This is a genomic window from Paraburkholderia sp. BL9I2N2, from assembly GCF_004339745.1.
GTDB lineage: Bacteria > Pseudomonadota > Gammaproteobacteria > Burkholderiales > Burkholderiaceae > Paraburkholderia.
This window is the reverse complement of record NZ_SMGP01000006.1, coordinates 346,029-449,092: the sequence shown is the minus strand read 5'-3', so window position 1 is coordinate 449,092 and position 103,064 is coordinate 346,029. Positions and strand designations below refer to the sequence as shown.

General features: G+C 60.8%; 71 protein-coding genes and 14 pseudogenes (1 of these 85 only partly in view). 25 read left to right on the top strand and 60 right to left on the bottom strand.

Annotation, left to right across the window (positions count from 1 at the left end; all coding sequences use genetic code 11):
• On the top strand, positions 1–1,574 hold a 1,574-nt coding region (locus B0G74_RS45600), incomplete at its 5' end, for an FUSC family protein (protein ID WP_132384419.1).
• 3 nt (positions 1,575–1,577) lie between these two features.
• On the opposite strand, the pseudogene B0G74_RS45595 reads toward B0G74_RS45600, so the two are convergent.
• The 4 genes and pseudogenes from B0G74_RS45595 to B0G74_RS45580 form a co-directional block, all read right to left on the bottom strand.
• Positions 1,578–2,492, bottom strand: a pseudogene (locus B0G74_RS45595) (transposase); the annotation flags it as partial.
• 30 nt (positions 2,493–2,522) lie between these two features.
• The gene (gene tnpB / locus B0G74_RS45590) at positions 2,523–2,879 is read right to left on the bottom strand and encodes an IS66 family insertion sequence element accessory protein TnpB (RefSeq protein ID WP_165924074.1); all 357 of its coding nucleotides are present in this window, start codon (positions 2,877–2,879) and stop codon (positions 2,523–2,525) included.
• A complete protein-coding gene (locus B0G74_RS45585; protein ID WP_132384417.1) occupies positions 2,855–3,388 on the bottom strand; it encodes a transposase in 534 nt (177 codons plus the stop codon). The genes tnpB and B0G74_RS45585 overlap by 25 nt, the downstream gene beginning before the upstream one ends.
• 90 nt (positions 3,389–3,478) lie before the next feature.
• Positions 3,479–3,843 (bottom strand): annotated as a pseudogene (locus B0G74_RS45580) (reverse transcriptase/maturase family protein); the annotation flags it as partial.
• Between the two features lie 53 nt (positions 3,844–3,896).
• On the opposite strand from B0G74_RS45580, the pseudogene B0G74_RS45570 reads away from it, so the two are divergent.
• Positions 3,897–4,783: pseudogene (locus tag B0G74_RS45570) on the top strand (IS3 family transposase); the annotation flags it as partial.
• 31 nt (positions 4,784–4,814) lie between these two features.
• On the opposite strand, the gene B0G74_RS45565 reads toward B0G74_RS45570, so the two are convergent.
• On the bottom strand, positions 4,815–6,188 hold the full coding sequence (locus B0G74_RS45565; protein ID WP_165924073.1) for an IS30 family transposase: 1,374 nt from the start codon (positions 6,186–6,188) through the stop codon (positions 4,815–4,817).
• A gap of 287 nt (positions 6,189–6,475) precedes the next feature.
• On the opposite strand from B0G74_RS45565, the gene B0G74_RS45555 reads away from it, so the two are divergent.
• The 4 genes and pseudogenes from B0G74_RS45555 to B0G74_RS45540 form a co-directional block, all read left to right on the top strand.
• Complete coding sequence (locus B0G74_RS45555) at positions 6,476–7,192, top strand: IS110 family transposase (protein ID WP_243658641.1); 717 nt, start codon at positions 6,476–6,478, stop codon at positions 7,190–7,192.
• Positions 7,193–7,763: 571 nt separating this feature from the next.
• Complete coding sequence (locus tag B0G74_RS45550) at positions 7,764–9,167, top strand: transposase (protein ID WP_132384415.1); 1,404 nt, start codon at positions 7,764–7,766, stop codon at positions 9,165–9,167.
• Between the two features lie 143 nt (positions 9,168–9,310).
• Positions 9,311–10,483 (top strand): porin, encoded by a 1,173-nt coding sequence (locus B0G74_RS45545; protein ID WP_132384414.1) that lies wholly within the window; start codon positions 9,311–9,313, stop codon positions 10,481–10,483.
• A 519-nt stretch (positions 10,484–11,002) separates the two neighbouring features.
• Positions 11,003–11,215, top strand: a pseudogene (locus tag B0G74_RS45540) (IS6 family transposase); the annotation flags it as partial.
• A 361-nt stretch (positions 11,216–11,576) separates the two neighbouring features.
• Here the strand turns inward: B0G74_RS45540 and B0G74_RS45535 are convergent.
• The 13 genes from B0G74_RS45535 to B0G74_RS45475 form a co-directional block, all read right to left on the bottom strand.
• Complete coding sequence (locus B0G74_RS45535; RefSeq protein ID WP_132384413.1) at positions 11,577–12,365, bottom strand: substrate-binding domain-containing protein; 789 nt, start codon at positions 12,363–12,365, stop codon at positions 11,577–11,579.
• A 106-nt stretch (positions 12,366–12,471) separates the two neighbouring features.
• Positions 12,472–12,927 (bottom strand): DUF302 domain-containing protein, encoded by a 456-nt coding sequence (locus B0G74_RS45530; RefSeq protein WP_243658640.1) that lies wholly within the window; start codon positions 12,925–12,927, stop codon positions 12,472–12,474.
• A gap of 540 nt (positions 12,928–13,467) precedes the next feature.
• Positions 13,468–14,127: a cupin domain-containing protein gene (locus tag B0G74_RS45525; RefSeq protein ID WP_132384412.1), complete on the bottom strand. Its 660-nt coding sequence runs from the start codon at positions 14,125–14,127 to the stop codon at positions 13,468–13,470.
• An 87-nt stretch (positions 14,128–14,214) separates the two neighbouring features.
• A complete protein-coding gene (locus tag B0G74_RS45520; protein ID WP_132384411.1) occupies positions 14,215–14,997 on the bottom strand; it encodes a sulfite exporter TauE/SafE family protein in 783 nt (260 codons plus the stop codon).
• Positions 14,998–15,027: 30 nt separating this feature from the next.
• Positions 15,028–15,723: an MBL fold metallo-hydrolase gene (locus B0G74_RS45515; protein WP_132384410.1), complete on the bottom strand. Its 696-nt coding sequence runs from the start codon at positions 15,721–15,723 to the stop codon at positions 15,028–15,030.
• 55 nt (positions 15,724–15,778) lie between these two features.
• A complete protein-coding gene (gene cynS / locus B0G74_RS45510; protein ID WP_132384409.1) occupies positions 15,779–16,228 on the bottom strand; it encodes a cyanase in 450 nt (149 codons plus the stop codon).
• A 30-nt stretch (positions 16,229–16,258) separates the two neighbouring features.
• On the bottom strand, positions 16,259–17,188 hold the full coding sequence (locus B0G74_RS45505; protein WP_132384408.1) for an ABC transporter ATP-binding protein: 930 nt from the start codon (positions 17,186–17,188) through the stop codon (positions 16,259–16,261).
• The gene (gene ntrB / locus B0G74_RS45500; RefSeq protein WP_132384407.1) at positions 17,178–18,071 is read right to left on the bottom strand and encodes a nitrate ABC transporter permease; all 894 of its coding nucleotides are present in this window, start codon (positions 18,069–18,071) and stop codon (positions 17,178–17,180) included. The genes B0G74_RS45505 and ntrB overlap by 11 nt, the downstream gene beginning before the upstream one ends.
• Before the next feature lie 20 nt (positions 18,072–18,091).
• On the bottom strand, positions 18,092–19,483 hold the full coding sequence (locus B0G74_RS45495; protein ID WP_132384406.1) for a CmpA/NrtA family ABC transporter substrate-binding protein: 1,392 nt from the start codon (positions 19,481–19,483) through the stop codon (positions 18,092–18,094).
• A 61-nt stretch (positions 19,484–19,544) separates the two neighbouring features.
• The gene (locus B0G74_RS45490) at positions 19,545–20,906 is read right to left on the bottom strand and encodes an FAD-dependent oxidoreductase (protein WP_132384405.1); all 1,362 of its coding nucleotides are present in this window, start codon (positions 20,904–20,906) and stop codon (positions 19,545–19,547) included.
• Complete coding sequence (locus B0G74_RS45485; RefSeq protein ID WP_132384404.1) at positions 20,903–22,045, bottom strand: acyl-CoA dehydrogenase family protein; 1,143 nt, start codon at positions 22,043–22,045, stop codon at positions 20,903–20,905. Before B0G74_RS45485 ends, B0G74_RS45490 begins: the two co-directional genes overlap by 4 nt.
• Before the next feature lie 53 nt (positions 22,046–22,098).
• The gene (locus B0G74_RS45480; RefSeq protein WP_132384460.1) at positions 22,099–22,584 is read right to left on the bottom strand and encodes an OsmC family protein; all 486 of its coding nucleotides are present in this window, start codon (positions 22,582–22,584) and stop codon (positions 22,099–22,101) included.
• Positions 22,585–22,891: 307 nt separating this feature from the next.
• Positions 22,892–24,526, bottom strand: coding sequence for a sigma 54-interacting transcriptional regulator (locus B0G74_RS45475; RefSeq protein WP_243658639.1), 1,635 nt, complete (start codon positions 24,524–24,526; stop codon positions 22,892–22,894).
• Between the two features lie 252 nt (positions 24,527–24,778).
• Between B0G74_RS45475 and B0G74_RS47400 the strand changes: the two genes are divergently transcribed.
• Positions 24,779–25,198 (top strand): hypothetical protein, encoded by a 420-nt coding sequence (locus B0G74_RS47400; RefSeq protein WP_243658638.1) that lies wholly within the window; start codon positions 24,779–24,781, stop codon positions 25,196–25,198.
• A gap of 261 nt (positions 25,199–25,459) precedes the next feature.
• Here the strand turns inward: B0G74_RS47400 and cydB are convergent, their stop codons facing one another.
• From cydB to B0G74_RS45435, 6 genes are all read right to left on the bottom strand, one after another.
• Positions 25,460–26,455, bottom strand: coding sequence for a cytochrome d ubiquinol oxidase subunit II (gene cydB / locus B0G74_RS45460; RefSeq protein WP_132384403.1), 996 nt, complete (start codon positions 26,453–26,455; stop codon positions 25,460–25,462).
• A 36-nt stretch (positions 26,456–26,491) separates the two neighbouring features.
• Complete coding sequence (locus B0G74_RS45455) at positions 26,492–27,886, bottom strand: cytochrome ubiquinol oxidase subunit I (RefSeq protein ID WP_132384402.1); 1,395 nt, start codon at positions 27,884–27,886, stop codon at positions 26,492–26,494.
• Positions 27,887–28,194: 308 nt separating this feature from the next.
• The gene (locus tag B0G74_RS45450; RefSeq protein WP_347814533.1) at positions 28,195–29,280 is read right to left on the bottom strand and encodes a cytochrome c; all 1,086 of its coding nucleotides are present in this window, start codon (positions 29,278–29,280) and stop codon (positions 28,195–28,197) included.
• 340 nt (positions 29,281–29,620) lie between these two features.
• Positions 29,621–31,258, bottom strand: a complete 1,638-nt coding sequence (locus B0G74_RS45445) for a GMC family oxidoreductase (protein ID WP_132384401.1) — start codon at positions 31,256–31,258, stop codon at positions 29,621–29,623.
• A 34-nt stretch (positions 31,259–31,292) separates the two neighbouring features.
• A complete protein-coding gene (locus B0G74_RS45440) occupies positions 31,293–31,811 on the bottom strand; it encodes a sugar dehydrogenase complex small subunit (protein ID WP_207915837.1) in 519 nt (172 codons plus the stop codon).
• 357 nt (positions 31,812–32,168) lie between these two features.
• Positions 32,169–33,500 (bottom strand): hypothetical protein, encoded by a 1,332-nt coding sequence (locus tag B0G74_RS45435; RefSeq protein WP_132384399.1) that lies wholly within the window; start codon positions 33,498–33,500, stop codon positions 32,169–32,171.
• A 913-nt stretch (positions 33,501–34,413) separates the two neighbouring features.
• Between B0G74_RS45435 and B0G74_RS45430 the strand changes: the two genes are divergently transcribed.
• The 5 genes and pseudogenes from B0G74_RS45430 (at position 34,414) to B0G74_RS45410 (ending at position 42,183) form a co-directional block, all read left to right on the top strand.
• Positions 34,414–34,974: an NADPH-dependent FMN reductase gene (locus tag B0G74_RS45430; RefSeq protein ID WP_132384398.1), complete on the top strand. Its 561-nt coding sequence runs from the start codon at positions 34,414–34,416 to the stop codon at positions 34,972–34,974.
• A gap of 24 nt (positions 34,975–34,998) precedes the next feature.
• Positions 34,999–36,585 (top strand): efflux transporter outer membrane subunit, encoded by a 1,587-nt coding sequence (locus tag B0G74_RS45425; protein ID WP_132384397.1) that lies wholly within the window; start codon positions 34,999–35,001, stop codon positions 36,583–36,585.
• 122 nt (positions 36,586–36,707) lie between these two features.
• Positions 36,708–37,940 carry an efflux RND transporter periplasmic adaptor subunit gene (locus tag B0G74_RS45420; RefSeq protein WP_132384396.1) on the top strand — a complete coding sequence of 411 codons (1,233 nt, stop codon included), beginning with the start codon at positions 36,708–36,710 and terminating at the stop codon, positions 37,938–37,940.
• A 10-nt stretch (positions 37,941–37,950) separates the two neighbouring features.
• Complete coding sequence (locus tag B0G74_RS45415; RefSeq protein ID WP_132384395.1) at positions 37,951–41,232, top strand: efflux RND transporter permease subunit; 3,282 nt, start codon at positions 37,951–37,953, stop codon at positions 41,230–41,232.
• Positions 41,233–41,442: 210 nt separating this feature from the next.
• Positions 41,443–42,183: pseudogene (locus B0G74_RS45410) on the top strand (IS6 family transposase).
• A gap of 266 nt (positions 42,184–42,449) precedes the next feature.
• Here the strand turns inward: B0G74_RS45410 and B0G74_RS45405 are convergent.
• A pseudogene (locus B0G74_RS45405) lies at positions 42,450–42,629 on the bottom strand (integrase); the annotation flags it as partial.
• A 53-nt stretch (positions 42,630–42,682) separates the two neighbouring features.
• On the bottom strand, positions 42,683–43,861 hold the full coding sequence (locus tag B0G74_RS45400) for a porin (protein ID WP_243658636.1): 1,179 nt from the start codon (positions 43,859–43,861) through the stop codon (positions 42,683–42,685).
• Positions 43,862–45,045: 1,184 nt separating this feature from the next.
• Here B0G74_RS45400 and B0G74_RS45395 point away from each other — a divergent pair.
• Positions 45,046–45,355, top strand: a pseudogene (locus B0G74_RS45395) (transposase); the annotation flags it as partial.
• Here B0G74_RS45395 and B0G74_RS45390 read toward each other — a convergent pair.
• The 4 genes and pseudogenes from B0G74_RS45390 to B0G74_RS47395 form a co-directional block, all read right to left on the bottom strand.
• Positions 45,352–46,065, bottom strand: a pseudogene (locus B0G74_RS45390) (IS6 family transposase); the annotation flags it as partial. The pseudogenes B0G74_RS45395 and B0G74_RS45390 overlap by 4 nt on opposite strands.
• Before the next feature lie 332 nt (positions 46,066–46,397).
• Positions 46,398–47,321 (bottom strand): LysR family transcriptional regulator, encoded by a 924-nt coding sequence (locus B0G74_RS45385; protein WP_132384393.1) that lies wholly within the window; start codon positions 47,319–47,321, stop codon positions 46,398–46,400.
• Between the two features lie 230 nt (positions 47,322–47,551).
• On the bottom strand, positions 47,552–47,758 hold the full coding sequence (locus B0G74_RS45380) for a hypothetical protein (protein WP_132384392.1): 207 nt from the start codon (positions 47,756–47,758) through the stop codon (positions 47,552–47,554).
• Between the two features lie 419 nt (positions 47,759–48,177).
• Complete coding sequence (locus B0G74_RS47395) at positions 48,178–49,116, bottom strand: transposase (RefSeq protein ID WP_243658635.1); 939 nt, start codon at positions 49,114–49,116, stop codon at positions 48,178–48,180.
• A 67-nt stretch (positions 49,117–49,183) separates the two neighbouring features.
• On the opposite strand from B0G74_RS47395, the pseudogene B0G74_RS45370 reads away from it, so the two are divergent.
• Positions 49,184–49,517 (top strand): annotated as a pseudogene (locus B0G74_RS45370) (VIT1/CCC1 transporter family protein); the annotation flags it as partial.
• A gap of 480 nt (positions 49,518–49,997) precedes the next feature.
• Here B0G74_RS45370 and B0G74_RS45365 read toward each other — a convergent pair.
• Entirely contained in the window at positions 49,998–50,585 is a 588-nt protein-coding gene (locus B0G74_RS45365; RefSeq protein ID WP_243658651.1) for a group II intron maturase-specific domain-containing protein, read from the bottom strand.
• Positions 50,586–51,102: 517 nt separating this feature from the next.
• Here B0G74_RS45365 and B0G74_RS45360 point away from each other — a divergent pair.
• Positions 51,103–51,771 (top strand): response regulator transcription factor, encoded by a 669-nt coding sequence (locus B0G74_RS45360; protein ID WP_132384458.1) that lies wholly within the window; start codon positions 51,103–51,105, stop codon positions 51,769–51,771.
• Between the two features lie 109 nt (positions 51,772–51,880).
• Here the strand turns inward: B0G74_RS45360 and B0G74_RS45355 are convergent, their stop codons facing one another.
• From B0G74_RS45355 to B0G74_RS45335, 6 genes are all read right to left on the bottom strand, one after another.
• Positions 51,881–52,273 (bottom strand): response regulator, encoded by a 393-nt coding sequence (locus B0G74_RS45355; RefSeq protein WP_132384390.1) that lies wholly within the window; start codon positions 52,271–52,273, stop codon positions 51,881–51,883.
• Positions 52,274–52,505: 232 nt separating this feature from the next.
• Positions 52,506–53,231, bottom strand: coding sequence for an ABC transporter permease (locus B0G74_RS45350; RefSeq protein ID WP_243658650.1), 726 nt, complete (start codon positions 53,229–53,231; stop codon positions 52,506–52,508).
• Complete coding sequence (locus B0G74_RS46390; RefSeq protein WP_207915835.1) at positions 53,231–53,458, bottom strand: hypothetical protein; 228 nt, start codon at positions 53,456–53,458, stop codon at positions 53,231–53,233. The genes B0G74_RS45350 and B0G74_RS46390 overlap by 1 nt, the downstream gene beginning before the upstream one ends.
• The gene (locus tag B0G74_RS47390) at positions 53,455–55,908 is read right to left on the bottom strand and encodes an ATP-binding cassette domain-containing protein (protein ID WP_243658634.1); all 2,454 of its coding nucleotides are present in this window, start codon (positions 55,906–55,908) and stop codon (positions 53,455–53,457) included. The genes B0G74_RS46390 and B0G74_RS47390 overlap by 4 nt, the downstream gene beginning before the upstream one ends.
• A gap of 103 nt (positions 55,909–56,011) precedes the next feature.
• Positions 56,012–57,094 carry an ABC transporter substrate-binding protein gene (locus tag B0G74_RS45340; RefSeq protein WP_132384457.1) on the bottom strand — a complete coding sequence of 361 codons (1,083 nt, stop codon included), beginning with the start codon at positions 57,092–57,094 and terminating at the stop codon, positions 56,012–56,014.
• 141 nt (positions 57,095–57,235) lie between these two features.
• The gene (locus B0G74_RS45335) at positions 57,236–62,734 is read right to left on the bottom strand and encodes an ATP-binding sensor histidine kinase (RefSeq protein WP_207915834.1); all 5,499 of its coding nucleotides are present in this window, start codon (positions 62,732–62,734) and stop codon (positions 57,236–57,238) included.
• A 197-nt stretch (positions 62,735–62,931) separates the two neighbouring features.
• Here B0G74_RS45335 and B0G74_RS47385 point away from each other — a divergent pair.
• Together B0G74_RS47385 and B0G74_RS45325 are read left to right on the top strand one after the other, a co-directional pair.
• Positions 62,932–63,219: pseudogene (locus tag B0G74_RS47385) on the top strand (IS5/IS1182 family transposase); the annotation flags it as partial.
• Positions 63,219–63,776: pseudogene (locus B0G74_RS45325) on the top strand (ATP-binding cassette domain-containing protein); the annotation flags it as partial. The pseudogenes B0G74_RS47385 and B0G74_RS45325, both read left to right, overlap by 1 nt.
• Here B0G74_RS45325 and B0G74_RS47780 read toward each other — a convergent pair.
• The 3 genes from B0G74_RS47780 to B0G74_RS45310 form a co-directional block, all read right to left on the bottom strand.
• Complete coding sequence (locus B0G74_RS47780) at positions 63,748–64,428, bottom strand: tyrosine-type recombinase/integrase (RefSeq protein ID WP_207915833.1); 681 nt, start codon at positions 64,426–64,428, stop codon at positions 63,748–63,750. The pseudogene B0G74_RS45325 and the gene B0G74_RS47780 overlap by 29 nt on opposite strands.
• 422 nt (positions 64,429–64,850) lie before the next feature.
• Positions 64,851–65,642: a site-specific integrase gene (locus B0G74_RS45315; RefSeq protein WP_243658633.1), complete on the bottom strand. Its 792-nt coding sequence runs from the start codon at positions 65,640–65,642 to the stop codon at positions 64,851–64,853.
• A gap of 286 nt (positions 65,643–65,928) precedes the next feature.
• Entirely contained in the window at positions 65,929–71,454 is a 5,526-nt protein-coding gene (locus tag B0G74_RS45310) for an AAA family ATPase (protein WP_132384385.1), read from the bottom strand.
• A gap of 656 nt (positions 71,455–72,110) precedes the next feature.
• Here B0G74_RS45310 and B0G74_RS45305 point away from each other — a divergent pair.
• A complete protein-coding gene (locus B0G74_RS45305; RefSeq protein WP_132384384.1) occupies positions 72,111–73,271 on the top strand; it encodes an IS30 family transposase in 1,161 nt (386 codons plus the stop codon).
• Positions 73,272–73,656: 385 nt separating this feature from the next.
• On the opposite strand, the gene B0G74_RS45300 is transcribed toward B0G74_RS45305, so the two are convergent.
• The 9 genes from B0G74_RS45300 to B0G74_RS47630 form a co-directional block, all read right to left on the bottom strand.
• Positions 73,657–75,039, bottom strand: coding sequence for an IS4 family transposase (locus B0G74_RS45300; protein WP_132384383.1), 1,383 nt, complete (start codon positions 75,037–75,039; stop codon positions 73,657–73,659).
• A gap of 389 nt (positions 75,040–75,428) precedes the next feature.
• Positions 75,429–76,988 carry a multicopper oxidase domain-containing protein gene (locus B0G74_RS45290; RefSeq protein ID WP_243658632.1) on the bottom strand — a complete coding sequence of 520 codons (1,560 nt, stop codon included), beginning with the start codon at positions 76,986–76,988 and terminating at the stop codon, positions 75,429–75,431.
• Positions 76,989–77,036: 48 nt separating this feature from the next.
• Complete coding sequence (locus B0G74_RS45285; protein WP_132384382.1) at positions 77,037–79,457, bottom strand: heavy metal translocating P-type ATPase; 2,421 nt, start codon at positions 79,455–79,457, stop codon at positions 77,037–77,039.
• A 74-nt stretch (positions 79,458–79,531) separates the two neighbouring features.
• Entirely contained in the window at positions 79,532–79,729 is a 198-nt protein-coding gene (locus B0G74_RS45280; protein ID WP_132384381.1) for a heavy-metal-associated domain-containing protein, read from the bottom strand.
• Between the two features lie 72 nt (positions 79,730–79,801).
• Positions 79,802–80,197: a Cu(I)-responsive transcriptional regulator gene (gene cueR, locus B0G74_RS45275; protein WP_132384454.1), complete on the bottom strand. Its 396-nt coding sequence runs from the start codon at positions 80,195–80,197 to the stop codon at positions 79,802–79,804.
• 572 nt (positions 80,198–80,769) lie between these two features.
• Entirely contained in the window at positions 80,770–81,903 is a 1,134-nt protein-coding gene (locus B0G74_RS45270; protein ID WP_132384380.1) for a porin, read from the bottom strand.
• A gap of 174 nt (positions 81,904–82,077) precedes the next feature.
• Complete coding sequence (locus tag B0G74_RS45265; protein WP_132384379.1) at positions 82,078–82,395, bottom strand: cytochrome b/b6 domain-containing protein; 318 nt, start codon at positions 82,393–82,395, stop codon at positions 82,078–82,080.
• Positions 82,396–83,158: 763 nt separating this feature from the next.
• On the bottom strand, positions 83,159–83,425 hold the full coding sequence (locus tag B0G74_RS45260) for a hypothetical protein (protein ID WP_132384378.1): 267 nt from the start codon (positions 83,423–83,425) through the stop codon (positions 83,159–83,161).
• A 352-nt stretch (positions 83,426–83,777) separates the two neighbouring features.
• The gene (locus tag B0G74_RS47630; RefSeq protein ID WP_279388655.1) at positions 83,778–83,900 is read right to left on the bottom strand and encodes a hypothetical protein; all 123 of its coding nucleotides are present in this window, start codon (positions 83,898–83,900) and stop codon (positions 83,778–83,780) included.
• Positions 83,901–84,326: 426 nt separating this feature from the next.
• On the opposite strand from B0G74_RS47630, the pseudogene B0G74_RS45250 reads away from it, so the two are divergent.
• Positions 84,327–84,782 (top strand): annotated as a pseudogene (locus B0G74_RS45250) (transposase); the annotation flags it as partial.
• Between the two features lie 411 nt (positions 84,783–85,193).
• Here B0G74_RS45250 and B0G74_RS45245 read toward each other — a convergent pair.
• The 11 genes and pseudogenes from B0G74_RS45245 to B0G74_RS45195 form a co-directional block, all read right to left on the bottom strand.
• Positions 85,194–86,426 carry a ferritin-like domain-containing protein gene (locus tag B0G74_RS45245; protein WP_132384376.1) on the bottom strand — a complete coding sequence of 411 codons (1,233 nt, stop codon included), beginning with the start codon at positions 86,424–86,426 and terminating at the stop codon, positions 85,194–85,196.
• Entirely contained in the window at positions 86,383–87,249 is an 867-nt protein-coding gene (locus B0G74_RS45240; RefSeq protein WP_132384375.1) for a PhnD/SsuA/transferrin family substrate-binding protein, read from the bottom strand. Before B0G74_RS45240 ends, B0G74_RS45245 begins: the two co-directional genes overlap by 44 nt.
• 38 nt (positions 87,250–87,287) lie before the next feature.
• A complete protein-coding gene (locus tag B0G74_RS45235) occupies positions 87,288–88,406 on the bottom strand; it encodes an acyl-CoA dehydrogenase family protein (protein WP_132384374.1) in 1,119 nt (372 codons plus the stop codon).
• 418 nt (positions 88,407–88,824) lie between these two features.
• A complete protein-coding gene (locus tag B0G74_RS45230) occupies positions 88,825–89,256 on the bottom strand; it encodes a phosphate-starvation-inducible PsiE family protein (RefSeq protein WP_132384373.1) in 432 nt (143 codons plus the stop codon).
• Positions 89,257–89,553: 297 nt separating this feature from the next.
• A complete protein-coding gene (fdhE, locus tag B0G74_RS45225) occupies positions 89,554–90,492 on the bottom strand; it encodes a formate dehydrogenase accessory protein FdhE (protein ID WP_132384372.1) in 939 nt (312 codons plus the stop codon).
• Positions 90,493–90,602: 110 nt separating this feature from the next.
• Positions 90,603–91,256 (bottom strand): formate dehydrogenase subunit gamma, encoded by a 654-nt coding sequence (locus tag B0G74_RS45220; protein ID WP_132384371.1) that lies wholly within the window; start codon positions 91,254–91,256, stop codon positions 90,603–90,605.
• Positions 91,243–92,166, bottom strand: a complete 924-nt coding sequence (gene fdxH / locus B0G74_RS45215) for a formate dehydrogenase subunit beta (protein ID WP_132384370.1) — start codon at positions 92,164–92,166, stop codon at positions 91,243–91,245. The genes B0G74_RS45220 and fdxH overlap by 14 nt, the downstream gene beginning before the upstream one ends.
• A 9-nt stretch (positions 92,167–92,175) precedes the next feature.
• A complete protein-coding gene (gene fdnG, locus B0G74_RS45210) occupies positions 92,176–95,244 on the bottom strand; it encodes a formate dehydrogenase-N subunit alpha (RefSeq protein WP_165924071.1) in 3,069 nt (1,022 codons plus the stop codon).
• Between the two features lie 293 nt (positions 95,245–95,537).
• Positions 95,538–95,777 (bottom strand): hypothetical protein, encoded by a 240-nt coding sequence (locus B0G74_RS45200; protein ID WP_132384367.1) that lies wholly within the window; start codon positions 95,775–95,777, stop codon positions 95,538–95,540.
• A gap of 1,024 nt (positions 95,778–96,801) precedes the next feature.
• Positions 96,802–96,960: a hypothetical protein gene (locus B0G74_RS46165; RefSeq protein ID WP_165924070.1), complete on the bottom strand. Its 159-nt coding sequence runs from the start codon at positions 96,958–96,960 to the stop codon at positions 96,802–96,804.
• A pseudogene (locus B0G74_RS45195) lies at positions 96,938–97,725 on the bottom strand (cytochrome d ubiquinol oxidase subunit II); the annotation flags it as partial. The gene B0G74_RS46165 and the pseudogene B0G74_RS45195, both read right to left, overlap by 23 nt.
• A gap of 502 nt (positions 97,726–98,227) precedes the next feature.
• On the opposite strand from B0G74_RS45195, the gene B0G74_RS47775 reads away from it, so the two are divergent.
• The 6 genes and pseudogenes from B0G74_RS47775 to B0G74_RS45165 all read left to right on the top strand — a co-directional run.
• Complete coding sequence (locus B0G74_RS47775; RefSeq protein ID WP_347814532.1) at positions 98,228–98,644, top strand: response regulator; 417 nt, start codon at positions 98,228–98,230, stop codon at positions 98,642–98,644.
• Positions 98,641–99,561 (top strand): bestrophin family ion channel, encoded by a 921-nt coding sequence (locus B0G74_RS45185; protein ID WP_132384366.1) that lies wholly within the window; start codon positions 98,641–98,643, stop codon positions 99,559–99,561. The genes B0G74_RS47775 and B0G74_RS45185 overlap by 4 nt, the downstream gene beginning before the upstream one ends.
• A 66-nt stretch (positions 99,562–99,627) precedes the next feature.
• A pseudogene (locus tag B0G74_RS45180) lies at positions 99,628–99,813 on the top strand (IS6 family transposase); the annotation flags it as partial.
• Between the two features lie 609 nt (positions 99,814–100,422).
• A complete protein-coding gene (locus B0G74_RS47770) occupies positions 100,423–101,025 on the top strand; it encodes an aconitase family protein (RefSeq protein ID WP_347814531.1) in 603 nt (200 codons plus the stop codon).
• 111 nt (positions 101,026–101,136) lie between these two features.
• Positions 101,137–102,303 (top strand): aconitase family protein, encoded by a 1,167-nt coding sequence (locus B0G74_RS47765; RefSeq protein ID WP_207915831.1) that lies wholly within the window; start codon positions 101,137–101,139, stop codon positions 102,301–102,303.
• A 326-nt stretch (positions 102,304–102,629) separates the two neighbouring features.
• Positions 102,630–103,064, top strand: the 5' end (the start) of a protein-coding gene (locus tag B0G74_RS45165) for an IS30 family transposase (RefSeq protein ID WP_132384364.1). The gene runs 726 nt beyond the window's last position; only the first 435 of its 1,161 coding nucleotides appear in the window; its start codon is at positions 102,630–102,632; the stop codon falls past the right edge of the window.

Genomic DNA, 103,064 nt, shown 5'->3' with positions numbered 1-103,064 from the left:
CCCGCTATGCAAGTTTTTCTGCCTTTGCGGCGAGCGTACTCGGCGAGCGGGTTGAAAGCTACGCTTTCGAAACTCGGTTCGCGGATCTGGTCGATGAGATCGTGGGCTTCGAAGCGGCCCGGGGCTTCGCTTCGTTCGAAGATCCGAACATTCGTGTCCGAAGCCGGCGGCTTGTCCGACTCAATAGCGAATTCATGGACGCGTGTACAAGACTGCACGCGCTTCACCAGTTGTTAAAGCGCATGCATGCGGGGCAGGTAAAGCCCGTCATTGAAGCGACGTTGCCATACTTTCGAGAGCTTTCGGGCTTGCTCGCGAGGCAAAACGATCCGATGAAGACCGATGAGGTGCGTGCTGCGTGCGCGGCAACTGAACTCAGTGCCTTCCAGGCAATGCTCCCGCAACGGGTCCGCGAGACTCGGCGCGTGCTTGAGACGTCTGCGCCGGAATCCTTGCTCGACTTCGATACGACGATGGAGCTTCTATATCGCTTTATTGTTGAAGTCCTGCGCTATACGCAGACATACGCGTCGCTGGCGGACCACAACCACGTTCTCGAACGATCGGTGACGAAATACGTCGTCAAGACCAACGTGTACGTCGTGGCGATCACGTTTTTGCGTACGGCGGTGGCCGTCGCTGGCATGGGGGCGTTCTGGATCGCGACCGATTGGCCGAGCGGCGGCCTCGCCGTAATAGCGGCTGCGATAGCGTGCGCCCTCAGTTCGGTATCGCCGAACCCGCCAAAGCTCGTCGCCCAAATGGCGGCGGGGGCGTCACTTGCAGCCGTGGCGGGTTATCTGGTCACGTGTTACGTATATCCGAACATCGACGGCTTTCCGCTGCTGTGCGTTGCGCTGGCGCCCCTGCTGGCGTTCGGTGCGTTCCTGGCGATGCGTCCCGGCACGAGCGGCTACGGCGTCGGCTTTTGTGTGTTCTTTTGCCTGCTTGCCGGGCCGGACAACGTGATCGTCTATGCGCCGGATCTCCTCATCAACAACGGCATCGCGGTGGTCGCAGGTATGCTCGTTTCCTGCCTGGTTTTCACCGTGATTTTTCCGACGGAGATGCCTTGGCGGATCGGGAAGATCAAGCGCGATCTACGGCGACAAGTGGTGCCCGCGTGCACGGGAGCGCTCACCGGACTCAATCAGCAGTTCCAGTCGAGTACACACGACCTGATGTTCCAGCTGCGCATGCTCCTGATGAAGCGCTCCGCACAGCATCGCGATGCGTTGCGATGGATGCTCGTCACCCTCGAAGTTGGACACTCGACAATCGATCTTCGCAACGAGGCGCTCGACGCACCCTACGCGGCGCGATTGCAACCGGGATGGCGTACATCGATCGATGCGGTCACGCGCGATCTGGCAGAGCTGTTCGAATACCCCGACATGAGTAGACTCACGCATGCGCTGGCATCCGTCGAGACAGCGATCCGGATAGCGAAGTCCTTACGCGACTCGCTGCGCGAGAATCCCGAAAGACGTCATCAAATGCAGCGGATTCTGAGCTATCTACACTTTATCCGAAGTGCGCTGCTCGATCGGGATGCACCCTTTTACGCGAGCTGAGCGCAGTTTGTCGGCCAGCTTCGCGCCGCGACCAGCCGTATAGGCGAAACAGCGGATGGGCGTTCCCGATCCGGTCATTTGCGCCCAGAGATAGCTTTTCGTTTGCGGCTTGCGCCCTTCTTCCTTCAGAACCTGGAACGTCGTCTCGTCGCAGTAGATCACGTCAGCATCGAGCAACGCGTCGCGCATCAGGTTGATAACGGGCTGCGTCGCGAGACCGACGCGGACCATGCTCGCGGCGAGCGTGTTCGACGAGATGTCGCCACCGAAGCGTCGCAGCAGGCCAGCCTGGCGATAGATCGGCATGCCGAACTGATACTTGCCGGTGGCGACCCACGCGAGTGCCGATTCCGTCAGCAGTCCACGCGGGATGATGCGCGCCGGCGCCGGCGTAACCTTGATGCCGAGGTCGCAGCACGGACAGGCATACTTGACGCGCTGGTGCTGGATGACGCGAACCTGCTCGGGGATCACGTCGAGCTGCTCGCTCGTTTCGACGCCGATCTCGACGAGCGCGTGTCCGTCGTGGTTGCAGAAGCGTTCGGCTTCGGGAAGTTCGTGCCGAACGACTTCGCGCGGCAGACTGGGATCGAGCGGTTTGCGATGACCGCGCTTCTTGCGCGTGTGCGCTGCGATCGGGGTTTCGCGACTATCTTCCTGCGCGGGTGTTGCGTTCGTGCCGAGCACTTCGGCTTCATTGAACAGACCGGGCTGATCCGATGCGCGAGCTTCGCTCTTCGCGCCGAACAGCTCGCGCCGGTAAGCGCGCAGTCGTTCCTCGGCCAGGTCGCGCTCCGCAGTCACGAGACGCAGTGCGCTGCGTAAACCGTCACGCTCTGACTGAAGGGCGTCGTGCTCCTCACGTATCGCGAGGAGCGCCCTGAGTTCGTCAGCGTCGATGGTCACGTTGATCGGCATGCCACTTAGACCGGCACGCCGATGCCGTGTTCAACTCACGCGAGCATAGTGGCGTTTCGGATGCCGCTGAAGAGCAGCAATGTCGGCACCTTCGAGAAGCCAGTGCAGCAGATCGACGGTCAACGTCACGACTTCGGTTTTGCTGTCAGGCCAGACGAAGCGATCATTGGCCTCGAGTCTCTTGAGCATCAGCCAGAAACCGTTGTGCTGCCAGCCCAGGATCTTGACGCGATCGCATCGCCGGTTGGTAAAAATGTAGAGCGAGGAATCCATCGGATTCAGGCGCATCGCCTGTTCGACGAGAATCGACAGACTGTTCATTCCGTACCGGAAGTCGACGGGATCGCGGTGCAGGTATACCGTCAGCTTTTCGTCGAACCGGAACACGGCATCCTCCCGAACTTCTGGACCACGGTGCTCAGTTCGTCGATGCTCGCTGCACTGAGATCGAGCTCCACGCCGTTCGACAGACATACATGCAGTGAGAGTGTCATCGGCGGTGCCGGAGATACGGGTGGTGGCGGCAGTGCCGGTGGTAGTGACACGACAGGAACAAATGCAGAGGAGGATTCTGCCGGCGCGGGCCGCTTACGTGAATCCGGCATATCGATGGCTTTGCCATCCATCACTTCGACTGCGGGTGGTGATGCGGCGCGCTCGTCGGCGTCGTCCTTCAGCGATGCCAATGAGATGCCTTTCTCACGCTCCATCAGGTACTTCGTGGTCCATTTGCGCAGCAGGTTTGCGTTGATCCCATGCTGCTGTGCCAGACGGGCTACCGACACGCCCGGGTGCAATGCAGCCTCGACCAGCGCGCGCTTGCCGTTCTCGTCATAGCGACGGCGCCCGTCGCGGCTTAGACGAACTACTCTTAACTCTGAGTCATTGCCAGCCATAGGTGTCCACCTCCACGTAGGTGGACACCTATGCTCCTCGCTCATGCCGCCAGCCGATAGACGTCGAAGATGGACCGCTTACCGTGGTCCGCGCTTGCGAATGATGCGGTGGCCGAGGAAGACGAAACCGTCATTCACATGCGTGATATGGGTCTTCTCCATATTCAGCGTGAGCTTCAGCTTGCCTTCGAGGAATGTCCGGCACGCTTCGCGTATTGCTTCGGCGTGCGCTCGGGTTCCTTTGACGACCACCACAAAGTGATCCGCATAACGACAGTAGGATACTGCTGGTTTCCACTGCCGATTTTCCCGCACAGCAATGGGCCGCTGTTTGAGAATGGCGAAGTTCCACGCCCACCGCGCACCTTCTTGCTCAGGAATTTCGTTTCCATCCACGCATCAAACTCATGCAACATGATGTTGGATAGCAGAGGCGAGATAATGAGCTTGCCCTGCAAAAATGGATCCCTTGCTGAGTGTGTAAAACTCACGCAAGGAGGTAGCAACGATGGGTAATCCGAGAGCACGGTATACGCAGGAATTCATGATAGAAGCCGTGCGCATGGTCCGCGGCGGCCAGAGCATGGCGGCGGTGGCAAAGATACTGGCCATCAGCCCGAAGACGCTGCACAACTGGGTTAAGGCCGATGCCGCTGGCAAACTGAACGGCGCAGGAAAACAGACCTCTCCCGAACAGATGGAGATTGCGCGGCTACGTGCGGAGTTGGCACGCGTGAAGATGGAGCGCGACATATTGGAAAAAGCCACGGCGTACTTCGCAAAGGTGTCGGGATGAAGTACGCCTGGATTGAGCTTCACAGCGGACAATGGCCGGTTTCCCTGACCTGCCAGGTGCTGGGTGTCAGTCCCAGCGGTTACCACGCCCGCTAGGCCCGGGACGTCGATACGGACCGTCCGCGCCGACGCATCAGCAATGACGCCCTGCTGGTCCACATCAAGGCCGTGCATGCGCAATCCAAAGGCGAGTACGGCTGGCCGCACGTGTGGAAGAAGCTGCTTGCTCAAGGCATTCGCGTCAGCAAGGATCGTGTCCAGCGACTCATGAAGCTGCACGGCATCAAGGCGAAGACCAAACGCCGCTTCAAGGCCACCACCGACAGCAACCACAACCTGGCGGTCGCGCCGAACCTGCTGCAACGCGACTTCTCGCCCGCTCGCCCCGATCAGGCCTGGAGTACAGACATCACGTACGTCTGGACTGACGAGGGCTGGCTGTACCTGACGGTTATCCTCGACCTGTTCAGCCGTCAGGTGGTGGGCTGGTCGATGCAGCCGCACATGCGCACGGAGCTGGTGTCGGACGCGCTGCGTATGGCGTGGTTCCGCCGCCGTCCGCAAGCGGGCCTGATCCTCCACAGTGACCGGGGTAGCCAGGGCGGATTCAACCGGTCGTCGCAACACTAGATTATTGACCAGATTTTAGGTATTCGTCCAAAGCCTCCGCAGGCGTCTTCCAGCCGAGTGTTTTCCGGGGCCTGGTATTCAATGTGTTAGCAACGGCCTGGATCTCGCGAGCACTCCACCGGGACAGGTCGGTGCCCTTTGGAAAGTATTGTCGTAGAAGGCCATTGGTGTTTTCGTTCGTACCACGCTGCCATGGGCTGTGCGGGTCAGCGAAGAAGACCTTCACGCCGGACTCGATCGTGAAGCGGGCGTGATCGGACAGCTCCTTGCCACGATCCCAGGTCAATGATCGCCACAACTGAGCAGGCAAGTCCGCCACGGTCTTCTTGAGTGCGTTGGCCATCGTGACAGCTCCATAGCCGGCCAGCGCAGGCCCGTTTTTCGTGCGTGGAATTAGCCCATAGCCTTTCTCGCGAGGTAAGTGCACGAGCATCGTAAAGCGGCTTGATCTTTCCACCAACGTCCCGATGGCTGATCGGTTTAAGCCGATAATCAGGCCACCCTCCCAATGGCCTGGCACAGCACGATCTTGCACCTCGGCAGGCCGGCTGGAAATCATCACCTCCTCGCTGACGTGCGCCCACGCCCTGGCACGCGCTCTCGCTCGGGGAACGCGCAACGCGCGCCCGGTGCGAAGGCAACCCACCAGCTCGCGCTTGAGCGCACCGCGCCCTTGAATATAGAGCGCTTGATAAATGGCTTCATGAGAGATGCGCATAGATTCATCATCCGGGAAATCAGCCTGCAATCGATTGGCAATCTGTTCAGGTGACCAGCCGTTGACCCACTTCCGGTCACCGCGATGTGGTTTATTGCGCCCCTTGAACGGTGCCTGCCTGGGCCCCGCAATTTGACGACCATCAGCGTCATGTACCTTGCCCTCCAGGCGCTCCTGTACGTATTGGCGCAGCGGTGCGTTCGTCGCCAGCTTCGCTGGCTTTGGTCGTTTCGCGAACCGTTCCGCCTTCCACTGCGCGACCGAAGCACGATACTCGAGGCACCCACCACGGGTTGCCGCATTGCGTGTGAGTTCCCGCGAAACGGTAGACGGACTGCGTCCAAGACGCCGGGCAATCTCGCGTACCCCAAGACCTTGTACCGAGAGCAACGCCAGCTCTTCCCGCTCAGCGAACGACAAGTATCGACCAGCGATAGGTTTCGACATGAATAGTGGCATGCCGCCACGATAGCGGAACCAGCGCGAGCCTACCGCTTGAGATACGCCTACCGCCTCCGCTGCTTTCTCGCTTGTAATGCCCGTTGCGATCTGTTGCCAAAACCGACGCTCCATCACATGTCCAAGTGATGGAGCACCCGGCGAGTACATCGCTTCTCGCCCTGTCAACCGATACACCTGCTTCGCACTTCGTCCCATGCAACACCTCCTCGATCAAAGGTGTTGCGACGACCGGTTGAATCCGCCCAGTATTGCAGTCATGACTTCCAGGACCTGCTCAAGGGCTACGGCATGCGCAGCTCGATGAGCCGCCGAGGCAATTGCTGGGACACTCAGTCTAAGATCGCTTCTGAACGTCGGACCGATCTGACCCGTGCTGGGATTGGCCAAGCTGCCTTTGCGTTGACCTGTCGATTGGATTCCGGCGTTCCCCGAGCGTTGCCGGGCTCACCGTCTGTGACCTGATAGGAGCTTTGTTCCGCACCATGAGTGTCCTGTCCTGCGAGTGGGGTTGGCGATGCGCCCGCTACAACGGATATACGCATGGAACAAAACAAAGTGATTCTGGGTTTGACACGCATCTGGATACGCATGTCGGGGCTGTGATCACCGATACAGGCAGGCTTCTCGCAACGCTATCTGTATCGACCGACACAGCAGGCTATTTCAAGTTGCTGACGTGGGCAAATTCGTTCGGCCAGCTACAACGCGCCGGCGTGGAAGGGTCTGGCACGTACGGAACGGGATTGGCCCGCGTGCTTCGCGATCGTGAGATTGAGGTGCTTGAAGTCAATCGTCCCGATCGCGCGATGCGTCGATCTAAAGGAAAGTCCGATCCCACCGATGCCGAAAACACCGCACGTGCGGTCCTCTCCGGAAGAGCTACTGCTATTCCAAAGGAACAGTCCGGCGCGGCAGAGGCGATGCGTGCCGTCTCCGTTGCCAGACGCAGTGCAGTCAAGGCCAGGACCCAGGCTATAAACCAGCTAAGAGCTTTGCTCGTAAGCGCTCCCCAGGAAATCCGCGAGCGTCTTCTGAAAGCGAAGACCACGGAATGTGTTGAGGGTTGCGCCCGTCTTCGCTCGCTGGGCAAAACTCCAATGTTGCAGACTCTCACGACTACAGTTGCGTCGGTGAAATTTCCTAAACGAAAGCAGCCTGTCGCGTCGGGTCAGGTTTTACGTCAGATCCGCGCTCGTTGACTAACCTCGATGCCGTCGCCTCTCTACAACAGAGCTCAACAGGAATCGACCCGTACGGATGAAATACAGCAGCACTGCTCCTTTGCTGGGAGGGCGGTTATCAGCATTGCTTCGAATTTGTGACAATTACTTCCACAACTCGAGAGTGCCGAGTTCTTGCGTTTTTTAACGGTCGCATCTTGGCGTTCGTGAGCGCCGATCCAGTTCTCGGCAATCCGATCCGGCTCACGTAGTTGCCTTCGCGCGCCAGTCTCGTCTTCAGGCGACTGTGCTTAATCCTCAAGTCGACCCATTCCTTCGTCAACGCCTTGAAGTGCTGTAGTCGGCCTGACGGCGCACGTCGCTCAACGCGGGGCGCGCAACGTACTCAGTTCGGCTCTTTCTGTCCCGCGTGTAGCTCAACTGGTAGTACCCCGCGCTGATTGGCGGAGTCCTTGTATGGGCGACTGAGTGAGTCTGGGCGTATTTCACCAATCGCAGTGAGCTTCGCCTTTTTTCTCAATTTTATATAGTTAGGAATCCATACTGTAACTATACTTCGCTGTTGGCAACAACAACTCGAAGACAAACGATGGCGCTTTGGATGGCTTGGTGGGACGCGATCTGGTTACTACGTCCGGCGTTCTCGCGCCTGCGCAGCTTCATGTGGTTCGCAACCGTCGTAGCAGGCTTCAACGTGCGCACCGAGTTGCTGGGCGTGACCAGCATCGTGCGTGCGCTCAAGCTGCGACCGGCTCTGTACAACAAGCTGCGTGACAGCTTGCACAGCAACGCCGTGCAACTCGATCAGCTCTCGGCGCTGTGGACTCAGGCTGTGTTGCACCTGTTCCCGGATCCGCTACGCGTCAATGGTCGGCGCGTTCTGGTCGGAGACGGCATCAAGGTGGCCAAGTCCGGCAAGAAGATGCCCGGTGTCAAGCTGCTGCATCAACAGTCCGACTCCAACACCAAGCCCGAATACATCATGGGGCACTCCATGCAGGCGGTCAGCATACTCGTAGGGGCCGCCCAGAGCGTCTTCGCCGTACCGTTGGCCGTGCGCATTCACGAAGGTCTGGTGTGGTCCAATCGTGATCGGCGTACCTTGCTCGACAAGATGATCTCGCTGCTGGACATCGTCTCGGTGAACGATCCGTTCTACTTCGTCGCCGATGCCTATTACGCTGCTCGAAAGATCGTCAAGGGCCTGCGCGATCAGGACAACCACCTGGTCACGCGCGTGAAGTCCAATGCAGTCGCCTATGCCCCGTACCTGCAGCAAGGACCGCGCAAACGAGGCCGCCCCAGGCTTTACGGTGACAGGGTCAAACTCAAATCGCTCCTGGCTGAACCTCAGTCCTCACAATCAGCACCCAGTCCGGTCTATGGCGAGCACGCCCTCACCATTCAGTATCGTGTCTGCGATCTACTGTGGCCTGCGTGCGGAGGACGGCTGGTTCGCTTCGTGGCAGTGACTCACCCCTGCAGGGGTTCGTGTCTATTGATGTGCACCGACCTCAGCCTGGATCCCATCCAGATCATTCGCTTGTATGGGTTGCGCTTCAAAATCGAACACAGCTTCAAACAGGCGGTACATCGGATCGGCACTTTCGCCTACCACTTCTGGATGCAGGACATGAAGCCGCTTGGCCGCGGAAACGGCAATCAATACCTTCATCGCGAATCCCTCGAGTACCGCAACGCCGTCAAGCGCAAGACCCACGCCTATCACGTCTTCATTCAGGCCGGCATCGTCTGTCAGGGACTGCTTCAGTACCTGGCAGTGGTGTTCCCTTCACTCGTCTGGAGTTCCTTTGGATCCTGGCTGCGCACCATCCGCCCCGGCATCCCCCCATCGGAGTTGGTCGTCGCTAATGCACTACGCCAATGCCTGCCCGAATTTCTCGTGAATAGCGCTAAAACAAATTTCTTCGCGAAATTCGTCACCGAAAGGCAGGACCCTGACACCTTCGAGATGTTCCGACTGGCCACATAGCCCAAGACTGTGCCGATCTCGGCACTCTTGAGTTCCACAAATTGGAAGACTCTAATTCAGCCCGGAAGGACGTCGTGCTGCACCTGCCCTTCTATACTCGCGGCGCTGTTTCCACCTGAATCGCAATGCGCTGGAGTTAATTCATGAAAAAGATCCCCGTAGCCCTCGCCCTCTCCGCTGCACTCGCCGCATCGGCAGCCCATGCACAGAGTTCAGTCACGCTCTATGGCCTGATCGACGCTGGCCTCATGTATACCAATAACGTCAAGACCTCCGCCACGGCGCACGGCAGCCTTTTTCAGGCAACCAGCGGCACCATTAACGGCAGCCGGTTCGGTGTGCGCGGCGCCGAAGATCTCGGTGGCGGCCTGAAGGCCATTTTCGTGCTGGAAAACGGCTTCAACGTGCAGAACGGCAAGCTCGGCCAGAATAGCCGGATGTTTGGCCGGCAGGCGTTTGTCGGCCTGAACAGCAACCAGTTCGGTACGGTGACGCTGGGCCGCCAGTACGACTCGCTGGTCGACTTCGTGGCACCCCTGTCCGGCACAGCTGGCACGTTCGGCGACACGGGCTTCGCGCACCCGTTCGACAACGACAACCTGAACCACACGCTGCGGATGAGCAACGCGGTCAAGTACATGAGCAACAACTATGCAGGCCTGAAGTTCGGCGGCCTCTACGCGTTCTCGAACAACACTGACTTCACGCTGAACCGTGCTTACAGCGCGGGAGCAAGCTTCGACTATGGCCCGTTTAAGATGGCCGCCGGCTACCTGCAGATCAACGGCAATGGCGCCGTCCCCCAGGCGAACACCAGCGGGGCGGTTGACCTCGGCGAAGCGCCTGCCCAGACGGGTGGCTTCACGTTCGGGGCGGACGTTCAGCGCACGTTCGGCGCGGGTCTGAACTACACCTTCGGCCCGGCAGTGGTCGGCTTCGTGTATACGAACAGCCATTATCAGGGCACGCGATCGTTCAACCTCAACAACGGTTCGCAGCGCTTCAACAACTACGAGCTGAACGCCAAGTACACGCTGACACCGGCGATTACGCTGGGCATGACTGACACGTACACCGATGCGCATCTGTCAGGCGCATTTAATGCGAGCGGCACGCAGTACGGCACCGACCCGAAATGGAATCAGGTCAATGTGCAGGCTGTCTACGCGCTTTCCAGGCGCACGGACGTTTACGCCGAAGGCATGTATCAGCATGCAATTGGCCATAACGTTGTTGCCTTCATCAATACATCGGGTGGTGCGTCGTCGACGGCGAACCAGGTGGTCGGCACGGTCGGCATGCGCACGCGCTTCTAAGGAAGCCTGAAGCGGAACGGCTTTAGCCCTGTCTCAGGGCGCAACAGCAGTGTGCGCCGGCAAAGCACCAGCCGACGCGAATTCCTCTGGGCACGACCGATACAGCCTGATCGAAAAGGTCGTGTCCATATATGTCGGGGCCCTGGTCGCGGGCCCCGCCGAAACGGTGGTCATGGCGCAGTGAATGCGGAGCGAGAGCCCGCGGACAAACCTGCGCCGACGCGACTTTCTCCGGGCAATGACTTTAGCCCGTCCGTCTGGACGGGCATTTTTTTCAGCTGACACGGTCGTGTGATGTGACGGGGGTCGGTGCACAACGGCTCCATGAAACGCCTGATCCGCGAGCTGATGCTGAGAGGCTTTGCCGGTAGAGCTCGGAGGCCCAGCGCACGTTTCTCCGGACTCCCGGGAATCTCAGGTCCCGGGCTACGAGCCCGACCAGATCGGCTACCACCTCCTGCTCATTAATGGCTATTTTTGCTCATCCCCCGAAATTTCGGGGGAAGGGCAAAAATAGCCTTCTTCAGGCGCGTGCTGCGTTCGAGCCCTACGCCACGCAAGATCCTCACCGACCAGTTGCGCAGCTATCCGGCTGCAAGGCCGACATCCCCCGAACTGGCGAACGGCACGCACGTGTTCGTCAAGGCGGCAGCCCGGTTGTTCAGCCGGGCTGAAAACAGCCACCAACCAACGCGCGAACGCGAACGTCGAATGCGTGGCTTTCGGGACCCGAACCCGAGGATTCTGTTGGCGAGTCGTTACCGCATGAGGCTCAACGCCTTATGCCTGTTCGCCGGTTTTCAATTAGGGTTCTCCTGGGCGGCTCATATAGTGGCCCGCCCGACACGTCTCGGGCAACAAGGCCGTTTCAAAGACGCAGTCTGTTCCTGGTATTGCCTTCGACACGACAGCGGCAGCCGACTTGAGGAAAGTGAAATGACTACACCAACAGGCCCACCTGCAAGTAGACATCCAGGCTCTGCAAGCATCGAAAAAAAAATCGAGCTCCAGTCTTGACTCTCGAGGGAAGTCCTTGCAAACATAATCCGAGTACAACGGTCATTCGTGCCGCGGGTCCCCGGCACGCGCTTGCTTACCGGCTCGCGCCATCGCTCCAACCATAACGCTCAAATATCGCCAGGCCCGCCGGACCCGCAAGGAATTGCACCAACTGGCGCGCTTCGTCTCGTGCCGCTCCGCGCTGTGTCAGCACGACACCGCAATCTCGGTACAGCCGGTAGCGCGGCTCGATCGGCACGATGTCCGCGATCCCCGGGTGAGCCACCGCCCAGATGTTGTAGACGAGCCATGCATCAATGGTGGAATCGTTGTTCCAGCGCTTGAGCGCTTCCGCCGTATTCGGGGTGAACGCGGCAATGTTTCGCCGCAGCGCTTTCACTTGCCGGATGTCGCCGTCCCGGCCGACGAGGTCTTCCCACAGCCCATTCTGACCGGAACCGTCTACCACTATTACGCGCGCGTCGCCGCGCAGCAGGTCGCCAAGGCCGTGGATATGGCTCGGATTGCCCGGCCGCACGAGGATCACCGCAGGGCGCACGTATAGCGGCTCGGCGCTGCTGGCGACGAGTTGCTCGCCGAACGTCGCGATGAAGCCGGACATCATGTCCTCGGAGCCGGAGTACAGCAGGTCGGCATCGGCTCGGGCCGCGTCGGCCCACTGCGGCGTCGGACCGGCCGTCACGTCGACCTTGATGCCGGTTTGCTTCGAGAACTCGGCAGCGGCTGCCCTTATCGCCGGAGCGGGACCGCCGGCACCGTACACATGGAGCGGCTCCGCCGCGCTGGACGGTCCGCCGACGACAAGCGCAACACCGACAGCAAAGGCAGCGGACAGACGGGCCAAACGGGAAACGATGATCATCGCACTCCTCCATAAGAAAGCGCGCGCACAGAAAACCCTTGTGCGGGCGTAAAAAAAGCTTCACTACACGCTAGCGGCGCGCCGTCTCCGCGGCTCGGTGCGAGAGTCAGTCTGCTGCCGCGGCGCTTACCAGCGCGGCCACGCCGGAAAGCGGCTTCATTAGCTCACTAAGCGCCTTGTGCCGCTGCTGCAGATAGTCCACCGAGTTGTATGACATCCAGACGCGTTGCCCGGCGTCCTCCCACACCAGCACCTTAAGCGGCAGATCGAGCGCTGCGGTGGGCATCGCCTGCATCAGCGGCGTGCCCGCACGCGGATTCCCGAACACGAGCAGTTGCGACGGCTGCATCGCAAGGCCTTCACGCTGCGCATCGCTGCTGAAGTCGATGTGCGCGAACAGCGTGAGTTGCCTCGCCTTGATCAGAGATTCGAGCCTGTCGACGGTTTCTGGCACCGAATGGTGACTGGAGACGGTGACGATCCCGTCATCGGTGGCTTGAGCGGACATGGCTCCTCCAAAGTGCGTGAGCGCGACTGCGACGGTGAGAAACAGGCGTTTCATCGAACAAATCCTCCTGATGCGCGTGAAATGACGCTGCTCGTCGGTGCCTGTCGAACGGGCATGGCAGTACCACGCGCCCGGCACATTTCAATGCAACCGGACGCGCACATTGATCCGTCACTGCCCACGTAACCAAAGACGATCGACTGCGATCGATCCCATCAACAAGGCAGCGCCGGCCTACCTGGCGAACGAGACGTCCAACGGCCAGCCCGGGGCTACGAGCAGCCACGCAGTTGATGCCAACGCGAGGGGCGCATATCGACGGCGCCGCAGTGCCTTCCGGAAGCCCGAACCCAGCGAGACAACCGCCGTCACGCCCGCAAAGAAGAGCCACCAGGGGTTGGCAGTCCGAGCGACGACCCAGCCGGCATTCAGAAGGCCCGCGTAGGAGCTCCAGCAGACGGCGCATTTCGGGGGCGCTCAGCTGGAGCACCATTCCGAGAACCTTCATGCCGGGCCGCACCACGGCCACATTGCCTGCTTTGGTGCAGTTGATTTGCTAGATGCCGGTATGCATGGCGGGTCCATATCCACGGTTCAGGGCTCTGCTGGTCGTGCAAACGTCTCGGATGCGGAAGCAGCAACGTGCGCATCGTGGACCTGCGCCAGGGCGTCTTCGGTAACCGGAATCAGCTCAAGCCAGACGCGCAAGATCATCGCAAAAAGCGCCACCGAGAACTCAGCGAGTATGAACGATGCGCCAGGACGTGCTCGCTCAGTCTCGCCAAGGATTATTTCAATCAACTGCCTCAGGCGCGGCGACGCATGATCGGTGTAAGACACCTTGATAAGATCGGGCAACCCACTAAAGAGCAGTGCGCTCGGGATATCCGTGATTCTTCCGCAAAGCAGGTTGAGAGATGGCACGTTGTTCCGAGAGCCCGGTCGTGCTGTCGCATTTCCATTGAAAACGATATGTCGTTCATCGCAGGGACTTAGCTCCATGACTGCCTCCCGGCTGACGGCCAGCTTGTGCGCGCTCCCTCGCGCAAGTAGTACGATGTCACCTTCTGATAGAAGTTCGTCCGGTACCCCCTCGCGTACAAGGGCACAGCTACCGCTTGTCATGACGTAATAGCACGCTTCGCCCCTCGTTACCGCCGGGCGATTCTCTTGCAATTGGTCGCCAGCCAGATAGAGCAGGTCAACCGCACCTTGCAATCGAGACGGGAAAATCAAACTATCGATGGAGTTCATGGTGATTCTTTGCGAATCTCAAACTATCTATATAGTTCCGTCCGGCAGTTGAACTGCGACGGGTCCCATAGCTCAGCGGCGTAGTAATCACGTACGACACGCCTGATAAAGCATGTACGCCGCGACGGCGACAATCATCATGGCGAACATCCGGTTCAGCACACTGCGTCGATGGGCGAGGCGGCCTGCCGCCCGCGCGCCAAAGGCGCCGCCAATCACGCCACCGCCGACAAATTCGACCGCGACAAGCCAGTCGACCTGCCCTGACATCGCGTAGTTGATAGCAGTGGTCATGCCAAAAGAGCCGACGGCGAACAGTGATGTGCCGATCGCGTCGACGATCTGCATGCGTCCGGCGTACATGAGACCCGGGACGACGAGAAAGCCGCCGCCAATTCCAAAAAATCCGGACACGCCCCCAGCACCCAGTCCCGTTCCACACAAGCGCACATATTCGGCAGGCAGTTTGCCGTCTGCGGCCTGCTCAGCCGGCCGCGCCCTTTGCGTCAGGAATGCAACCACGCACATCAGCAGCGCAAAATACACCGTCAACACATGGCCATCTACAAGCTTTCCGATTGATGAGCCTAGCGCTGCACCCAGCACTCCGCTTCCTGCAAACGTAAGAGCCGCCCCCCACCGCACGCGACCAGCGCGAGCGTGCGGAATGATATTGATGTACGCGCTGGCGGCAACTGCCAATGCAGCGGTCCCAATCGCCACGTGGGGATTGTGCAGTCCGACAACGTAAAGAATCAGGGGAACTGCCAGAATCGAGCCGCCTCCCCCAAGCAGTCCAAGCGAGAAGCTCACGAAGCTCCCGCAAAGGGCGGCTGCAAGCCCTTGTGCCATCATTCCCGCCGCAGTCATATTCGTTTATCCAGCTGCTTCGGTCCGCGCTTAAAGCTGGCCACATGCAAGGTTCGCAGGCACCGCGACATCCATCATCGCGGGGTTCGGAAGGTTCAGACTATCCATGATCCGGATGTACTCGGCTTCGCTCTTTCCGGAAAGCCGCGGGTTGAACCGCTTCTCATCGCCGATCCTCGATGCGGTGCAGCCGTTGTAGTCGTGCGCCGGATATACCGTTGCCTCGTCCGGCAGCCTGAAGAGCTTGTTGACGATCGAGTCCCAGGAGCGGCGTGCGTCCCCGCCCTGGAAGTCAGTGCGCCCACTCCCGCGAATAAGCAGCACGTCGCCGGTAAAGACGGCTTCCGGACGCCTCGGATTCAGTACGAAGCTGAACGACTCGTCCGTATGGCCCGGCGTGTACAACGCCTTCAGCTCGATGCCATCCATGCGCAGCACCTCATTCTCGCTCACTTTCCGCGACACGCATAACGCCTTTGACCGCTCACCCATCACGGTCGTGCATTGGGTCGCATCGCGAAGATCGCCAAGTGCAGTGACGTGATCCGCATGCGTGTGGGTGTCGATGGCATGAACAAGACGCACGCCGAGCTCATCGATTGCCGCCAGATATCCCCCGAGCTGCTCCTTCACGGGATCGATGATGAGTGCCTCCCCTCCCCTGCGCGAGGCGAGGAGGTACGTGAAGGTACTCGAGACCGGATCGAAAAACTGGCGAAAGACCATGACCACCCCTGCAACAGATTCGTCACCACAATGTCAACGGACACCGCGTCAACGCTCAATACGTCTTGTACGGAAGGAACTTGCCCGACAGAACAACTTTCACGCGATCGCCTTTCGGATCTGTTTCGCGCTGAATATCCATCGCGAAATCAATGGCGCTCATGATGCCGTCGCCGAACTCCTCATGAATGAGCTCCTTGATCGTCGTCCCATAGACATTCACCATCTCGTACCACCGATAGATCAACGGATCGGTCGGTACGGATGTTGGCAGCGAGCCCTTGTACGGCACGATCTGCAACCACGCGACCGCTTCCTCGGACAGACCAAAGATTTCGCCCGCCGCCTGTGCCTGGCTCTTCGTGAAGGTCATCTGACCAAGGCATGCCGCTGTCGTCCACTCTTTGCTCTGGCCGATTGCCTCAGCTACTTCGCCCCACGTGAGGCCTTTGGCGACCTTGGCCGACACGATCATCTGGGTCACTTCGTTGCGACTGGAAATCATGATTTACTCCGTTTGAAAAAGCGATGGTTGCTATGCGACTGCCTTGATGATAGGCCCCGGATCACGCACGATCACGTGGGGCTCTTCCAGACCGGGTCTTACCACCCGCGGTACGGCACCGGGTATATGGCCTGCTTCGATTCCGCGCTTCATGTCGCCTGACCGCCGGACCAGAAAGTCGACGAGATGGTTACGGATCCGGTAAAACTGCGGATCGTGATGAATGGTCTCGCGCTTGCGGTCGGCCGGTAGCGTATTGACAACGATCTCGGCGATCTGCGCATGCGGGCCATTGCCCATCAACATGATCTTGTTCGAGAGCAGGATGGCTTCGTCGACATCGTGCGTGATCATGAAGACGGTCTGGTGCGTCGACGCGCAGATCCGCAGCAGCTCGTCCTGGATCACGCCGCGCGTGAGCGCGTCGAGCGCGCCGAAGGGCTCGTCGAGCAAAAGCATCTTCGGTTCAACCGCGAACGCGCGGGCGATGCCGACACGCTGCTTCATGCCACCAGAGAGTTCAGATGGCTTCTTCTTTTCGGCGCCCTTGAGTCCCACCATTTCGATAAAGCGCAGGCTATGCGCTGCAATCTGCGCGCGCGACCACGCGGGATGGCGTGCACGCACCGCGAACGCAATGTTCGCCTCGACCGTGAGCCACGGCATTAACGCATGGCCCTGAAACACGACGCCGCGATCGAGGCTGGGGCCCGAAACCTCGCGGTTCCCCATGATGACATGGCCGTTCGTCGGTTCTTCGAGCCCCGCAAGTACATTGAGGATCGTGCTTTTACCGCACCCCGAATGCCCGATTACGCAGACGAAATCGCCCTGGTCAATTGTGAAGCTGACGTTCTCAAAAACCGGCGGGACATCGGGACGGTAACGCTTGCTGAGCGACTCGACGCGGATGAACTTTGTGGCGCTGTCAGGCTGGTTTGCGGGCGTATTAGTCGGCATAGGTCACCTTCCTTTGAAGTTGAGCGAACAGCAGGTCGAGCAGCATGCCCACCAGACCGATGAGCAGCACTGAGAACAGCACGTTCGCAAGCGACAGATTGTTCCATTCATTCCAGAGGAAATAGCCAATGCCGGTACCGCCGACCAGCATCTCCGCGGCGACGATAACGAGCCACGCGATGCCCATCGAGATACGCATGCCCGTCACGATGGTCGGTGCAGCCGCGGGCAGAATGACGGTCAGTGCCCGGCGCAGCGGCGGCACTTCCAGCGTCCGTGCAACGTTCAGCCAGTCGCGTCGAACGGCCGCGACACCGAACACGGTATTGATCAGCATCGGCCACACAGAACAGATGAAGATCACAAACACGGCCGAGGTTGACGAGCTCTTGATCGTGTAAAGCGCGATCGGCATCCAGGCTAACGGTGAGATAGGTTTCAGCACCTGGATGAACGGATTGAAGGTCATGAACGCCAGGCGCGACATGCCGATCAGAAAACCGAGTGGTACCGCTACTAAAAGTGCGAAGACGTAACCGGCGCCTACGCGGGCCAGCGAATAGCCCAGCTGGATGCCGAAGCCCTTGTCGTTCGGGCCGTTGTCGCGGAACGGGTGCGCCAGTTGTCGCGATGCTTCGTGGGCAAACTGGCCGGGCGTGGGAAAGCCCGTCACTTTCCGCTGAAACGAAGTGTCTGCAGTCTCCGGAATCTTGCCCATCAGCATTGCGTACTCAGTGGCTTCAGCGGTGGCAGACGGAGTGCTGTGCGCGGTCTCTGCGGTCGGAGCCGTGGCCGCTTGCCATACGATCAACAGAAGGGCCAATACTGCAACCGAACACAGAACAGCTTTCTGCCGCAGCGATAAACGCGTCGATACAGTCATCCTGATTCTCCTACTGCGCATTACGCGCGCTTGATGGCAAAGGCCCGAACGTAGCCGTCGGGATGGGCCGGATCGAACGTACGGCCCATGACCGCGATGGGACGGTATCCGCCAGTGCTGGCAATATCCGGGACGGTCGCGCCGATCTGCTTCATCGCGGCCCGGGCATCGGTGAGCAGGAATACCTTTTCGGCGAGCGCGTGGTAGTCGACGTCGCCCTTGACGTAGCCCCAGCGCTTCATCTGCGTCATCATCCAGACGGCCATCGAATACCACGGCAACGGCTCGAAATCGACGCGGTCGGATACGCGCTGTACCTGGCCCAGACCGTCGGCGAACGTGCCGGTCAACACTTGCCGCACCACCAGCTCCGGCTGGTTGAGGTAGGCCGGCGCGGAAATCATCTTCGCCAGCGCAGGCCGGTTCGACGCTTCGTGCGCGTATGCCGCCCCCTTCAGGGTGGCCCGGTAAAGCGCCGCGAACGTGTTCGGGTTTTGCTTCACGAATGCCTCGGACGCGCTGAACGAGCAGCATGGATGCCCCGCCCAGATGTCTTTCGACAGGATGTGAATGAAGCCGACCTCGTCGAACACCGCCCGCTGGTTGAAGGGATCGGGTCCGAGGAAACCGTCGATGTTGCCGGCCCGTAAATTCGCGATCATTTCGGCAGGCGGCGTTACACGCAACTGAACATCGCGATCGGGATCGATGCCGTGCTCCGCGAGGTAATAGCGAAGCAGGAAGTTGTGCATGGAGAAGTCAAAGGGGATCGCAAACTTGAAGCCCTTCCAGTTTCGCGGATCGCGGTTGTCCTTGTGCTTGAGCGCCAGCACGATCGCCTGCCCGTTCACATTCTGGATTGTCGCGACACGCGTCGGCGTTGGCTGCGAACCGACCCCCATCGAAATGGCAAGGGGCATGGGCGCGAGCGTGTGCGATGCGTCCAGTTCCCGGTTCAGCATCCGGTCGCGCACCAGTGCCCAGCCACCCACTTTCTGCAGCGTGACGTTCAGGCCCTGCTCCTTGTAGAAGCCGAGCGGTTCGGCGGCAATGAGCGGCGTCGCGCAAGTGATCGGCACGAATCCGACGTCCAGGTCGCGTTTTTCCAGGTTGCCGCTCTTGTCCTGGGCGAATGCTTCCTGCAGCGAGGCGATGGGCAGTACAGTATAGACGGCAGCCATCGCCGCGCTCTTGCCAACAGCACGGATGAACGACCGACGCGTGTCATCGCGGGGAAACAGCGCGCGCACTGCCGCGGCCTCGACGACATCGCGCGAGATGAACTCTGCATCGCTTAGGCTCCTGTTGCGCAGTTGCGCGTCGTGTTCCGACTCTGACGCGTGCTGCCCGCACGAGCAACTCGAGAGCGTCGCATCTCCGTCGAACGGCCGGTAACGGTTCGGGTTATCCATGTCTGTTCCCCAGGGTGACCAACGGCTGTGGTTGCGATAAAAGACCTTTGCGGGGCCGTCCTCAAGCCGCCAGCCGCGCCTTTCGCTGTCCGACGTCCAGCGAAGCAACGAGGTTGCCATTGCGGTATTGAGCCATCGAAAGTTGATGTTCGTCGTGTTCGACGATCTCCCAGGCGAGTTCGCGCGACGGTGCTCCCCGCATGACTATTGGCAGCGATCTGGTCTTGACACGCAGCACCGGCGGCTGGTGGTGATAGCCCGCGTGATCGCGGCCGAGCGAGGAGTGGGCAATAGCTTCGGCCTGTCCGGCGATCGGTTCGATGAAACGGCACGGCTCGCCCCCGATGCTGATGCAGTCGCCAAGCGCGTACACGTCCGGCGCGCTCGTCTGCAAGGTCAGCGGGTTGACTGCAATGCCGCGCTTGAACTCGAGCCCTCCGACACGCGCGAGGTAAGACTGCGTGCCGAGACCAGTCGCGCAAAGGACCAGATCGACATGCAGCGCTTCGCCGTGTTGGGTCTGGACGATGCGCTCCGCACCTACGCTTTCATCCGCGAGCGTCACGCTGACGACGCTGCGCGCAGCCATGAAGCGGATACCCTGATTTGCCCAACTCTCCAGCACACGCTGCGATGCCTGCTCGGGAAGCAGCGCTGCAAGCGGCCGCTCGTTCACGTCCAGCACGGTTATGGAGTGTCCCGAGCGTGCGAAGTCTTCGGCCAGTTCGCAGCCGACCAGACCCGCGCCGACGATAGCGATGCGCGCGGGCCGTGGCGCCAGCGCGCGCTGCACGCCCGACCACATGGCGAGATCGTTGATGCGCCAGCAAAGATTCGGCGGCAGCGCATCGGGCATCGCCGGACGCGCGCCCTGTGCCAGCACCAGGCGCGTGTAATGCAGCGTTCCGGCCGTTGTCCGCAACTGATGCAACGCCGGCGACAGCCCGACCGCATAGGTGTTCGACAGGAGTCGCACCTTCAGGCGTCTCGCGCAATCGCGCCCACGTTCGCTGACTAACAGCTCGGGGGACTTTCCCTGGCTAAGGGCGATCGATAACTCAGGCTTCCGGTACCGGTCACCCTCGCAGGCGGTCACCATTGTGATGGGCACGTCTGCGTCGAGCGCACGCAGCGCTTCGACAGCAGTCCAGCCGGCCGTCCCGCCGCCGACCACGACCACACCGGTCTTCTGCGGGACAACCGCAGGCGCCTCGCCCGGCGCGACAGCCGTAGCTGAGCCTGGCTCGTAGAGGGCGAAGTCCTCCTTCGTGACGCCACACAGCGGGCACTCCCAGTCGTCGGGGATATCGTCGAAGCGGGTACCCGGCGCAATCCCGCTGTCTGGATCGCCGAATTCTTCGTCGTAGATGACGCCGCACGCGCGGCAGATAAACTTCTTCCAGTCGCCCACGATCGTGCTCATGCCGGAAACTCCTCTTCGCAAAGCCGCGCCATTTCCCAGCGCAGATGCTTGATGGCGGGGGTGACGATCGCAACAAAATGCGATTCACGAATCCTGCGTTGCGGTGCCGCGCTCATCAGGTAGCCGCGTGCGCCCTGGTGCAGCAGTGAGGCCTGCGCCGCGCGCAGAGCGAGCTCAGCCCCTCGTGCGCGCAGGTCCAGGACTTCCAGCAAGTAGTCCTTGCTGCCGTCGTAGGGCGTTTGCGCGAGCCGTCTCGCCTGCGACGAAGCGTCTTCCAGCTCAGCCCGAAGGTCATCCGGGCGATCATGAAGGAAGCGGTTCACGTGGCCGAGCACCGGTTCAACTTCGAGACTCGAATCGATACCGCCCTGCGCGACGCCGAGCGCCATACCGACTTGCAGCAAGATGAAGGCGGGCTTGATGCGCGCGATGAACGGGCGGGCCGGGTCAGCGATCATCTGCGGCTCACCGACAAAGTAGTCGGTCAGCTTGATGCCCCATGTGCTGGTGCCTTCCATGCCGGAGAACACCGGGCAATGACGGAGTTCGACCCGCTCGTCGCAATCGAGGATGAACATCACCTCATGCGATATCGAGCCGTCATCGCGACGCACGGCCGCAATTGCGCCGCAGTACTGGCCTCGCCCGATATGACTGACCCAAGGCAAGGTCCCGTTAATCAGATAGCCGCCGCGCGTGGACGTGGCGCGCAGCATCATCGGTTCGATACCCGAGAACGCTTTCATCGGATTCGAGAGCGCCGTGCCGCCAAACGTAAGGCCCAGCGCGTGCGCGTCGAGCCGGTCGCCGGTGAGATACGGATTGCCCGACTGCTCCATGTAAAGGCCGCATACGTCGTGCGCCCACATCAGGAAGCCGGTCGCGCCACAGGCGCGGCTGGCTTCCGTCATTGCATCGATCGACAGACCAAACCGTGCGCCGTGACGGTCAAGATGGACGCCGAGCGCACCAGCCTGTCCAAGCGCCGCCATGATGTCGAGCGGGTAAAACCCTTCTGCGTCGATCCGTGATGCGGCGGCCTCAAGCGGGCCGCGCGCGATAGCGGCGACGCCCGCCATGACCTCGTCGTCGCTCCAGCCTTCGACGCTCGAGTCGCTGGGTATCAGTTCGCTTTGCATGATGGATTTCCCTAGGTACAGCCTGGTCGGCCGGTGACGATCGGACGACGGATTCAGTCCGCCAGCGTGACGCTCATGGGGATCGGATTACGCATCGTGTTAGCCACCGGCGAGTAGAAATTCGCGTGGCGCACGATCTCTTCCAGCACCTCGCGACTCGCATCGCCCTCGATCAGCACCTTCACGCGGATATCCTGAAAGCCCATTTGCGGCGGCTGCATTTCCGCCCCGCCCGCGCCCCATGCTGCCGGGTTTCCAATATCGGCTTCGAGGAACACTTCGAGCTTCGAAAGCTTGACCTGCTTCCAGGTGGCCACTGCGGTGATGCCGACGGCCAGACAGCCGCCGAGCCCGGACAAGGCAATCTCGCCGGGCGCCGGCGCAGTGTCTTCACCGAACAGATGCAGCGGCTCGTCGACCACGACCGGGGCATGCTGGCCCACATAGCTCAACGACCGGTATTGGCCTTGCATCACGGTGTGGACATTGTTCTTGCCACGCGTGCCGGGGTTATTGCGGCCCTTTTCCGCGAAGGCCATCAGGCCGTCCCGGTCGATCGGGCGGAGAACCGTAGAAACGGTCGTGGGGGTGTCGGTAACGGTGTTCAAGGCTGACTCCTGTTTGGAAAAGGTGTCGCCGCGGCGGCGTGTTGTGCTGCGTCGACACGTTCCTTAAAGCAACAGATATGCCAACCCATGAAAATATCCCATAGCGCGTTATAGGACGGGCATGTTGGAGATCAATGAACCGACCTGTTCTTCTATTTTGAATGTGCGCGCCAGATCTCAATTGTCGACAATGTATACATTGTCGACAATTGAGATCTGGGTGCGGTGAGGCGTCGGCTCAGACGTCCGTCAGTCCAAGCTTGCTCCATCGGTAGCTGAACTGCCGCACGGTCATCCCTAGCTTCTGCGCAGCACGCGACTTGTTGCCACCGCACTGCCGCAGCGCCTGCGTCAACGCCTCGGCCGGGTGTGAACTGAACCGTCCGTACGGTCGCATTGGCGGCACTGCGCCCGGCCCCGGTTCAGGCGAAAGGGCGGAGGCAGGATCCGCGAGAGGTCTGGTGGCCATAGCCGGCACCGCGGACGCCTCATCATCCGGCTGTGGAAGGAAGCGCTCGATATCCGCTGCATCGAGAAACGGGTGGTCGGCCAGCAGGACGATACGCTCGATCAGGTTGGCCAGTTCCCGGATGTTGCCTGGCCAGGAGTATTGCTGCAGCCGCTCCAATGCGGTGGCTGTCAGATTGACGTTGCGCTGGTTGGCCTGGTTTGCGTGGTTTATGAAGTGAAGCGCAAGCTCGCGGATATCCTCATGGCGCTCCGAAAGCGATGGCAAATGGATCGGAATAACGTTGAGCCGGTAGAAAAGATCCTGCCTGAACGTGCCACGCGCAACGTCCGCCTGCAGATTCCGGTTGGTGGCGGCAACCAGTCGAACATCGACGCGGATCTCCTGTTTGCCACCGAGGCGTGTGATCGTTCCCTCCTGGAGCGTCCTCAGCAGTTTCGTCTGCATGGTAAGGGGCAACTCGCCAATCTCGTCAAGGAAGATGGTGCCCGTGTCCGCCTGTTCGAACCAGCCGGCACGCATCGTCGCAGCACCAGTAAACGCGCCGCGCTCATAGCCGAACAGCTCGGATTCGAACAGGGTGTCAGGGATGGCAGCGCAATTGATCTTGATGAATGCCTTGTCGTGTCGCGGGCTGGCCAGATGCAGGGCCCGCGCAAAAAGCTCCTTGCCGGTTCCCGACTCCCCCAGCAGCAGTACGCTTGCCGAGGAATCGGAGACGCGCTCGAGTTCGGATATCGCTCGCAGCAGCCTCGGCGAGGTCCCGATAATTCCGTACCGGGCGCTGGCGGACTCGAGTGCTCGTGCGAGCGCGGCATTTTGCTGTTCGAGTGCGCGAGTCTTCTGCTGCAGGCTCGCTTCGAGTTGCAGCAACTGCCCAACGAGCGTCGCAAGAATGCGCAGGAGCGTGACGTCGTCGGCGAGCGCCCTGGTCCGTCTCCGAATCCGGTGACAGGCAAGGACGCCGATGGTGACCCGTTCGACCACGATCGGCAACGCGATAAACGAAACGGGACCAGACGGAAGGTTCGACCGTTCGACGGCTCGCGCGAGGAAAGTCGGCTCCGCATCGATATCCTGCACGATTGCCAGCTGGCCGTGTTGCAAGACGCTGCCCGTTACGCCTTCGCCCAACATGTAACAGCCGCGCTCGACCTCCTGCGCTGTTAATCCGTACGCGTGCCGGATCCGGCCCGTGCGCTGCCGCTCGTCGCGCAGCACGATTCTTCCGCGGTTCAAGCCGAGCAGTTCGGACATCAGGTGCAGCATTTCGCGGAACACGGGCACCGGAGACAGGTTTTTTCCGACAAGCGCCATCACCTGCTGCAGTAAAAGCATCTCCTGCTCGCGCCAGAAGGCGGGAGACTCGGCGTCGCCAGCGTCCTGCACGGTTCGCGTTTTCATAAGTCTCTAACACGTCCAAGGTAATGACCGCATTATTTCAGAGAATTCCGAACGGGATAAATCCAACGGCTCGAACGGGCGAGCGACGATGCCGTGAAGTTGATAATCATTGAGAGGCCTCCTGGCCGCCCCGATAGAGGTGGGCGGCCAGGGTCTACAGTGGAGTTGCAACGGTCAACATTACCCGTAAGGAGGCTGAAATGAGGTATAGCGACATCGATCTTCATTCGAATAATGCGGTGGTGGCCGTGATTGACGATCAGGATCACGTGCTATATCGCAAACGGCTCACCAATGACCTGCAACAGATCATCGCGGCAGCGCGCGCTCCAGGCCAGCGTGGCTGTCATCGAAACGCTGAGCACAGAGATCCACGCGCTCGAACTCACCATTCATCGCGAAGTCCGTCTGCGCCCGGAATTCGCGATCCTGAAGACCACGCCCGGCATCGGCGAGATCCTGGCGGCCACGAGGATTGTGCGCCCAACAGTGGAAGCGCTGGCTGATGTTTTGCGTGTAGACCAGGCGCGCCGCCTCGTCCAGTTCTCATACCGGCTACGCGCTCCATTTGCGGCGCCTGCGGATTTTGTCTGGCGTAGGTTTTGCACTGTCTGGCGAAACGCCCCGCCTGCCAACGTGTGGGAACTCCAGGGCAAACCGGTTTCAGCCTGATGCGATACTGAGGGGCAATAGTTCAATTTTCGGCAAACAAACGCCTCGGCGCGCATCGTGGTCGCGGCGGAACTCTCTCCAACACGACGTCCGTCTATTAGTGCATCGCGGCTGCGACAAGAAGACGGAATGGGAGCGCGGTCAGCATCGCAGCGGCAAACCCTACGCACCACAGAATGACAAACCACATCATTCGGGTTCCGTATAGACGGCTCCAATGTTCAGTTTTTTCTGGCATCACATCCTCCGTGTATAAGATCATTAGTCATGCGTCCCGTGGTGAACTTTGCCGCGGAATACCCAGTAGCCAGCAGTCGTGTAAGCAAGAATGATGGGGATGATGATCACCGCACCTATCAGCGTAAAGGTCAGGCTTGAATGAGGCGCCGCGCCTTCCCAGAGCGTCATTGAGTTTGGGATGGCGAACGGCCAGATGCTCACAAGCAAGCCGATGTAACCGAGAAGAACCAGAAGCAGTGCGAGTATGAATGGAGCGCTGTCTCGTCGCTGCACGACTGCCTTGAACATCAACACGGCGACGATCGCGACCAGAACCGGTACCGGATAAAGACGGATCCGGAAGCTCGAATCAAACCATCGCGATGCAACCTGTGAATCAGTAAGCGGTGTCCATACAGTTACAGCGACGATGAAGACGAGGAGTACGAGAGTGAGTGGCCATACAAGTCTGTGCATACGGCGTTGAAGATCACCTTCGGTTTTGAGTACGAGAAAGGTTGCGCCAAGCAGTGCATAGGTCGCCATGAGCCCCATACCGGTAAAGAAGCTGAATGGTGTCACCCAGAAGAACGGGTCGCCGGAGAATACGCCATTCGATACGGGAATTCCGTGCAGATACGCCCCTAAAATCGTGCCCTGGAAGAACGTCGCGCCGGCCGAGCCGCATATGAACGCGAGGTTCCACAGATTCCTGGTCCGATTTGCTTTTTCCCGGATTTCGAATGACACACCACGAAAGATCAGGCATACGACCATAAAAATGATCGGAAGATACAGGGCCGAGAGGGCAACCGAGTAGACGGTTGGGAAGGTGGCAAATAAGGCCGCACCGCCGAGGACGAGCCAGGTTTCATTGCCATCCCACACAGGCGCGATCGAGTGCATCATCAGATCGCGCTCGGCGTCGAGGGGGAAAAATGGAAAAATGAGGCCTATCCCCAGATCGAAGCCATCAAGGGCCACATAGATGAACAGACCAAGGGCAATGATCGCCGCCCAAATCACAGTCACATCCATTTGATGCTCCTATATGTTGTTTGGAACGACGGACAGTTAGTCTGTCGCTGCTGCGAGGGGACGACGACCGCTCAGTTCCTCATCGAGGCCAGGGTGTGGGGTAGGCGACCTGGAATCGGGCGGCGGCGGCCCGAGCCGGATCAGCTTCAGGATGTAATAGATCCCGGTCCCGAACACGAGGCTGTACACCGTGACGAAGATCAGTAGCGAGACTCCTGCTTCCTGGGGGGTAATGGGGGAGACTGCCTGCGCCGTGCGGAAATATCCATAGACCACCCACGGTTGACGACCGGCCTCTGTCGTAACCCAACCGGCAATCAGGGCGATGAAGCCAGACGGTCCCATTGTGATCATCAGCCTTTGGAACCAACGATTTTCATAAAGACGCCCACCGCGACGCAAGAGCACGCCTAGAAGCGCTGTCAGTATCATCAGCATGCCGAGCCCGGCCATGATGCGGAAACTCCAGAAGATGATCGAGGAGTTTGGCCGGTCTTCCTTCGGGAACTCCTTCATTCCGCGGATCACGCCGTTCCAGCTATGCGTGAGAATAAGGCTTCCCAGATGCGGAACCTTGATGGCGTATCGGGTTTCCTCGGCATTCATGTCGGGAAAGCCTACGAGGTTCAACGCGGTACCGCCTTGCTCCGTTTCCCACAAACCTTCAATCGCAGCGATCTTGACAGGCTGGTACTTGCGAGTGTTCAAACCATGTTGGTCGCCCACAACGGCTTGTATAGGGGTTAAGATCATAAGCAACCATAGCGCCATGGAGAACGAAGATTTGACGGCGGGGTCGCGCCTTCCTCGTAGGAGATGAAATCCGCCGGTTGCTGCAACAAGAAATGCAGCGGCAATGAATGCCGCTATACCCATGTGCGCCAGTCGATAGGGAAAGGATGGATTGAAGATGATCTGAAACCAGTCTTGAGGGACAACGTGGCCATTCTCAACGGTAAACCCTTGCGGGGTCTGCATCCAGCTGTTTGAAGCCAGGATCCAGAAGGTGGAGATCAGTGTGCCGACTGCCAGCATCAGTATCGCGAAGAAATGGAGCCCCTTTCCGACCTTCTCCCATCCGAACAATGCGATGCCCAGGAATCCTGCCTCAAGGAAAAAGGCAGTCATGACTTCATAGGTCAACAAGGGTCCGTTGACTGGGCCTGCGAACTTGGAAAAGCCTGCCCAGTTGGTTCCAAATTCGTACGCCATCACGACGCCGGAGACAACGCCCATGCCAAATCCGACTGCGAAAATCTTCGACCAGTACTGACATAGGTCTTTGTAATGCTGCTTGCCGGTTTTCAGCCAGGCGAACTCGAGCACAGCGAGGAAGCTTGCAAGGCCAATGCTGAGCGCTGGAAAGATGATGTGAAAGGAGACAGTGAAAGCAAATTGCACTCTGGAAAGGTCCAACGCACTCGGGTTCATACACATCGCCTCGCAAAGAACGCGCCGTCGTCGCTGGGACTGGGCTGGTGACTGGAAAACGGACTGCGTCTCAGCAAGCAGTCCGATGATTTTTCGCTATGTGGTCTTCGCCAAGGCGCGCGTCAACATGTGCGCGAGGCGTGTCAGTCGACGTGATGTGGTGTCTGTCATCAGATGCCCAAAGAAAAGTTGCTTCAAGAACTCGTCGGACGTGTTGCCGCGTCGCTTGAGGAAAATGTAGCGGGAAGTGGTTGTGAACGAAATCGCTCTGAGGTCTGAGTTTCATATATTTTGATATCAGTGGACCCTCAGTGGGCACGCCGTCTTTTCCTGACGATGACAAAAGCCAGGATCAGGAGCACGATGACTACCCCTGCCGCGATGCCTATGCGGGAGAGCGCAAGAAGCGGAGACGTGGGCCCGCCGCGGCGCACCTCGGCAACGTCTTGTGCGGTGATAGGGATGTCGGCGCGCCCGTAGTGAACAAGAACATAGTTACCCGCAAGGGCGATTTCCTCATCGCTTAGAGCGGTGAAATCCGTGGGCTTGCCTCCGAATCCAGGCATGTATGCCTGCCCTTTGGACGTCGTGCGATCTACGCCGTAAAGGATCGTGGCGATCAGGTTGTTGGCATTCACCGATCCTGTTGCGGAGTTGTGAAACAGACTGGGATAGTAGCCATCTTTGCTGCCTTGACCTTGGGCCGAATGACAGGAAGCGCAATTGCCTTGAAATAATTCCGCGCCCGTAGGATGGGCATCGTTGTCGGACCGGATCCCATCCGTACCGCGCAAAGTGGCGAGCTCAGACGACATTTTGCCCGCGGTAAAGCGGGGCGCGCTGTCTCGTGAATCATGAATCGGAGGGACACCCTTCACATAAGTCGCAATGGCCTCCACATCCGCCGCCGAGAGGTACTGGAAGCTGTGCTCGACCGCTTCACCCATGTCTCCCGCAGCCTGCGCCTTACCGCGCAGCCGCCCGGTGCGCAAGTACTCCACCAGTTCTTCCCTGGTCCAACTGCCAATACCGCTTGCTGTGTCCGACGTGATGTTAGGCGCGTACCAGGTTCCCACTTGCCCACCGGAGAGCTCCAGTCCGGCTTCTTCCTGCATCATGAAGCCGCGCGGAGTGTGGCACACACTGCAGTGCGCGGCGCCCTGTGCCAGATACCTGCCGCGGTTCCATTCTGCGGATTGGTGAGGATCTGCCTGATAGGCATCCTTGTTCAGGAACAACAGGTTCCACACTTTCAACGACGCGCGTAGGTTCATCGGGAACGGCAGCTTTGTGTCCGGCGCCCGTACGTCCACGGGCGTCACGCCGAACCTGAAATACGTGTAGAGCGCGTGGACGTCGTCATCGGTGAGGATCGAATACGACGTGTAGGGCATCGCGGGGTAGAGGTTTGCGCCATCTGCCCGGATCCCGTGCCGGATAGCCTGGGAGAACTGCTCTTCGGTATAGCGGCCAATGCCGAATTCGTTTGACGGCGTGATGTTGGTCGAGTAGATCGTGCCGAGCGGCGAAACAAGAGGAAGCCCGCCTGCAAAAGGCTTACCCTGCGCGGTGGTGTGGCACGCCGCGCAGTCCGAAGCTTTGGCGACATACTCACCGCGTTTGATTAACGCGGCGGTCTCGGGGGGCCATCAGCGGCGTAGGAAGAAGCAGCCGCCATGCAGCCGGCAAACAGGACGAGCACGCGGCATAAACGATGACTGAAATTGCGCATGATTAGCCGTGCTTGAGTTGATCAACGATACCGTCGGCCGCCTTCAGTGCCAAGGCCGCCATGGTGATGGTGCTATTTCCGCTGCCTCCAGTGGTCATCGCCGCGCCGCCCGGCAAGAACAGGTTATGGTGGTCATGAGAACGACAGTCGACATCCACCACCGACGTAGCGGGATCGGCGCCCATGATGCAGCCGCCCATGATGTGATCGCTGTTGAGAAACTCAGTGGAGAGCTGGAAGTCAGTGGCGCCAAGTTCGGCGGCCAGGCGCCTGAGCAGCGGCACGGTATATTCCTTCGCGCTGCGACGCACATAGTCCCCGACGTCGTTGTAGATGTTTGGCTTATTGATGCCAAGCCAGTCTTTCTTGCTCGACAAGGTCACGCGATTTTGTGCCTGTGGGAGCGGCTCATGTTCGATGGTCAACCTTGCGGTGCACGCAGAGAGCCGTCGAATTTCGGCGTCGAGGGCCTTGCCGACCAGCCCTTTTTTCAATGCAGCGGCGCCGCCAATGCCGCTGCGGGCGAAATTCTCCATGCGTATCATCGCGCCGCTGTAGCGGCTGCGGAAGTCGCCTTGCGATGTGTTCATGATGCTGCTGTTCTGGACCGGTCCGACCCCTGTCCACAGTGGCTCCGCAAGCGTCACTTCCGCGATTAGTTTGGGCTGATCCATCATGTTGCGACCAACCTGATCGGAGCTGTTGGCAACTCCGTTGGGGTTATGCTCGTCCTTGGAAAGCAGTAGAAGTTTCGGCGTCTCTATGCTGTTGCATGCGATCACAAAGACTCTGGCAGTGACTCTGTGCGAAGCCTTGTCCGGATCAAAATAGTGGACCGCCTGGACGGAATGCTTCGCGTCGGTCTCAATCCGGTAGACCACTGCATTGGCCAGAATCCTGCCGCCTTTCGCCTCTATTTTCGGCAAGGCCGATGCGGCATCATATTTAGCGGCAATCGGGCAAACAGGAAAGCAATTATTGTTGCCGCAACACGGTGGCCGTCCGTGGTATGAAACGCCGCTGTTGCGCGCCTGAGGCGCGGGGAGATTTTTCAGTCCGAGTCTGGCAGCGGCTTCCGTAAAACGCTGCTCTCCAGGCCCAAAGGGTAGCGGACCCATGGGATAAGGCTTGGAGCGTATCGGTGGCCATTGCAGCGCGGGGTCAGCCGGACCGCAGACGCCCATCGCGTATTCCGCGCGAGTGTAATACGGTTCGAGTACGTGATAGTCAAACGCCCAGTCCCGTCCAACCCCGTAAAGGGTTTTCAGGCGGAAATCGTCCGGTACCATGCGCCAGCAAATTCCTGCCCAGTGCCAGGTGGCCCCTCCTGCATAGCGGACATAGCCTTGGCGGAAGGCCCGGGCATCCGGACCTTCCAGTTGGAGATATTCGGCCGCCTCTGCGTCGGTGCGCGATTCCAGATGGGGGGCCCACGGTTTCGGTGGGTAGGGGGCGTCGAAGTGAAGCCGAAGACTGGGAGGCAGATTGCGGTAATTTTCCACGATTCGCCAGCGGTCAACCCGCGGGCCTGCTTCGAGCATTAGCACGGATAGGCCTGCGTCCAGCATGTGTTCCGCGACCAGGCAACCCACCACACCCGTTCCCACCACAACGACGTCCGCGCTGTATTCATTTGCCATCTGGAAGCTCCTCTGGTTTTCGAATAACGCGCATTTAGAATTTCGGCATGTCGCTCAATGGGGGCGCAATTGCATTCCAACCGTTCGGCCCCGATTTCGCGTAGGTCGGAATAGTCATGACGTCGGCCGTCGGCTGGTACATCAGCGCGAATTCGTACGCAAAGACTTCCGCGCCGGGAGCGTCGGTGAGTACACCCATGTACCACGCGCTGATGATCGAAAGAGCGGTCTCGTTCAAAGGGCCTTGCGGGATATCGGGGAAAAAGTCTTCGACGACGCGCGCCCTTTTCTTTCTTGCAATGGCGAGCAACTCGATGACGTGATCGGGAAGCGACGGAGTCGCCGTGGCCATGGCGACAGCGAGTCTCTTTCCGATACCTCTATCCAGTTGGTGCGGAATCAGGAGCGACGAGATATCCATGAATCGCGTCAAGAGGTCGTCCGGCAAAGCGACATCCGGCAAAGTAGCCGATAGCGTCGGGAAGGCTGCAAACCCACCCAAAAGAAGTGCGCCTCCCACGACTATCCTGCGCCGACCGAGACTGAATTCCATAGGGGCGTCGTCACGATACTGATCAGGCATATGCTCCTACCATCAATAGCTGATACGGCTTGTTGGTTCTTAACGGGAAACCCAGCCTGAAGGTTATGCCTGCAAGATCAGCATGCCCATTCTACGAACGGACGGGACTTCTCCTGCTTGGGAATAAGTGTCCTATACCCGCGTATGATCGGCTGACGGTCGACGGCCACCGGAACACTGTCGCGCTTGCTTCCGACACAACTGCGAGGTGTCCAAACCTGTCGGACCGTACGTGTCGGATCAACTCCAGGCCGAGGGCGAACACACGAAGGCGATGACCTTGCTCCACAACCAGTAGCGTGGCTCGCGCCCGGACCGCATCGCGCTTCAGCGCGGTGCGATATAGACGCTGCCATTGGCCGAGTCGTGGCGGTTTGCCATCTCTTGCGACGCGTTCACTCCAACCTGTACGGGCCACGAGATACGCGCGTAGTCACCGACCACATACACCATGTTGTATGGGCCGTCGCCGGGAGAAACGAGGAATGTTGGGCGCACCACGGCAAAGTAGTCGGAGACCGGCGCCGGAAGCCGGTTCGGGTCGCTCACCAGCAGCAGGGGTGCGTGGAAGCCGAGATGCGACAGAATCGCGGATCCCACGGCGCCCTGCCAGTCACTCTCGTTCACCAGCGTGAAGCCATGGCCGGCGCCGTTCGCATTCCAGCCGACCATCCCCATCGGGTCCCACATGCGCGCGAACGCGACGCTTTCAGCGATCGGGTTGTCGGCGGGTGGTGCATTGAACGCGACCGCATCATCGTTCGTGATCCGCGCCACCATGCCGTACCGGTTCAGCTGCCGCACAAGCGCCTCCGGCACCTCTTGCGGGCCGCCCATCACGTAAATAATGGCCTTGCCCATGCGCCGCTTCAGTGCGTCAACTGTTGGCCCCGGCAGATGATCCGCCTTGGGATCGATCCACACCGCCGCACCGGGCATGTGGGAGAGCCAGTGCGTGATGGGCAGCATAAGGCCGGGTGATTCCGTCGATCCCACGAACACGTCCATGACCCCGGCGCCACCCCCGGCTGCAGAGGTCATCATCGTCGGCACCCCGCTATCCGGGTTCTGGATGTGGCCGTAGATCTCGTCGATCCGGTCGGCGAGCGCGAAGTCGTCCGCTGCCGTGATCGCTTCCGCTTTCAGTCCGAGCGTGGTGAGCTGCTGCATCACCGCGGGATTGGCGGCGGCGCCGACCGCAAAGACCTGCACACCATCGTGCCGCGCAATCCCGACGGGATGCAGGCGGCGCAGTTCCTCCATCGTTTCCGGCGGAATCCCATTGGGACCGACAAACAGAACCGGTGCATTGTCGGGGAAATGGACGAGCTCGGTCGCGCTGATCCCGGCAAGCTCGTCGTCGGGGGTCAGCAGTGTGACGGCCCAGGGGCGGTCTGACGCGTCGTTGGCTTCGCCCGGCGCTGCCGGTGCCAGGGCAGCCGTGTACACATGGCGCGTTACTGCAATGGCCTCCTCGACCGGCGTGCGGCCGAACAGGCGCGTTGTGTACTCGGTATCGGCGATTAATGCACTGGGCTGGCCTGGCGGAGGGGGCGGGTTGTCTGCAGGCGCAGCTTGCGCTGCTCCGGCGGCCAGGAGGCCAAGCACGAGAGCAAACAGGTGAACACGGCGGTGCTGCGGGCGCGAAGGAGGGGTCATGTTCGAGACACTCCGATGAAGAAGGTTATAACGGTTGCGGTGTCGGACGATCGATCCGCGTAAGTTAGGATTGCATAGGCACGTGGATGGAACACGACTCATGCTAACCGGAGCGTCCCGCGTTCAGCCATTGCACTTACAGAGTAACTGCGACGTCGCAAGGGATTGTGTCCATGACACTTTCGTCTGAGGGTTCGCTATGGATAAAGGTCCCTATAGAGAGACTAGCGCCGCTAAATTCGTTCGAATGAGCTAGCGCGGGTGATTAACGGAACGTGACGCCTGTCCCCTTGAGACACCGAGTCTGGTCATCCATCGAATCGCTGCGAGAAGCCGGAGGAAGACGGCTGCGAGGAGAAGGGGAATCGCCAGAGTAAGCAACGCCGCCAAAGCGATCCTAAATGCGATCATCAACTTTCCTCTGTTTTGCAAGGGGAATAACTCAAGGGTGTTCTGGCTCCGGCTGCAAGTGGAAGCGAACTGTCGCCGCCGTCAATGAACATAGCGTTGCCGGTAATCCGTCGCAAACACGTCGTCGCCGGATAGACATGCGATGCCGACGCCAATGAACAAAAGCGCATCGTCCATGTAATCAAGATAGGCGGACGTCGCAAAGAAGACCATTCTACGAACGGTTGCCGCAGTCCTCCGGGACCGCCGCGTTCTCATACGTGTATATATCTCGAAGAGTCCAGCAACCGACTGTTCGTGTTTTGCGGCATGTTCCGCGAGCAGTTATCCGTCACGCCGCCATACGCAGGTATAAGACAGCCATTCCCCTATAGGTGCGGTCTATGTCGTTCGTAGGATGGTCGTGTTTGTCTCGGCCATCTAACCTGATCTTCAGCCGGGGCATTTGCGCGACGCATGTCGTCAAACGTAAACACACCCTTCTGTCATCAACGGAGCGCCCATGTCGGAACCCTATAAAGTTGCTGTACTGATTGGCAGTCTTCGCCAGCAGTCCCTCAATCGCATGCTGGCCAACTCACTCGCGCAGATTGCACTTCCAAGGTTGTCGCTGCAGATCGTGGAGATAGGCGCGCTGTCTTTATACAACCAGGACCTCGAGGATGACACGCCGGCAGCCTGGAAAACTGTCAGAAACGACGTCTCAGCAATGGATGCGGTTCTGTTTGTTACTCCGGAATACAACCGCTCCATTCCAGCCGTGCTCAAGAATGCTGTCGATGTTCTCTCCCGGCCTCATGGAGCAAGCGCATTGTTAGGGAAACCTGCGGCCGTTGTTGCCTCGTCGCCGGGAGTAATGGGTGGGTTCGGTGCGAACCATCACCTCCGGCAGTCGTTGGTTTGTATTGGCGTGAACGTCATGTCCACGCCTGAAGCATACGTAGGCGGCATGGCTAGTCTGTTTGACGAGCAAGGCGTCTTGACCAATTCCGGAACCAGTCGGTTTCTGGAGGAATTCATGGCCGCATTCTCGCAATGGATCGAGAGGTTTGCGAAGGGCTAGTCTTTACAGGAAGCACGCGTCAACATGAATACGCTGTCTGCCGGTAACGTCAGTCGCAATCGGTCACCTCTACTATGCCGGGGTTTAGCGCCGCGATGCGTTGCAGTCGTGCTCACGCTTTGCATCAGCGGCTGCATGAGCGGTCCGAACTATCACACGCCCTCTGTGCAGGTTCCCGAAAGTTTCAAGGAAGGCACGGATTGGCAGCGAGCGCATGCGAACCCCCAAGGATCGCTGTCGAGTGTCTGGTGGCGCGAGTATCACGACGATAGACTCACGCAACTCGTTGAACAGTCACTGGAGGTGAATCAGTCGATCGTCGCCGCGGAAGCGGCCTACCAGCTCTCACTCGCGATCGTTCAGGTCAATACCGCGAGCCTCTTTCCCATGGTGATGGCGAACGCGTCGGGCTCTCGCACCGGCACGGGCGCCAATGCTGCATCGGCAGCGGGGAATGCAACGGTTGGCTCAACTGTCGCGGGCGTACGCAACACCGTCTCGGTCAGCGCTGCCGCGAGCTGGGAGATCGATCTGTGGGGCGCGATCCGTCGCGAGATCGAATCGGCGAAAGAAAGTGCACAGGCGACGGATGCGCAACTGGCCGGCGAGCGGCTGTCGATTGCGGCGAGCGTCGCGACCAACTACTTCAGATTGCGTCAGGCCGATATCGACATCCAGTCGCTGAAACAGCAGCAGGACATTGATGCCCGCATCCTCGTGATGATGCGCGGCGCGTTTGTGCAAGGCGAAGCGTCGAACGATCAGGTGCTGGCCGCGCAGGACACGCTCGAAGTCGTGGTGGCCGACCTGCAGGCCACCGAGACGGCGCGCGAGCAGGACGAACATGCGCTAGCGGTGCTCACCGGCGTGCCACCGGCGGGTTTCACGCTGCCGCCGGATCCGTCCTACGCCTTCGTGTTGCCCGACGTGCCGCTGGCGTTGCCCTCGCAACTGCTCGAACGGCGCTACGACGTGGTGAGCGCGGAGCGCACGGCGGCGTCGGCCAACGCGAGAATCGGCGTGGCCGAAGCGGCGTTTTTTCCGACGCTGACGCTTTCCGCGCAAGGCGGCTTCCAGCACAACACGTTTGCGCATCTGTTTTCGCTGCCGAGCCGCGTCTGGACGCTGGGTCCGGATCTCGCCGCGACGATCTTCGACGGCGGCGCACGCACGGCTGCAGTGCGCGAAGCCCGGGCGATCTACGACGAAGACGCCGCGACCTATCGCAATACCGTATTGACCGCATTCGAGAGCGTCGAGGACAGCCTGTCCTCGGTGAACCATCTGCGAGAGCAGACCCAGGCGTTCGCAAACATTTTTCAGCGTAACCAGCAACTCTTCGCCAGCGAAACGGCGCAACTGATGGCCGGCGCGGCAAGCCAGCAGCAACTGCTGACGCAGCAGCTCACGCTGATTCAGGCCGAACAGAACCTGAAGGACACGCAGGCATTGCTCACTCAGGGCAGCGTCACGCTGATCAGGAACCTGGGCGGCGGCTGGCAGTGGGGAGACGACCCGGGAGGCAGCCTGAGTTCGACGTCATCGGGCAAGGACGTGTCGTTCAGCAGCAAATCCAATCTGCAGGAGGCCCCGACGCCTGCGCCCGACTGACACCAGGTCCGGGATGCATCCCGGTCTTGCCGCAACGGCGAAGCGGTGTTCATCGAGCGCTCGTCGCGTGAGTACCCGCGTTGCATTCACCTTCACTGCCGTCAGGCAGGAACGGAGTCTTCATGAAGTCATTCGCACAGCGAGCGCCTTTTCTCTGCCTGGGGCTGATTGCTCTCGCCGGTTGCGGCAAAAGCACCCCGTCAGCCCCGACGCCGCCGCAGGTCGCCGTGGTGACGGTTCACGCGCGGAACGTGCCGCTCACGAGGCAACTGGTGGGCAGACTGTCGCCGTATTACAGCGCGAATGTCACCGCGCGGGTCTCGGGAGTGCTGCTCAGACGGCTCTATACGGAAGGTAGCGAGGTGCGGCGCGCGCAACCGCTATTCCAGATCGATCCAACCTTTTACAGGACGCAGCTGGACAACGATCTTGCTCTTCTCGCGCAGGATCAGGCCACCTACGTCAACGATCACATCACCGCTCAGCGTGAACGCGCGCTGCTGCCGGTCGGCTCGGTGTCGCAGCAGATGGTGGACAACGCCGACGCTGCGGAACGCAGCGCCGCCGCGAAGGTGAAGGCGGACGAGGCGATGGTCGAAAGCGCGCGCGTGAACCTCGGATATACACGCGTCGTTTCGCCGATCAGCGGCATCGCCAGCCAGCAACTGGTTACCGAGGGCGCTGTCGTGGGCAGCAGCACGAGCGACACGGGCGCCGGCGGCACCTTGCTCACCACAGTGGAGCAGGTCGATCCGGCGTACGTCAACTTTACGATCAGCGTGGCCGATCTGATGACGCTGCGGCAGGCGCAAAGCACTGGGGCGGTAGCGCTTGCGCAGCAGGACAGGACTACCGTCCAGATCGGCTTGCCCGACGGCACCCGGTACAAGCGCGTCGGCACGCTCGATTTCTCAGACGTGGCCGTGAATGCGACCACCGGCGCCGTCAATCTGCGCGCACTGGTCCCCAATCCACAGCGCGAACTGCTGCCGGGCATGTATGTAACGCTGACGGTCGACCTCGGCCGGCAGAACAACGTGTTCCTGGTGCCGCAGCAGGCGCTGCAGCGGGACACGGTTGGCGCGTATCTGATGGCCATCGGCCCTGACGGCAACGCCGTGCGCAAGGATGTCACCGCGACCGACAGCGATGGCGCCGACTGGATTGTCACCCGAGGCCTCGCGAACGGTGACCGGGTGATCGTGTCGGGCCTCCAATTCGTGCACGAAGGTCAGGCGGTAAAGGCGTCTGCATGGCAAGCGCCCGCCGCCGCGTCGTCAGCTCCGGACGTTCCGGAAGCGTCGTCGTCAGCTTCGATGCCCCCGGTGACCAGCGCTGCAGGCGACGCGCAATAGGAGTGCTGACATGCCGAGTTTCTTTATCAACCGCCCGGTGTTCGCATGGGTTGTGGCCATTCTGATTTCGCTGTTCGGCATCATCTCGATGCGCAGCATGGGAATCGATTCCTATCCGGACATCGCGCCTCCCCAGGTCACGGTCACTGCAACGTATCCGGGCGCGAGCGCCGCGACGATGGAATCGACCGTCACGCAGGTGATCGAGCAGCAACTCACCGGTATCGACCACCTGCTGTATTTCAACTCGAAGTCGAGTTCCAACGGCCAGACAGTTATCGCGCTCACGTTCGCCACCGGCACCAACCCCGATATCGCGCAGGTCCAGGTGCAGAACAAGGTCACGCTGGCCCAGCCGCTGTTGCCGACCTCGGTCATGCAGCAGGGCGTCGTGGTCGCAAAGGCGAGCCCGGACATCCTGATGTTTCTCGCGCTGCAGTCGAGCAACCCGTCGATCGACGCGGCGCGCCTGAGCGACATCCTCGCCTCGCGGATCCAGCCCGCGATTGCCCGTGTGAGCGGCGTCGGCAACACCACCTTGCTCGGCTCGGAATACGCGATGCGCATCTGGCTGGATCCGGACAAGCTGCAATCGTACGGGTTGTCCACGACACAGGTGCTCGATGCGGTGACCTCGCAGAACGCGCAATTCGCGGCGGGCTCCCTGGGTGCGGACCCGGCGCCGAAGGGGCAGGTGTTCACCGCGACCATTTCCGGCGACGCGCTGTTTTCTTCGCAGAAGCAGTTCAAGGACATCGTCGTGCTTGCCAACAACAACGGCACAGTGGTGCGGCTCGGCGACGTTGCACGCATTACGTTCGGCGCGCAGACATATGGCCTGGCGCCGGTCTTCAACGGCAAGCCGGCGGGCGGTCTCGGGATCTTCCTGCTGCCCGGCGCGAACGCGCTGGCGGTGGCCAACGCTGTGAAGTCCGCCATGGCCTCCCTCGCGAGGGACTTGCCGGCCGGCGTCACGTGGAGCGTGCCGTACGATACGACGCCGTTCATCACCGCGTCGATTAGCGATGTGGTAAAGACGCTTGTCGAGGCCATCGTCCTCGTGTTCCTCGTGATGCTGGTATTCCTGCAGAACTTGCGGGCCACGATCATTCCCACGCTCGTCATTCCGGTCGCGCTGCTGGGCACGTTCATCGGCCTGTCGGCGCTGCACTATACGCTCAACCAGTTGACCCTGTTCGGAATGGTGCTCGCGATCGGTATCGTCGTCGACGACGCCATCGTCGTCATCGAGAATGTCGAGCGGATCATGAGCGAGGACCGCAGCGATCCGAGGGAAGCTACGCGCAAGGCGATGGGGCAGATCACCGGCGCCATCGTTGCGATCACGGTGGTACTGTCGGCGGTGTTCGTTCCGTCGGCGTTGCAGCCTGGCGCGACAGGGATCATCTACGCGCAGTTCGCGTTAACCATTGCCGTGTCTATGTGGTTTTCCGCTTTTCTGGCCATGTCGTTCACCCCTTCGCTATGCGCTGCGATTCTCAAGCCGGGGCATCAGGTGACGAAGAACGGGTTTTACCGCTGGTTCGACAGGTCGTTCGAAAAACTCACCGGTTCGTATCTGGGACATGTCGGCAGGGCGGTACGCCATGCGCCGCGCTGGATGATGGTGTTCGCGCTGGTGGTCGCGCTGTCCGGCTTCCTGTACACGAAGCTGCCGACCGGCTTCGTTCCCGACGAGGATCAGGGTTTCGTACTGGCGCTGGTCAATCTGCCGTCAGGCGCGACGCTGCAGCGCACCGAGCACGTGATGACCGAGCTACGTGACAGGCTCGCCCACAGCCCGGTCGGCCACGACATTGCCGGCATCTTCCAGCCGGAAGGGTTCAGTTTCGTCGGCACGAGCGAAAACGTCGGAATGGCATTCATCAAGCTGACGGACTGGGGCAAGCGCTCGCAGACCGCGATGCAGCTGATCCCGCAGGTCAACCAGATCCTGCAGGGCATTCCGGACGCGCAGATCTTCGTAACCAACCTGCCGACCATTCGGGGCCTCGGTCAGTTCGGCGGCATCGATATGTACCTGCAGGCGCGTGCTGGGCAATCGCGCCAGGAATTGACCCAGGCCCAGAACACACTGATCGCGGACGCGGCCAGAACGCCTGGCCTCTACGGCATCCGGCCGAATTCGCTGCCGGCTGCGCCGCAGTTGCAGATCATGGTCGACCGGGTTCAGGCGCAGTCGATGGGCTTATCACTGAGCGACGTCTACGCCACGATCCAGATGGAACTGGCCCCGTTCTTCGTCAACCAGTTCACCTACGGCGGCCGCGTCAAGCGCGTCTACATCGAGGCGGATGCACCGTACCGGATGGGATTGGACGCGTTCAGACATCTGTACACACCGACCCGCGTAACAGGCGCCGCGAGCGGATCAACGAGTGCGACAAGCGGCACGACAAGCACCGCGGCGCCGGCGACGACCTCCAGCGGATACCTGACGCAGGTCGATCCTTCCGTCAGCAACGCGGGAATCAGCCCGTACAATATGGTGCCGCTATCGAGCGTCGTGAAGACCAGCTGGGATGTCGGCCCGCTCGTATTGCCACGCTACAACGGCTACTCCGCGATCGAGATCGTCGGCAACCCGGCGCCTGGCTATTCCACCGGACAGGCGATCCAGTCGCTGCAGAACATGGTCGACCAGCGGCTACCGGCGGGTTTCGCCGCTGATTGGACCGGGCAGTCGTATCAGGAACTTCTGGCCGGGAGTTCGGCGACGGTGCTGATGGTGTTGTCGATCGTCGTCGTGTTCCTGTGCCTGGCAGCGCTATATGAAAGCTGGTCGATCCCGGTCGCCGTTCTGCTGGTGGTGCCGCTTGGCCTGCTCGGCATGCTGGCGTTCTGCCTGCTGCGCGGCGTGCCCAACGACGTCTATTTCAAGATCGGTCTTGTGACTGTGATCGGCCTCGCGGCGAAGAACGCGATCCTGATCGTCGAATTCGCGGTGGAAGGACAGGCCCGCGGCATGACGCTGTACGACGCGGTCATGACAGCGTGCAAACTGCGTCTGCGTCCGATCCTGATGACCTCAATGGCATTTATCCTGGGCGTGTTTCCGCTCGTCCTCTCGACGGGCGCGGGTGCGTCCTCCCGCCACGAAATCGGTACGGGCGTGATCGGCGGGATGTTGTTCGCCACCTTTCTCGGCCTGCTGCTGATTCCGGTGTTCTACGTGAGTGTGCGGCGTTTGCTCGGCGACAAGCTCGACGAAGTGTCCGAAAAGCTGCCGCATCACGGTGACGATGACCCACACGAAGCGCCTCATCAGTGAGGCAGCGGGTGCATCGCCCGTCAGGCACAGCACCGGTGCCCTGTTGAGTTGCATGATCGCAAACCTTTCCGCCCGGCGAATCGATCGCCGGGCTTCAACGCAATAATTCGCCCCTCAGTCGATTTCCGTGCGAAATGGGCTCAGCCGAAGACTTTCCCGCCGGCAACGCGGCATTGTCAGGTTGTTGGGCCGGTCACGGAATATGGCGGGATGAAGAAATCGAAATCCCTCTATCACGGTCACCGTTTTCCAGCCGCGGTAGCATGGGTTGCGCCGTGCGCTGGTATTTTCGTTTTCAACTGAGCTTGCGCGACATCGAGGAGCTGCTCTTCGAGCGCGGGGTGATCTTGACATACGAGACGATCCGATGCTGGTGCGATAGGTTTGGCAAGGGCTTTGCTCATCGGGTGAAAGCCGCGCGGCGCAAGCCCGGTAGCACGTGGCACCTCGACGAGATGTTCATCACGCTGCGAGGCGAACCGTACCTGCTGTGGCGTGCGGTTGACGAGCATGGTGCCGAACTCGACATCCTGCTGCAAAAGCGGCGCGACAAGGCCGCGGCCAACCGCTTCTTCAAGCGTGTGCTGCGCTCGAACCCAGCGCCGCGCAAGATCGTCACCGATCAGTTGCAAAGCTACCCGGCGGCCAAAGCTGAGAGCCGGGAGCTTGTGAACGTGAGGCACGTGTTCGTTACAGTCAAGCTGCAGCCCGGCTGAATAACCGGCCGAGAACAGCCACCAGCCTACTCGCGAACGCGAGCGTCGCATGCGTGGCTTTCGTGAACCCAAACGTGCTCAGAAATTTCTTTCGTGCTTCGGGCCGATCCGGCAACACTTCGCGCTCAAGCGGCATCTGCTGCGCGTTTCACTCTATCGCCAGGAACTCGCAGCCCGGTTCGTTGCATGGCGCGATTTCACCGAACTCGCCCAAAATCCGTCGGATGCCTTCTAACCCTTCGTTGCACCCGCCGTCGTGTCGTCTCACTCTCGGCAAGTTGACAATGCCCGAGCTAGGCCCGAGTGCCGCTTCCCTCGAACGCCGTACTGCATGCAATTCGGCCGGTAATGACAGGGGAGAATTGGGCGCTTCCACATTCGCGGCTTCTTCGCCCGACTGAGTCCTCGTCCTGCTCGCGCTTCTGCCCTGTTCTGAGTGCCGCCGCCGCGGCGACGAGCTCACCTGCCTGAACATCATTGACCGCATGTTCAAGGCGCTGGAAATGCGCCGTAGGCGATTGCGGCCTCGGTTGTCAGCGACGACAACGCGCGGCCACGTCCGGAAATCGCCCACAGGATCAGGCGCTCGGCCTCTCTCCGGTAGGCGTGCTGCATGGTGGGCACTTCATGCAGAGACAGCCATGCATGCACCGCTTCGTAGCCGTTTGACGCATCGAGCGACGCATCGATGGTGACGACCGGCGCCACCTCTTATCAACGGTCAATCGCTGCTTTCAGAAACGGTGCCGCAAGCCCGCTGCAACAGCGACCTGATTGCTGTTGGACGAGGGCGTCAGCGTAAAGATCGACGCATCGAACACGGGATTGCCGTTGCCACCGCTAACACTCTGATACACGCCTTCGATATAGACGTCCGTGCGCCTGGAAAGCTTGTAATCGCTCTGGAGCATCACCGAGTTCCACTTGGGACGCGTCGTCCCGGTATCGGTGCTGAAGCGACCCGCCGTGTACGTGTAGGCTGCGGCAACGCTGAATGCAGGTGTCACAAAGTAGCGGCCGTCGACGGAGAAATTGTCGAAGGTCAGATTTTTGCCGACCAACGGCGTGACGCTACTGCCGTGCAGGACACCCGTCACAGAGTCGGTACTCGAGTGCGACCACGCAAGGCCGACTGACGCGGGACCGGACCGGTACCGCCCAGCGAGGGTCCAGATCTGTTGACTGCCCCCGGTGATCGGCGCGGTGCCGTCCGCCGTGCTGATGGCACCATTGGCGTTCGCGGTCGCCGGGTCAGCGCTGCGGTTGACGCCAAGATATGCCGCAGCGAGGCTGACGGGCCCGTTCTCGTAAGAAACGCCAGCACTATAGGCGGCGTTGTTCCCGAATTGGCCGGCTGTGTTCGAGAAAGCGTACATCGCCCCAAATTTCAGGCCGCGGTGCGTTGGGCTGGTGTACTTGACCGAGTTGTTGAGGCGGATGATGTGGACACTATCGTCGTTATCGTAAGGGTGCATTCCCAGGTTTCCGCCCCAGCCCGGGCCGGACGCGCCTAACGGATCGGCAAAAGCCTCAATGAAGTCATACTGCCTTCCGAACGTGAGCGAACCATACTGGTTCGACTGCAAACCCACGAACGCCTGTCGTCCGAACAGGTCGACGCCCTTATTTGCGGCTTGTCCGTTGACGCCAGAAAAGCCGTTCTCGAGGGTGAAGACCGCCGACAAACCGCCGCCCAGGTCTTCATGGCCGCGCAAGCCCCACCGTGAACTACTAAGGTTGCCGCTACTCAATGCCCAATTGCTACTTCCCGGCGCTCCCGCGCCGCCCGCCCGCTGATTGTTTGCATAGGTGATGGACGTATCGACGAGGCCGTATAGCGTCACAGCGCTTTGTGCGTAGCTGCTACCGGCGTAAGCCAAGCCCAGGAGGGCGCCAAATACGATTCTTTTCAATTTATTCCCAATCCAAAGTAGGGTTACGACAACCGCGGGAGCGAACCGCTAATCAGCGAGTAGGCCCATTTCTGCGGCGGGTGACGAAAGCGATCACAAGAAGCACCACGACCCAGTGCACCTGCCACTATGCCGTTTCGCGCAAGCGCTACAAGGTTCGACGACGGTCCGCCGCGGCGCACCTCGGCGACATCCTTCTCCGTGATGGTCGCGTCGGGGCGTCCATAATGGTTCAGCACGTAAGTACCCAGTAGCGCGATGTCCCGATCCCCCAGCTGCATGGGAATCAGTTGGCTTGCCGCCGAAGCCGGGCAGGAAAGCCCGCCCATCCGACGTTTGCGATTTAAAGAAATTCAAAACCTGGGCATGTCGGCGAGCCGCGGCATTCCGACCGTTCGGCCGCGATTTCGCATGGGAGGGGATCGTCATCATGTCACTTGTGGGCTGGTGCATCGGCGCATCCTTGCAAAACAAACGCTTCGATAATGGGCGCGTCGCTCACAACACCCATGTATAAGGCGGAAATGATAGAGCGCCACCCGCGCGCTGGGCTTCTTCACGATGGCGAGCAGCGCCGCTACATCGCCGGAAGCGATGAGCGCAATGCACTCATCGCATGACCAATGCGCTTTCCTATGTCAGCATCCAGACGGTGCGGAATCAATAGCGTCTAGACCTCCATGAACTGCGGCGTTGATTCTGGCGACAAACCCGTCTCTGCCGAGAGTGCCGGTAGTGTCGAAAGCCGCTTCCGATGGATCGGCTATGCAGACATCGGAAGCAGACATTGAAGCATCGCGCGGTTTGTTTTGCCCCGCTACGTCTAAAAGGTATTGCAGCGGCGGACTGGATACAAGGCTACCAACGGTGCAGATGGCACCCACGATCGTCTCAGCCACACATATGTTCGTATGGTTCAGTCGGAAGCCAGCTGGCATCGGACTTTACGTGTGAGCCAACCCCTACTGCCGCGGTCCGGCCGGCACTGATAATTCGGACTGCTCGCAGGCCGACGCTCGCGACTGGTGCTCTATGCCGTTTCGGAAACGCCGGCTTCGGCTGAGCACGTGGCGGCCGACGCAACTGCCCAAATGACCGTTGAGCCTTGATTGTGTTGAAAAAGTCATCCGACGTGCCGCTTGTTCGGTATCCTGGAAGACATCGATCCACGGGAGTGATTCGTCATGATGGGTCAATTAGGCAGCGGACAGGACAAACTCTTCTACTCGTTCAAACTCGATAATCACCTCCCTCACGAGCATCAGTTGAGATGCATCAATCACTTCCTGGGATCTGCGGGATTTGCGCCAACATCTCGCGCCGTTCTATAGCCCAATGGGACGGCCATCGATTGATCCAGAGCTCATGATTCGCATGTTGATTGTGGGCTACTGTTTCGGGATCAGGTCCGAGTGCAGGCCATGCGAAAAGGTCCATCTGAACCTTGCATATCGATGGTTCTGCCGCCTAGGTCTGGAAGATTCTGTACCGAGTTCGGTGAAATCGCGCCATGCAACGAACCGGGCTGCGAGTTCCTGGCGATAGAGTGAAACGCGCAGCAGATGCCGCTTGAGCGCGAAGTGTTGCCGGATCGGCCCGAAGCACGAAAGAAATTTCTGAGCACGTTTGGGTTCACGAAAGCCACGCATGCGACGCTCGCGTTCGCGAGTAGGCTGGTGGCTGTTCTCGGCCGGTTATTCAGCCGGGCTGCAGCTTGACTGTAACGAACACGTGCCTCACGTTCACAAGCTCCCGGCTCTCAGCTTAGGCCGCCGGGTAGCTTTGCAACTGATCGGTGACGATCTTGCGCGGCGCTGGGTTCGAGCGCAGCACACGCTTGAAGAAGCGGTTGGCCGCGGCCTTGTCGCGCCGCTTTTGCAGCAGGATGTCGAGTTCGGCACCATGCTCGTCAACCGCACGCCACAGCAGGTACGGTTCGCCTCGCAGCGTGATGAACATCTCGTCGAGGTGCCACGTGCTAGCGGGCTTGCGCCGCGCGACTTTCACCCGATGAGCAAAGCCCTTGCCAAACCTATCGCACCAGCATCGGATCGTCTCGTATGTCAAGATCACCCCGCGCTCGAAGAGCAGCTCCTCGATGTCGCGCAAGCTCAGTTGAAAACGAAAATACCAGCGCACGGCGCAACCCATGATACCGCGGCTGGAAAACGGTGACCGTGATAGAGGGATTTCGATTTCTTCATCCCGCCATATTCCGTGACCGGCCCAACAACCTGACAATGCCCTCAGCGGTTCGTCGGCATACGGCGCCCCTGCAGCCGTCCGCCTGGCAATCGTTGCCGGCATGAAGTCGATCTACTTCGATCATTGATCCGTTCAGTTTGATAAGTCGATGGCGACCTGACCGGTCGCTGAGCATCGCCCCTAAGCGCGGGGCACCTCTGCGCGCCTCGATTGATAACAGCTGGCTCACTGTCACGCCGGGCACTGCTCGATAGGGAAGCGCATTTTTATGCGAGCAGACTGTGCAGCCAGACTCGCGACGGTACGCGCCGTCGCGATCTTGATCCCCGCGTCAGCCACCGAGCAGCGTCTTGTCGCGTGCAATGACGTCGGGCAAATGGCTGCGCAGAAAGTCAACCCAGGTCCGGGTCTTTGCATCGATGAACTTACGCGAAGGGTAAAGCGCGTAAATGTTCATGTTCTGCAGGGTATGATTGGGCAGCACGCGAACCAGCGTGCCGTTTCGCAGGCCTTCGACGGCGGAATACAACGGCAGCATGCCAATCCCCATTCCTTCGCGAATTGCCACGACCAGCGCCTCAGCGATATTTACCTGCAACGCTCCTCTGACCTGTATCAATTCGCATTCGTCGGGTCCCTCGAGCTGCCACTCGTGCGTCGGAAAAGCAGGCGTGTCCAGTAGCAGGCATTCATACCGCGCTAGATCGCCGGGTCTCTGCGGTGTGCCGCGCGAGCGCAAATAGTCTGCTGATGCGCACAGGATGCTGCATGTCGAGCCGAGCAGGAGCGAGACCATCTCCGAATCAGGAAGCGAAGGCGCGGCAATGACGGCAACATCACTGCCGCCGCCGAACAGATCGGGCGTGCGCTGCGATAGCGTGAGTTCCACTGTCACCTCGGGGTACTGAACATGGTACCTTGATATCACCGGCAGCACATAGTGCTGCCCTATGCTCGCGAAGCTGAACATCCGCAAAGTGCCGGCTGGCCGTTCGTGTGCGCCACTCGCTACCTCCTCCGCCTTTTCGACGTCGGCGAGAATCTGCTGACAGCGCTGCAGATACTGCTCGCCGGCGGGCGTGAGCGCAAGACGCCGCGTCGAGCGGTTCAACAGGCGGGTTCGCAAGTGGGCTTCGAGCTCAGATACCGCGCGGGACATGGCGCCGGTCGTCGAATTGAGCGACTCAGCCGCGGCAGTGAAGCTGCCGGCTTGCACGACCCGTGTGAACACCCGCATTTTTTGTAATGTGTCCATCAACCTTCGCATTCTTAAAAGAGAGGTGCCGCGTATCAACCAGTCAAGACTCGAACACTGCAACTTCGGAGTTGCTGGAACCCTGTGCAACCGCTTGTTGTTGCAAGAGAACCGTCACGTTGACGAGCGGCAACCAATTCGTCCTAGTTGCTCCTGGCGGACTGCTGAAAAGCGCGCATCGCCACCAGGTTCATTTGCGGGCATCGGAAGATAAAGCGATGCACCCTCTGCTAATCGAACCGCTGAAACCAGGAGACCGGCGACAAGGCCTCCAAAAGACGATCACCCAGTGCCGTGACTCGCATGGATGTATCGCCCGAGTCGATAGCGACGAGCCCGCGCCGCACCAGCGCATGGATTTCCTCTCTTGCGAGATCGATCGCTTGTGAGGAATGTTTGATAAGCACTAAGGTCGAGTACTCGTGCGGACTGAGCATGGTTGTTATCAGATCTTGTTAGCTGCATATGCGAGCCTTCACCACTGGAATGCCGACGCAGGCGTCCCCTCTTTCGAGGGAAGAACTCTCTCGTCCCGCTCCATAGGGTCGAGCATCCACAAAGGCTCGGTGGCCTGGTCTTTTCTGACGTTGCTCGCCGACGCTCGATATGTTACATCGCGGGATGCGCCGCTCCTTCGAGCGGCGCTGAAGCAATGGAGCGCGCAATTACAGTAAATGCTAGCAATCGAAAATTCCGCCCGCAACAATACATTGGTATCGAGAGATACATTACAACTGGTTGCGCATTTCAGTCCGGTGCAAGCCGGTGGTTAGTGAGCGACATCCGCAAACACGCGAAACTGGATGGATGATTGCGGAAACTGATGGGTATTGAGATGTCGAGGTCTGCATTATCATCAGGAATGCAGATGGAAATGACGTGACCGCTCATGACGCGATGCGCCATCGGGCAACAGCATGCACCTGCGATGACACCTAGCTAGCAATAATGCCGCAGGTTGATCGGCGTATAGGCGAGCGTTTTGAACGCGTAATGGACCGACCGCACTGAGACGTTCGAAGCGCAGTAGCAGCCGGCGGAACTTGTCTTCCCAGGCAAAGACACGCTCAATGGTCCTGAAGCGCTCCTCGAAGATGGCCGGGCCGAAGCTTTGCTTGCGACCGCGCGGATTTTCCGGAATGTTGGGAACCATGCCCCGGTTGAAAATGGCCTTGCGATTGGCCCGGCAGTCGTAGACGCCGTCCAGACTGACGCGTGCGCCTTTCAGGTCCATGCCCATGGTGCGCGCCATCTGGCTCAGTCCGGGCAGTGCGTCACGCAGCAGGGGCGATTCGTTGCGGTTGCCCGCAGCGGCGACGAACGGCGCGATGACGTTGCAGTCACGGTCGCAGAAGGCCACCATCTTGTCGCCTTTCAGATGTTTATGACCGCTATAACCGAGATTGTCGCGGCCTTTTTTCGCCACCGTCGTCGTGCCATCGCCGTGAATGACCGTCAGATCGAGCAACTGATCCTTATGAAGCTTGCCGACCGAGCCCGCAAAGATGGCGTCCATGCAACCCGCCGCCTGCCAGCGCTGCATCGCGCGGTAGATGCGGGTGTGGTGAATTTCAGGGCGACCCAGGCAATCCTTATCGATCGGCAGTGCCTTCCACTGGCATCCTATATAAAGCACCTGCAGAACGTAGTTGAATATTCTGTGCAAACTTAGCTGCGGCGGCGGTCCGCGCCGACCACGGATCAAGTGGGCAAGACAAATTCTCCAAACTGCGCAAGGCTCAGTCCCACCGGAATCGCTTGCCAGCGGTGCTTTCCATTCATTCAGGGCATCCATAAATCTGGACTTTAGCCGAACCGGCGCCCAATAGACGATCATCCAGTCCCTGCGAGGCTCGCAGACAAATTCGATCACTAGAAAAAACGCGCAACCAGTTGTAGGTCTGGACCCGGCGGATCTAGGCGATAATCCCTGGTCGGCAGCGGGTGTGTCCTTCGGTCTTTTCTCGGTGGGGGCTATCTTTCCGACGATGCCGTTCTTGTGGACTCACGGCTTCAGCGCAATCGTTCAGTGCATCGTGCTAAGCACTTTGGCTTTGGCTTCCCATCGGCGTATTCACGTCACTCTTTAACGGACGTAGCGCCCTTTTTTCGTATCTCCGTCAGGTCGTCATCGGTCTTCTGGCCGCAGCATTTACGTTTGGCGTCGGCCACTTGCTTGGTGTCTCTATTTCCTGAATCTGAACGGCGGTCGTGCCGGCGTCGTTGTACCTGCTCGGCCCCGTATCCGAATACATGGGGTTACCGCAATGTCTCCGCGATCCACTCGCCCGCGCTGATGGCCGCGGCGGGCGATCGGGTTGCAGCAGCGCAGATCACACCCCGCACGAAGCCATGCGCATCAGTTGCTCGAATGGAAGCGCCAAAATGAAAACGCTAGCCACCCTGACGCACCAGAGTGCAATAAAGCGGACCATTCGTCGAGAGGTTGCATCCGTTAGCCCTGCGAGTCGCGAGGTTGTTTCCATGCGCCTGCTAATACTGCGGACCGAGGACGTGACGCGGATAGCTTGCGTTCGCGCATCGGCCCAGTGCAGAACACGATAACGAAAGCAGTCTTGCCGGCGCATTCGATCAGAGACAACAGGGAAATCGCAACCGAGTGCCTGAACTCAAACGGAAGCCCGGGTCCGATGGCCCATGCGCTCGTGCCGCAGATCAACCTGTCCCCCCCTGATACTGCCAGTGCGCGAACTCTCGCGGGTACGCCTTCTTCATCTTGCGCAACCACTCTTCACTGCACCGTTTGTGCCGTCGCAGTGTTTTGTACTCGTGCCGAACCCAGCGCACGAGCTTTCGGTCGAGATACCGACTCAGCTCATGCATGGCTGTCCGATAGAAAGCCCCGTAGTAGTTCCACCAGCCACATATCGTGGGATTACATTGCGGGGCGAGTTCGAACAGTGATTTCGACGTTTGGCGCTGCAACCGCCACCCCCGCGCCACCTGTCTCATCCAAAAGGCGAAAATTCCGCGGGCGAAACGAACGTTTGCAATGGCCGCAACGCCCACGGCGATGATGATCAGTTTCGCCACGACAAGAGCCAGCAGCCAGGTGTCGCCGCTCGACGCGCCGCACTCAAACGGCGCTTCAATAAACGACCATCCACAGATTGCGAAAATCAGCGCTGTTACGGCCCGGCCGGGCGGCAAATGTGACGCGTCCGCTTCGGTCTGAATCGGCAAATATTCTGCAAAGAACCTGTTGTGATCCACGACGTCGCTAGCGCGTGCTATCTCTTTCATATCCACGAGGCATTCTCCTGTTGGCGATGCCGGTGAAAAATGGACGTATGCCTGGCAAAACTGATTCGGCTGCCAGTCAACGAGAGCGACGTACCCGCGCCGTACGAACGCGTCCGTCGTGGAATGAAGATACGCGCGCCCGATTGGCAAACCCATCCTATGCAAGGTTGGCGCCACTGCTGCATAGACGTTGAGAACTCATACCTGCGTATAGCTCGCCAAATACGGAGGAGTGCGGTTTCCTGCGCTCAGCCGGGCGACGTGCGCAGATCGCAGCCCCAGGCACGGCATTCCTCTGTCGGGCAGCCTGGCTCCGCCGAAAGGATCCCGCTGGGTGTTCGCCGACGGCAAAACGTCAGACGAAAAATTTAACAACTGGAAGTTCAGGTCAGTAGGTACTATGACGTTGTCAGGATCCGCTGGTTTATCGAAAGTGGTTCATGCCTTCGCCCGGCGCACTTCCTGGCGCGCCATGTCCCACGTCACCGCGCACTTTGTCGATTCGGAAGGGGAGGAGATGATTTTGGAGCCGCATTCGACGTCGACCCACAGCGCCGGCGGCAGCAAGCCATCTGTGGTATATGTAGTCGACGATGACGAGGCAGTTCGGCTCGCGCTGGGCGCCCTGCTTCGCTCAGTCGGGCTACGCGTCGAGACGTTCGGATCGTCGCACGAGTTTCTCGCCTTCGAGAAGTACGACGCGCCCAGTTGCCTGATTCTCGACGTCAGGTTGCGCGGCGAAAGCGGCCTCACCTTTCAGGAAGAAGTGGCGAAGAGCGGCCTGCAAATGCCGATTCTGTTCATGACAGGCCATGGCGACGTGCAAATGTCCGTCAAGGCCATGAAAGCGGGAGCGCTCGACTTTTTTTCCAAGCCCTTTCGCGATCAGGACATGCTGGACGCCGTCTCGAATGCGTTGACGCGCGATGCGGCGCGCCGCGCGACCGAACAATCCATCGCGGCACTTCGGGCCTGCTACGGCTCGCTGACATCGCGGGAGCGAGAGGTAGTGGGATTCGTGGTGGCCGGCCTGATGAACAAACAGATTGCCTCGGAGATGAATCTTAGCGAAATCACCGTGAAGATCCATCGCGGACAGGCAATGAAAAAAATGGCAGCGCGTTCCGTAGCAGATCTCGTGCGAAAGGCGGAAGCCCTCGGGATCGCGCCGCATCACCTGAAGTGATCCTGATCTTTCCGTGACGGTGTGCGCTGTCTGCCCCGCTTCTGCTCTGTACATTCTCATTTGAGGGGGTTCGACTCGCTGCTTCGTGCACTCCCGAGCGCTTGACGCGCTATGACCCGCCGGACGCGAGAGTCAGGCACTGTGCCAGGGCGGCGGCGTCGACGGGCTTCTCGAGGAACGCCAGCACGCTGTTCGCCTCGATTTTTGCTAGGATTTTCGCCTGCAGAACAGCAGTCGGAAAGGCTGTCATCAGGATGGTGGGTGGAGCGCACCCGCGTTCCAGCAGGCGATCGTGCAGATCGACGCCGGACATGCCCGACATGATCACATCGGAGATCAGACATGCCGTTTCTCCGACGCTCGCGGACGCCAAAAACTCCTCAGCCGACGCGAAGACGCGCGTGTCCCAGCCTAACGAACGTACTAGGCTCGCGGTGGCAAGGCGGACGGCCTCGTCGTCGTCGACAATGGAAGCAATCCGAGGGACACGTAACTGACTCACCTCTACCCTCGGGGAATGGGGCGTAACGGACAGAGCGCGGACATGCAGGCTACCCCCTATGCGCTATTGGACCAAGCGTAGAGCACAAACCGGCGGACGAGAATCATATCAATGTATGGGTACGAGCGCCCCGGTTCGGGAGCCATCTTGCTGCGGATCAGAAGGTGTTAACGCGGACAATGCGCAAGCAGGCGCCGTGCGTTGCACGTTACTTCTGTCGATTTTCTGTCGATTACGCGGCTCGATCCCGGCCCTTCGCCAGCGCCAGTAAGCCGATCACGATAAGGCCAGTGACGACGTAGCGCACTCCCGCGCCGACGCGCATCACGTTCAGCATCGTCATCACGAGATCAAGCAATATCGCGGCCCCCCAAAGGCCGGCGGGGCTTGCCCGTCCGCCGGCGACGGACGTGCCGCCCAGCACCACCACGGCGATCGACATCAGGAGATAGTCAGCGCCCATATCGAGCGCTGCACCGCCGGAATAGGCGGAGAGCAGGATCCCCGCCACGGCGGCGAGCACCGCCGAAAGCAGGTAGACGGAGGCCAGCGTACGGCGCACGGCGACGCCGGCGAGTCTTGCGCTGCGGATATTTTGCCCGATCGCTAGCACCGAGCGGCCGAACACCGAGCGATTGAGGGCGAAGGCGACAAAGCCGGTGAGGATCATGAAAATGAGCGCGATAACCGGTATACCCAGCAGCCGGGTGGCGCTTAACGTGACCAGCGCGGGCGCCGGTGCCGCGTGCGAAGTACGCGAATAGGCGATCGCCATCGACTGGAACACGAACCCCGAAGCGAGCGTGCCGATCATGGGTGGAATCCGGCCCATCCGGATCAGCCCGACATTGAACGCCCCCGCGCTGAGCCCGACCGCCATGCCGGCAGCCAGTCCGGCGGCCAATCCGGCGTCGCTGCCGTTCATCAGCCCCATCGCGACATATCCCGCGAAGGTCATCACGCCCGGGATCGAAAGATCGATATTCCCGGGGCCGGCCCCATGACGAGCATCTGGCCGGTCCCGACAACGACATAGAAGGTCGCGAACTGCAACGCGACCGCGAGTGTCGCCAGCATCCCGCGGCCCTCCACGACGAACGCGGTGACTAGCCAGACGAGAAGGGCCGCGCCGAAGGACCAGATCCATGGCCGTGCGTCGAGCCACGTGCGGATCCCGCCACTCATGCGGTACTCCGTCGGTTCAGCGCGCGCAGGCCCAGCACGAGGATCAGGATCCCGCCCTGCACGCTGAGTTGCCAGTCGGTAGAGATGTTGAGGAAGGAGAGAAGCGAGCCCGTGAGGAGCATGATCCACGCGCCGACCACCGTGCCGATCGGCGTCGCGATGCCTCCCACGAATTCCCCACCGCCCACGATCACCGCCGCGATGGAGATGAGGGTGTACTGGGTGCCCACAGTCGCATCTCCCGCGGTGTTCAGGCCAGTGAGGCTCAGCCCAGCGGTGACGCCGCACGCACCCGCAAACGCATAGAGCGCCGCCCGCCCGGCGAGCAGCGACCATCCTGCCCGGGCGATCGCGCGGGGGTTGCTGCCGATCCCGCGCAGCACGACGCCATAGGAGGTATGCATCAGCAGAAATTCGCCGAGGCCGGCCAGCAGGATCGAGGCCAGCACCGGCAGTGGCAGGAGCGGAGGCTGCCAGGCAAGCAGCGCGGGGAGCCAGGAGGGCGGCGCCCCGCCCGGGCCCGGCAGAACCAGGAGTGCGAGGCCGAGCCAGACGAAGGAGGCGCCGAGCGTGATGACGATCGAAGGCAGTCGTCGAACGTGGATGAGAGTGCCCATCGCCGCGTAGGCCGCCACGAGAGCGGCGAGCGCGAACCAACCGAGGAGCGAGGATCGCGCAAGCAGCGTCGCCGCGATGCAGTTCACGAGCGAGACAAACGCTCCAATGCCGAGATCGATGTCGCCGGCGGCAATCACCGCCATCTGCGCCATGGCAACAAAGATGGCCGGCAACGCGAAGTTGAGCAGGATAGTGAGACCGGAGTAGCTCATCGCCCGGGGCTGCATGGCGAAGATCACGCTCAGTATCGCGACCAGCGCCACCGCCGGCAGCCCGACGCGAAACGCGCTTGCCAGACGCGCGCCGTGATGGCGAGTTGCCGCCGTTGTTTCGGTCGACAGGTCGGCGGGCAGCGCTCTGCCCCCGCCGAACGAGGCCCGGATCACCCGTTCTTCGGTGAGCTTGGCGCCATCGATCTCGTCGACGATTGTCCCGCGATAGAAGACATAGACGCGGTCGCAGTTCACCAGCTCGGCGCTTTCCGTGGTATACCAAAGAAAGGCGTGCCCCCAATCGGCGGCGCGGCGCACATGCTGATAGAGTTCGCGCTTGGTGCCGACGTCGACGCCACGCAACGGGTCGTCGAAAAGAACGATGTCCGCCTCGGCCGCGAAGGCGCGCGCAACCAGCGTCTTCTGCTGATTGCCGCCAGAGAGGCTCATGATCGGCCGGTCGATATCCGGTGTGCGGATGTCGAGCTGCGCCCGCCATTCTTCGGCCTCCGCCCTCTCACGTGCCGGGTTCAGGAAACCCAGGCTGGCAAGACGGCTGAGATTGCCGACCGTGATGTTCAGCCCTACGGACCAGAGTGGAAAGAGCCCTTCGGCGCGGCGGTCTCCGCTCACATAGGCGACCGAGCCGCTGACGCGGAGCGCGGCGCGGCGATGACCGGCGGCCTCGAACACCGCCTGCAGCAGCGTGCGCTGACCGTGGCCGTCGAGACCGGCGAGTCCGACCACCTCACCCGCCCGGAGCCTGACCGGGAAGTCCGAGCCAAGGCAGACCGGCTGCTCGACACGGAGCGTGCCTCGTGCACCCTGCCAGCCCGGCGCGTGCGCGGGCTCCGCGCGGCGCACGCGCCCCATCATCTCGACCAGTTGCGCTTCGTCGAGTTTGCCGGCGGCAACTCTCCCCGCTACCTGTCCGTCGCGCATCACCACGATCTCGTCAGCGTGGCCGAGAATCTCGGACAGCCGATGAGAGATGAAGACCACCGCGATGCCCCGGGCGCGCATTTGCACGACATAGCGCAGGAGCTGGTCGGTCGCCGTCGCGTCCAGCGACGCTGTGGGCTCATCGAGAATGACGAGTTGGGCCGCGTGATCTGTTTCGGTGAAGGCGCGCGCTGTCTCGATCATCTGCCGCTGCCCGAGCGGCAGTTCGCAAATCGGGCGGCGCGTGTCGATACCGTGACCGGGGAAGATCGCCGCGAGAGCATCGCCGATCAGCCGCCTCGCGCGGCGCCGCCAGCCCGGACCGGCGAGATGCGGATGAATGACCCGGACGTTCTCCTCCGCGCTCAGGTTCGCACAGAGCGAAAGCTCCTGAAACACGCAGCGGATTCCGAGCGCGTGCGCGCGTCGCACGCCGTAGCCCTGCCCGACCTCGTGCCCGGCGATGTGAATCGTTCCTGCGTCGGGAGCGAGCGTGCCGGCGAGAATCTGCATCAGCGTCGATTTTCCGGCGCCATTGTGCCCGACGACCCCGACCATCCGGCCCGCGGCGATTGCGAGATCCACGCCCGCGAGTGCGGGAACGGCGCCGAAGCGCTTGCTGATTCCGCTGAGTTGGACGAATGCTTCGTCGTCCGCTTCGCCCAAGGTCCGCTTCATGGCAGCGATGGCCCTCCTGGAGGTTGAAATGCCTGAGAAAACGCCACGCCGACGAACAACTCGCCTACCTGCATGAGCCATGCGGCAATGGACGGTGCGTCCGCTACGGTATGGAGGTCGGAATCGGCGAGGGCGGCGGAGCGCGGCGCGTGATGTTCGCCTCGATCAGCGTCCCGGTCCAATCCTGGCTGTAAAGCGGCGTCGCGGCGCCTCCTGGCGGCACGACCTTGAGCCAGGCATCGAGATCCTTCGACGTAATCACCAGCAATGGCAAATTCACAGTCTGGGGCACCTTCGTCCCGGCCAGAACCTGCTGCGCCACCCAGAACGCAATCGAGGAGACACCGGGCGGAGACGAAAGTGAAATGGTCTCGTATCCGCCCGGCTCCGACGCGAGTTGCTTCCAGAGCCGAAGCTCTTCCTCCGTGTCCCCCATGATGATCAGCGGGGTAGGCCGCCCGGCCGCCCTGAACGCCTGATAGGCTCCATACCCGGCGCCGGCCTGCGTCACCACCGCGTCGATTTTTGGCAACGTAGGCAGAATTCCCGCAATCTCCTTCTGCGCGACAGACTGTGTCCAGTTCGCGTTCACCGAGGCAAGGAGCTTGATGTTCGGATATTTCGCGAACCCTTCGACAACCCCCTCGTGGATGTCGTTGTCGACCGAGGTGCCGGCGAGCCCGCGCACTTCCACCACGTTGCCCTTGCCGCCCAGCCGCTTCGCGATATAGGCCGCCTGAATCAAGCCCAGATCCACGTAGTTGTAGGCCACCTTGTACGCGCAGGGCGCCGTCGTCAGACTGTCGAACACGACCACCACGATGTGCGCGCTGCACGCCTGCTGAATGACACCATTGAGCGCGGTCGGCGAGGCCGCGTCGATCACGATCGCCTGCCATCCCTGCAGCGTCAGGTCCCCGATCTGCGAAGCCTGCTGCGGCGCCGAGTTGTCCGCGTTCACCACCTTCGTCCGCGCGATCACCCCGCGCCTTATCGCGTCCTTCGACGTTAGATCCCACATCTTCAGCATCTGCTGCCGCCAGCCGTTACCGGTATACGAATTGCTGAGCGCAATGCCGTCCCTGGCCGTACTCGCCGTCTCGTCGGCATGCGCCGGGCTCGCCGCCGACGCAAGCGCCAACGCAGCCAATAGCGCCGCGGCAATTGCAGTGTCTCCAGGCTTCATCACGTTCCCTCTCCTCTTCGGCCACGCCGCATACCTTGCTACCCGGCTTCGACCGGACATACGCTCGGCTAACGTTCAGCCGAGCGCCATTGAAAATGGACTAGTCAGGTTGCGGTAAATGTCGGTACGCTGGTAGCCCGATCACGAATGTGTCGAATGAGCGGGCACCGTGAATTGAAAAATCGCGCCGCAGGGCACGTTCGCGCTCGCCCACAGCCGGCCGCCGTGCGCTTCGATGATCGAACGGCAGATCGACAGGCCCATGCCCAGACCGGTGGGCTTCGTGGTGTAGAAAGGGGCGAAAACGCGCTCGACGTTCTCGGCAGCAAGACCCGGCCCCGAATCGCGCACCGCCACGCGCACGCAGCCGGCGTCGGCTCCCGTGCTGATGAGCACCTCCGACACGCCGCCGCTGACGTCGCTCGTTGCCTCGATCGCGTTGACGATCAGGTTCAGAAGGACTTGTTGCAGTTCGACACGGTCTCCCTCGATGAACGGCAAGCCGCCCGCGAGTTGCGTCTGTATCGAGACGCCATTCTTCGCCGCTTCGCGACAGGTTAGCTCGATCACCTCGCGGATCGCCTCGTTGATCACGACCCTTTCCTTTCGCGGTGGCGCCTTCTTGATCAGTTCACGGATCCGGCCGATTACATCTCCCGCCCGATTGCCGTCATTGAGGATCCGGCTAAGCGCCTGCCGGACCTCCTCCACGTCGGGCGGCTGGGCGTGCAGCCAACGCAGCGCAGCCGCGGCGTTGGTGACCGTCGCGGTAATCGGCTGATTGACCTCATGAGCGATCGAGGCAGCGAGCTGGCCCATGGTCGCGACGCGGTTCGCGTGTGCCAGCTCCGATTGCACCTCGCGGTAGCGCCGCTCGCCCTCGCGAACTTGTTCCTCCGCCCGCTTGCGCTCGGTCAGGTTGATGACGAAGGCGACGAGCTGGTCCCGTTCTTCATCAAACGCCGCCACCCCGACAAGCACGGGGACGCGGCTCCCGTCCTTGCGAAAATAGTCCTTTTCGAAGGGCTGAATGGTACCGGCACTCTCAAGTTCGACCAGCGCGTGAGCGGTGCGCTCGAGCGATCCCGGCGTTGTCAGATCGATCCACCGGACGCGCCCTGCGACGAGATCCTCACGGTCATATTCCACTATCTTCAGGAACGCATCGTTGGCCTCGACGATGTCCCCGTTGCGCCTCGAAATGCAGATCCCGATGATGTTCGAGTCGACGAGGCGACGAATCTTGGCTTCTCGTTGCGCGAGGTCTCGGTACAGGTGGGCATTCTCCAGCGCGATCGCGGCTTGCGAAGCCACCAGCCTCAGCACCGCGATCCGGGCCGGCGTGAACACGTGGGGAGTCAGATTGTTTTCGAGGTAGAGCGCACCGTTAAGCCTGGCCTGATTCATCAAGGGCAGGCAGAGAATCGAACGGGCACGATGCTGACGGATGTAGGGATCCGAAGCAAACGGGGGCTGGGCCGCGGCATCGTCGAGAATGACGCTCTCTCGCGTGCGCAGCACATAGTAGAGGACCGACTCCGGCAGCGCCGCCGCGCTCACCGGCACATCGTGCAGTTGCACGCGTGCCGTGTCACCGCCGGCCGTGGCTTCCGCCGCTATCCGTTGTTCGCCGCCATCCGGAAGAATCAGCACACCCCGTACGGCACCGGCCTGTTCAATCGCCGTGCGCATGACCATATCGGTCAGATTTTCCAGCACGATGCCGCTCGAGACGGCCTGCGATATCTTGATCACAGTCGCGAGATCGAGGTGTTCGACCGACGCCCCAATTGTGCTCGTCGGGCCGGGAGCGGCCTCTTCCGCCCTGAGGTATGGATACCTCTCCTCGAGTTGCCGCACCTTGCCATCGGCTCCCCAACGCAGATAGCAGTAATGGGCCCTTTGTAGATACGCGCGCGCAAACTCCTCGAAGCCGCGCATGGCGTAAAAGCGTGCGGCCACTTCATAGGCGAGCGCTTCGATCTGGACGAAGCCGTGGTCACGCGCCGAACGGATCGACTGTTCGTAGAGGCGCATTGCGTCCCAATCGCGGCCTTCAATGCGGGCGATCTCGGCGGCGACCAGCGCGGCGCGGTGCTCGAAATTCTCCGGGCAGTGCTCCGCCCAGACCTGCAGTTGCTCGTGGTGCGCAGCCAAAGCCGCTGGCTGCTGCTTCCGCTCGCCCGGTGCAGCGGAATCGCAAGAAGCGGCTCGCGACAGCGCGCTGTAGAAGTGACAATCCGCGACTGCGAACAGCAAGCCTGACTGGGCATGCCGTTGCGCCCTAGACGCCGCCTCCAGGGCGCCGGCGTAGTCACCGGCATGAAAGTATGCCTGCAGCTTGCGGACCCAGTACCAGCACTCGGCAAACGCCAGGTCCGGGTTGCTGCGGAATTGCCGCTCGACCCGGAATTCGTCGAAGTGGTCATCATCGAAGGAGCCGAATTTCCGCGTCAAGCCACGGAGCATGCGTATAAATCCAAGCTGCGAGCTTATGACGTCGATCACCTGTCCAAATTGCGCCTTCTGCGCGAACTCGAGACCACGTTCGGCTACGCGTTGCACCTCATCAAGCGGATCGCTTGCCGTGAGCAGATTCTCGGTCAGATTGTGGCAGCTGTACCCCGCATAGATGAGATCACCCTCCTTGTTCGCGATCCGGAAACTACGGCTCAGTGGCTCACGCGCAGCCCGAACGTGTTTTGTGTAGGGCATGAGGTACGCCGCGAACAGCATATGCGTCCGGCCCTGGTAGCGCTTCAACCCGCGTCGTTCGACCAGTTCGTAGCCAACCTCGCCCAGGCGGAAACCAGCCTTGTAATCGCCGAATCGAACGCCGGTGATCATGCCGAGATTCACGTACGCGTCGCACGAACTGTCGCAGTTGCCGCGCTCGAGGCTGAGGTTCACCGCCCAGCATCGCATTAGGTCATGGAGGTTCCGCTCCGTAAAGAACGCGGGTGGCCCGACCTTCGTCAGAACGTCCATCGTCGCCAGGGATGCCGGATCGGTCATCAAGGGCAGCGTAATCAGATCCTCGATCGTACGGCTTGCGAGCCGCGACCAGATCCGCTCGTATTCGCGTCGCACGTCCTCGTTCGTCGGATGCGGCGACCATTCGAACCTGACGTGCTGGAGATAGTCGAGGCCGACGGCAACAGCGCGGCCGCTCTGGCCACGCGTCGTAAACAAGTCCACCAGCAGGCAGGCGACGGAGGCACGCTCGATGGTCGCCACCGCGCGGCTTGAAAGCGCGTTCAACCGCTCTTCTGCAGCCGTCAAGGCGCCGGTGAGAAAATCGCATTCCGCCCGGTTCAGTTCCAGCGCGAAGATCAGTTCGCGCCGGCGCTCCCAGCAATCCTGCGCCAACAGTGCTGCACCGGCGTTGAGATAGATGAGCGCCGAGGCGTACGCTGTAGATTTCTTCGCGCGTTTGCCGGCGATCAGGTTCAACTCAGCGAGTTGGTCCCGCTCGTCTTGTTCGGCAAGCAGCGCGGCGCCGCGGTTGAGCTGATTGACGATCTCGAAGATCGCCTCTTCCCGTTTCTCTGGGGGCGTTTGCGCCACCAGCAGCCTGCCAATGCGCAGATGGACCTCGGCACGCGATGCTTCAGGTATCAGCGAATAAGCGACTTCCTGCACCCGGTCGTGCACAAACCGGTAGGAGTTTTCCAGGCGCTCGATCAGTTCCTGATGGACCGCCGGGCTCAGCGACGCATGAGCCTGGTTTCCCGAGGCCCCGAGAACGACCGACAGCATCGCGTTCGCGGCAACGTTGCCAAGGCAGGCGAACTGCTGCAGCGCCCGCTGCGTGTCGGCCGGCAGGCGGGTCATTTTTCCGACCATCAGGTCGATGACATTGTCGGTGTAACCCTTGGCGTGGATGCGATCGAGATTCCAGCACCAGCGCGCCGCGTCATAGTCGAAGGTGAGCAATGCCTCCTCGGCAAGCGTCTGTAGAAACTGGATCACGAAGAACGGGTTGCCCGCGGTCTTTTCGTCCACCAGTTGCGTCAGCGGCGCGGCGCGTTCCGGCTCGCAGTGGAGCGCCTCCGCAATCAATTGCCCGAGGTGCTCACGCCCGAGAGGCGCAAGCGTGATTTCCTCGACCTTACCACCGGCGTTCTTGATGCCTTCGAGCTTGTGCATCAACTGATGAGCGGGATCGACTTCATTGTCGCGGTAAGCGCCGATCAACATCAGGTGCCGCACGTCCGTCTGGGTCAATAGATCCTCGAGCAGGTCGAGCGTCGCCGCGTCGAGCCATTGCAGATCATCGAGAAACAGCGCCAGCGGATGCTCAGCTCGGGCGAACACACAAATGAATCGGCGGAACACGACCTGGAAACGGCTTTGTGCGTGCTGCGGCTCGAGTTGCGGGACCGACGGCGGCTCACCGATGATGAGCTTCAACTCCGGAATCAGATCGGTCATGAGCCGCGCATTCGGCTCCAGCGCCTCCAGAAACGCGCTGCGCCAGCTCGCCAGCGCGGTGTCGCTCTTGCCAAGAAGCGGCTGCACCAGGCTTTGAAAAGCCTGCACCAGCGTCGAATAGGGAATGTCGCGCTTGTACTGGTCGAACTTGCCGGAGGCGAAGAGCCCGCGCGGAAACACCAGCACCTTGTGCAGTTCATTGACGACCGCTGATTTGCCGATGCCGGAATAGCCTGAGACCAGCAGCAGTTCCGCTGTGCCGCTCCTGGCCACGCGGTCGAAAGAGGCGAGCAGGGTCTCCACCTCGCGCTCCCGCCCGTAAAGTTTCTCAGGGATGCGCAGCCGGTCTGGCGTGTCATGTTCGCCCAGCGGAAAGTCCTCGATGTGACGGTTGCACTCCCAGCTCGCGAGACAGCGCAACAGATCGCGCTCGACGCCTGCCGCGGTCTGGTAGCGCTCGTCGGCCGTCTTGGCGAGCAGCTTCATGACGATCCGGGAAACCGGAGGCGGAACAGTCGCCAACCGCTCGCCCGGCGACACTGGTTTTCGGGCGATATGGCTGTGCACCCATTCCATGGGGTCGGCGGCCGAAAACGGCAGTGCGCCGGTGAGCATCTGATAGAGCGTGACGCCGAGCGAATAGAGGTCGCTGCGCGAATCGATGGAGCGGTTCATCCGCCCGGTCTGCTCGGGTGCCATGTAGGCGAGCGTACCGGCGATGGACTCGGGCAGTTCGGGCGCCTGTCGCTCGCGCGGCAACCGCGAGGCAATGCCGAATCCGGTGAGCCGAACCCGTCCGTCCGGGCTGTTCGAGAGGATATGGGCTGGCTTGAGGTCTTTATGGATAAGGCCGCGCTGGTGGAGCTTGCCCAGCGCGGCGGCAATCCCAACGGCGAGGCGCAAAAAAATGCCCAGCTCGATGGGACTGCCAAGCAGACGCGCGAGCGGCTGACCGCCCGGATCCTCAAGCACGAGCAGGGTCCGGCCGCCTTCGCGCACCAACTCGAGCGGCCGCACCGCCCACGCGCCATCCAGTTCGTCCTTCAGTCCAAATTCATGCACGAGACGATCGAGGCTAGCGGGTGACGGGTGTTCGGCGGCCGGCCGGGCAATCAATACGCTGTCGCCCCCAGCATCGCCCGGGCGTCGTCCGCGACACAGGACACGCTCGCCATCGTCCCACAAGATCTGCAGTCTGTTAGCCATCGGCGCTGGAATCAGGTATCGGGTTCATTTGCCTCACCGCACCTTCGGACTGCTTGCCCGACATGGGGGGACGCCAAGCGCTAAGCGACGCCAAAACGAGCGACGCCGGCAGTGCGATTATATAGTCATGGCTGACATATATATCATCCCGAGAATTCAATGTCATTACAGACGACATTCTATACGTCGCGCCAGCGGAGTCGGTATGCGAACGCTGGGCACAGGACGTGTAGCGGCGAGGAGGACTTTCAGCCGCGCCTGCCGTGCGGCCGGCCAACCTGATGCGCATTCGGCAAACCTTGGGCGAAGCCGGTGTCGAGGAGCTACTCGCGGCGACGATCGCAACTGCGGCGCGGATGATGGCGGTGATGCCAGTCGAATTCGAGCGCGTGATTGTCGACACTACGGTGCGGGAGAAGGCGATCGCGTATCCGACCGACGGCCGTCTGCTTGAGGTGGCGCGGGCCAGCCTCGTTCAGTTGGCACTCTTTCGATCGCAAACCGACAGATGGTCGAGATTGCCAAAGCGGTTTCTTTCGATTCGGATGTGCTGATTATGGACGAACCAACGTCGGCACTCACCGAGCACGAAGTGGGACACCTTTTCCGCATCATTCGAGATCTGAAGAGCCGCGGAAAGGGCATTGTCTACATTACACACAAGATGAACGAGTTGTATGAAATTGCCGACGAAGTATCGGTGTTTCGCGATGGCAGGTTCATTGACACTCGCCTTACTAAGGACATCACTCGCGACCAGATTATTCAGATGATGGTCGGACGTGAAGTCACCCAGATGTTTCCGAAAATGGAAGTGCCCATTGCTGACGTCGTACTGAAGGTCGACAAGCTCGCGGTTGAAGGCATTTTCCACGATGTGTCGTTTGAAGTGCGTGCCGGAGAGATATTTGGCTTCGCGGGACTGGTCGGATCCGGCCGGTCAAACGTTGCGGAGGCCCTGTTCGGGGTGGTGCCTGCAACCGAAGGTTCGATCACCATCGAGGGAAAGTTGGTCAAGGTCGACTCTCCCTCCGTTGCAATGCGTCAACCGAACCAACTCCACTTGCCCCGCTAAACCCTGTGATCGGAGCCCGGGCGCGCAAAAATACACGACTACAAGTGCTACGCGGTCGCCCACGAATCAGGTATGTAGCGATCGCCTTGCCGACGTCGGCGGGCAATGGCAATTCGTTGCGCTGCCCGCTTTTACCGCGCACGCTCAAACGTCCCGCGCTCCAGTCGATATCATCCAGCTCAAGCGACGCTACTTCCCCGGAGCGCAGCCCCAATCGAGCAAGCAAAAGCAAAATGGCATAGTCTCGACGACCGGTTGCGCTTCGCTGATCGATGCTGGCTAACAATTGCCGTGTTTGATCTGGGGCGATCCCACGTGGGATTGACGGCATCGACCAGTTGGCCACGACTGGAACTGCGGCGGCCAAATCCAGTGTAATGTCGCCGCGATAGCGCGCATAACGTAAAAAGGAACGCAGCGCAGCGGTCAGAAGCTTCGCACGCTTCGGCTGCAAACGCGGCGCCTGACGTTGTACAAATCTCACAACATCACCTGCACATAGGCGAGAGAGTGTGACGCGTCCTTTACCGAAACAGTCTTCAAGGAAACCGCGGACGAACGGCACGTAGTTGACGATCGTCGCTGTGGCCAAGGCACGCGCTTCGCGTAAGTACGCCATGTATGCTTGTACGCAGCACTCAGTAGACGGCAGTCGGGGCAGTGGTACCCGCTCCGCAGGAGTCAGTTGCTCCTGGCGCAGAAAATCAATGAGGTGTCTGAGCGCAGCCTGATCCCCCCGGCGGGGCCGAACATGTCGAGCGCGATATCGCAAATACCGTATCGCGTGGTCAGCGCAGATGCTGCGCACTCCGACACCCGTCTGTTCAAGCCAACGGCTAAACCCTGCTGCGATCCGTACTTGCTGCTTTAGTGATCCTGCGCTGTATCCCTGCTCACTGAGCGATCTCGCAAACGATGCGATATAGGCCGCAAGCGGCCCTTCAGGCGGTCGCGAGAGAACGGCCTGGTCATGGACGACGTACTTCACGATGAACTCCTTCCCCGACGCTGGGGCGCGGCTGGAAGGAGTCAAGGCTATCTCTAGCCGAACGCTTGAATCGCCCGTGAAATCCACGCTATCTCTGGATTACCCGACATAGTCCGGAACGGCACATAGTGGCGCAGCGTGTGCATGGACACTCGCTTGTCGATGTTCGCAGCCTCGGCGGCGGCATGAATGGCACGGTTCAACTGTCGCGTGCTTAATGGATCGAGCGGATCGAGCCCGGGAAACAACCACCCACCATCGAGCATCCTGCCCTGCGTACGGGCCACGCGCCACCACACACGCAGACGCTCAAGCAGCACCGGCGAGAGCATGGCGTAGCGGTCACGGCGGCCCTTGCCCTGCTCGATACGCAGTGTCATGCGTTCGCTGTCAACGTCGGTGACCTTTAGCGCTACCACTTCGCTGGCGCGTAGCCCCGCGCCGTACGCGACCGACAGCGCGGTCTGGTGCTTCAGGTTGCCGGCGGCCTCGATGAGCCGCCGCACTTCATCGGGGCTGAGCACGACGGGTAATACGCGGGGCACGCGCACGGGTTGCATCCTGACCATCAGTTCGGGCCGGTCGAGCGTGACTGTGAAGAAGAACTTCAGGCCGGTGATCGCATGGTTCAGCGACACGGCCGATGTGCCGTGGTCGACCAGATAGAGCTGGTAGCGCCGCAGGTCCTCGACGGTGGCCGTGTCAGGTGAGCGCCCGAGAAACCGGGCGAACTCACGCACGATGTGCAGATAGATGTCCTGCGTCTTGGGGGCAAGCTGGCGCATGCGCATGTCGTCGGTCATGCGCTGGCGCAGCGGACTGACGTTTGACTGTGAGGAGGTCATGATTCGGCTCCTGCTGGAGAACGAGGCGGATTGCCTCATTCGCCAACATACGGAACCGCGATGCCGGCCTCTCCCTGACCACCGGCGTCTGACCGTAACCCCTACCGCGCGAGCGGTTTAGTCCTTCGGCCATCTTGCGACACTCATAGGCGCGCCGCGGCGGACATTGCAACGTCGGCTTCGAGCCAGACAGCGGACGCTGGCCGATCGACCCTAGCTGCCGCATCGCCGGCCTCAGGCGACTCGCGGACTGCAACCGCCAGAAAAGTGCTCGCGCTGCGTGCAATCACGATGAAAGTTCTGGATAAGCCGGCACCGTGAACTGAAAGACAGCGCCGAGCGGCACGTTGGCGCTCGCCCACAATCGGCCGCCGTGTGCCTCGATGATCGAACGGCAGATCGACAGCCCCATCCCCAAACCAGTCGGCTTCGTTGTATAGAACGGGGCGAACACGCGTTCGGCGCTGTCCGGGGCAAAGCCCGGCCCCGAATCGCGCACCGCCACAAGCACGCTGCCATTGTCGGCTTCGGACGTGCTGACGAGCATTTCCCGCCGGCCATCGCGCATGCCACTCATGGCCTCGATCGCGTTGATGACCAGGTTGAGCAGGACCTGTTGCAGTTCGACACGGTCTCCTTCGATGAACGGCAAGCCGTCCGCGAGTTGCGTCTGAACCGAGACGCCGCTCTTCATGGCTTCGCCACGCGTGAGCTCGATCACCTCGTGGATCGCCACGTTGATGTCCACCCTTTCCATCCGCGGTGGCGCTTTCTCGATCAGCGCCCGAATCCGACCGATGACCTCGCCCGCTCGCTTGCCGTTCGCCACGATACGAGCGAACGCCTGCCTGGCCTCGTCGAGATCTGGCCGCTGCGTGTTCAGCCACCGCAGACCGGCATCGGCATTGCTGACTGCGGCGGCGATCGGCTGTTTCACTTCATGGGCGATCGAGGCCGTAAGCTGCCCCATGGTGGCAACACGGCTCGCATGCGCCAACTCCGTTTGCACCTCCCGGTAGCGTCGCTCGCTCTCGCGGGCTTCTTCCTCCGCCCGCTTGCGCTCGGTCAGATCGAGCACGAAAGCGACACCTTCCTTGCCACTTGCTTTGAATGTGGCCCCACCAACCAGGACGGGCACACGGCTGCCGTCCTTCCTGGTGAACTCCTTCTCGTAGGCCTGTCCGCGCCCCGTTTCCCCGGTCTCTGCCAGGGCTCGTTCGTCGACTTCACGCCATTCCGGCGGCGTGAGATCCGTCCAGCGTACGCGACCCGAGACGAGATCCGCGCGCTCGTATCCCACCACGCGCAGAAATGCGTCATTGGCCTCGAGAATGTCACCACCGGCATTCCAGACGATGATCCCGATGATGTTGGCGTCGACAAGGCGCCGGATCTTCGCTTCGCGTTCCGCGAGGTCTCGGTACAGGTGTGCATTTTCCAGCGCGATCGCAGCCTGCGAGGCCACCAGCCTCAGCACGGCGATCCGGGCCGGGCTGAACACGCGGGTAGTCAGATTGTTTTCGAGGTAGAGCGCACCGGTGAGCCTGGCCTGATTCATCAGGGGCAGGCAGAGAATTGAACGGGCACGATGCTGACGGATATAAGGATCCGTGGCAAACGGAGGCACGGCCGCGGCATCGTCGAGAATGACGCTCTCCCGGGTGCGCAGGACATGGTAGAGGACCGATTCCGGCAGCGCCGCCGCACTCACCAGCACATCGCGCAGCTGCACCTGGGTCGTGTCGCCGCCGGTCGACGCTTGCGCTGCTATCCGGTGTTCGGCGCCGTCTGGCAGAATCAACAGACCGCGCTCGGCGCCGGCCTGTTCGATTGCCGTGCGCATGACCATATCGATCAGCTTTTCCAGGACGATGTCGCCCGAGACGGCCTGCGACACCTTGATTACGGTGGCGAGGTCGAGGTGCTCGAGCGGCGTCGCAATCGTGCTCGTCGGGCCGACCGCGGACTCTTCCGTCCGAAGGTGCGGATACCTCTCCTCGAGTTGCCGGACCTTGCCGTCGGCGCCGCAACGCAGGTAGCCGTAGCGGGCGTCCTGCAAATACACATGGGCTATCTTCTCAAGACCGCGCGCCGCGTAGAAGCGGGACGCGAGCTCGTTAGCGAGCGCCTCGTTGTGGGCGAAGCCGTTTGCCTGCGCCGAGTGGATGGCCTGCTCGTAGAGGCGCATCGCGTCACCATCGCGGTCCTCCAGGCGGGCGATCTCGGCACCGACCAACGCGGCGCGGTTTTCGAAGTTCTCCGGGCAATTCTCCGCCCAGACCTGCAGCTGCTTGTGATGCTCAGCCAAAGCCACTATGTGTTGCAGCCGCTCGCCGGCTGGTGCGACGTCGCCGCAGTCGCAGTACGCGGCTCGGGCCAGCGCGCCGTAAAAGTGATATTCGGCTTCCTCAAAGAACGCGGATGAAGTCCAAAGCAGCGGTTGCGCCTTCGATGCGGCGTCCATTGCCGCCGCATAGTCCCCGGCCATATAGCGCGCCTGCAATTTCCGGATCCAGTACCAACACGCAGCCATTGCCAGGGCCGGGTTGCTGGAGAAATGGGCTTCGGTGCGCAACTCATCGAACTGCCCGTCGTCAAAGCAACCGAATTGCGGCGTAAAGCCGCGGAGCATCCGAATCAGCGCGAGTTGCGGGTTGATGAAGTCAATGGCCAGGCCGAACCGCGCCTTCTCGGCGTACGCGAGGCCGTGTTCGGCTTCGCCTTGTACCTCCGGCAGCGGCTCCCCGGCGAAGAGCAGGTCCGAGTTGAGATTGCAGCGCGTGTAAGCTCCATACGTGAGGTCTCCGATCCGATTCGCCGCGTCGACCGCGCGGCACAGCAGATCACGGCTGGCCCGCACGTGTTTCATCCAGCTCACGACGAAAACCGCAAAGGAACAATAGGTGCTCGCCTCGAAGCGTCTGAGCCCGCGTCGTTCGACGAGCTCGTAGCCGAGCTGGCCGAACCGGAATCCGGCCTGGTAGTCGCCAAAACGCGGTCCGGCGAGCCTGGCGAGCCAGACATACGCGACACAAGAAGCATCGCAGTTGCCGCGCTCGATGCTGAGACTGATCGCCTTGCAGATCGTCACGGAAGCCAAATTCGCATCCGTAAACACTGCCGGCGCCAAGAGCTTGGTCAGAACCTCGACGGTCGCAAGCGTTGCCGCATCGTCCATCAGCGGCAAATCGATGAGTTCCTCGATGGTCCGACCCGCAAGCCGTGACCCGATGCGCTCGTATTCGCGTCGCACCTCCTCGTCTTTCGGATGCGGTGACCACTCGATACCGACATGCCGGAGGTAGTCGAGACCCACAGCGACCGCGCGGCTGCTCGGATCGAGGGTCGTGCAGACATCCATTTGGAAGCACGCGACGCTGGCTTGTTCGACCGTTGTCGTGACGCGATTGGACAGCGCCGCCAATCGCGCCTCTGCAACCAATAACTGGCCGGTCAAGAATTCGCATTCGGCCCGGTTCAGTTCCAGCGCGAAGATCAGCTCATGCCGGCGCTCCCAGCCATCCTGCGCCAACAGTGCAGTACCAGCATTGAGATAGGTGAGTGCCGAGGCATAGGCCGTGGATCCCTTGGCGCGCTGGCCCGCGAGCAGGTTGAACTCGGCCAGTTGCACCCGCTCTTCGCGTGAAGTGATCAAGGGCGCGCCGCGGTTGAGCTGCCCCACGATCTCGAAAATCGCCTCCTCCCGCTTTTCCGGGGGCGTCTGCGCGGCGAGCAGCCGCCCGATCCGCAGATGGGCCTCGGCGCGTGAGGCTATCGGGATTAGTGAATAGGCGGCTTCCTGAATCCGGTCGTGAACAAACTTGTAGGAGCCCCCCTCCAGCCGCTCAACGAGTTCCTGACGAAGCGCCTCCCACAGCGCCGCGTGGACCTGCGCCTCCGAGACCCCGAGCACGATCGAAAGCATCGCGGTTGCGGCAACGTTGCCGAGGCAGGCGAGCTGCTGCAACGCCTCCTGCGTGTCGGCCGGCAAGCGGGTCACCTTGCCAACCATGAGGTCGACGACATTGTCGGTGTAACCCTTGGCGTGAATGCGATCGAGCTCCCAGACCCAGCAGGCCGCGTCGTGATCGAAGCGGAGCAAGCCCTCTTCGGCGAGCGCGTAGAGAAACTGAATCACGAAGAACGGGTTGCCGGCGGTCTTCTCATGCACCAGCTGCGCCAGTGGCGCCACGTGGGGCGGATCGCAGCGCAGCGCATCGGCGGTCAACTGCCCGAGGTCCTCTCGGGCGAGCGTTGCCAGGCGGATCTCCTGCAGCCGCGCTCCGACCTGGCGGATTGCATCGAGCTTGCGGGTCAACGGATGAGCGGCATCGACCTCGTTGTCGCGATAGGCGCCGATCAGCATGAGATGCTGCAGGTCCGACCGGGTCAGCAGATCCTCCAGCAGATCGAGCGTGGCCGCGTCCAGCCATTGAAGATCGTCGAGAAAGAGCGCCAGCGGATGTTCGGCTCGGGCAAAGACGCCGATGAATCGGCGGAATACGAGCTGGAAACGGCTGTGCGCCTGCTGCGGCTCAAGCTCCGGGACCGGCGGCGGCTCCCCGATAATGAGCTTCAGTTCGGGGATGAGGTCAGTCATGAGCCGCGCATTCGGCTCCAGCGCTTCCAGAAGGGCATCACGCCAGCTCGCCAGCTCGGTGTCGCGCTTGCCGAGCAGCGGCCGCACCAGGCTTTGAAAAGCCTGCACCAGCGTCGAATAGGGAATGTCGCGCTTGTACTGGTCGAACTTGCCGGAGGCGAAGAGCCCCCTCGGTGGCACCAGCACCTTGTGCAGTTCATTGACGACGGAAGACTTGCCGATGCCGGAATAGCCGGAGACCAGCACCAGTTCCGGCGCGCCACTCTTGACGATCCGGTCGAACGCGGCAACCAGGGTATCGACCTCGCGCTCCCGCCCGTACAGTTTCTCGGGAATCCGCAGCCGGTCGGGCGTGTCGTGTTCGCCCAGCGGGAAGTCATCGACCTGGCCATCGCGCTCCCAACTGGCGAGGCAGCGTCGCAGATCCCGCTCAAGGCCGGCCGCGGTCTGGTAGCGCTCCTCGGCCGTCTTGGCGAGCAGCTTCATGACGAGCTGGGAGACCGCAGCAGGCACCGTCTCCAACCGCTCGCCAGGCGGCACCGGCTTTCGGGCGATATGGCAGTGCACCCATTCCATGGGGTCGGTGGCCGTAAACGGCAGCGTGCCGGTGAGCATCTGATAGAGCGTGACGCCAAGCGCATAGAGGTCGCTGCGGGGGTCGATCGAGCGGTTCATCCGGCCGGTCTGCTCGGGCGCCATGTAGGCGAGCGTGCCGGCGATGGTCTCGGGCGGCTCGGGCGCCTGTCGCTCGCGCGGCAGCCGCGAGGCGATGCCGAAGCCGGTGAGCCGCGCCTGTCCGTCCGCGCAGTTCACGAGGATATGGGCGGACTTGAGGTCCTTGTGGACGAGGCCGCGCTGGTGGAGCTTGCCCAGCGCCGTGGCGATGCCGACGGCCAGGCGCAAAAAACTTCCCATCTCCATGGGCGCGCCGAGCAACTGCGCGAGCGGCTTACCGCCCGGATCCTCGAGCACCAGCAGGGTCCGGCCGTCTTCGCGCACCAGCTCCAGCGGCCGTACTGCCCATGCGCCATCGAGTTCGTCCTTCAGCCCGAATTCGTGCGCGAGGCGATCGAGGCTGGCGGGTGGCGGATGTTCAGCGGCGGCCCACGCAATCAGGACGTTGTCGCCGACGCCGCCGCCGGTGCCCGGGCGCCGCCCTCGACAGAAGACGCGCTCGCCATCGTCCCACAAGATTTGAAAGCTGTTACGCATCGCGCCGGAACCATACGTAGGCGTTTATCTGTCGCACTCTGCCGTCAGACTGCTGCCTATTATTGAGTTAAGAGGACATTAACATCCGTTCGCCTAACGGGCCCGGGTGCGCTCGAAAAGCAAGTCGCGCGACGGCATCGCTATGGACTGCAACGTTCTACAGCCGCAAGCGTCTCGTCAGGATACACTTCGGCGACCGCGGCGCCATCGGGATTGGGTCGGAGGGCCGCGGTGAGGACCTGCACGCTACGGACTGTGCCGTCGAATGGGTGGGGCCTGGCGCGCCACCGACGCGGCTTCGGCGCTGTGGCCAAGGCCAACCCGAACCGTGCCGCGGAGGTTCGCTGCAGAGGCGCTCTTGGTTCGTGACCCTCCGCCCCTTCATCAGACTTCATGCGGGTGCAGTCAGCGTGGCCCATCTCTCGACAACTTTCCGGCTCGCAAACGCCACCGGACAAAGCCGTGAGACACGATCTTTGCGAGCCGCGACCGTAGGTAAAGGCCGAGAGCGTACCGGCAGCCGCGGAGGCACGGATGACCGTTGCGCCTCGGAAGGTGCGGTCTACATGATGAGGCGTCCAACGGCAGAAGTGGGTGGCGGATTCAACCGGTCGATGCAACACCTAGAATCTGCGTGAGCAGCGGAGGTGTTGCAAATGAAACAGCGACCGAGAATTCATTACTCCGAGACTCAGAAAGCGCTGATGTGGGACCGATGGCGCAAGGGCGACACGATTCATCAGATTGCCAAACTGTTCGATCGAGGCCATTCTTCGATTCAGCGGATACTATCGGAGACCGGCGGAATCCAGCCGCCGCAAAGGCACCGCGCGCCACAGGCATTGACGCTGGCAGAGCGCGAGGAGATTTCCCGTTCTCTGGTGTCGGGATTATCGATCCGGTCGATAGCGGCCAGGCTGGGACGCGCTCCTTCCACTATAAGTCGCGAGTTGCAACGCAACGGGGGCAGCCAAGGCTATCGGGCAAGCCAGGCGGACGCGATTGCCTGGGAGCGGGCACGTCGGCCGAAGGTCTGCAAATTGGTGCAAAACCGGACGCTGGCACGAGTTGTCGCTGCGAAGCTGAAGCTGCAGTGGTCCCCTGAGCAGATTGCTGGTTGGCTCAGACATGCGTACGCGGTCAACAAGGACTATCTGGTGTCGCACGAGACAATCTATCGGAGCCTCTATATTCAAGCTCGTGGCGCCCTGAAAAAGGAATTGCTCGAGCACTTGCGACGCTCCCGAACCATGCGCCGATCCCGTCATCACACACTGAAAACCGAGGACCGCACGAACATTCGCGACGCCGTGTCGATCAGTGAACGTCCCGCTACGGCGGAGGATCGGGCAATACCCGGGCACTGGGAAGGTGACTTGATTTATGGCAATGCTACCAGCCAGATTGCGACTCTCGTCGAACGTCAAAGTCGATTCGTGATGCTGGTGAAAGTAGCCAGCAAGAATTCTGAGGCTGTGGTTGACGCTCTGATACGACACGTCAGCAAGTTACCCAGGGAACTATATAAATCGCTGACCTGGGATAGGGGCTCGGAAATGGCCGACCACAACCGCTTTACCGTCGCTACAGACATTGAGGTCTATTTCTGCGATCCTCAACACCCTTGGCAACGCGGTTCGAACGAAAACACAAATGGGCTTCTGAGGCAATATTTTCCTAAGGGTACCGATCTCTCCGTCTACTCGCAGGCCAGACTGGATGCCGTAGCAAGGCGGCTCAACGAACGTCCCCGAAAAACACTAGACTTCGACACCCCGGCTGAACGATTTAACCAAATCGTTGCATCGACCGGTTGAATCCGCCGTCGACTTCTGCCGGATGCAGCCGATCCGAACTGTTGGTTCAGCATCAGACCGTACTCGGGCCAATTCCGGTCAGTCGCCGATGCGGTCACGCGGTCATTCGAACGTCGTCTCCGCCCCGGCAAGCTGTCGTTCGATCCGCGGATGCGTGCGCTCGTGGCACGCCACTTCGGTAAGCGCTGACCTTGAATACAAGCATGGTCGCGACCCAATAAGGAGGCTGCCATGACCCAGTCTATGAGCTGCCATGACCCAGTCTATGATCTACTTCGTTGTCGGCTTGGCGGTCTTGTCGGTCGCCGGGTTCATGGTGGCGCAACGGTACAGGCGCGATCACCCAGAAGAGGCTCAGGTTTACCCACAAAATTGGTTGGTCATGCTATTCGTTTTGTCTGAAGAGGTGATACATCTTCGTGATCTCATGCAATATCAGGAGACCGCGCCACATGACGGTTGGTCCCGGAGGGTGGTCATGCTTGCGATTCAGATGACCGCCGAGCATGGCGATCCATAGGACAACCTGTCCCAGCGATGGAATTTGCTTCGGCGGTTTCGTGGTGCCATGCGTGTGGCTGAACAGTGCCTGCCATTCGACCGGTTGCAGCAATACTTCGCACGACAGGTCTGCGTCGGCTCGTGCGAGCAGGGTCGCGTACAGAATGCGCCAGGCGATGACGGCAAACAGGGCCGTCGCGCGTACAAAGCGATCGAGATTGCCGAACTGCCGGGCCTCAATCTGGCAGCCGCTCTTCAGGACGCGATGCCATGTCTCGATCGTCCAGCGTCGCGCATACCAGGCGAGCCGTTCAAGGATCTCATCAAACGTGGTCGTGGGCACCGAACTTAGCAGCAACCATTCCAGCGCTTGCGTGCCTTCCGGCGGTACCTCTTCGAAAGCGTGAATCGCAAATACATCAGTTTGCTGCAGACGGTTTTGGCTTTTGCGCCTGCTCGGTGGTCGCAATCTTACCGCCGTGCAACGCAGGGTCAGTCGCGCGGTACGCTGCGCCATGTTGCCTCTGGCTGGAACCAGAAGCTCGGTGTGGCCTACAGGTGCAGTAGCCAGCACTGTATCCCAAAGATACTTGTCGGGATGCATGACGCGCCGGTTGCGGGCAGCACGAACCAGCCAGTCGACGCCATCAGGGCGTTCAGCCGTAAACAACTCGTACAGGTCGCTCTCACGATCTCCCACACAGATAATCCGTGGCTCGGCACAACGTGTCTTGAGGGCGGCAAGATGCTCGATACCTTCAATCCATTTAATGCTTTCCTTCTCTTCGATCGGGCGCGTTTTAGGGAGAGGTTTCTTGCCGAACTTTTCTTCGGCACGCGCCCACGTCTTCATGCCCAGCACACCCAGCGGCAGTCCCTCGGGGGTCACGGCCAGCAGGCTGTGCATGATAAAGCCGCGCTCGTGACGCCCGGACCCATACCCCAGACCTTCTGTCGCAGGCAGATGTGACAGGTTGAATTCAGTCGTGTCCTGCACGGCCAGCACAATGGGCACCTGCCTCATGCGATCCAGTGTTTGTGCAATGTGCGGCGCCATGATCCCATCGGTATCGATCTGTGCGTTGTCGAAGAACCGGTACGCCGCTTTAAGCTCTGCAGGTTTGAGCGACTGCGGAAACGATCCATGCGGGCTGAAGGCAAGTCGGCGCGCCAATGCAACCAGACGTCGCGACAGACGCGCGTCGCCCAGATTCGCTTCGCCGAACTCGGTGCCTGCCCAATCGTCCGTATCGCTCTCGTCAGCCAATCTCGATTGCCGCCGCAAAACAGGATGGCCAAAGTTAACATCGCACCCTCTCGTTTACAAGCAAAAAATCGCAGCTTCATTCACAGACATGTGGGTAAACCTGAGCAGAAGAGGGGATGGCCCAGTGGCTTGATTCGCACCATATGGGTTGGCTGCACCGGCACAAACATTGATGTCGAACGCAAAGTGAAAAGCCCCGCATCAAGCGGTTGTGCCGCCGAGGAGCGCACCATGACCCTCACGCTAACGTTGCAAGCCTTCCGACAGAGCGGCGAGATTCCCGCGCAGCATACCTGCTAGGGCGCCGATGTATCCCCGCCGCTCGCGTGGTCCGGCGTGCCCGTCAGCGCATCCTGACCGAACCCGCCGTGAGGCGCTCTTGGCGGCCGTTAAACGTAAGCCACTTCGGTCATCATGCCCGCCGCTTGGTGATACTCGTTGTGACAATGCATTAGCCAGCGACCTGCGTTGTCCGCGTCAAATGCAACAGTGACCTTTGCCATCGGCGGAACGTGCACCGTGTCGCGCAAGGCACCCTGGAACGCCTTACCGTTGAACGCAATGACATGAAAGTGGTGACCATGCAGGTGCATCGGGTGCGACATCATGGTCATGTTGTGAAAAGTGATGGCGACCCGTTGACCGGCCCTGACTTTTACCGTGTCGCGGTTGTCCCACCCCTTCCCATTGATGCCCCAGGTGTACGGCTGCATCGACCCGGTCAGCATCAGCATGAACGTCGCGTCCACGGGGCGGGCCGCCAAAGGTTCCAGTGCCGACAACCGCAGCTCCTGATCGAAATTCACGGCTCCAGTCTGTTCGACCGCCATTCCCGAAACCTTGCGTACATTCGTTCCGGCAGTGGCAAGAATGACACCTGTCTGCTGCCGCTCGCCTTCCCGGACCGCGAGGATCGGCCACATCCCTGCACCCTTCGGAAGATCCACGAGAATATCGATTCGCTGGGCCATGGCTAAACCAAAGCGGCTACCAGTGAGCGGCTGCACGGCGTCGCCGTCGACCGCGGCGACCGTACCTTGCAGCGATCCGAGGTCGACGTGGAAATTCGTGGACGCAGCGCCGTTGATAATGCGCAAGCGAACCCTCCCGCCTCGCTCGACCCGGATGACCTCGGGGTCGTCGAGCGTGCGATCGTTGGCGAGATAGGCGTCGTAATCGACATCGTTGAGATCCATTTTCATGCTAGACATTTGACCGGTCATGATCATGCCCGACATGTTCATCCCCGCCATTCCGGCTTGGCGGGGCATGCTTTGCGGCGTCGAACCGCTGCCCTGACTCGCCCCGGCAGCAGGATCGGCGCGGGCAGGCGTTTGCAGCGCTGCCATCACCTCGGCCGGATCACGGAAAAGGAAATCTTCAAGGAACATCGTCACCTCTTGAGCGTCGGCGCGCACGTCATCGCTCGTGCGAACGATCAAAGGGGCCGCCAGCAGTTTCTGGGTCTGAAAGCCTCTATGTGAATGCATCCAGTGAGTGCCAGGACGCGCAACAAAATCATAAGAGCGTCGCTCATTTGGCCGGAGCATAGGTACGCCGAACTCGCTCACGCCGTCCTGATCGGGCGGTGGCGACTGTCCGTGCCAGTGGACGATGGTCGGTTCGCTCAGACCGTTATCCAGGTCTACCAGGAAACGCTCATCCGGATCGAGGAAAAGGCCTCGGGTGCCATCAGGTTGGCGCAGCCCGAACATGGTGGCGGCACGGCCATTGACTTCGATCGAACGCGTCTCGACGAGCAGACGACGCCCGGTGCCACCGTCATTTCCGCTTCCGATTGTCGACAGATTGCTGGCGCCCCATGCGGTAGATCCCGCAAGCGCCGCGGTTGTGGCCACAGCAGAGGTCAATAAAAATTTTCGGCGAGATAACAACATGAAGTCTTTTCCTTTATTCTCGAATTTCCTGGAGGGGTTGCTACGAAGCATGATGAAGGGACTCCAGATCTTCCATCTCCCCGGGTTGGCAGCAGGCTGTTACCGACGCTTCTTGTCCGGCGACCACAGCCGCAACATCAGCGCGTTGCTCACAACGCTGACACTACTGAACGCCATCGCCGCGCCTGCCACTACTGGACTGAGCAGGCCCAGCGCCGCCAGCGGTACGCCAACCACGTTATAGATGAACGCCCAGAACAGGTTCTGCTGAATCTTGCGGTAGGTGCGGCGCGAGATGTCGATGGCGTCCGCGATGAGTGCGGGGTCACCCCGCATCAGAGTAATGCCGGCGGCGTGCATCGCTACGTCGGTCCCGGTCGCCATGGCAATGCCAACATCGGCCGCCGCAAGCGCGGGCGCGTCGTTGATGCCGTCGCCAACCATGCCGACCGTTCCACCGGACGCGCGCAGGTCAGATACGACGCGAGCTTTGTCCTCAGGCAGCACCTCGGCGCGCACGTCCTCAATTCCAAGCTTGTCGGCTACAGCACGTGCCGCACCCTGGTTGTCGCCGGTCAGCAGAACCGTGCGTATTTTCATGGCACGCATGTGGTCGATGGCGGTCGCCGCCGTGTCCTTGACGGTGTCGCCAAATGCGAGCAGCGCCACAACTTTGCGCGCATTGCCCAACTCGACAAGCCACGAAACGGTCCGTCCTTCAGCCTGTGCGGAGTCGCCCTGAGCGAGAACTTCCTCGGGCACATTGATTTGCGCCTCCTGCAGGAAGCGGGCATTCGCAATAGCGTAGAGCCGGCCATCAACGCCCCCCTGAACTCCACGCCCGGCTATGGCTCGCACATCACTCGCCTGCGGAGCGACTATCCCGTCCGCCTGTGCCGCTTGCGTCACCGCGTGTGCCAACGGATGCTCGCTGCCGTGCTGGATGGCCGCCGCGACAGCGAGCGCTTCATTGCGTGCCACGTCAAAGGTACGAAATTCGACGAGCGTCGGCTTGCCGACGGTCAGCGTGCCGGTCTTGTCGAACGCGACAGTATTGATTCGATGCGCGACCTCGAGGGCTTCGGCATCTTTGATGAGAATGCCATGGCGCGCAGCGACGCCCGTTCCCGCCATGATGGCGGTCGGCGTCGCCAGTCCCAATGCGCACGGACACGCAATGACAAGTACGGCCACTGCATTGAGAATGGCGGTTTCGACGTTACCTGAGTAGAGCATCCAGCCAACGAGCGTCAAGAGCGCAATTCCCAAAATTGTTGGCACAAATACGGCGCTGACCTTGTCGACCACTCGCTGAATAGGCGCTTTCTCAGCCTGGGCGGACTCGACCAGCCGGATGATTCGGGAGAGCGTCGTCTCGGACCCGACGGCTGACGTCTCGACGACGAGCAGTCCGTCGACGTTGATGGACCCGCCAGTCACTTTATCGCCCGGTTGCATCGCCACCGGCAAACTCTCACCCGTGATGAGTGACTCGTCCACGGAACTTGCGCCTTCTACTATCCTGCCGTCCACCGGCACTCGCTCACCCGGGCGGACGACCACCTGCGCGCCGACGCGCACGGCCGCAAGAGGCACCTCCTGTTCAGTGCCGTCGATGCGCACACGCGCTTTGTCAGGCCGAAGCGCGTTCAAGGCGCGGATAGCTTCCGTAGTCTGGCGCTTTGCCTTGGCCTCGAGCCATTTCCCGAACAGCACCAGCGTGATGACAAAAGCCGACGCTTCGAAATACAGATGGCCCATATCGCCCGGATGAGCGATGACCTCATAGACGCTCAGACCATACGAGGCCGACGTACCGAGAGCGACCAGCAGATCCATGTTGCCCGTCTTCGCGAGCACGGCTCTGTAGGCCGATTTGTAGAAACGCAGGCCGAACCCAAATTGCACGACGGTCGCCAGCGCAAACGAAAGCCAGATGGGGAGCATGACGTGCCCGCCCAACCACTGCGCTACCATCGGGACGACGAGTGGCGCGCTAAAGATGGCCGCACCGGCGACCCTGAACGCCGCAAAGTCTCGCTTCGGCAGCTGCTCAACGTCCGTTGCCGGAATCGTCGCGTCGTACCCTGCCTTCTGTACCGCACCCACGAGCAAATCCAGCGGGACACCAGCAACGGCCTTTATCGTTGCCTGTTCCGTCGCCAGATTCACGCTGACCGACGACACGCCGGCGACCTTGTTCAGTGCCTTCTCAACGCGCGCGACGCACGATGCACAGGTCATGCCGTTGATGCTCAGCACCACCTCCTGTTCCGGCACCTCATAGCCGGCCGAACGAACTGCGTCCGCTACGGCAGCTTGCGCCTGCAGAGAGTCGGCTTCGATAGACGCTTTCTCGGTCGCAAGATTCACGGAGGTACGCGTCACGCCCGGCACGCGCGCAATCGCTTTTTCCACGCGCGCGACGCACGACGCGCACGTCATGCCCTCAATGGGCACTTCGAAGGTGGTGGTAGCACCCGCCGCCGCGCGGTTGATATTCAGAAGTTCGGTAGCCATGGTCTTGTTTGAAGGCCGCACCGGTGAGTGCGGCCGTTGAGGACTGAGGGACCGGCGCTACGCCGGCAAGAGGGTCAAGCGCGAACAGCAGGGGTGTACCCTGCTTCCTGGATGGCCGACAAAAAGTCGTTGGCACTGTGCGCGGACTCGATGCGTACCGTCTTGGTCGCAACGTCGATGTCCACCTCCGCCTGTGTGTCGATCTCCTTTACCGCTTTCGTGATGACACCCGCGCAATGCCCGCAGGTCATGTCTTTGACTTCCAGTTCCATTTTGAAAACTCCATTCTGTTGTGAGCAATTCCAGTATCGACATTCCAACCGTTGGAAGGTCAAGCGTTGCAACTAATGTTTTTGACCGGCCAGTTCTTCCAGAATCGGGCATTCCGGACGGGAGTCGCCCCTGCAGTGGTCCGCCAGATGCTTCAGCGTGTCTCTCATTTCCGTCATTTCCCGGATACGCAGGCCCAACTCGGCGATGTGCTCCTTCGCGAGCTTTTTGACCTCGTTACTGGACCGGCTTCGGTCCTGCCACAGGCCCAGCAATACAGAAATCTGCTTCATCGAGAATCCGAGCCGGCGGGCTTGCCTGACGAAGCGCAGCACCTCCACGTCCTTGTGCGTGTACACGCGATAGTTCGATTCCGTCCGCGTGGCAGCCTGAATCAGGCCGGCTCCCTCGTAGTGGCGAATCATCTTGGCCGAAACGCCGGATGCCTTCGCGACTTCACCAATATTCATGTCGAGCTCCCTCTGGACAGCGGCCCACCGGCCATCACGGTCAAGTTTCAACCTTCCCGCAATGGGAAGGTCAAGCCTTGTTGAGCAGGATTTGATGGTGCGACGATGGCCTTGATACGCGGATCGAGGATCGGGCGAGCCGCCGGTGCTCTTATCGCTTTGCGTTGGAGGCGGCGCCAAGCGATCGGCTCGGCATGGCGCGGCAAAGTCCGCCGTGTCGCGTAGTTCTATCGACTGGACCTTCGGCTGGAGCAAGACGGTCGGCCGAAACTGGCAGGTAAAGTGTCGCGGCCTCGGACGCGTCCCGAGTGTCTGCACCCACGAATCGTTACTGTTAGCAGTTGATGGGCCGTTGCTCCCTGCGCTTTCACTCCCTTCTCCTCACACAGACAAGGCCGACTCCAGGAGTAGACATGGAACCAGAAACCGACAGGGTTTGCGCTAATGAAGCTGAACAGCTGAGCCGCGTTGGCCGAAAGCGCTGGAGCAATACGTCGGCACATCGATACCGGGTGGCCGGGCGATGCGCCGATGTCGCGACGAGTGTCTAATCTGACTAAGCGCTGCGCCGACTAGAAGCGCGTCCGAATGCCCACAGTCGCGGCAACCTGATTGCCTGTTGAAGCCTGCGACAAGCCATTAATAAATGCACCCTCGAACGCAGAGCCGGCAGCCCCGTATGCGTGTTGATAGACACCCTCGACATAGACATCGGTGCGCTTGCTGAACGAGTAATCTGCCATCAGGGTCACTTGATGCCACTTCGGGTCCGCCGAACCGGTGGCGCCAGCAAAGGCGCCTTGAGTGAAGGTGTACGCGCCGGCGAGCGAGATCGCAGGGGTCACCGTATAGTGCACGTTAACTTCGTAGTTATCGAAGTGCAGGGTGTCGAATGACTGCAGGATCACTGAGTTCGCACCGGGTTGCGTATTGTCGAACAAGGTGTGCGTCCACAGCAAGCCGACCATCGCCGGTCCGATCGTGTAATTGCCGCCGACACCCATCACGCGCTGCCGCGCTGCGGGGAAGTTTACGAAGTCGTTGTTCGACAGTGCCCCGGTACTGTTAGACGCACCGTTATTCAGCTGGAGGTAAGCAGCCGCGAGATTGATCGGACCGTTGTTGTACGTCACGCCAAAGCTATAGGCGCGATTATTCGAAAAGCCGCCAGCCGCATTGCTCAAGCCGTACAGTGCCTCGGCCTGCAACCCTTGATACGTCGGGCTCACGTACTTGACCGAATTGTTGATATAGAACGAATCGTCCACGTTGTCATTATCGAACGGATGCGCGGCCAGGTTGTTTCCGTCCCCGTTGTTCGCCAGTGCGATCGGTCCGAGATTATCGACCACGGCGTCATACTGCCGGCCGAGCGTGAGCGTTCCATAGTTGTCGCTCTGCACACCGACATAAGCCTGACGGCCGAACATTGTGCCCGAGTAGGTGGTCTTGCCGTTTTGGATGTTGAACCCGTTTTCGAGACGGAAGATTACATGCAGACCGCCGCCGAGGTCTTCGCTGCCCCTCAGACCCCATACTTCGTTCGACAGCATGCTGCTTTGTTCCTGCCATGCGCTGCTGCCACCTTGGTTATTCGTATAAACGATACCTGTATCGATCAGTCCATATAGGGTGACGCTGCTTTGCGCATGGGCCGCGACGGCGCAGACAGACAAAGCTGCCGCCACGATGGTATTCTTTTTCACTTACATATACTCCATGAAATGCCCAACAGAGAGTCGGGAGGTGTGAGCACGATCTCGAAAAAATGCATGTTCAACGAAGGGCCTTTCGTAGCGGTAAGGCGGGCCATCCATTGAATGGGGTTCGCTTCCTTACCGTCAGTCTGGCGATTTTATGGGGACTGCCATCGCGGTTCATCAAAAGAGTTGCTCCCTTTTTGCAAAGATTTTATAAACGATGATCGAAGGAGCCGCTACACGAGTCGCTCGGCTGCTCAATGCGCCTATGTCTGCTGCGATCGACGAATCGAGCCGATTTAGCTTGCGCATGACGAGCACAGCCGTCAACGCAATACCGAAGGACATGTGAGTCGCGATCATGAGATGGCGCGTCGGCTTCGGCGCGACTCCCCAGCTATGAGCGAGGACGAATTGAACCAGCAGCAGCGCGGCTGTGATCCAGTGGAGGGCGATCGCGAAGCTGCCGTATCGGGCATGGTCGTCGCGGGCAGCCATTCGGCTGGCAATCGAGGCTGAGGATGTGCATTGGGATCTCGAGTCCGAGACGAAGACGAAGACGAAGACGAAGACGAAGTCATGATATGTATCCTTTGAGATCCCGGCAGACGAGGAAAGGTTGCCTGTCACAGCATCTCTACCTCAGCTTGGGGGATCAGTCGTAGGCATGTCGGGGAAGTAGTTCAGCAAGGTCCTTCACAAACTCTATGTCATTACCAGGTGGACGTTCCCTGCACACTTTCGTGATGAAGCAGTAATGTGTATTAGCCTGGACTGGACCGGACAGGTAGTCAGGAGTTGCCCCGAGTAGCCAACGAAGGGCCTACCCTTCTCTACTTCGTTCTCGCCGGGGCTTCGCCTACGATCATGATGCGTGCATTGGTGGGACCATAGGCGGGTACACTCATCTCTGTAGTCCAGCTGCGGTGATGATGGAGATGGCGAGGACCCACAACTCGATGGTGGTGAAGCGGGGGTATCTAATCTTCTTCATCATCTTCCTTCTCATGCCCCACGACAGGAACTTCATCAGGTACTTCTGCCTCCAGCGTTATCCGGATACCGGGAGGCTCTGTGCCTGCTCAAGGTTGTCAGCCAGCGCATCCTCGTTATCGATGCGCCCCGCTGAATATTGCTTCAGCAGTTTTCTGGTTTTCGCGAGATAGACCTTCGGATATTTTGCAAAAACGGCCTTGAACGCGTCGCCCGTCCCGGCTATCAGGGCGCTCCAGGAACGTCCTTCATCATGAGGATGAAAGGTTCAGTTGCTGCAATCGGGCCGCCCTTGGCCATCGCCGAGGCGAGATATGCGCCAGCCTCCCAAAAAAGAAGGTCTCCCCCGGATCCGCACCGCACCGTCGACGATTGCCGCCGCAGCCGGCGTGAGCGGCCCCGCAGTAGTCTCGAAGCGTTCGACTTCGGCCATGTCGCGCGACAAGCGACTTACAGGGAGGTCGGTCGCGAAGACGAACAGTTTCATCCGTTCGGCCAGTTCGCGTGCAATATCGTCATCGAGCAAGTCGTCCAAAGAACCCCCAGTGTGTCGAGCGCAAACCGCCCTCCCCTGAATTTCAGCGCCCAAACGCAATGGTGATAGGAATTATCGCCAAAGGAGTGACCCCGCATGATCCTGCGAATGCCCCAATGCGGACAGGCCCGCAGTCACGATCATTCAAGTCATCGTTGGCTCCTGCCGCGCTGCACATCCGCTCCAATCGCCGGTCATTTCGGCGAAGCACTTCGCACAGCAGACGGCGGTAATATTTGGCCGATAGTTCACACGCTTCTGGACGTCTTCCTTCAACTCGCCACATTCATCGCAGCGATCCAGGACACGGACCTGCATCGGTCGGGAGCGCCACCTTTCGAACGCGTTCATGTCAGCAGCCCTCGCGTTGATCTGCGACGCCGACGGCGATGATGTTCGCGGCCATCTTCCGCAGTTCTGCCGACGTCGGATCATCTCGGTGCAGCTCGACCAAATCTCTTGCCTTCGTGCTCATCGTGGCCCTCACTTGATACAGATGCGGCTAAGGTCAACAGTCCGGCGGTGCACGGTCTTATTCAGCCAGGGGACGAATTTGTACTCGTCGTACGCGTTGATATCGATACAAATTAAGTTATGCAGAACGTCTAATATGCCTACCACACAAATGAAATCGCGAACTCCATGGAAGCAGGGTAGACGGACGACCCAAAGAAAACCATTCTACGAACGGTCACTGCGGTCCTCCGCGAGCATAGCGCGCTCATACGTTTGGATACCTCGATGCATCCAGGAAGCTGCAGCCCCCCTGCCTCTCCTCCTACGACGATAAAACGACGCATGTGTATATTCGGCGCGGCGTACTTGCATGCGGCAAACGAGTACCGCAAGGTCCTCCCGCACGCGGCATCACCGTCTCAATGAGCCGCAAGGCGAGCTGTTGGGTCTCTTTACCAAGCGAGACTTCGTCTACGTTGCGAGGAACGACGAATATCGATGCCCTGCTGGCGAGCGTGCAATTCGTCGATTCACAACCGTTGAGCATGACATGACTCTGCAGGCCTACTGGCCCAGTGCCTGCCCGCGTTGCCATCTCAAGGAGAGATGTTCTCCCAGCGACTATCGTCGCATCCGACGATGGGAGCACGAACACATACTGGAAGCCATGCAGCGTCGGCTCGAGCGGAAGCCAGATGCAATGACCCTCCGCAGGAGTACCGTTGAGCATGTATTTGGTACGCTCAAGCACTGGATGGGTGCCACGCACTTCCTGACCCGGACGCTCGGGAGGGTGAGCACTGAAATGAGTCTTCAGGTATTGGCCTACAACCTGAAGCGCGTCATGAATATACTTGGGGTTGGCGCGACAATAAAGGCGATGAGGATGGCTGAAACCTAAGGCCCTGAGGGGCTTTTTTTTGCACTTGCGAAGTTACGTTAGTGCGAACCCGATCTACCAATCCCGATTAGCCAGGCTGGCGAACTCGCCTTCAGCGATAAGAAAACAGTTTCCACACACCCTCGGCCAGCTCGAGCCACTCAAACAGATTTTGCGACCGTCCGGTCCCGGACCAACACGAGACATTCACCAATGATGTTTTGGCCTTCCGCTCGGACGGTGTCGACGGACTCGTTGCATGCTCGAACTTCCATAGTGCCCGCGTTGAGTCTTCGAACCTTGCAGGAGCCACTTTGAATTTCACAATGCCGGAGGCCCATCCTGATGGGCGAGCGTGTCGCTCAACGTCTCGGCGCCAGACCTCCAGGCAGGATGGCAACGCACGCGGCACGGGGATTGGCAAGCAAGAAACTACATGAAGTTCCGCGTGTGCAGTGACGCAAGCTCCTGCGCCTGAGCTCGTTCGAAGCCGAGGCGCACGAGCCGGGTATAGCGGCCGTCGGCCATATCGCGCAGCAACTGCTGCACCCGCGCGTAGCCGTGCGCGGCGGCGCCCGGTGTCAGTTCTCGGGCTGCAACAAGTATGAGCGCATCGAATACTTCTTCGTTAAGGCCCCCCGCGGCGGCCAGCGCGTCATGACGATGTTCGATCGCCTGTGCAAGCCGCACCCGAAGCTCCGGTTCTCGCGCGACACGGTACAGCAGATGAGACATGCCAAGCGCGACATGGCGTGCTTCATCCCGTACGAGAAGACGCGCGATCTGACGCGTAAGTGGGTCAGGACCGTCAGTCTGGAGGAACTGCAGAAGCGTAACGAACGTACCTTCACCGAGTACCGATAGCAGGAAGCTCGCAACGGAAAAATCCGGCTCGTCCAGCAGGCTCTTCAGCGAGGTTTGCCCTCCCGCCGTCGACAGCAGAGGTTCGTGGCCTTTATGCCGAATGCGGCGCGTGAACACTTCGACGTGCCGTGCTTCGTCCGCTATCTGAATCGCAAGGGCGGCCTGAAGTTCGCGGTAGCGCGGATGCAATTGACCGAGAAACCGCGCCGGCACGACGAGCGCCGCGTTTTCGTTCTCGACCATATAAGTCATGATCTGCACGACCGCGGCCTCGACGGGCGGCGGATTGTCGAATGGCACATCCCAGTCGATCGCCTCGTCGGGGTTCCATTGCGCTGCGGCCGCCTGCTTATAGAACTCGGCCGCGTTGTCCGCCCAGACTTCATCCTTGCAATCGAGCCGGAATGCGAACGCGGGCGAACCGGTCTCGACGTGCGCGCCCCGTGCGGCGAGTCCCCAGCCGCGTGCGGCACGCACGGCGAGCGCATCCGGTGCGCGCGGGTCACTATGCCCGGTATGCGACGCCCCACGCCAACGCCCGTATTCGGCGCCGCGTTCTATGCATGCGAAGCGGCGCTCGCCCTGACGCGCCGCGCCGGCTTCCCAACGCAACGCATGTCCCTGGCTGCGGCACCATTCGTCCAGTTGCACTTCCCAGCCCGGCGCGGTTCCCGTTACGCGCAGCTCCTCGCCGGGCGCGAGCGACGTCAGCGCGTGCCTGACCGGCAGATGCGCACCGGCGTCGAAGCCGAGCGCCTCAATATCGATAGTCGCGCTCGACAATACGGCCTTGTTCGTCATAGAAGCCTTCTTCCGTAACGGCCCGGTCCAGCAGTGCATAGCCGCTCGCACGGCCGGGCTTCCATACCTTCAGCCCTTCCAGGTCGAGCAGCGGGCGCACGGCTGGATCGTTCCAGCCCATCGCGAGCAGGATTTCGCCGAAGCGGCGCACAGCCTCTTGAGGCGCTCCTGGGCTCACGGTCATGTTGCAGTGGTCGAATGCCCCGGTCGTGGCGACGATGCGCGTGCCGCCCGTCGGCAAGGTACCCTCATTTGCAAAGCCCCGGTAGTTCGCCGCCACCATCCACGTCGCGTCGATCTCGCCGCGTACCAGCGCATTGGCAGCGTCACGCTCGCCGCCGATGTGATCGCCGTGCTTGCCGGCCAGCACGTCGAACCGGCGCGCTTCATAGTCGCGCCCGGCGACAAGGCCGCCCGTGTGACGCAGATGGTCCAGTGGAATCAGCGTGGCCTGCGGCGAATCGATGGCGCCGAAACCTATTGTCTTGCCGCGCAGTTCGGCCAGTTCCTGCACCGCGCTCGCCGTCGGCACGACCAGCACCGAGTGCAGATCGATATCCGTGTCGCGCATTGCAAGCGCGCTCACCGTTTCGCCGCGCGTTCGCGCCATGCGTTCGGCACGCACCCACGCGAGCGGTGAGTTCCAGGCCAGCGCGATGTCGCCGGCGAACTGTGCTTCGACCTGTCGTTCGTAGTTCGAGTACAGCAGAAAGTCGAACGCAAGACCGCGTTCGGCAAACCAGGCGCGGAAGCCTTCCCAGATCGTGACGACCTTCGGTGCGTAGGCAACTGCGCCGAGCATCAGAGGTTCTTGCGTAGTCATGGCGCTATTTCCAAAGTTTCGGGTTTGTCGTTCAGCGCTCAGGCCAGCGGCATGTCACACATCAGGCGGCCAATCAGGTCGTACAGTACGTCCGATGTGGGCGCCATCACGGAGGCAGCACGAGCATCGCGGAACAGGCGCTCGATGCCGGCTTCCTTGCGGAAGGCCGCGCCGCCGCACACGCGCATCGCGATGTCGGTGACTTCGAGCGCGGCTTCGCCAGCCGCAGCCTTTCCTTCGAGCACGCGTTGCAGTGTGTCGACACGGCCGTCTTTCACGGCAGCGAGCGTATCGTCACGCAGCGTGCGGGCCTGGCTCGCGCGAATGCGCGCGCGGGCCAGGTACGCGCGCACCGTGGGCAACTCGGCGAGCGTGCTGCCGCTTTCGGCAAAGCGGCTGCTGGTGACGTGCGTTACCGCACGCTGCAGCGCGCCTTCCATGAGACCGATCGACACCGACGCCGACAGCGTCGCGAAGACCGGCAGAGCGTCGCTGTGCATGACGTCGCCGCCTGTACCGTCCGTACCGATCATCGCGGTGGCCGGCACCGTGACGTTTTCCGCGCGCACGGGGGCGGACGCGTTGCCACGCAGGCCGAGCCCGTCGAACGGCTGCGGGCTGGACAGCCCTGCGAGGCGGGTGTCGACCAGCCACAGCGTACTCGCGCTCTCGACGCCGGCTATCGGTCGCGACGACCAGATGTACGAATCGGCTTCTCCGGCCGACGTGACCATGCTCTTGCTGCCGTTAAGCACGACGCCGTTGCCGTCGGGCCGGGCGGTGCCAAGCGGCGCCCAGAAGTGGCTTCGCGAGCCGGGTTCGGACCATGCGAGTGTCGTCAGGTGCCGGCCTTCGGCTATCGCGCGGCGCACGTCCACGGGGCCGTACTTTTCGATCAGCACGCTTCCCACGTAGTGCATGGTCAGAACCATCGCTGTCGACGGACATTCCTGCGCGATGCACTCGACCACCTGGGAAGCTTCATCCAGTCCGAGCCCCATGCCGCCCACTTCGGGTGCGCTGAAAAGGCCCAGCAGACCGGACTGGCCAAGCGCATCGAGCGCAGCGCGTGGAAAGTTGGCGAGTTGGTCGATATCGCGGGAGACGGGGGAAATTACGGTGCTGACGATACGATTCAGCGCGTCGATATGCGCCATCGATGGGGCTCCCGTGCTATATGGGCTGGAACGTTGCCTCGCCATGTCGATGCGCGGTCGCGCCGATGGCGCGAACCTGTCCGGGTCCAGCAAGTGGCCCCCAGGCGCATCCGTCGCATGCAGACCTGCAACAACGACTCCCGCAAATGGTGAAAGCCCGGCGGCTGTGAAGCCATACGAGCCACGCGATTATCACACGAGGTTTGTGACTTTCGCATAACGCAGCTACTGGATCCGGACTGCCTTGGCATTGCCCGCGTCCGCGGATTCTCAGATCGGACACCGGTGGGTATCATGGGGCTTCGAAAGGCTCGAGCGGAGCGGTGCAAGTCGCACGCTCCGTTCCTATGTGGCGGCAGCGTAGCAATGCGCCGCCACCCGACCGCACGATCAGGCGCCAGCGCTCAGCGAGAGCTCATTAGGCACTATCGTCTCGCTCGCCCGGTCGGTTGTTCGGATACCTATACTGCCCGTAGCGGAGCAGCAGCACACCCACCGCCAGTAGCACGATTGCCCCGGCCGACGCGACAAGATGCAATTCGGTATTCCCGCCCGCGCGCAGGATCAGGTCCCGCGCGATCGAGACCATGGCAATGTAAAGCGGAAAGCGCACTGGCAATTGTCCCGCTTTCAAGTATTGCCCGACCATCGCGAATACTTCAAGGTATAGAAACATCAACAGCAGATCGGTCAGCGTGACGCCATCGGAGTGCGCCATCTTCCAGACCAGATAGCCCATCGCCAGCGCGGTTGCAATGCCGATGACCAGCAAGCCGAGCAGTTCCGCCATCTCCATCAACTGATCAAGCCACTTCCTGATGCTCTTTTGTAGAGCACTTTCATACTTCATCCATGAAGCTCCTTGTATTACCGGCATGTCCTCAGACAGTAACGAGACTGTAGCGGCGCGAAATATTGCACCGATGCCATGCCGGACACCAGAAAGCACCGCTACGGCGCACATCGCGCGGTTCAAAGAATTGCCAACGATCGGTGTCGATGGATGCACACGGACCACTAGCCCCCGCCGGATCAGCCAGAGCGCGCCCTTGACCGACTGCGTCCCTGGTCTGGTGGCCCAGCATTTGCGCCGCGCGCCTCTCGCATCCCGCCAGCACCGGTGCGGGCTGCTGCTAGCCGGCCTTGCTCATGCGTCGTCGTCCTGCCCGGCAGCCGGCCACAAGAAGGGGTGCGGCGCGGGCCGGCGATAGCCGGCTTCGTTCACTAACAGGTCGAGCGGCAGGCTCACGAGGTCGTCGGCGAACGGTTCGACGCCGAATTCCTTGTCCTGATAGAAGATCTTTCGGTAGGTGTGACACGCTTCGCATGACTCGGCCTTGGCCCAGTCCGGACGGCCGTCGATCGCGTGGTAGGCGATGCCCTGCGTCGAGTCGCAGTGCGTGCACTTGACGCGCACCACGTGCGATTCGGTACCGCACAGCCCGCACGCGACGAACCGGTAACCCTGGTTGGCCCCGCCCACGCGCACCACGCTCGCGACCGGGTGCGAACCGCAGACAGGGCACAGGCCGACCGTGTCGAGGTAGGGCACCTGGTCCACCGTCAAGCGGCTTGCCTGATCGGTCCAGAGCACTTGCAGCGCCGCCATGATAAACGGCCCGCCCGCATTATCGAGAACTTCGCCGCCCGGCCTGAGCAGTGCATCGGCCTCGCGTTCAAGCGCGCTGTCATCGAGTGCTCGCAGCCGCGCGACCGCTGCGGCGAGCGGCGGTGCGATCTCGCTGCTCGCTTCGAGGCGCGACAGCAGCGATTCCAGGACCTCCCGCCAGGCCGGATCACGCTCGCCTGTGCGTGCCGGCAGGATAGGCATCGAGTGTTGCTGGGCACGCGCAATCGACGAAGGATCGACCGCACGCGCGGTGAATCGGGCGAGTATCTCGTGTTGGGCTTGTGCCAGGTCGGCCATCAGTCGCAGGTAGTCGCCGATAGGATGGCTCTCCGTCGCCAGCGTGCGCAGACGCTGCGCGCGCCCGGCGAATAGCTCGCCGCGCCGCGGCAGCCGTATTCGAGGAATTGCCGAGCGATCGAGCGTCAGGATCTCGCGAGGTTCGAGAAAGGTTTGCACATTAACCCTCGCAAAAAAGGCAGGTCGCCATCCATTCTGGTGTCGGCCCGCGGTGGATCGTGTCGTCGGCTCGGACGCCGCGCATAACGCCCGGTGTCCAAGGCCCCGTGCTAGTGGTTACGCGTTGACGATTTGATAATGGCTCGGAACCAGCGCGGATGATGCCTGCGCGCCCAACCGGGCGTCACGGTGCCATGCAGCATCGCGCCCATCGTGCCTTTGATCCAGATCGCCGCGTAGATATGGACAATGATCCCCGCGATCAGCACGAAGGCCGCCGCCGCGTGAATCAGGACCGAAAAGCGGATGATGTCGATCGGAAAGTACGCCGAGAAGTAGCGCCGCCAGACCACGATGCCGGTCAGCATCAACGCCACCATGCAGGGGAGCAACGTAAAAAACAGCATCTTCTGGCCGGCGTTATATTGACCGACTTCGGGCAGCTTGTCCTCGCGATTGGTCAGCACATCGCCGATCTGCGTGAGCCACTGGATATCACCGCGATCGATGAGGTTGTGATGCCAGAAGCGCCACACCAGACCCGCAAAGGAAACGAACATCACCACCCCGATGAAGGGGTGGAGGATCCGCATCCACTGGCCGCCGCCGAACAGCGCGGACAGCCAGAACATCGCCGGATGGAACATCGCGAGCCCGGACAGCGCGAGCAGCACGAAGCTGATCGCGGTGACCCAGTGGTTGCTGCGCTCGTTGGCGTTGTAGCGCTCGATCAGTTCGCCGTGTTGGATATCATGCTTGCTCATCGGCGTGCTCCTTTTCACGGTTCGTCTCGTCACGTGCGGCCTGTTCGTCGGACTCCTCGACTTCGTTCGGGCCGATCCGGGTGAAGTGGAAGAAGCCCGCTACCGCCGTTGCCGCCAGCACAGCGAGCCCGAGCGGCTTGGCGATGCCTTTCCAGACCCGCACCATCGGGCTGATCCGCGGATTCGTCGGCAGACCGTGATAGAGCGACGGCTGGTCGGCGTGATGCAGCACGTACATGACGTGCGTGCCGCCGACACCTATCGGATCGTACAGACCGGCGTTCCGGAAACCGCGCTCCTTCAGATCCTCGATTCGGTCCGCGGCCTGCTGGTGCATGTCGTCCTTGGTGCCGAACATGATCGCGCCCGTCGGGCAGGTCTTCACGCAAGCCGGTTCCTGGCCGACCGCGACGCGATCCGAACACAGCGTGCACTTATACGCACGATGGTCCTTCTTCGAAATGCGCGGCACGTTGAACGGGCAACCGGTTATGCAATAGCCGCAGCCAATGCAGTTTTCCTCGTGGAAATCCACGATGCCGTTCGTGTACTGCACGATCGCGCCAGGCGCCGGACAAGCCTTCAGGCAGCCCGGATCATCGCAGTGCATGCAGCCGTCCTTGCGGATCAGCCACTCGAGATCGCCTGCGCTGTTCTCGTATTCGGAGAAACGCATGACGGTCCACGAATGCTCGGTCAGATCGGCCGGGTTGTCGTAGACGCCGACGTTCACGCCGACTTCATCGCGCAGATCGTTCCATTCCATGCAGGCGGTCTGACACGCCTTGCAGCCAATGCACTTCGACACGTCGATCAGCTTGGCGACGGTGCCCGTGACAGGCTCACGGTCCCCAGGCGGAGGGACCGTGGTGGCCGACAGGCGTTTGATATCGAGAGATTGCAGTGCCACGTTTTCTCCTTAAGCCTTCTCGACCTTGACCAGGAACGACTTGAATTCCGGGGTCTGCGTATTGCCGTCGCCTACCGATGGCGTAAGCGTATTGGTGAGATAGCCCGGCCGTGTAACGCCTTTGAACCCCCAATGCAGCGGCACACCGACCGTCTGCACTTTCTTGCCATCCACGATCAGCGGCTTGATACGCTTGGTCACCACCGCGACCGCGACGATAAAGCCCCGCTGGGACGAGACCTTGACCTTGTCGCCCGCCACCACACCTACTTCGCGCGCCAGGTCCTCGCCGATTTCGACGAACTGTTCCGGCTGCACGATCGCGTTCAGGCGCGCGTGCTTGGTCCAGAAGTGGAAATGCTCCGTGAGGCGGTACGTGGTTGCCGCGTGCGGGAACTGGTCCGCCGTGCCGAAGTTCGCCCGATCCCCGGGGAATACGCGTGCCACCGGGTTGTTGGTTACGTTCGGATGGTTCGGATACAACGGGTTGTAGCCCAGCGGCGTCTCGAACGGCTCGTAGTGCTCCGGAAATGGCCCTTCATTCATTCTGTCGCGGGCGAAGAAACGCGCTACGCCCTCCGGGTTCATGGTGAACGGCCCCATGCCGAGCGAAGGTGCCTCGTCGACCTTGTAGTCAGGGATATCAGCGCCGTTCCAGCTGGCACCATTCCAGCTGATCAGCTGGCGACTCGGATCGAACGGTTTGCCGTTGGCATCGCACGATGCGCGGTTGTAGATAATTCGGCGGTTCGCCGGCCATGCCCACGCCCAGTTCAGCGTATTGCCGATGCCGGTCGGATCGCTGTTGTCACGGCGGGCCATCTGATTACCGGCCTGAGTCCAGGCACCGCAGAAGATCCAGCAACCGCTCGCAGTGCTACCGTCGTCGCGCAGTTGATCGAAGCCAGACAACTGCTCACCGGCTTTCGCGAGCACCCTGGTCGGGTTCTTCGGATCCGTCACAGCCGTCAGCGCACTGCCGTTATACTCGCGCGCCAGCTCTTCGGGGCGCGGGCTCTCGGGGTCCGCATACGGCCAGTTCAGGTTGACGATAGGGTCCGGAAACTTGCCGCCTTCCCTGCGATACATGTCACGCATGCGCGTGAAGATGCCACCCATGATCTCGAGGTCGCTGCGAGCCTCTCCCGGAGGTTCCGCGCCCTTCCAGTGCCACTGCAGAACACGCGACGAACTGACGACCGCGCCGTTTTCCTCAGCAAAACAAGTGGTCGGCAAGCGGAACACCTCAGTCTGAATCCTGGACGGATCGGTGTCGTTGTACTCACCGTAGTGCTTCCAGAACTCGGACGTTTCCGTCGCTAGCGGGTCCATGACGATGAGCCACTTCAGCTTGGCCAGGCCGTCAACGACCTTCGCCTTGTCCGGCGCTGAGGCGATGACGTTGAATCCCTGACAGATATAGCCAGTCATCTTCCCCTTGGTCATCAGCTCGATCGCCTGAAGCAGATCGTAGGATTTGTCCAGCTTCGGCAGGTAGTCGTACCCCCAGTTATTTTCCTTCGTCGCAGCGTCGCCCCACCACGACTTCATGAAGCTGACGAAGAAGGCGCGATAGTTCTGGTAGTAGCTGAGCTGGTTGGGCCGCAACGGCTTGAGCGCGCGCTGCCCGATGTAATGCTCGTAGTCCTGTTCCGCTTCCGACGGCAGCGTCATGTATCCCGGCAGCATTTCGCTCAGCAGCCCCAGGTCAGTGAAGCCCTGGATATTGGAGTGGCCGCGCAGTGCATTCATGCCGCCGCCGGCGATGCCGATATTGCCCAGCAGGAGCTGCACCATCGCGCCGGCACGGATAATTTGCGAGCCGACCGAGTGGTGGGTCCAACCGAGTGCGTACATCACGGTGCCGGCCTTGTCCGGCGCAGCGGTGCTGGCCATCATCTCGCACACACGCAGGAACTTGTCCTTCGGCGTGCCGCAGATCTTCTCGACCATCTCAGGCGTGTAGCGCGAGTAATGCGACTTCATCAGCTGATACACGCAGCGCGGATGAGCGAGCGTCGGATCGGTCTTCACATAGCCGTCATCGCCGAGTTCATAGTTCCAGCTGGTCTTGTCGTAGTGCCGCTTCCCGGCGTCGTAGCCCGAATACAGACCATTCTTGAACGCGAAATCCTCGTGCACGATGAAGCTGAAATCGGTGTAGTTGCGTACATATTCGTGCTGCACCTTGTTATGCGTGAGCAGGTAACTGATCATGCCCCCCAGAAAGGCGATGTCCGTACCGGTACGGATCGGCGCGTAATAGTCGGCGACCGACGCCGTGCGCGTAAAGCGCGGGTCGACCACGATCAGGCGTGCTTTGCGATGCGCCTTGGCTTCGACGACCCATTTGAAACCGCACGGGTGCGCCTCGGCTGCGTTGCCGCCCATCACCAGAATGACGTCCGCATTCTTGATATCGACCCAATGATTCGTCATCGCACCTCGGCCAAACGTCGGGGCAAGACCTGCCACCGTCGGGCCGTGTCAGACACGTGCCTGGTTGTCGAATGCAAGCGTCCCAAGACTACGCATAGTCTTGTGGGTTAAATATCCTACCTCGTTGCTGGCAGCCGAAGCGGCGAGCATACCGGTGGTCACCCAGCGGTTGACGGTCTTGCCGTCGGCGGTCTTTTCGATGAAGTTGGCATCGCGATCCTGCTTCATGAGCTGCGCGATGCGGTCGAGCGCGTCTTCCCAGGAAATGCGCTGCCATTTGTCGGAGCCGGGTGCCCGATACTCCGGATATAGGATCCGGCTCTCGCTATGGACGATGTCCAGCAGGCTTGCACCCTTGGGGCACAGCGTCCCGCGATTGACGGGGTGGTCCGGGTCGCCTTCAATGTGGATGATGCTGGCTTTGGCGTTTTTCGCGCCGTCGCCCAGGCTGTACATCAGAATGCCGCAGCCTACCGCACAGTAGGTACACGTATTGCGAGTCTCTGTGGTGCGCGCCAGCTTGTATTGGCGAACTTCAGCGAGCGCCGCGGTTGGTGAGAAGCCCATAAGAGCTAGGCTCGACCCCGCCAGCGTCGTCGCCGACACCTTGAGAAACTGTCGCCGAGTCATGTTGACCATAAGACAGACCTCGATATAGGTAAGGAAATGATAATAAAAGGACAACTCTGCGGCCTTTATCGATCCAGGCCTTGTTTCAACCGAGGCCGCGAAACGAAAAGCATCCGGCGATTCGAATCATTGCGCGCTGACCCGTCTCTTCACGATGGAGACATGATCGTCTTGGCCACCGTACGCCCGGCGAGCACACAATTCGCTTCTTCCCTTACGAGTACAGTCCACATCAGTGATCGCGCCTGAAGGTGGCCCAACCGTGCTGCATGAAGGACACGCTCGTCGCCGGGCGTTCGACGTCAGGTAGCAACACGCGCCAAGCGCCGTCGACGTGGCGGAAGAGCAGAATTGCAAGAGGACGTGTCCGTCTCGATGCTTCGACGCACAAAGGTGATCGTGCCGTCCTTATCCGGATTGGCTTGATCGACGATTATGGGATGCAAGTGCGGGTCACTGTTACTGTTCAGCCACAGGACGAAGGTGTACTCGTCGTACGCGTTGTTGCCGATAAATATCAAGTTTTGCAGAATGTCTAACATGGCCACCGCTCAAATGAAAACGCACCGTCCACGGAATAAGGATAGACGGACGACCCAAAGAAGCCCATTCTACGAACGGTCGCCGCAGTCATCCACGAGCGTGGGGCTCTTATACGTGTGTATGGCTCGAGGGGGCCAAGGAGTATTGACCGCGGCTAACAGCTCCGACCGGATCGAGTCGGCGAAACTGTTGAGCCTGATCGCTCTGAAATAACCGTGCGCGCATCCCGGCTTGAATGCGCGTAAGCACGGTGCGAAGGTGTGGCCATCGTAACGACGGTGCAAAGTGATGGACGATGCCACGGGAGAGACAGTTGTACCGACAGGCGCGCGACGCCCTGGGCGATGCGACGCATTCTGCGTGCGAGATGGTCAGGGCATGGACAGCAAGCGGACTCGGCGCGAGACCTTCTGTCGTGAGCGGTGCTCGCTGCCAGCGCCCCCGACCTGTGGCGCAAGAAGCTCTCGGGCGAGGCACCGACACAGGAGCATCTACTTGCAGTCGCGTCAGATGCTGCATCTATCGTTTCCCATCCGGACACCGCGCGAGCCACTCCGGCGCCGTCGTCGATGGTGGACGCTTCCTCGTCTTCACGTGATCGAGTAATTCTGTCGCTCGCCAGTGTTCCCATCGAATTAACCGGTGCGCACGCCGAGCGAATCGTGCGTTTCGCGCTCGGACAGCTCGGCGGTGCACGGTGCTGATCGCGGCCGATGTTCGAGTCTACTCCAGAAACACGGCATCGCCCTCGATTTCAGCGACTTCGAAGTCAAGGAGACGCTGCCCGGTATTGGTACTCCATTGCGGCGGGGCTGCTTTTGACTGCAAGCGGGTTACCCACAGCGGTGACACGAATGCCCGAAAGAGGAAGCTCGTCCGGCAGCTCATCTTTCAGGCGAGAAGGCGCAGCAAGATTTTGCTCGCGGACTGCCGCTGAAACGCTGTACGGAGCACGACAACGTCCCGGAAGGTAAAGCGCAGCTCATGGCGAGGCCCCCGACGGAACGGGCCGCTGCGGGTCCGTCACCTCATGACGGCGAACAGCGTCACGTTCATAAACACCGTGAAGACATCGGCGACCACGACCGCGCCCCCGCAGCCCACACACCAGAGCATGACGAACCACGCCCAGCCTGGCAGCGCAGCGCGCCCGCGCCGCCTAGTGATAGTGAAGTTCGTCATGACGCACCTTGCCTCGGAACACCCAATAACCGTACGATGTGTACACGAGGACGATTGGCAGAATCACGGAGGCGCCCGCCAGCGTGAGTACCAGTGTTGAATGCGGCGCCGGGGCTTGCCAAAGCGTGACGCTTGAGGGACTCGCGTACGGCCAGACGGTCGCAAGCAAGCCCGCGTAACCGAGTGCTACGAGCACAAGCGCGAGCACGAACGGCTGCGTATCACGTCGCACTCACGCGGCGCGGCGCGACGCATCAGCACAGCGCAAATCGCAACGAGGAACGGCGCCGGCAGCATCCGGCAGAACCACCCGGAATCGAACCAGCGTGCAGCGACGTTGTGTTGCTGCAACGGCGTCCAGATGCTGACCAGTACGATGAACGCGAGCAGTACGAGCATGAGCGGCCAGACCATGCGATGCAGGCGGCGTTGCAAATCGCCTTCGGTCTTCGCAATGAGCCAGCAGCAGCCGAGCAGCGCGTAGGTGTCGAGGAGCCCGAGCCCGGTCAGCGTCGAAAAAGGCGTGAGCCAGCCGAAGGCGTCGCCCACGAACACGCCGTTTTGCACCGGAATGCCTTGCAGGTACGCGCCGAGCGAGATGCCTTGAAAGTACGTCGCGCCCGCCGACCCGCCGATGAACGCAAGATTCCACAGATTCTTCGTGCGCCTTGATTTAGCGCGGAGCTCGAGTGAGACGCCCCGCAGAATCAGGCACGCCAGCATGAAGATGAGCGGCAGATAAAGTGCCGACAGCACCGCCGAGTATCAGTATCAGAACGCCTTTTCCTCGGTCGCTCACGACCACATCTTTTGGATGCAGCCGCACTGGGCGGTTTGATATCTGCTCCTGCAAGCCGATTTCGGGAGGCCGACTCCCATCTCTAGTACAGCATCGCAGGCTCGCACCTGCGTTCGTGACACACTGGAGCCTACTCCTGAAAGTCGGCTCCGGGAGGCTTTTCCCGGCTTATATATGGCGTCGCCTAGGTTGATACGCATGCCACTGAGCGCGCACGATTTTTGACACTCCGCACAGTCCCCACTCTGAGCGACCGCAAAAATCGGTGATCCGAGCCAACGCACCTATACGTTCGTATCATTCTCCTCCTAAGACATCTAATCTAGGCTTGGAATATCGTGCCAGCGCGGTGGAAGCCAGCCCGTTCGTGCTACTACTGACCTAACACCGAGGTCCGTCACTTGCACCATCCAGATCGTTTTTATTGTCGACGACGATGAAGCCGTCCGCATCGCTACGTCAGGCCGGGTGCGCTCGGTGGGTTGGCCTACGTTGGTTTTTGAATCGGCGGAGGCGTTCCTGCAGTCCGCGCAAATCGATGAAACAGCATGTCGGATTTCCGATGTGCGAATCTCAGGTAGGTCCGGCGTCGAAATGGACGATCACCTTCTTCAACTCGGGCGTCCACCGCCGACCATTTTCATCACGGCATTTCCGACTGCTGCTCTGCAGTTGCACATCGACGCCGGGCTTGTGGCGACTTGGCTCGAGAATCCCGCCGACGCAACAGCGATCGCGCATTGGCTGGCCGCAGCGGCAAATCGCCAACGGCGTGGTGGATGCGTTCGTCCATATCATCGAGCAATAGCAGTACCACCTTTTCCCGGGCAAGGTTGTCCCGGTCAAGCAATAAGCAATCCCGTCGAGCACGAGAGAAAGTTATGATCGTCAGGCCAGCACAAAACTGGATTCGCATGCTGTTCGCGTGGAATGGATCGGTGCTGCAATCAATCATTCCGCAGCTCGTTTTCATGAGTGTTGTCAGCGGTCTGGCGGTCTTGACTCATGGGCGCATTCTGGGCGAAAAGATTCCGCTCAATACGACACCGTTCACCCTTTGTGGCGTCGCACTGACGATCTTTCTCGCCTTTCGAAATACCGCTAGTTACGAACGATTCTTGGAAGCCCGTCGACTCTGGGGCAGCCTGCTGATATCCTCTCGCACACTCACATCCCAAATGCTGTCGTACATCCCGGCGGGTACAGCCGGCCTCGACGACATCCAGTTGGTCCATACCCTGATCGCGTTTATCTATGCGACCAAGCATCAACTCCGTAAGACCGGCCCGACTAAGGATCTTCTGCGCTTCCTCGGAGGTGCGCAAACGGAAGACTTGTGCCGCAAATGCTATCAGCCGATTGCCATTCTCAACGAGATCCGGAATACTCTGGCTCACCTGCACCGCCGCGCGCTCGTCTCGGACACGCAGTTGTGGATGTTCGACGCCCAGATCAACGAAATGGAAAAGGTGGTCGGCGGGTGTGAGCGAATTGCATCCACGCCTATCCCATTTGCCTACGGTGTATTGCTTCACCGCACGGTCTACGCGTACTGCGTTCTGCTTCCGTTTGGGCTTGTTGATTCGACGGGATTCGTTACGCCGCTAGTCAGTGTGTTCGTCTCGTACACGCTGATCGCCCTCGAAGCAATAGCCAGCGAGGTGTCGGAGCCGTTTACCATTGCACCTAATGCTCTTGCACTTAACGCCATGACCCGCAACATAGAACGTTCGTTGCTCGAGCTCTGCGGTCGTGAGATTCCGGCTGAAACGAAGCCGGAACGACTGTATCGGCTCACCTGATAATTCCCGCCGACGCAGCTTGTCGCAACGGTATTGTCGAGTTGGCGCCGGGGTCGACGAATATAAATGGGGCAAGCTTCCGTCTCCGTTTTGCCGTCGGCCGAGGCGCCGGTTTCGTTCAAGGGCTATCGATTTCCGCCGGACATCATCAGCTACGCGGTGTGGCTGTATTATCGGTTCCCGCTCAGTCTGCGCATGGTTGAGGAGCTGCTGGCGGCACGGGGAATCGAGCTTACGTACGAAACGGTGCGGTGCTCGGCGACGACAGTGGGCGAACTCGTCGCGTGAATTATCGGCTGCGATCTGATCCTCGAATACTGTATTGGCGCCACTACCGTCGCGATTGGCTGGTCGGGCTATGTCGTCAGTCTGCTGCGCAGTTTCGGCGTAACCATTCCCGACCGGTTCGCACGCGGCCCGCTCGCCTACGATCCGGTCGCCGCAGGACCAGCACGCCAATGCAAGCGATTGTGAAGGCGAACAGGGCACTGGCGGCGATCGGCCTGATGCCCGGATTGCCGGCCGACACCTGGCTAGGTCTCGTCATCTGGATGGCTATCGTCACCGTTATCCATTTCAGTTACGGGATCCGGCACAGCGCGACACGCGCCAGGATAGATCCAGCGGTCACGGCTGCTGCCACGCACATGATCGCAGACATCTCCGCTCTCTGGCGAACCGGAGTCAACCATCGCCGGTACGGTCCTGCCGTGAACCGGCTTCGGAGGATGGGGCCATGCACATGAACGTTGCACGCAAGCTGATCCGGTCTCGCCTGATCGAGGGCGACATGACGCCTGGGGGGAGATCGGCATCTCGATTGACCAGACGCTGACGCAGGACGCGACCGGCACGCTTGTGATGCTGGAGCTCGAAGCCATGGGACTGGACCGGGCGAGGACCCAAGTCAGCGTGCAGTATGTGGACCATAACCTGATCCAGGAGGACTACCGCAATGCCGACGATCACCTCTTTCTGAAGAGCGCCGCGCAACGCTTCGGCCTGTGGTACTCACGGCCCGGCAACGGGGTCAGCCATCCGTGTCATCAGGAGAACTTCGGCAAACCGGGCAGGACGCTGCTCGGCTCTGATAGTCACACGCCCGCCGCTGGCGCAATCGGCATGCTGGCCATCGGTGCGGGCGGACTCGAGGTCGCGCTGGCGATCGCAGGTGAGCCGTTCTTCACGCGCATGCCCGAGATCTGGGGCGTGAAACTGACGGGCCGGTTGCCCGACTGGGTAAGTGCGAAGGATGTGATCCTCGAGATGCTCCGCCGTCATGGGGTCGATGGCGGCGTCGGCAGGATCATCGAATACTACGGTCCAGGGCTTGATGGACTCAGCGCCATGGACCGGCATGTCATTGCAAACATGGGTGCCGAACTCGGTGCGACCACCACCGTTTTCCCCTCCGATCAGGAGTTCCGGCGCTTCCTGCGTGCGTGGGGACGGGAAGCCGACTGAACCGAACTGATAGCTGACCCTGGTGCGACCTATGATGTTCGTGACGAAATCGATCTCGGGCGCCTCGAGCCGCTGATCGCCATGCCGTCGAGCCCGGACAACGTGGTTCCCGTGCGCGAGGTCGCGGGCGAGCCGATCCATCAGGCTTACATCGGTTCATCCGCCAATCCCGGTTACCGCGACTTCGCGATAGCGGCAACCATGGTACGCGGACGCGCCGTGCATGACCGTGTGTCGTTCGACGTGAATCCCACCTCACGGGCACAGCTCGAAATGCTCGTGAGCGACGGCCATATCGTGAACCTGCTTCATGCCGGCGCGCGCCTGCATCAGGCCGGCTGCAACGGCTGCATCGGCATGGGTCAGGCACCCGCAACCAACGGGCTGTCGCTGCGCACCGTGCCGCGCAATTTCCCCGGCCGCTCGGGCACGCCCGAAGACAGGGTGTGTCTCGTCAGCCCCGAAACCGCCACTGCGTCGGCCCTCACGGGTAAGATCACGGATCCGCGCACGCTCGGCATGCCGTATCCGCGCGTTGCCGATCCGGATGATCCAATCGTCCATCGCGAGATGTTCGACCCTCCGCTGTCCGCTAAAAAAGCGTTGCGGGTGACGCTGCTCAAAGGCCCGAATATCGCCTCACTGCCGGCGTTCGAATCGCTGCCCGACATGATCGAAATGCCGGTGATGCTGAAAGCGGGAGATAACGTCTCCACAGATGAAATCATGCCGGCCGGCGCGCGGGTGCTGCCGCTTCGCAGCAACATCCCGGAAATTGCGAGTTTTGCGTTCGAGCGGATCGACCCGGCCTATGCGCGGCGTGCGAAGGAAACTGGTGATCACCTTGTTGTTGGCGGATCCAATTACGGGCAGGGTTCAAGCCGCGAACACGCGGCGCTGGCGCCACGTTTTCTTGGACTGCGTGTTGTACTGGCGAAAAGTTTCGCACGCATCCACGCGCAGAATCTCGTTATTTTTGGCGTGCTCGCGCTGACCTTCGACGATCCCGCCGACTATGACGGCATCGCGGTCGGCGACGTGCTGCGGCTTGGCGACATCCACGATGCGCTGACCAGGAGCCACGGACTGACCGTCAAGAACACGACGCGGGGCGGCACCTTCGAAGTTCACCACCCGATGTCGCTCCGGCAGACCCAGTATGTCAGTACCCCGCTGATGTCGAGCGCGTCCAGATCGGTATTGACAACCGTCACGGCTTCGAGGAGATCACCTTCACGTTCGGCGACATTTCGTCCGGAGCGCTCGTCCGGTTGGTGAGACGGCAGATCGCGCTGCCCTGGACGCTCGACGCCTATTTCTATCTGACAACGACGCGACCGCCTGATCTGTACGCGCAGGTGCAAAAGCGTGACTATCGGCTCCCGTTTATGTCAGACGAGACCTGCAGCAGGAGCCCGCGGATGGCGTTGAGCAGGCAGACTGCCTGCACCGGCTCTACAGACTTTTTTAGAGCGCCATTTCGCTGGCTAAATCTTTGAGATTCACCGCTCGGAAACGGTGCGGGCGAATGACGCAACATGGCCTGCGGATTCAACCGGTCGATGCAACATCTAGAATCTGCGTGAGCAGCGGAGGTGTTGCAAATGAAACAGCGACCGAGAATTCATTACTCCGAGACTCAGAAAGCGCTGATGTGGGACCGATGGCGCAAGGGCGACACGATTCATCAGATTGCCAAACTGTTCGATCGAGGCCATTCTTCGATTCAGCGGATACTATCGGAGACCGGCGGAATCCAGCCGCCGCAAAGGCACCGCGCGCCACAGGCATTGACGCTGGCAGAGCGCGAGGAGATTTCCCGTTCTCTGGTGTCCGGATTATCGATCCGGTCGATAGCGGCCAGGCTGGGACGCGCTCCTTCCACTATAAGTCGCGAGTTGCAACGCAACGGGGGCAGCCAAGGCTATCGGGCAAGCCAGGCGGACGCGATTGCCTGGGAGCGGGCACGTCGGCCGAAGGTCTGCAAATTGGTGCAAAACCGGACGCTGGCACGAGTTGTCGCTGCGAAGCTGAAGCTG

Excerpts from the sequence above, each read along its gene's own strand:
- B0G74_RS45415 (WP_132384395.1), top strand. The coding sequence starts at position 37,951 with ATGCCGAGTTTCTTTATCAACCGCCCGGTGTTCGCATGGGTTGTGGCC.
- B0G74_RS45455 (WP_132384402.1), bottom strand. The coding sequence starts at position 27,886 with ATGAACCCGAGTGCGTTGGACCTTTCCAGAGTGCAATTTGCTTTCACT.
- B0G74_RS45420 (WP_132384396.1), top strand. The coding sequence starts at position 36,708 with ATGAAGTCATTCGCACAGCGAGCGCCTTTTCTCTGCCTGGGGCTGATT.
- B0G74_RS45385 (WP_132384393.1), bottom strand. The coding sequence starts at position 47,321 with ATGGACACATTACAAAAAATGCGGGTGTTCACACGGGTCGTGCAAGCC.
- B0G74_RS45310 (WP_132384385.1), bottom strand. The coding sequence starts at position 71,454 with ATGCGTAACAGCTTTCAAATCTTGTGGGACGATGGCGAGCGCGTCTTC.
- B0G74_RS45450 (WP_347814533.1), bottom strand. The coding sequence starts at position 29,280 with ATGCCCTACACGTCGTATTCGATCCTCACCGATGACGACGTCCACGCG.
- B0G74_RS45480 (WP_132384460.1), bottom strand. The coding sequence starts at position 22,584 with ATGGCCTTCGCGGAAAAGGGCCGCAATAACCCCGGCACGCGTGGCAAG.
- B0G74_RS45305 (WP_132384384.1), top strand. The coding sequence starts at position 72,111 with ATGAAACAGCGACCGAGAATTCATTACTCCGAGACTCAGAAAGCGCTG.
- B0G74_RS47395 (WP_243658635.1), bottom strand. The coding sequence starts at position 49,116 with ATGGATGCCCTGAATGAATGGAAAGCACCGCTGGCAAGCGATTCCGGT.
- B0G74_RS45475 (WP_243658639.1), bottom strand. The coding sequence starts at position 24,526 with ATGAAAACGCGAACCGTGCAGGACGCTGGCGACGCCGAGTCTCCCGCC.
- B0G74_RS45280 (WP_132384381.1), bottom strand. The coding sequence starts at position 79,729 with ATGGAACTGGAAGTCAAAGACATGACCTGCGGGCATTGCGCGGGTGTC.
- ntrB (WP_132384407.1), bottom strand. The coding sequence starts at position 18,071 with ATGACTGTATCGACGCGTTTATCGCTGCGGCAGAAAGCTGTTCTGTGT.
- B0G74_RS45230 (WP_132384373.1), bottom strand. The coding sequence starts at position 89,256 with ATGAAGTATGAAAGTGCTCTACAAAAGAGCATCAGGAAGTGGCTTGAT.
- B0G74_RS45380 (WP_132384392.1), bottom strand. The coding sequence starts at position 47,758 with ATGCTCAGTCCGCACGAGTACTCGACCTTAGTGCTTATCAAACATTCC.
- B0G74_RS45530 (WP_243658640.1), bottom strand. The coding sequence starts at position 12,927 with ATGAAACGCCTGTTTCTCACCGTCGCAGTCGCGCTCACGCACTTTGGA.
- B0G74_RS45520 (WP_132384411.1), bottom strand. The coding sequence starts at position 14,997 with ATGACTGCGGCGGGAATGATGGCACAAGGGCTTGCAGCCGCCCTTTGC.
- B0G74_RS45240 (WP_132384375.1), bottom strand. The coding sequence starts at position 87,249 with ATGACTACGCAAGAACCTCTGATGCTCGGCGCAGTTGCCTACGCACCG.
- B0G74_RS45505 (WP_132384408.1), bottom strand. The coding sequence starts at position 17,188 with ATGCCGACTAATACGCCCGCAAACCAGCCTGACAGCGCCACAAAGTTC.
- B0G74_RS45185 (WP_132384366.1), top strand. The coding sequence starts at position 98,641 with ATGATCGTCAGGCCAGCACAAAACTGGATTCGCATGCTGTTCGCGTGG.
- B0G74_RS45425 (WP_132384397.1), top strand. The coding sequence starts at position 34,999 with ATGAATACGCTGTCTGCCGGTAACGTCAGTCGCAATCGGTCACCTCTA.
- B0G74_RS45585 (WP_132384417.1), bottom strand. The coding sequence starts at position 3,388 with ATGGCTGGCAATGACTCAGAGTTAAGAGTAGTTCGTCTAAGCCGCGAC.
- B0G74_RS45550 (WP_132384415.1), top strand. The coding sequence starts at position 7,764 with ATGGCGCTTTGGATGGCTTGGTGGGACGCGATCTGGTTACTACGTCCG.
- B0G74_RS47770 (WP_347814531.1), top strand. The coding sequence starts at position 100,423 with ATGCTGGAGCTCGAAGCCATGGGACTGGACCGGGCGAGGACCCAAGTC.
- B0G74_RS45335 (WP_207915834.1), bottom strand. The coding sequence starts at position 62,734 with ATGGCTAACAGACTGCAGATCTTGTGGGACGATGGCGAGCGTGTCCTG.
- B0G74_RS45350 (WP_243658650.1), bottom strand. The coding sequence starts at position 53,231 with ATGACCTTCGCGGGATATGTCGCGATGGGGCTGATGAACGGCAGCGAC.
- B0G74_RS45265 (WP_132384379.1), bottom strand. The coding sequence starts at position 82,395 with ATGGCTGCCCGCGACGACCATGCCCGATACGGCAGCTTCGCGATCGCC.
- B0G74_RS45445 (WP_132384401.1), bottom strand. The coding sequence starts at position 31,258 with ATGGCAAATGAATACAGCGCGGACGTCGTTGTGGTGGGAACGGGTGTG.
- B0G74_RS47780 (WP_207915833.1), bottom strand. The coding sequence starts at position 64,428 with ATGGCGTACTTACGCGAAGCGCGTGCCTTGGCCACAGCGACGATCGTC.
- B0G74_RS45315 (WP_243658633.1), bottom strand. The coding sequence starts at position 65,642 with ATGACCTCCTCACAGTCAAACGTCAGTCCGCTGCGCCAGCGCATGACC.
- B0G74_RS45365 (WP_243658651.1), bottom strand. The coding sequence starts at position 50,585 with ATGAAAGAGATAGCACGCGCTAGCGACGTCGTGGATCACAACAGGTTC.
- B0G74_RS45360 (WP_132384458.1), top strand. The coding sequence starts at position 51,103 with ATGATTTTGGAGCCGCATTCGACGTCGACCCACAGCGCCGGCGGCAGC.
- B0G74_RS45555 (WP_243658641.1), top strand. The coding sequence starts at position 6,476 with ATGAGTGTCCTGTCCTGCGAGTGGGGTTGGCGATGCGCCCGCTACAAC.
- B0G74_RS45430 (WP_132384398.1), top strand. The coding sequence starts at position 34,414 with ATGTCGGAACCCTATAAAGTTGCTGTACTGATTGGCAGTCTTCGCCAG.
- B0G74_RS45220 (WP_132384371.1), bottom strand. The coding sequence starts at position 91,256 with ATGAGCAAGCATGATATCCAACACGGCGAACTGATCGAGCGCTACAAC.
- B0G74_RS45235 (WP_132384374.1), bottom strand. The coding sequence starts at position 88,406 with ATGGCGCATATCGACGCGCTGAATCGTATCGTCAGCACCGTAATTTCC.
- B0G74_RS45545 (WP_132384414.1), top strand. The coding sequence starts at position 9,311 with ATGAAAAAGATCCCCGTAGCCCTCGCCCTCTCCGCTGCACTCGCCGCA.
- cydB (WP_132384403.1), bottom strand. The coding sequence starts at position 26,455 with ATGGATGTGACTGTGATTTGGGCGGCGATCATTGCCCTTGGTCTGTTC.
- B0G74_RS45490 (WP_132384405.1), bottom strand. The coding sequence starts at position 20,906 with ATGAGCACGATCGTGGGCGACTGGAAGAAGTTTATCTGCCGCGCGTGC.
- B0G74_RS45285 (WP_132384382.1), bottom strand. The coding sequence starts at position 79,457 with ATGGCTACCGAACTTCTGAATATCAACCGCGCGGCGGCGGGTGCTACC.
- B0G74_RS47630 (WP_279388655.1), bottom strand. The coding sequence starts at position 83,900 with ATGAGCACGAAGGCAAGAGATTTGGTCGAGCTGCACCGAGATGATCCG.
- B0G74_RS45565 (WP_165924073.1), bottom strand. The coding sequence starts at position 6,188 with ATGGGACGAAGTGCGAAGCAGGTGTATCGGTTGACAGGGCGAGAAGCG.
- B0G74_RS46165 (WP_165924070.1), bottom strand. The coding sequence starts at position 96,960 with ATGACGAACTTCACTATCACTAGGCGGCGCGGGCGCGCTGCGCTGCCA.
- B0G74_RS45200 (WP_132384367.1), bottom strand. The coding sequence starts at position 95,777 with ATGTTAGACATTCTGCAAAACTTGATATTTATCGGCAACAACGCGTAC.
- B0G74_RS45290 (WP_243658632.1), bottom strand. The coding sequence starts at position 76,988 with ATGCTTCGTAGCAACCCCTCCAGGAAATTCGAGAATAAAGGAAAAGAC.
- B0G74_RS45245 (WP_132384376.1), bottom strand. The coding sequence starts at position 86,426 with ATGACGAACAAGGCCGTATTGTCGAGCGCGACTATCGATATTGAGGCG.
- B0G74_RS45435 (WP_132384399.1), bottom strand. The coding sequence starts at position 33,500 with ATGACCCCTCCTTCGCGCCCGCAGCACCGCCGTGTTCACCTGTTTGCT.
- B0G74_RS45340 (WP_132384457.1), bottom strand. The coding sequence starts at position 57,094 with ATGAAGCCTGGAGACACTGCAATTGCCGCGGCGCTATTGGCTGCGTTG.
- cueR (WP_132384454.1), bottom strand. The coding sequence starts at position 80,197 with ATGAATATTGGTGAAGTCGCGAAGGCATCCGGCGTTTCGGCCAAGATG.
- B0G74_RS45440 (WP_207915837.1), bottom strand. The coding sequence starts at position 31,811 with ATGGAATTCAGTCTCGGTCGGCGCAGGATAGTCGTGGGAGGCGCACTT.
- B0G74_RS45525 (WP_132384412.1), bottom strand. The coding sequence starts at position 14,127 with ATGAACTCCATCGATAGTTTGATTTTCCCGTCTCGATTGCAAGGTGCG.
- B0G74_RS45495 (WP_132384406.1), bottom strand. The coding sequence starts at position 19,483 with ATGGATAACCCGAACCGTTACCGGCCGTTCGACGGAGATGCGACGCTC.
- B0G74_RS47390 (WP_243658634.1), bottom strand. The coding sequence starts at position 55,908 with ATGAAGCGGACCTTGGGCGAAGCGGACGACGAAGCATTCGTCCAACTC.
- B0G74_RS45515 (WP_132384410.1), bottom strand. The coding sequence starts at position 15,723 with ATGGTCTTTCGCCAGTTTTTCGATCCGGTCTCGAGTACCTTCACGTAC.
- B0G74_RS45485 (WP_132384404.1), bottom strand. The coding sequence starts at position 22,045 with ATGCAAAGCGAACTGATACCCAGCGACTCGAGCGTCGAAGGCTGGAGC.
- B0G74_RS45535 (WP_132384413.1), bottom strand. The coding sequence starts at position 12,365 with ATGATCATCGTTTCCCGTTTGGCCCGTCTGTCCGCTGCCTTTGCTGTC.
- B0G74_RS46390 (WP_207915835.1), bottom strand. The coding sequence starts at position 53,458 with ATGAGTGGCGGGATCCGCACGTGGCTCGACGCACGGCCATGGATCTGG.
- cynS (WP_132384409.1), bottom strand. The coding sequence starts at position 16,228 with ATGATTTCCAGTCGCAACGAAGTGACCCAGATGATCGTGTCGGCCAAG.